This window comes from Kluyvera sp. EC_51 (assembly GCF_019584505.1).
GTDB lineage: Bacteria > Pseudomonadota > Gammaproteobacteria > Enterobacterales > Enterobacteriaceae > Kluyvera > Kluyvera sichuanensis.
In genome coordinates, this window is sequence record NZ_VDAG01000107.1 from 1 (window position 1) to 115,343 (window position 115,343).

Consider the following 115,343-nt stretch of genomic DNA (forward strand, 5'->3'; position numbering starts at 1 on the left):
CATGAACTAGATCTGGTTGCTGCTCAGCTAAACAACAGACCGAGAAAGACACTGAAGTTCAAAACACCGAAAGAGATAATTGAAAGGGGTGTTGCATTGACAGATTGAATCTACAACCGCGCATCACGTCCTGCTCGTCGCGCAGATAAACGCAGACATCGCACCAATCCGTGGTATCCACAAACTGGCGGTTATAGGCACGAAGCCCAGTCAGTAATTCGTCTTTATCTTCCTGCGTAATAATTTCTTTAATAACAAAAGGCATATTTTCTCCATTATTTTTATTGGCCGTCCTCAGTAATTTCACAAAAAATTCTTTCTTTCTCCATTATTTTCTGCACAAAGAAAAAAATAAAAAATCAGTATCAGAAAATGCTTTTCATCACGCTTTCGCTACGTATAATGAACACGAAATGAGAACGATCGTTCTCATCGTTTCAAAACGGTGGAGACTCGCAATGAGCAGCAAACTGGAGGCCCGGCAAAAAGCCCGGCAGGACGACATCATTACCGCCGCGCGGCGCTGTTTCCGCCAGAGCGGTTTTCATGCCGCCAGCATGTCCCAGATTGCCGCCGAGGCGAAGCTCAGCGTAGGGCAAATCTACCGTTATTTCAGCAACAAAGACGCCATTATCGAAGAGATGATCCGCCGGATTATCGACCATCGCATCGCCGAGATGGAGGGCAAAACCCAAACCCATCTGATGCCGCACATGCTGGCATGGCGCGAAACGCTGAGCGAAGACGACGATGCGCTGATGCTGGAGATGTCCGCCGAAGCCACCCGCAATCCACAGGTCGCCGCCTGGCTGAAAGCCGCCGATGAACGCATGTTTAACAACGCCTGCGAGCACCTGCGTCAAACGTATCCTGAGCTGAGTGAAACGCGCATTCGCTGCTGCGTAGAAGTGATGGCCGTGATGGTTGAAGGCACCATTTATCGTCGTCAGGTTCCCCAACAGGTGGCCTCTGACGAGATGGAAAAAATCTATCAGGAAATTATTAATATGCTCGTATCCGCAAAATAATTAATTCCATTTAGATACCAGGGGATATTTTTATCCCCCTTTTGTCGTTTCCAGCCCACCGGAGACGCAGGCTTTTTCGCACCCAAAATCCTCACCCCTATTCGGCGAGGAGGGTGTCGTTCACCCTGAGAAAAATATGAAATACATAACAACCACCATCGCTGCATTATTTCTCCTGAGCGGATGCGATAATGCCCCCACCGCCTCACCGGAGCGTCCCGCTCAGGAAGTCGGTATTGTCACATTAAAAAGCCAACCCGTTTCCGTGGTCAGCGACCTGACCGGGCGCACCACCGCCGCGCTGAGCGCCGAGGTGCGTCCACAGGTCTCCGGCATCATCCAGAAACGGCTTTTTAATGAAGGCGATAACGTCAAAGCGGGCCAACCGCTGTACCAGATTGACCCGGCCAGTTTCCGCGCCACCTATAACGAAGCCGCCGCCGCGCTGAAGCAGGCGCAGGCGCTGGTCGTCGCCGATTGCCAAAAGGCGCAGCGTTATGCACTTTTAGTGAAAGATAACGGCGTATCGCGGCAGGATGCCGACGATGCGCAGTCCACCTGTGCACAGGACAAAGCCAGCGTCGAGTCGAAAAAAGCCGCGTTAGACAGCGCGCGTATTAACCTCGACTGGACCACCGTCACCGCGCCCATCGCCGGGCGCATCAGCATCTCTTCCGTCACGCCGGGGGCGCTGGTCACCGCCGAGCAGACCACTACGCTTGCCACCATTCGCGGCCTCGACACCATCTACGTTGACCTCACCCGCTCCAGCGTCGACCTGCTGCGTCTGCGCAAGCAATCCCTGGCGACCAACAGCGACACCCTTAGCGTGACGCTAACCCTGGAAGACGGCAGCACCTACAGCGAAAAAGGCCGCCTGGCGCTCACCGAAGTAGCGGTGGACGAGTCCACCGGCTCGGTCACTCTGCGTGCCGTATTCCCCAACCCGCACCAGCAGTTGCTTCCCGGCATGTTCGTCCGCGCCCGCATTGATGAAGGGGTGATGAGCGAGGCGATTCTTGCCCCACAGCAGGGCATTACCCGCGACGTGAAGGGTAATGCCACCGCGTTAGTGGTTGATGCCAATAACAAGGTTGAGCAGCGCACGCTGGAAACCGACGGCACCTACGGCGATAAATGGTTGGTACAAAGCGGCCTGAAAAACGGCGACCAGCTGATTGTGGAAGGTACCGATAAAGTGACGGTCGGGCAGACGGTCAAACCCGTCGCCGTGCAGCATAACGGAGGCAAAGCCTGATGTTCTCTCGCTTCTTCGTGCGTCGCCCGGTCTTTGCCTGGGTTATCGCTATTCTGATCATGCTCGCCGGGATGCTGGCAATCCAGACGCTGCCGGTGGCGCAGTACCCGGACGTGGCGCCGCCGACCATTCAGATTTCTGCCTCCTACACCGGGGCCTCCGCCGACACGCTGGAAAACAGCGTCACCCAGGTGATTGAGCAGCAGCTTACCGGCCTCGATAACCTGCTCTACTTCTCCTCCACCAGCAGCTCCGACGGCACGGTGAGTATCAACGTTACCTTCGAGCAGGGTACCGACCCGGATACCGCGCAGGTTCAGGTGCAGAACAAAGTGCAGCAAGCGGAATCCCGTCTGCCGAGCGAGGTTCAGCAGGCGGGCGTCACGGTGGTGAAATCCCAGAGCAGCTTCCTGCTGATCATGGCGGTTTACGACACCACCGACAAAGCCACCAGCTCGGATATCGCCGACTGGCTGGTCAGCAATATGCAGGATCCGATGGCGCGTATTGAAGGCGTCGGCAGCCTGCAGGTATTTGGCGCGGAATACGCCATGCGCATCTGGATGGACCCGGCAAAACTGGCCTCCTATTCGCTGATGCCGTCCGACGTGGAAACGGCAATTGAAGCGCAGAACGTGCAGGTTTCTGCCGGTAAAATCGGCGCGCTGCCGTCACCAGCCACCCAGCAGCTTACCGCCACCGTGCGCGCGCAGTCGCGCCTGCAAACGGTCGAGCAGTTCAAAGATATTATTGTTAAAAGCCAATCCAACGGTTCGGTAGTGCGCATCGGCGATGTGGCGCGCGTCGAGATGGGCAGCGAAGACTACACCGCTACCGCCAAGCTGAACGGCCACCCGGCCGCCGGGGTGGCGGTGATGCTGGCGCCAGGCGCTAACGCGCTCGATACCGCTACCCGCGTGAAGGACAAAATCGCCGAGTTCCAGCGCAATATGCCGCAGGGTTACGACGTTGCCTTCCCGAAAGACAGCACCGAATTCATCAAGATCTCCGTCGAAGACGTGGTGAAAACGCTGTTTGAGGCCATCGCTCTGGTGGTCTGCGTGATGTACCTGTTCCTGCAAAACATCCGCGCGACGCTGATCCCCGCGCTCGCGGTGCCGGTGGTACTGCTCGGTACCTTCGGTGTGCTGGCGCTGTTTGGCTACTCCATCAACACCCTGACGCTGTTTGCGATGGTGCTGGCGATAGGCCTGTTGGTGGATGATGCCATCGTGGTAGTGGAAAACGTCGAGCGTATTATGCGCGACGAAGGGCTGCCCGCCCGTGAAGCCACCGAAAAATCGATGGGCGAGATCTCCGGCGCGCTGATTGCCATCGCGCTGGTACTGTCGGCGGTATTCCTGCCAATGGCCTTCTTCGGCGGCTCCACCGGGGTGATATACCGTCAGTTCTCGGTCACCATTATCTCCGCCATGATGCTGTCGGTGGTGGTCGCCCTGACCCTGACACCGGCGCTGTGCGGCTCTATTCTTCGCCACACGCCGCCGCATAAAAAGGGCTTCTTCGGCAAATTTAACCGCTTCTACAGCGCCACTGAACACAGCTACAAACACCGCGTCATGAACGTCCTGCGCCGCTCCGGCACGGTGATGGTGGTTTATCTCGCCATCTGCGGCGGCATGGCGCTGGCGATGTGGAAACTGCCGGGTAGCTTCCTGCCGGTAGAAGATCAGGGTGATGTGATGGTGCAGTACACCCTGCCCGCAGGCGCCACGGCTTCCCGTACCGCCGAAGTGCGCCAGCAGGTGATCGACTGGTTCCTGACCAAAGAGAAAGCCAACACCAACGTCATTTTCACCGTCGATGGTTTCAGCTTTAGCGGCAGCGGGCAGAACGCCGGGATGGCCTTCGTAGCGCTGAAAAACTGGTCGCTGCGTCCGGGCGAAGAGAACAGCGCACAGGCCATTGCGCTGCGTGCCACCAAAGAGCTCAGCAGCATTCGCGATGCCACGCTGTTCGCCATGACCCCACCTGCCGTTGACGGCCTGGGGCAGAGCAACGGCTTCACCTTTGAGCTGATGGCCAACGGCGCAACCGACCGCGATACGCTGCTAAAAATGCGCAATCAGCTGATTCAGGCCGCCAACCAGGACCCATCGCTGCATGCCGTACGCGCCAACGATTTGCCACAGATGCCGCAGCTTCAGGTGGATATCGACAACAACAAAGCCGTCTCGCTGGGCCTGTCGCTGAGCGACGTGACCTCGACGCTTTCCAGCGCCTGGGGTGGCACCTACGTAAACGACTTTATCGACCGTGGGCGCGTGAAAAAGGTCTATATCCAGGGCGATAGCGACGCCCGCGGCGTGCCGTCGGATCTCGGCAAATGGTTCGTGCGCGGCAGCGATGACAGCATGACCCCATTCTCCGCCTTCGCCACCACCCGCTGGGAGTACGGCCCGGAAAGTCTGGTGCGCTACAACGGCTCCGCAGCCTATGAAATTCAGGGCGAGAACGCCGACGGCTTTAGCTCCGGCCTTGCCATGGCGAAGATGGAAGCGCTGGCCAACAGCCTGCCCGCGGGTACTACCTGGGCATGGAGCGGCCTGTCGCTGCAGGAAAAACTGGCGAGCGGTCAGGCGATGAGCCTGTACGCCATCTCGATTCTGGTGGTGTTCCTCTGTCTGGCAGCACTCTATGAGAGCTGGTCGGTGCCGTTCTCGGTCATCATGGTTATCCCGTTGGGCCTGCTCGGCGCGGCGCTGGCGGCGTGGATGCGCGGGCTCAGCAACGACGTTTACTTCCAGGTGGCGCTGCTGACCACCATTGGGCTGTCGTCGAAAAACGCCATTCTGATCGTCGAATTCGCCGAGGCCTCCGTGGCGCAGGGCTACTCGCTGACCCGCGCGGCCATGCGGGCGGCACAAACCCGTCTGCGCCCAATCATCATGACCTCGCTGGCATTTATCGCCGGGGTGATGCCGCTGGCGGTCGCCACCGGGGCGGGCGCTAACAGCCGCGTCGCCATCGGTACCGGGATTATCGGCGGTACGCTAACGGCTACCCTGCTGGCGATTTTCTTTGTTCCTCTGTTCTTTGTGCTGGTGAAACGTCTGTTTGCCGGCAAACGCGGTCGTCAGGAGTAAGCTATGTTTCGTTTGTCTTTGTTATTTATTGCGTTCCTGAGCGTCGGCTGCGTGTCGATGGACCCTAACTACCAGCGCCCGGACGCCCCCATCCCGGCAAGTCTGCCGGGCAGCCACGGCGAAGCCACCGCGGTTGTCGGTAACTGGCAGCAGGTGGTGAACGATGTGCGTCTGCAAAAGCTGGTGAATCAGGCAATCAGCAGCAACCGCGATGTGCAAAAAGCCATTGCCGACATTGACGCCGCCCGCGCGCAGTACGGCGAAACCCGTGCGTCGCTGATGCCGACCGTCAACGCTGAACTCAGCAACACCCGCAGCCGCACGTTGGCGAGCGGGGTGAGCACCACCGCGCAGGCCGACGGTGCAGTCTCCAGCTTCGAGCTGGATCTGTTTGGCCGTAACCAGAGCCTGTCCCGCGCAGCGCGCGAAACCTGGCTTGCCAGCGAGTACACCGCGCAGAACACCCGACTGACGATGATTGCCGAACTGACCAGCGCGTGGGTAACGCTGGCAGCGGACAACAGCAATCTGGCGCTGGCGCAGCAGACCATGGCGAGCGCCGCGGATTCGCTGAAAATCGTCCAGCGCCAGCAGCAGGTTGGCACCGCAGCGGCCACCGACGTCAGCGAGGCGATGAGCGTCTATCAGCAGGCCCGCGCCAGCGTCGCCAGCTATCAGACGCTGGTGATGCAGGGTAAAAATGCCATTAATCTGCTGGCAGGCACCACCGTGCCGGACTCCCTGCTCCCCGGTACGCTGGAGAGCCTGGCCGCCAACACCATCTCGCTGGTCCCGGCGGGCGTCTCGTCGTCCGTGCTGCTAACGCGCCCGGATATTCAGGAAGCGGAGCACAATCTGAAGAGCGCCAATGCCAATATCGGCGCGGCGCGCGCCAACTTCTTCCCGACCATTTCGCTTACCGCCAGCGCCGGGGTGGGCAGCGATGCGCTATCTTCACTGTTTAGCCACGGCATGAGCGTCTGGTCATTTGCGCCTTCCATTTCACTGCCGCTGTTTACCGGCGGCAGCAATCTGGCGCAACTGCGCTACGCCGAGGCGGAGAAGAAGGGGCTGATTGCCACCTACGAAAAGACGATTCAGAGCGCGTTTAAAGACGTGGCGGATGCGCTGGCGCGCCGCCAGACGCTGAGCGAGCAGTTGGACGCCCAGCGCCAGTACGTGGCGGCGGAACAGCAGACGCTGGACGTGGCGATGAAGCGCTATCAGGCGGGCGTTGGGGATTACCTGACCGCGCTGACCGCGCAGCGTACGTTATGGTCGGCGCAACAGACGCTGATTGCGTTGCAGGAGACGGATCTGGCAAACCGGATCACGCTGTGGCAGTCGCTGGGGGGCGGAGCGAGTTGATGTGTTGGTGCGGGGGTTTCCCCCTCACCCTAACCCTCTCCCCGAAGGGGCGAGGGGATCTTTTTCTCCCTCTCCCTTCCAGGGAGAGGGCCGGGGTGAGGGTGCAACGAGCACCATCCCCTCCATTGATTATGAAGAATAAAAAGGAGCTTTCATGCCGCGTATTTCCCTTTCCTGGGTCGTGGTGCTGGGCCTGCTTTGTGCCATCGGCCCACTGTGTACCGATTTTTACCTGCCGGCATTGCCGGAAATCACCGACCAACTGAGTGCCACCGGCACCCAGACCCAACTGTCCCTCACCGCCGCACTCATCGGCCTCGGTCTCGGGCAGCTGTTTTTCGGCCCGCTCAGCGACCGCATCGGCCGCCGCAAGCCGCTGGCTATCTCCCTGCTGCTGTTTATCTTCTCATCAGCAATGTGCGCCATCACCCACGATATCCATATGCTGATCGTCTGGCGCTTCGTGCAGGGCTTCGCGGGCGCAGGCGGATCCGTGCTGTCACGATCTATCGCCCGTGACCGTTACCAGGGCACGCAACTGACGCAGTTTTTCGCCCTGCTGATGACCGTCAACGGCATCGCCCCAGTGCTTTCACCGGTGCTGGGCGGCTATATCATCACCGCCTTCGACTGGCGCATTCTGTTCTGGACGATGGCAGGGATCGGCGCGGTACTGCTGGCTTTAAGCCTCGTCGTGCTGCATGAAACGCTACCTGCCAAAAGCGCCAGCACCGCGCAGCAGACGGAAGGCACACCGGTGCTGAAGAACCGCCGCTTTATGCGCTACTGCCTGATTCAGGCCTTTATGATGGCCGGGCTGTTCTCCTACATCGGTTCGTCGTCGTTTGTCATTCAAAGCGAATACGGCATGAGCGCCATGCAGTTCAGCCTGCTGTTTGGCCTGAACGGTATCGGGCTGATTATCGCCGCGCTGATTTTCTCCCGCCTGGCCCGCCGCATCCCTGCGGAAACCCTGCTGCGCCGCGGCCTGCTGCTGGCGGTATTCTGCGCGCTGGTAACCCTGCTGCTCGCCTGGCAACAGCACGCCGTGCTGGCGTTGGTTGGCCTGTTCTTCACCGTATCGTTTATGAGCGGCATCAGCACCGTCTCTGGGGCCGAAGCGATGAACGCGGTGGATAGCGCGCAGTCGGGCACCGCCTCCGCGCTGATGGGCACGCTGATGTTCGTCTGCGGCGGCATCGCCGCACCGCTTGCGGGCCTTGGTGGTGAAACGATGCTTAAGATGAGCCTCGCCATGGCCATTTCCTACGGTCTGGCGCTGTTCTTCGGCCTGCTGAAGCCTCGCGTAGCGCAATAATCCCTTTCGCGGTAATAAAATATTCCAATATTATTACCGCGAATTTCCTGCCCCCGTCGGAATCACCGCGTATCCCCAACGTGCTAATCGTGATACCCTTCACATGATTGGAATAATTAATTCCTTATACTGCCTGCCACTGAGAATGATGAGGTTTCCTGATGAGTATCGACCTGAGCAAACTGCTGACCGAACGCCGCAACGCCAACAGCGCTAACATTGACACCCTCTCCACCGAAGCGATGTTGACGGTGATTAACAACGAAGATCAGCTGGTTGCCCATGCGATCACCCCCTACATTCCGCAAATTGCTCAACTTGTTGATAGCGTAGCCGACGCGTTCCGCCGCGGCGGCCGCCTGATTTATATCGGCGCAGGCACCTCCGGACGTTTAGGCATTCTCGACGCCAGCGAATGCCCGCCCACCTTCGGCACTCGTCCAGAGCAGGTCGTCGGCCTGATTGCCGGTGGCCATACCGCTATCCTGAAAGCCGTCGAAAACGTGGAAGATAACGCGGCACGCGGCGCAGAAGATTTACAGGCGCTGGGCTTTAACGAACGCGATGTGCTGGTCGGCATCGCCGCCAGCGGCCGCACCCCGTACGTGCTCGGCGCAATGGAATATGCCCACCAGCAGAACGCACTGGTCGCCATTGTTAGCTGCAACCCGCATGGCGAAATGGCGCAGCGCGCGGACATCGCCATCACCCCGGTCGTTGGCCCGGAAGTGGTCACCGGTTCAACCCGCCTCAAAGCTGGCACCGCACAGAAGCTGGTGCTGAACATGATTACCACCGGCGCGATGATCCGCAGCGGCAAGGTCTACAGCAACCTGATGGCGGATGTGGAAGCGACAAACGCCAAGCTTATCGAGCGTCAGATTTCCATCGTGATGAAGGCCACCGAATGCGACCGCACCACCGCGCAGGCAGCGCTGGACGCCTGCGGCCGCCACTGTAAAACCGCCATCGTCATGGTGCTGGCAAACCTGAGCGCCGACGAGGCAAAACAGCTGCTGGCGGACAACAACGGCTTTATCCGTAAAGCGTTAAAAAACTAATTCGACTGACTGGGATACCGTGGAATGGCCAAAATAAATAAAGCGATGATAGCCCGCCTCCTCGACCTGGTTGGCGGCGCACCGAACGTCGTGCAGGCCGGTAACTGCATGACCCGCCTGCGCTTAACCCTGCGCAGCGATGTGCACGCCGACGTAGCGGCCATCCGCCAGGTGGAAGGCGTGCTGGGCGTGGTGGTCAGCGAGGAGCAGTTCCAGATAATCCTCGGCCCGGGCAAAGCACAGACCGCGGCAGAGATGATGAACGAGCTGTTGGAAAATGAACCCGTTACTCGCGATGAGCCAGCCAGCGGTGGGTCACTGGCCGATATTGCCAGCGCCAAAAAGCAGGAGCTGAAGGGCAAACAGACCGGCGGCGTGCAAAAGTTTCTGGCGAAGTTTGCCACCATCTTTACTCCGCTCATTCCGGGCTTTATCGCCGTCGGGCTGCTACTGGGCTTTGCCACGCTCGCCGAGCAACTCTTTGTGCTGGAGAACGCGCACCCCAACGCCACGCTGGTTGGCATCATCAGCTACATGAAAATCTTCAGCAAAGGGATGTTTACCTTCCTGAGTATTTTGATTGGCTATAACGCGCAGAAAGCCTTTGGCGGCTCCGGCGTCAACGGTGCCATCATCGCCGCGCTGTTTATCCTCGGCTATGACCCGAAAGCCACCGTCGGCTTCTACTCCGGCATCACCGACTTCTTCGGCCACGGTATCGACCCGCGCGGTAATATTATCGGCGTGCTGATCGCCTCTATTATTGGCGCCTGGGTGGAAAAACAGGTCCGCCGCATCATGCCAGCGAACCTGGATATGATCCTCACCTCGGCGGTGACGCTGTTGATTATGGGCGCGGTCACCTTCGTGGTGATAATGCCTATTGGCGGCTACCTGTTTACCGGGATGTCCTGGCTGTTCCTGCACCTCAACGGTAACCCGTTCGGCTCCGCGGTGCTGGCCGGTCTGTTCCTGCTGGCGGTGATGTTCGGCGTGCATCAGGGCTTTGTGCCGGTCTATTTTGCGCTGATGGAAGCGCAGGGCTTTAACTCGCTGTTCACCATTCTGGCGATGGCCGGTGCAGGCCAGGTCGGCGCGGCGCTGGCGCTCTACGTCCGTGCAAAGCAGGATTCTCTGCTGCGTACGCAGATTAAAGGGGCGATCATTCCCGGCCTGCTCGGCGTAGGCGAGCCGCTGATTTACGGCGTTACGCTGCCGCGTATGAAGCCGTTTGTCACCGCCTGTCTCGGCGGTGCCTGCGGGGGCTTCTTTATCGGCCTGGTGGCTTGGTTGGGGCTGCCAGTCGGCCTCAACACCGTCTTTGGCCCCTCCGGCCTGGTGGCGCTGCCGCTGATGACTTCCCATAGCGGCATCTACGCCGGGATGGCGGTCTACGCCGCGGGCCTGCTCGTAGCCTACTTCTTCGGCTTCCTGCTCACCTGGCTGTTTGGCAGTAAAAACGTCGATCTCAGCTAACCCTTTTGCCCCCGGCGCACCGCTGGGGGCAAGCCTCTGCCCATGCTATGATGCCCGCCAGAATAAAATCATATGACAGGGTTGAGGAAAAATGGGTGCCACCAGAAAAGGGATGCTGAACGTCTTAGTTGCCGCGATATTGTGGGGAAGTTCAGGCGTTTGTGCGCAGTACATCATGGAACACAGCCAGATGCCGTCGCCGTTTCTGACGATGATTCGCCTGCTCTCCGGTGGCTTTATCCTGCTGACGTTCTCTTTCCTGCACGGCGATGGCATTTTCCGCATCCTGAAAGAGCGCAAAGACATTCTCAGCCTGCTGCTGTTCTCCCTTGTCGGCGCAATGACCGTTCAGCTCACCTTCCTGCTGGCGATTGAAAAATCCAACGCCGCCACGGCGACCATTTTGCAGTTCCTGTCGCCAACCATTATCGTCGCCTGGTTCGCCATTGTGCGCAAAGCGCGCCCAGGGCGCTTTGTCTTTGCCGCCATTGCGACCTCGCTTATCGGTACGTTTTTGCTGGTCACCCACGGCGACCCAACGTCGCTATCGATTTCCGGCGCGGCGCTGTTCTGGGGGATCGCCTCGGCCTTCGCCGCCGCGTTCTACACCACCTATCCTTCCACGCTAATCGCCCGCTACGGCACGCTGCCGATCGTCGGCTGGAGCATGCTGCTTGGCGGCGCGATGCTGCTGCCGTTCTACGCGGGAGATGGCGCAAACGTGGTGATTACCGGCAACCTGCTGCTGGCTTTCTTCTACCTGGTGGTGATTGGCACCTCCCTCACCTTCAGCCTGTACCTTAAAGGCGCGCAGATGATCGGCGGCCCGAAAGCCAGCATCCTCAGCTGCGCCGAGCCGCTCAGCAGCGCATTACTGTCGCTGCTGCTGTTAGGCATCAGTTTCACCCTGCCAGACTGGCTAGGCACGCTACTGATCCTCTCCTCGGTGGTGCTGATTTCCCTGGACTCACGCCGCAGAACGAAAACGGCGTAGCAGTGTGCTGCCCGATAGCGCGAGCTATCGGGTCAGATTTTAGTGGCACAGCGAGGCAATTTCGTCAGCCGAAAGCCCTGTTATCATTTCAACCAGAGCGCGATCTATTCCGTTTTCCAGCATGGTACGGGCAATGCGCTGCGCCTCTTGCTGGATACCCTGTTGCAACCCCTGCTGAACCCCCACCTGCAATCCCGCCAGATGCCCCTCTTCCCGCAGTCTCTCCGCAATCGTCATCATCTTCTCCTTCTGTTCGGGTAAACGCGCTACCGCCGCCTGGAGAAACTCATGAAAGCGCACCGCATCTCCCGACCGCAGTAAATAATTAAACAGCGCTTCCATCTGGCTGTCATTAGCACATCCCGTAACCAGCAACAGGGCGAGTCTATCCACCAGCCCCAGCAGATCGCGCTGACGAATATGCTTTTGCACCAGCTCCAGCAGCGCGATTCGCCGGTGATGCATAATCTCGTCGTCAGGCACCACCGTGATATCGACTAGCGGAAATGCGTCTGCATACAGCGCGCGAGCCGCCGCCGGATTCGCGAACTCATCCAGCCAGCACAGCGAGAAGGGATAGGGGCTTTGCATGCCGTGATAAAAAAGCATGGGGATCACCAACGGTAGCGTCGGGTGGCCTGCATCCAGATGACGCTGCATCGCCGACAGTGCGTAGCGCAACAGCCGGAAGGCCATATGCGGGTCAGGTGAACTTTGGTGTTCAATCACCACGTAGATATAGCCTTCACCTTCCGTGGTCTGTAACGACCACAATACATCGGAATAATAGGCACGGAGACTCGGCTCAATGAAGCTGCCGGATGCCAGCGTTAGCGTTTGCAGGTCGCACAGCGCTCGCAACGCCTCCGGCAGATGAATAGCCAAAAAATCCCGCGCCGTTTCCGGGTGGCATAAAAACTGTTTGAAGACCGCATCGTGCGGTGTGGAGGTGGTCATGGCGTTCCGTCACCCAGAGAGCTAATGGTAGGACTCTACGTACAAGATGCCGAGAAAGCAGGCGCGAATTACCGCTTCTACGAGCCGCTACGGAAGGTTTTAGCGTACCAGTGCAACACCTTCATTTGACCGGAAAGCGCCTCGCAAAATGACGTGCCGAGGAATGCGTCTATAGTTAACTAAGCGCATGAACATAAGGATATTCGCAATGAAAAAAGTCAGTATTGTTGTTTCGCTCGCCATCTCCCTGCTGCTGCCCGCCGTGGTACTGGCCTCACCGCTGGAAGGTCTTAAGTTTGAGCAGCAAAAACAGCAGGTGGTGAAGGACGTGAAGCAGAACTGCCCTGCCAGCAGTGGGCTGAGCGATACGCAGTTTGCCAACCGCGTGCTGGAGTCAAAAGACAACAAAACCGCGGTGCAGAGCGCCACGCGGGCGCTGGATAAGAACGATCGCTCTGCCTATGAGAAGGCGATTAACAGCATTCAGTGCCCGACCCAATAGCATCGAGTCAGCGTCGGCCGGATAAGGCGAAGCCGCTATCCGGCAACGTGCCGCACCACGCCTGATGGCGCTACGCTTATCAGGCTTACCTCCCGCCCCTCTGACATGACTTGTCCAATTGATGCGCATTTCTCTCACCCCCAAACGACAATTTTCTGTGAGCCAGGACGAAATAATTAGTCTCATAAGCATGAGAAATTGATGGATGTCACACTTCTTGATTTTATGAATAGAAACCGGTTTCAGTTTCATATCAAATCACAATCGCAATAACTTTTTACATTTAGAGGATGGGCATCAATGAACAAAATTATGCTCTGCCGCTGATTTATTCAGCGCGCGAAAAAGATGTTTAAATGAACTCTCGTTATCACTCGTGGTTTCGCGAACCATTATTTATGGACGCTAAACACGGTGGTCATGTGCGTTATTTATATGCTGACCTCTGCGGCCATGTATTGACTATTGCTGTACCCCGAAAGTCGTTCATTAATGAAAAAACAAAGTGCAGGCGTTAAAATCAACTGCGCCATAACCTGGAACCGTTAGTTAAGTCAGATAAATTTAACAGTAAGCATTGATATATTATTTCCGACCTCTTTTTATCATAACTTTAAATAGTTAGAGGATATTATTATGGTTAGGTTAGAGGACGCGGTAATGGAAATAATCATTAACGCGGGCCAGTCCAGATCGCTGTGCTTTGAGGCGCTACACGCCGCACGACAGGGTGAAATGGAGGAAGCCAGAAATCTCCTGCGGGAAGCCGATGGCTATGCCCGTCAGGCGCACCATATGCAAACCCGGCTTATTGAGCAGGATGCAGGTGACGCGCGTCAGCCCATGACCCTAATTATGGTACACGCGCAGGATCATTTGATGAATTCGTTACTTGCTCGTGAACTTTCGGAAGAAATCATTCATCTTTACCAACGTTAATATTAAATTTCATTTAACTTCGGAGACATTAATTACGCTAACGATTTAACGGTACCCTACGAGAAAATAAATAAAATCAGCTTGTTTTGGTGGCGATGATAGTTATCCACCCGAACGGGATGGTTATTGTCTGAAAATATAATTAATTAATTTGAGATAACCATGAAAACTGTAAAAAAACTTCCATTAGCTATGGCGGTTATTGCCGCCCTTTGCCCGCTTTCCTCTGCAATGGCACAAGAGTTTACTCAGGAACAAATTGACGCCATTGTGGCCAAGGCCGTCGATAAAGCGCTGGCAGACCGCCAGGCTAAGATGGATGCCGCCCAGGCCAAAAAAGTGGATCTGGAAACCAACCCGCAAAGCGCCGCACAAACGCCAGATATGGCCGTGCCGTTCGGCCTGAAGTTCAGCGGCTATGCGCGCTACGGTGCACACTTCCAGGCCGGCGACCAGAAATACGTTGGCGTGGACGGTTCCTATAACGGTGCCTCAGCAATTGGCCGTCTGGGTAACGAAGGGAACGGCGGTGAATTCCAGTTAACGAAAGCCTTTAAGAGCAGCAAAGGCGCGATCTGGGATATCAACGTCATGTTCGACCACTGGAGTGACGAAGTTAACCTGAAAAAAGCCTACGTTGGCGTCACCAACGTACTGGAATCTAACCCTAACGCCTATATCTGGGCGGGCCGCGACTTCCACCAGCGTCCACAACAGGGTATCAACGACTACTTCTGGATGAACCACGACGGCCAGGGCGCAGGGGTGAAAAACTTTGACGTGGGCGGCGTGCAGTTCGACGTCGCTACCGTGTCGCAGGTGAAATCCTGTAGCCCGGAAGTGATGGCCGATGCGTCTAACCCATCGCGCATCACCTGTACCGGTAACTCTGACACCGGTGACGACGGCCACTACGCGCTGACCACCAAAACCCACAACATCAAAGCGGGCCCGATTGACGTTGAGGTTTACGCTAACTACGGTTTCGACTCTAAAGCAGTGGATAACGACAAGCAGCTTGATGCCTGGCAGGGCGGCCTGCTGTTCAGCCACACCAACAGCGACGACAGCGGCGTGAACAAAGTTATCCTGCGCTACTCCGATAACTCGGATAACAGCGTATTCAACAAAACTGACGGGCTGACCGCTATCTACGCCAGCTTCGAAGGTAACTATAAGTTCACCCAGCAGGCGCAGGTGGAATACCTGTTGGCCTTCCACGACTACGACAACAGCAAAGACAACACCGACAACCGTAAAAACTACGGCGCGATCGTTCGTCCAATGTACTTCTGGAACGACGTGCACTCCACCTGGCTGGAAGCGGGTTACCAGCGTGTAGATTACGATCAGGGCGGTGATAACCACGGTTGGAAGCTGACCCTGTCGCAGAACATCGCGATTGGTATGGGCCCGGAATTCCGCCCAATGCTGCGCTTCTACGTGACCGGCGGTCAGGTGGATAACAAGCGTACGGCGAAGGTGAACGGAACGCAGGACGAGCAGCTGGATTCGCTGAACTTCGGCGGGATGTTTGAAGCCTGGTTCTAAGTTCGTGTGATAAACCCTCTCTCCCCTTTTACGGGGAGGGTTGGGGTGAGGGTTTGACTTTCGAGCCAACATACGCCCCTCACCCCCACCTTCTCACTAAAGGGGGAGAGGGGATCTTCCTGTGCAATGTGCCCTCTTTTTCCCCTCACCCTAACCCTCTCCCCAAAGGGGCGAGGGGACCGTTGAGTGTGGTGCTTTATTTCACAGTACTTCAGCGGCACCAATGTGCTCCCTCTCCCTTTTTAAGGGAGAGGTTTTTTATTTCTGCCCTAACCGTTTCGCTATACGCTCCAGCTTCATCATCAGCAGCAGCGTCATCGCCACCAGCACAATAGTCAGCGCTGCGCCGTCGGCAATATTGCCGCGATCGGTCAGGCTAAAGATGGCCACTGGCAGCGTCGTCCAGCCCGGCGGGTAGATCATCATCGTCGCCCCCAGTTCCCCCATCGATAGCGAAAGGCTCAACGCCAGCGCCGACACCATCCACGGCATCAGCAGCGGCAGCGTGACGTGACGCAGGCGATACCACGGCGAAGCACCAAGGCTTGAAGCGACATTTTCAATATCGGCAGACACCCGCGCTAGCCCGGTGGAAACGTTGCTGAAGGTGAACGCGGAGATCAAGACAAAGTGCGCCACCAGCACAATCCACAGCGTGCCGTTCATCTGCAGCGGCCCCTGGCTGAAGGCCACCAGAATGCCAAGCCCGACGGAAACCGAAGGAATCGCACTCGGCAAATAGAACAACATGCTCAGCCCCTTTTGCACCTTGCCGCTGTACTGACGCAGCGCCAGCGCCGCCCAAACACCGCACAGCAGCGCAAACAGGCTGGCGCAAAAACCAATCATCAGGCTGGCAAGCAGCGCATCCCACGCCGCACCGCGAAAAGCATTCACAAAGTGGTTCAATGTGAAGCCGCTGGGCAGGATGCCGTTCCACTGCTGGCTCAGGCTGGACATTAAAATCACCGCCAGCGGTAGGAAAAAGAAGACGCTGGCAAGCGCGGTAGCAACCACGCCCGCCGCAACGCGCCCTTTGCGCGACCAAATCAACATGGTTAGCCCCTTATGCCCGTTCGCGCGGCCGCCAGGCGGTAGAGCGAGAACAGCCCCAGCGACAGCACAATGTTAATCAACGCAATCATGCAGGCGACGCTATAGTCGGACTCCAGGATTGCTTTGCTGTAGACCATCATCGGCAGCGTATTGACCCCTTTCGCGCCGATAAACAGCACGATGCCGAATTCGTTGGTGGTCAGCAGCAGACACAGGCTGCCGCCCGCCATCAGCGCCGGTAGCGCCGCCGGGAAGATCACCTGCGCAATCACCCGCAGAGGATGCGCACCAAGAATACTGGCGGCCTCAAGCTGGCTTTTATCAATCTGGCGCAGCGCCGCCATCAACGGGCGCATCACCAGCGGGGTGAAGACGGTGATCTCCGCCAGAATCACCCCCTGCATCGAATAGAGGAAATCCACCGGCGGTAGCTCGAAGGCGAACAGATGCATCAACGTGCCGTTGAGCAGCCCTGCCGAGCCATAAATAAAAGTGAAAGCCAGGGTTATCAGGAAAGTAGGCAGCGCGATAAAGGTATCCACCACCCGGCCAATCAGTTCGCTGCCGGGAAACGGAATAAACACCAGAATCAACGACAGCGCGCTGCCCAGCAGCAGGCAGCCTGCGGTGGCGGTCAGCGCAATTTGCAGGGTGTTCATCAGCGCGCTGACAAAGCGCCGGGATTCAATCACCTGCCAGAAGATGTCCAGCCCGACGTTGCCGTTGGCGTCGCGTAGCGCCTGCTCGACGATTAGCGACAGAGGCCAGAAGAACAGCGTAGTCAGCACCAGCAGCGGCAACAGCAGCCACAGCAACGGGCGCAGGTTGGGCAGCGGTTTGGTCTGGGTCAGAGAGAGCGACATCGTTATACCTCAATCAAAACCGCATCATCGGGTTCGAACCATAGCGCCAGCGTGTCACCGGGTTTCGGCAGCGGGTCCACGTGCGTCAGGACAATACGCACCGCTTCACCAGTCACATCGCACAGCAGATGGGTGAGATCCCCCTGCCAGTGCACCGATTGCAGCGTGGCATTAAAGCGGTTGCTGACGGCCGAGCGCGGCGCCAGGCTCAGGTGCTGTGGGCGAATGCACAGCAGCTTGTTGTAACCGTGATGGCTGCCCTGGCTGAAGGCGCGAATCACCGTGCCGCCGCAGCTCACGTCCACCAGCCCCGGTGCATCCGTGATGCCCAGCGCGGTGGCGGAAAGAATATTGGCGCGCCCTAAAAACTCGGCGGCAAAGCGATTCGGCGGATGACGGTACAGCGCCCGGGTTTCGCCGTGGGCGATCATCGAGCCGTCCTTCATGATGCCGATTTTATCCGCCAGGGTAAGCGCTTCGGTCTGATCGTGGGTGACGTAGAGAATGGTGAGCTCCGGCAGTTCGCGGTGCAGGCGAGCAATTTCTTCCACCATGTTGTGGCGAATCTGCGCGTCCAGCGCCGAGAGCGGTTCATCCAGCAGCAGCACCCGCGGGCGCACGGCAATGGCGCGGGCAATCGCCACGCGCTGTTGCTGGCCGCCGGACAGCTGGTGCGGGTAACGGGTGGCATAGTCGCTCATGCCGACCGTTTTCAGCGCCTGGGTCACGCGTTCCTTAATCAGCGCCTTTGGCTGCTTTTGTGCCCGCAGGCCAAAGGCAACGTTATCTTCCACCTTCATATGCGGGAACAGCGCGTAGTTCTGCACCACCATCGCCAGCCCGCGCTGGTAAGGCGGCAGCTGAGTCACATCCGTGTCGCCGATAAGAATGCGACCGCCCGCAGGCTGGACAAAGCCCGCCACCGCGCGCAGCACCGTGGTTTTTCCTGAGCCGGAAGGGCCAATCAGCGCCAGCACTTCGCCGGGTTCAATCGTCAAAGAGAGCGGTTTAAGCACCACGTTGCCGTGGTACGCCACGCGCAGCGAGTCGAGGACAATCCCCGAGGTCCCCTGCATTGCAGGGGCAGGAACGGCGGTCGTTTTCATCAGCATCAGGCTTACTCGCTATCGGTCACTTTATGCCAGCGGGAGATGTCTGCTGACAACGAGACGGCAACGTCATCCCAGTTTGGCTGCCAGCTCTGCACGCCCGTCATCGCGGCGGTTGCCGCTTTATAGTGATCGTCACTCGGGGTCACGTCGCTACGCACCGGCATCCCCCAGGAGAGCGCGCTGACGCTGGTTTGCGCCTCTTTGCTCAGCAGGAAGTTAATCAGTTTCTTGCCGTTTTCACTCTCCGGCGCGCCCTGGACTAAGCCAATCACGTACGGGATAGCCAGCGCGCTGCGCTCGCCTTTGTCGTTAGCCGGCCAGAAGATTTTCACGTTCGGGTTACGTTCCATCTGCGCGAGGTTCATCTGCAGGTCGCCGTTCGCCACATACAGTTCGCCTTTATTGACCAGCGCGGTCAGTTTGCCGGTAGAAGCGGATGGCCCGACGTTGTTGGCCTGCAGTTTGCCGAGATAATCAAACCCAGCGTCTTTGCTGCCGAAGCTGTGGAAGGCCTGCAGCATTACTGCCGTGCCGTCAGCGGCCTGGCCTGGGGTGGAGTACTGGAGTTTGTTTTTGAACTGGCCGTCGAGGAGGCTCTGCCAGGTGGCCGGGGCGGTTTTCAGCACCTTGCCGTTGTAGATAAAGCTCAGGTAGTTCTTCACCAGCGGCGAGTAGAGGTCGTTGGCATCCGGAATCGCACTGGCGGCGTCGGTTTTAAAGCTTGCCAGCAGTTTTTCAGAAGCGGCACGCTGAATGAACGGCGGTGCGGTCACCAGCACGTCGGCCTGCGGGTTAGTGCGCTCTTTAGCCAGGCGCTCCACCACCACGCCGCCGCCGCCTTCAACGTAGCGCACGGTAATGCCGGTCGCTTTGGTGAACGCGTCGAACTGTGACTGATACCAGCTGTTGTCACCGTCGTGCAGTCCGTCGATGGAGTAAACCGTGACCACCGATTCCGCCCATGACGGGGCGCTGGCGAGGGCAAAAACAGACAGCAGAGCAAGTCGGGAAAGTTTCATCGTAATAGCCTCATAGCGTGCGTTTTGTGTTTCTGGCCTATACCAGATTTGCTTTTTACGCTAAACGGCTTTTGTGACAATACGATGAAGGATTTATTGATGCGCGAATCGGCAGGATCGTTTGTAGGCCGGATAAGGCGCGCAGCAACGCCATCCGGCAAACGGCGGTTAGTGGGTATCCACCTCAATACGCAGGCTATCGTGACGCCAGTATTCAATATCCAGATCGAGCACGCGCCCGTGCTGATCGTAGTTAAGACGGCGCAGCAGCAGCGCCGGGCGCCCTTCCATCACGCCCAACGCCTGCGCGGCCTGCGCTGGCATGGCGGTCGGGTAAAACGACAGATGCATACTGGTATAGACAAGGTTGTAGTGCGACTCATACACCTCGGTCAGGCTGCCGTTGAGATCGTACTGCAACAGCTCCGGCACGCGGGCGGGCAGACAGTGGTTTTCGCTGTAGCAGACAGCGCGGCCATCGGCGTAGCGCAGACGGGTCAGCAGGTAGATTTGGTCAAACGGCTGAAGCTGTAACGGCTCCATCGCCTCCACCGGCACGGTGGTCAGCACGCCGCTCAGCAGCGCGGTTTTCGGCTCACGGCCCTGCTCGCGGCACAGCTTGTGGAAGTTGGTGTTCTGGGTCGGGTCGAGCCACAGGCGTTCCGGCGTGACAAACCAGCCGCGACGGTCGGCGCGCCAGATAAGCCCGCTGGCCTCCAGCTGCGCCAGGCTTTCGCGAATGGTGATACGCGTGGTGTTGAAGATCGCGCACAGTTCACGTTCAGACGGCAGCTTATCGCCGCTTTTCAGCGCGCCGCTCTGGATGCGCGCCTGCAGCTGCGCCTTGATCAACAGGTACTGTGGGACATCGCCCGGAATCGCTTTCATAGTCGCTCGCTGTCACTTTTCTCTGCCGCCATTATACAGACGCAGATGAATTTTTTGTTGCAGAGCCATTTTCCCTTTGACCCTTTGCCGAAAAGATCGTCATGATAAATGCAAATCTGGTATAGACCAAAGGTAAATAACATGACTTCGCGTAACTATCTGCTGCTGACCCCCGGCCCACTGACCACCTCACGCACCGTGAAAGAAGCGATGCTGTTCGATAGCTGCACCTGGGACGATGATTACAATATCGGCGTGGTGGAATCTATCCGCCAGCAGTTGACTGAACTGGCAACCGCCGCTGACGGCTACACCTCCGTGCTTCTGCAGGGCAGCGGCAGCTACGCTGTGGAAGCGGTGCTGGGCAGCGCGCTCGGCAAGCAGGATAAGGTGCTGATTGTCAGCAACGGTGCCTACGGCGCTCGCATGGTGGAGATGGCGGGAATGATGGATATCGCCCATCACGCCTATGACTGCGGCGAAGTGTCCCACCCGGACGTGCAGGCGATCGCTGAGATCCTCAAAACCGACCCGGCGATCACCCATATCGCCATGGTACACAGCGAAACCACCACCGGGATGCTCAACCCGATTGATGAGGTCGGCGTGCTGGCCCGTCAGTACGGCAAAACCTATATCGTGGACGCGATGAGCAGCTTCGGCGGTATTCCGATGGATATTGCCGAGCTGAATATCGATTTCCTGATTAGCTCCGCCAACAAATGTATTCAGGGCGTGCCGGGCTTTGCCTTCGTGATTGCCCGCGCGGACAAACTCGCCGCGTGCAAAGGCCGCTCCCGCTCGCTGTCGCTGGATCTCTACGCCCAGTGGCGCTGCATGGAAGATAACCACGGCAAATGGCGATTCACCTCGCCAACCCATACCGTGCTGGCGTTTGCTCAGGCGCTGAAAGAGCTGGCGGAAGAAGGCGGCGTGGCGGCGCGTTATCAGCGCTATCAGCAAAACCAGCGCAACCTGGTTGCCGGTATGCGGGAACTGGGCTTTACCACCCTGCTGGACGACGCACTGCATTCACCGATCATCACCGCGTTCTATTCTCCAGAAGACCCGCAGTACCGCTTTAAAGCGTTTTATAGCCGCCTGAAAGATCAGGGGTTTGTTATCTATCCGGGCAAGGTATCACAGAGCGACTGTTTCCGGATCGGCAACATCGGTGAGGTGTATGACGCCGATATCGCTGCCCTGCTGACCGCCGTTCGCCATGCGATGTACTGGACAAAATAAGGAGCCATCATGAACCGTATTAACGCCGTTATTCTCGATTGGGCGGGCACCACCGTCGATTTTGGCTCCTTTGCGCCGACGCAGATTTTTGTCGAAGCTTTCCGCCGGGCGTTTGGCGTGGAGATAACGCTTGCCGAAGCGCGCGTGCCGATGGGGCTGGGCAAGTGGCAGCATATTGAAGCGCTGGGCAAACTGCCGTCCGTCGATGCCCGCTGGCAGGCGAAGTTTGGCCGTGCGATGAATGCGGCAGATATCGATGAGATTTATGCCACCTTTATGCCGCTGCAAATTGCCAAAGTTGTCGATTTTTCCGCGCCGATCGCCGGGGTTATCGACACGATTGCGGCACTGCGTAACGCCGGCATCAAGATTGGCTCCTGCTCCGGCTACCCGCGTGCGGTGATGGAGCGCCTGGTGCCCGCCACCGCCGAGCACGGCTACGCGCCGGATTGTTGGGTCGCCACCGACGATCTCGCGGCGGGCGGCCGTCCGGGGCCGTGGATGGCACTGCAAAACGTGATTACGCTGGGTATCGATACGGTGAGCCGCTGCGTGAAGGTGGACGATGCCGCACCGGGCATTACCGAGGGGCTAAATGCCGGGATGTGGACCGTAGGGCTTGCGGTGTCGGGCAATGAGTTCGGCGCGACGTGGGAGGAGTATCAGGCGATGCCCGTTGCAGAGATTGCTACCCGCCGCGAGCACGCCGCCAGCAAGCTGTATGCCGCCGGGGCGCATTACGTGGTGGATTCGCTGGCGGATTTACCGGGGGTGATTGCCGAGATTAATGCGCGGCTGGCAAAGGGCGAACGCCCGTAACAGGTAGCCCGGGCGAGGCATTTATGCCGACCCCGGGGCCATTCCCGGCGGCGCTTCGCTTGGCCGGGCTACACGATTATTCAACCGCGCGGTTATTTAATCCGTACCTTCGCCGTCACCAGTAGCGCGGTCAGCAGCATCAACGCCCCGGAGAGCATCAGCGGTGACGTCAGCCCCAGACGGTCCAGCGCTAAACCACCAATCGCCGCCCCGCAGGTATTCGCCAGCTGGATAACCGCCACCTGAATCGACCCCGCTTTCTCCGCCTGGTCGGCCAGCGAGCGGGTGATCCACGTTGACCAGCCCACCGGCACCAGCGCGAACGCCAGCCCCCAGATAATGGCGATACCTGCCGCCACGGCCTTTTCGCTTCCCCACAGCGTCAGCACCAGCGCGCTTATCGCCAGAATCAGCGGCGCACCGGCCAGCGCCAGTTTGACCGAGCGCTTCAGAATAACCGCCGAGAATGAGGTGCCGATAAAGCTGGCAATCCCGAAGCTCAACAGCACTAAGGTCAGGCCATCGACGTCAAAGCCCGCCAGGTTCATATAGATTGGGCGAATATAGGTGAAGAAGGCGAACTGCCCGGCAAAGGACATAAAGATGGCAATCATCCCCGCCATCACGCCGGGACGCTTCAGCAGGCTAAACATATTCTGCTTGTGGTGCGCCGGTTCCCCCGGCAGCGACGGCAGCGCTTTCACCACCCAAAAGATGCACACCACGCCCATCACCGCCGCCGCGTTAAACACATTGCGCCAGCCAATAATGCCGCCCAGGAAGCTGCCGAGCGGCGCGGCAATCACCAGCGCGATAGAGACCGCGCCAAAGATAACCGACAGCGCTTTCGGCACCGTACGCGCCGGTACCAGGCGCATCGTCAGCGAAGCCGACATCGCCCAGAAGCCGCCCAGTGCCAGCCCCAGACAGGCGCGTCCCATCAACAGCAGGGTAAACGAGTTGGCAAACGACACCAGCAGACAGGAGAGCGTCAACAGAACGGAAAATAGAATCACCACGTAGCGACGGTCGAGGCTACCAATAATCTGCGTGACAAACAGGCTGGAGAACATGGCGACAAACGCGGTTACGGTGACCGACTGACCGGCCACGCCTTCAGAAATCCCCAGATCTTCTGCCATCGGCGTCAGCAAGCTGACTGGTAAAAATTCCACGGTAATCAGGCAAGCCACACAAAACGCCACGGCAAAAACCGCCGACCAGTTCGGCCGCAGAACGCCCTCTGTGCGGGGCTTTGCTTCACTATGCTCACTCATTTTTTTGTTACCTGCGCGGTGTTTTTGCGGAAAGGATGCGCAGTGTAACATCTTAAGTGTGATGGATTTAACGTTTTGGCAACGATTAAAGATGGAACGCTATCTTCTTTCCCGTTGGCAGCGTGACATCAATGCTGATCTCTCCGCCGAGCGCTGCGACGTAACGCCTCAGCGTCGACAAACGTGGATCGTTCTCTGCCTGTTCCATCTTCGCAACGGTGGGTTGCTTTACGCCCATTGCGGTAGCCAACTCCGCCTGAGACAGGTTGAGTTCTTCGCGCAGCATGCTTAACGTGACGGTCTGGCGTAACGCTTCGACTTTCTCAGCGATTCGCGCCTGACTTTCCGGGCTCTGTTTATCCATTAGCTCTTTAAGGGTCGCCATCATCATTCCTTACTTGTTCAGGTGCTTACGGTACTCAGCATCAGCAAGATTGATCATCTCTTTATAAAACCGTCTTTCGTTTAATCCTGTTTTATCTCCTGCACATAGCACGATGGCGCAGCGGGAAGGATCAAACGCAAAAAAGGCCCGAATGGGATTTCCCTGATGTTGTACACGAAGCTCTTTCATATTCGTAAAAGCAGAGCCATTAACCGTATCCGCAAAGGGGCGCGACAGCTGCGGCCCGAACTCGGATAAAATCACCATCGCGGCGAGCATATCTTCCCTTAAGGCTTCGGTCTGTCCCTCAAACCAGCTGTCGAAAACATCCGTTGTTTCCACCGACCACATCTGCGATCCCTCATAGCCAATAAGCTATAAATAAATTATAGTTTATTGGCTATATAAGCAAGATTAGTTTCTTTTCCGGTAATGCTTGCCGGATAAGCGTAGCGCCTATCCGGCTTTGGCAAACTCACTCCCCTCGCGCCGATTTCACCAGCCCGGTAATCCACTCCTGATGGCCGTTAATCATCGGGTTCGGCACGGTGCGCGCCAGTTCCTGCGCCGGGACGCCAATCTGCGATTCCTGGGTCAGGATACGCACGCGGTTACCCGGCAGGTCTTCGAACAGCCAGGCATGGATCACGTCCAGACGGGTGGTGGCATCACCTTCCGCCCAGCCGTGCCAGGCCACACGCGCGGCTTCGCCGTCGACCGGTGGGACGTATTCGGTGATTTGCGCTTCAATCGGGAAGCCGAAGGTAGAGAAACGGAAGCGGGCGTTGGCGCTCAGCATCGGGCCGCTGCCGTCGTGGAAATGAATATCCGCTACGTTGCTGTAGTAGGTTGGCCACAGCGTGGTGTCGTCAAGCTGTGCCCAAATCTGTTTGGCGGTCAGGCCGCTGACGATGATTTCGTTAGAGGCAAAGTTGTCAGTGGTGCCAGGCAGGTAGCCTTCTGGCCAGACGATAGCGCTTTGTTGCATTGACTGTTTCATGATGAACCTCGTGAGTAATGATGTTGACGAGGTAAATCATGCGCTCAGGAGTGATATAAATATAATCATCAATATTAATAAACAACATCACACAACGTGATATCAATGCAGCCAGTGCACACCGTTTTCATCATGGAACAGCGCGTTGTAGCGGTACTGAAAGGCGTTCAGCTCGCTGATTTCCGGCTCCAGCTCGCGCAGGAAGCTCAGCGCCAGACGAATCTGGGCGTCGGTAATCGGCGCCGCCAGACGCGCTTTTTGCAGCCGTCGGTGCCAGCTCAGCATGTTCACTTCACTGCCGTCGACAATGCACACCTGCCAGATCAGCAGCATCTGCGCCGCATTCTGCAAATGCGCTTCGTTCGGCCGCTCCAGATAGCGTAAATACTCTTCGCCCTGCGCTTTCCCTAGCTGGTCTACCATCGACTCTACCGGTTCTGGGGTAATACCGAGCCGTTCACTAAGACGGCGAATCGCCCGTCGGGAACTTGAGGTCAGGATCCGAAATCCTACAACAAACACCACCACCAGAGTGGCCAGAATCAACCAGATCATGCACGCTCTCACCTTAGCTAAACCCCGACATGATAATGGGATTTTGCGCCCTGTCGATAATCGAACATGCCATAATGTGCGTTACCTCCCTGAAGGAAGCCGCCGATGAAACCGGATCTCAGAACCCTCGACCTCAACCTGCTGAAAACGCTGGATGCGCTGCTCGATGAACGCAGCGTGACGCGAGCGGCCGCGCGGCTGTCGCTGACCCAGCCCGCCGTCAGCGGAATGTTGACCCGGCTGCGGGATAATTTTGGCGATCCGCTGTTTATCCGCGCTCCGCACGGCATGGTGCCGACGCTACGCGCCCAGCAACTGGCGCCGGTAGTCAAACAGATCCTGAACGATATCAACACCCTGCTACAGCCCGCACAGTTCGACCCGCTCACCGCCGACGTCACCTTCACCCTCGCCGCCACCGACTATGCGCTCAAAGCCGTGGTGGTGCCGTTTATCGCCGCCCTGAAAGTGCGCGCGCCGATGATTCGCGTCCGGGTGATCCCCGTCGAACCAGAGCGGCTGACCGCGCAGTTTGAGCAGGGGAAAATCGACCTCGCGCTGCTGACCCCCAGCACTACGCCGGGCGATCTGCACAGCCGCACGCTGTATGAGGAGCGCTACGTCTGCATGCTGCGCGCCGACCATCCCGATGCCCAAGTGCCGCTGAGCCTCGACCGCTTCTGCGCGCTGGAGCATATTCTGGTCTCTTACGAGGGCGAGAGTTTCTGGGGAGTAACCGATGATGCACTGGCAAAAGTCGGCCGCAAACGCCGGGTCGGACTGTCGGTGAGCAGCTTCCTGGTGCTGCCGGAAGTGCTGGCCGTCAGCGACATGATTGCCGTGGTGCCGAGCCGCCTGGCCCGCGCACGCGCATCAATCTGCGTGCAGGAGCCGCCGGTGGCGATTCACGGTTTTACCAAAAGTATGGCCTGGCACGAACGTAATCATCGCGACCCGGCGCAGCAGTGGCTGCGCGAACTGCTGCATGAGACCAGCCAGCAGGCATAAAAAAGCCCGGTGCAGAACCGGGCAAAGAAGTTACCAAACACACTTACGCCATTTTTAACTGCTGAATCTTTTTCTCACGGCGAATTTTACGTTCTTCAAACACGGCCACGATGGCCATCAGGCAGATACAGCCGATAGCGGCGGTATCCAGCGCGGCGAAGGTGCCAGCCCAGCCGGTGAGGCCGAAGACTGGCGTGCCGTCGGCAATCATCCCCAGACCCAGCTTGGCGAAGCTGTCGCCAATCAGGTAGGCGAAGGTGCCTTTGATACCATCGGCGGCGCCGATCGCTTTTTTCGGTACGAAGCCCACCGCGGCCACGCCAATCAACAGTTGCGGGCCAAAGACCAGGAAGCCGAGGGCAAACAGCGAGGCCAGATAGACGTACTGGTTGCTGGCATGCTGATAAACGCCCAGCGTCGCGATGATTAAGGCCAGCGCCACGCACGCCACCAGCGCACGACGGCCGTTGGCGAGGTCGGAGAGCCAGCCCCACAGCAGGGTGCCCACCAGCGCGCCAACTTCAAACAAGGTAAAGCCCTGAATCGCCACCTCTTTAGAGAGCTTCAGCTCCTGGAAGGCGTAGACCGTAGACCACTGGTCGATACCGATACGCACCACGTACAGGAAGATGTTGGAGAAGCACAGCAGCCAGATCACTTTGTTTTTCAGCACGTACTCCACAAAGATCTGCCACTTGGTCATGTCGTTATCTTCGGTCTCTTTGTCCTCTTCGCTGATCTCTTCACCGAACAGCTCTTCCGCTTTACCGAGGCCATAAGATTCCGGGGAGTCGCTACCAAAACGCAGGCCGATAAAGCCCACAATCAGCGCGATGATCGACGGGAAGATAAACATGCCGATGACGTGACCGTCGAACAGGACGTTAGCCCCAAACAGCGCTACGCCTGCCGCACCCGCACCACCGAGGTTGTGGGAGATATTCCACATGCCGAGGTAGGAACCGCGCTTGCGGCGAGGCGTCCACTTGGTGATGGTCGAATAGCTGCACGAGCCGCCGGTACTCTGGAAGAAGCCGCTCAGGCCATAGAACGCGATCATCAGGAACAGGCTGGTTGAGCCCGGCCCCATGCTGGCGCTGAAGCCGAGCATACAGATGGCGGAGAGGATCAGCATCAGCGGCAGGAACTGCTTGGTGTTCTTGCCGTCGGCATAGTAGGAGACCAGCGTTTTACCCACGCCGTAGGTGATCGAGAAGCCGAGGCCAATCATCCCGAGCTGGGTCATGCTCAGCCCGTAGGTGGAGATCATGTCGTTCTGCGCGATGTTAAAGTTCTTACGAATCAGATACATCGTCAGGTAGCCGATAAAGACCACCAGATAGGACTGCATGAACGGTTTGAACCACATTTTGCGCCGCACGTCGAGCGGCAGATCCAGGGTCGGCTTGCGCACCTGGTTTAGAAAGGCCAGCATAGGACACTCCCGAGCTAATTTTTGGTACCTGCGAATGGCAGACATTGTAAAAATCAGCCGGGAAGCACGCCTGAGACAGCGTCCAGGTGAAACCGGGAAAATTTCCTAGTTTTAGGTCATTCGTCTTAGAAAGGTGAGGCGGGTCACGCTTCTCGCGGTGCCTGGGCGTTCAGGAACGGCAGCAGCAGCAGCGCGGAGATGCCCGCCGCGATGGCAATCACCACGAAGAACCCCGTCCAGTGCCACACTTCCATCACCTTCGCCAGCGGCCAGCCGGAGAGCGACGCGCCGAGATAGGCAAATAGCCCGACGAAGCCGGTGGCCGCGCCCGCCGCCTCTTTGTGCGAGCACTCCGCCGCCGCCATGCCGATGAGCATCTGCGGGCCGAAGACGAAGAAACCGGTGGTGAAGAAGCACGCTGCCTGCATCACGTAGCTGGCGAACGGCATCAGCCACAGCGAGCCCACCGAGAGTAAAATCCCGGCGGCGAAAATCAGGTTCATCGGCCCACGGTTGCCGTTAAACAGTTTGTCCGAACCCCAGCCCGCCACCAGCGCGCCGATAAACCCGCCCAGTTCAAACATGGTGACCGCCGTATTCGCCGTGACCAGATCGACGCCCAGCGTTTCGGACATATACAGATTGCCCCAATCGTTGATTGCCGCGCGCACCACATACACCAGCACATAGCACAGCGACAGCAGCCAGATGTAGGGGTTGAGCAGCACGTAGCGGGTGAAGATCTCTTTGCGCGTCAGCCCCGCCCCTTCCTGCTGCTGAGCAATCTCCAGCTCGTCGTGCCGCCAGTCGCCAATCGGCGGCAGGCCAATCGCCTGCGGTCTATCACGCAGCCGCCAGCAGAGGAACAGACCGACCACAATCGCCATGGTTCCCGCGATGGTCATCCCCGCACGCCAACCGTAGTGCAGCGCCGCCGCCCCCATAACGATAGGGATCAGCGCGCCACCGACGTTATGCGCGGTATTCCAGATAGCCCACCAGCCGCCGCGCTCGTTGCGCGAGTACCAGGCGGTGAGCAAGCGGGCGCAGACCGGCGCGCCCCAGCCCTGGAAGAAGGCGTTCAGCGCCCACAGCAGGGCAAAGGCCCACAGCGAGGTCGAGAAGCCAAACAGAATGTTGACCACTCCGGTGGCAATCAGCCCGATGCCCATAAAATAGCGGGCGTTGGAGCGGTCGCTGACGATACCGGAGATAAACTTCGATAGCCCGTAGGTGATGTAAAACAGCGTCGCCAGCAGGCCAATATCGCTACGGGTCAGCACGCCAGTGGTGAGAATCTCCGGCACCGCGGCGTTGAAGCTTTTGCGGGTGAAGTAAAACAGCGCGTAGCCAAGCCAGATGGTCAGCAGAATATGCCGCCGCCAGTAGCGGTACTGAGCATCCACTTCCTGCTTATCGGTGATGCGCGGTGCGCTGGCCGGAGCCTTGAGAAATTGAAACATCGCCGTTCCTTACACGTAGCGCAGAGGCAAAGAGACGCTGACCCGCGTGCCGTGCATGCAGGAGATAGTGAGCGAGCCGCCGAGCGCCGTCACGCGTTCGCGCATGCCGGTGAGGCCAAAACCCTGTTGATTCGAGCCCGGCGGCAGGCCGCTGCCATCGTCTTCTATCACCAGCATCAGCCGCTCATCTTGCTGCCAGCCCTGTAGTGTGACTGCGCTAGCGTTGGCGTGCTTCACAATGTTGTTGAGCCCTTCCTGGCAGACGCGGAACAGCGTCACCCGCTGGCTTTCACTCAGCGTTGATTCATCAATTCGCCAGTCGAGGTGGCTGACGATACCGCGGCTTTCCAGCTCCATTTCGCGCATCAGCGAGCGGATGGCCTGTTCCAGCGTGAGGTCGTCGAGCTGACGTGGGCGCAGCCGCCCCAGCAGGCGGCGTACGGCATCGTAAACGCCCAGTGAAAGCTGTTCGATATGCGCCCCGCTCTGCTTCACGCCCGCGTTCTCCGGAGCCAGACGCTGCACAATGCCCGCCTGAGTACGAATGGCGGTGATGGTCTGGCCAATATCGTCATGCAGCTCACGCGCCACGTCGCGGCGCACGCTCTCTTCGGTTTCCAGCAGACGCTCCGCCAGCCGGTGGTTGCGCGCCAGTTCGTTTTGCAGCGACTGATTCAGCTCACGCAGCCGCTGAATGCCCGCACCGAGCAGCAGCCCGGTCAGGCTTTGCGCCAGCAGCGAGAGCAGTAAATCAACGGGGTGATCGTGCCAGGTCTGGCTGGCAATCAGGGCGATGGCGTTCATCAGGGTCGCAATCAATGCGCCCTGCCAGCCGTAGTGCCAGGCCAGCGCGATGATCGGTAACGCGAGACAGAATGGGGTAAAGCGCGACAGCTCTGCGGGTAAACCGAGCTGCAGCCACAGGCTGACGGTAAACAGCAGCAGATACCAGACCAGATGCCGCCCGCGCCAGTTCACCGGCTGCGACACCAGCGCCGGGCCGAGCGGCAGCCAGGTGGTGCTGGTAAGGTAGTGCCAGAATACGAGGCAGATAGGGGCCAACGTTAGCCCGCCGGTTAAGGTCAGCAGTAAAGCGTTCAGCGCCGCTTCCCCTTGCCACAGCCAGGGCAAAGATTGCAGCAGCGCCGCCGCCGTCAGCGCCGCGCCCTGGAGCAGCAGCGTGCGCCAGTCGCGCTGATGGCGATAGCGGGAGATCAGCGCCACCGGCAGCAGCGTCAGTGCGCTTCCGGTCATCAATAATAACGCGTGATCCAGCGCCACTTCCTGCGCCAGCCAGTAAATCAGCAGCCACTCTGCGCCCACCAGCACCGACCAGTAGCCGCGCGGGCATTGCAGCATTAGCCCCAGGCGCAGACCGAACGGGAACAGCAGCACCGCCAGCGCCGGGCGCTCCACAAGGTGCAGGCTGATGCTCCACAGGCAAAACCACGCGGCGGAGAAGATAAAGAAACAGGCGACAACGGTAATGCACCGCGAAAAGAGGGTATTCATCACCAGCCGTCAAACATGCGGCGCGCCAGCTCGACGTCGTTGCTGACGCCCAGCTTTTCCATCAGATTAGCGCGATGAACGTGCACCGTTTTCGGCGACAGCCCCAGCTCGGCGGCAATCTCTTTTACCGCCATCCCCTGCGCCAATTTTTCCGCCACCTGACGTTCGCGTTTGGTCAGCGGGTCCTGACGGCCCGCCGCCAGTTTGACGGCGATATCCGGCGTTAAGTAGCAGCCGCCGGTCGCCACGGTGTGCACCGCAGCAATCAGTTCGTCCGGGCTACAGCGTTTGGAGAGAAACCCGCGCGCGCCCGCGTTCAGCGCCTGTTCGACCAGTGCCGGGCTGTCGTGAACGGAGAGCATGATAATGGCCATGCCTTTTGGCAGCTGGCTGAGCAGCTCAAGGCCGGAGATATCCGGCATCGAGATATCGCAGATGCAGACCTGCACGCCGCGCCCCGGTAGCCCCGCCAGCGCCTCGCGCCCGGAACCAAACTCGCCGACCACCTGCAAATCAGGCTCAAGACCGAGCAGTTGGGCAAAGCCGGAGCGGACGATAGTGTGGTCGTCGATAAGGGCAACGGTGATCATAGATTCCATCCTGGCGGGTAAAAAAAACGCGCCTACCTTAACGATAAGCGCGCGGCTGTTCAAGTCTTGAGCGGGTTACTCGAAGAAGACGGTTATCTTGTTGAACATCGATGGGTCAGACTGGTTGCGGGTCACTTTCACCACGTCTTCCAGCTTGTCTATCTGGCTAATCATCTGCTCGAGTCGCTGATCGTCGTTGACCAATAGCCAGATGCGGCTCTTATCGCTGTCATGGATAGGTAGACAGAGAATGCCTTCCACGTTGAAGGCGCGGCGGGCAAAGAGCCCGCAGACGTGAGTCATTACGCCCGGATGGTTGCGCACGGTGAGTTCCAGAATAACGTTGTCATGAGTCTGTTGTTGCATGGCTTATTCCCCCACCATTTCGGTATTTGCCGCACCCGGCGGCACCATCGGATACACTTTTTCTTCGGCGTCGATGCGCACGTGAATCAGCGCTGGGCCCGGACGATTGATAATCGCCTGCAGCGCCGCCTGCGGGTCAGCTTCATTGTTCAAGTCGCAGGTTTCCAGACCGAAACCGGCGGCAATCTGCATGAAGTTAATCATGCCTGGGTAGGTGGCAGCAAATACACCCTGTTTGTAGAACAGGCTTTGCTGCTGATGCACCAGCCCCAGCGCTTCGTTGTTCATCAGGATGATTTTCACATCCAGCTGATTTTCCGCCGCCGTCGCCATCTCCTGGATATTCATCATCAGGCTGCCGTCGCCGGAGAAGCACAGCACTTTTTTGTCCGGGTTCGCCAGCGCCGCACCGATAGCCGCAGGCAGACCAAAGCCCATGGTGCCAAGGCCGCCGGAGGTCAGCCACTGGCGAGGGCGGTTCAGCGGGTAAGCCTGCGCCGTCCACATCTGGTGCTGACCAACGTCGGTGGTGATAATCGCGCTGTCGTCCACGCAGGCGGCAACGGCGTTGATCAGGCCATAATGGCTGAGCGGGTCGCCCGCTTCAGGAATGGCGCCCGGGAACTCTTGTTGCAGTTCGGCCACTTTACCGCGCCACGCATCGCGCGGCTGCGCGTCAATTTGCGGCAGCAGTTGGGCCAGCACGTCGTCCACATCCGCCTGAATCGCCACGTGTGCCTGTTTGATTTTACCCAGCTCGGCGCGGTCGATATCGACGTGGATAATCTTCGCGTTCGGGCAGAATTCGGCCACTTTACCGGTCGCCCGGTCATCAAAACGCGCACCTAAAACCACCAATAAATCAGATTGTTGCAGAATGAAGTTGGTGCTGCGTGCGCCGTGCATACCCAGCATACCTAATGACAGCGGGTGCGCTTTCGGCAGCATGCCCAGGGCCATCAGGGTCATGGTGGTCGGCAAGTTGGCTTTTTCCGCCAGTTCGCGCACGCGGTCCGGGGCATTGATCACGCCGCCGCCCAGATAGAGCACCGGACGCTGCGCCGCGTTGATCATCGCCGCCGCTTCGCTCACGCTCTCAGCGCTGAATTCTGGCGTTGCCGCACGGTCGCCGGGTTCCGGCAGTTCACTGATGTCGATTTCCGCCGTCTGAACGTCCTTAGGAATGTCTATCCACACCGGGCCTGGGCGGCCAGACTGGGCAATCCGGAAAGCATCAGCAATAACCTGCGGTAATTCATTGATGTTACGGACTAAATAGTTGTGCTTAGTGATGGGGATAGAGATGCCGTAGGTGTCGACTTCCTGGAACGCGTCGGTGCCGATTAACGAGGAGGCTACCTGGCCGGTGATACACACCAGCGGAATAGAGTCGAGGCGCGCATCGGCGATGGCGGTCACCAGGTTGGTCGCGCCCGGCCCGCTACAGGCCATGCACACCGCCGGTTTGCCGTGGGTACGCGCCATGCCCTGGGCGATAAAGCCCGCGCCCTGCTCGTGTCGCGCCAGAATATGGCGGATCTGCGTGCTCTGGCTTAAGGCGTCGTACAGCGGAAGCACCGTGCCGCCGGGGATGCCGGTCACCATGGTGATACCCTGACGTTCCAGTAAATGAACGATTAATTGCGCGCCGGTAAAACGCGTGGTCTGTGATGTTGTGCCCGAAATTGCCATGCTCCAGTCCTTTCAACTAGGCCGACTATCCGGAGGGGGCTAGAAACTAAAAACCCCGCCCGGTTTGCGCCGGCGGGGTTTGGAATCGTGTGTGTTCCTGACCCTACGGCGCATTGCCGACGACCACCACCACACGCACGACGACCACCGCGGCTGGTAGCGCGGTTTTTAGTAGGGTCGAAGTCAGCATTGATGGGGTCATTAAGGGTCTTCTCTCAATTCGTTTAGTGAATTTATACAAACACAGCTTTTTTCTGCTGACAATAGAAATATTTTCATCTGCGCAAAAATACAGCAAAGATCACATTATTGCGGTCAGGGAAATTATCCAGGCTGTCCCATCTTTCCCCTATTTCTGGCCTTGGTCACCGCCCGTCGGCTGTGTTAAATTTTGGTGAAATCTTCCTGAGCAACGCATTATCATGACGCTTTCTGTTTTCTGTATTTTGCTGTTTGCCGCACTTTTACACGCCAGTTGGAACGCCATCGTTAAGGCGGGAAACGACAAACTCTATTCGGCTATCGGCGTCACCGGCTCCGCCGCGCTCATCGCACTACTACTTTTGCCCTTTGCCCCTGCCCCCTCGGCGGCCAGCGTGCCATTTATGGTCGCCTCCACCGTCTTGCAGGTGATTTACACCGTACTGGTGGCGAAGACCTATCAGATTTCCGATATGAGCCAGACTTACCCGCTGATGCGCGGTACCGCGCCGCTGCTGGTCGCCATCATCAGCGTGCTGTTTCTGGGCGATCATCTTTCAACGCTGGCCTGGGGTGGCATTGCGGTCATCTGTACGGCGATCCTGGCGATGGCATTTAACAGCCGTTCCAGCTCGCAGCGTGGCGTGGTGCTGGCGCTGATGAACGCCGTGGTGATTGCCGGTTACACCCTGATCGACGGTACCGGCGTGCGCCTGTCGGAAACGGCTCTTGGCTATACGCTGTGGTCGTTTTTCCTTAACGGCTCCAGCCTGCTGTGCTGGACGATGATCGCCCGCCGCCGCGAAGCATCGCGCTATCTGATTCAGCATTGGAAAAAAGGCGTGCTCGGCGGCATGGGGACGATGGGGTCCTACGGTCTGGCACTATGGGCGATGACTCAGGCACCGCTGGCGGTAGTGGCCGCGCTGCGTGAAAGCTCGATTCTGTTCGGCGCGCTGATTGCCTGGCTGCTGCTCAAAGAGCGGGTAGCCGGACTGCGGCTGGTGGCCGCTGGCGGCATCGCTGCGGGTGCCATACTGCTGCGCCTCTCCTGACTAAACTGGCAACTATTGTTGCCGTTTACGTGTATAAATCCTGCCTGCATCACACATTTCATTTACATGGCATGTGATTAAATCGTCACCTCATTGTGGTAGATTCCTCTCGCTTTTAGCGCAATTCCTGGACATTTATTCTTATAAACTCAATTTTTATAAAGTTATCAGCGAAATGAAAAGAGATAGAAACGTCAATATCCTGGTGATGCTGGTGTTGCTCGTCGCCGTCGGTCAGATGGCGCAAACCATTTATATTCCTGCAATTGCGCAGATGGCGAACGACCTCAACGTCCGCGAAGGGGCGGTGCAGAGCGTCATGGCGGCCTATCTGCTGACCTATGGCGTTTCGCAGCTGTTCTACGGCCCGCTCTCAGACCGCGTCGGGCGCCGTCCGGTGATCCTGGTCGGGATGTCGATTTTTATGCTGGCGACGCTGGTTGCCATCACCACTCACAGCCTGACGGTGCTGATTGTTGCTAGCGCCATGCAGGGGATGGGTACCGGCGTGGGCGGCGTGATGGCGCGTACGCTACCGCGTGACCTGTATGAGGGCAGCCAGCTTCGTCATGCCAACAGTCTGTTAAACATGGGAATTCTGGTCAGCCCGCTGCTGGCGCCGCTGATTGGCGGCGTGCTGGAGACGCTGATCAACTGGCGCGCCTGCTACGGTTTCCTGCTGGTGCTCTGTGCAGGTGTCACCTTCAGCATGGCACGCTGGATGCCGGAAACGCGCCCAACCGGCGCACCGAAAACCCGGCTTATCAGCAACTACAAAACGCTGTTCAGCAACAGCGGCTTTAACTGCTACCTGCTGATGCTGATTGGCGGCCTGGCGGGTATCGCGGTATTTGAAGCCAGCTCCGGCGTGCTGATGGGCGGCGTGCTGGGCTTAAGCAGCCTGATGGTCAGTATCCTGTTTATTCTGCCAATTCCGGCGGCGTTCTTTGGCGCCTGGTTTGCCGGGCGGCCGAAAAAACGCTTCCCGACGCTGATGTGGCAGTCGGTGGTGTGCTGTCTGGCAGCGGGCGTGATGATGTGGATCCCCGGCCTGTTCGGCGTCATGAATATCTGGACGCTGCTGGTGCCTGCGGCGCTGTTCTTCTTCGGCGCGGGGATGCTGTTCCCACTGGCGACCAGCGGTGCGATGGAGCCCTTCCCGTTTCTTGCCGGTACCGCCGGGGCGCTGGTTGGCGGCCTGCAGAACATTGGTTCAGGCGTACTTGCCTGGCTGTCGGCAATGATGCCGCAAACCGGACAGGGCAGCATCGGGCTACTGATGACGCTGATGGGGCTGCTGATTTTCCTCTGCTGGCTGCCGCTCGCGTCACGCTTTGCCCGCCATCAGCAAACGATGGTGTAACGTATCCGATTAACGCCCGTTAAGAACCCTAACGGGCGTTAATAATTCAGAGTAATAATATTTTGGCAAAACACCAAAACTAATAAATAAAAATAATACAATCACCCCACCCATTGAATTCACGCAGTTAATTAAAATACACGCGAAATAAATTTTACGTATATTTATTTTCTATACTAAAAAACAAATCATACACAAACCATCATATCAGCCGTATTTCAATAGCATTCACCTATCAATTTTGTCATTAAAAAAATTAAAAACAGCTATACAATAACCACTCAGGTATTTAATCTTATTTCCGAATCAAAAATAACTAGACCGTTTTACAAAATGGTATCTATAAGCACGACGTATATCTTGCTTAATCTTTTTCTTAATACCACTACGTACAATGAGTTAAATACCCAACAAACGAATGATAAAACGTTTGAATAATAGGGTTTCTTTACAGCTTTATTGAAATAAGCATTCGTTTCTATGATGCCTAACTAAATAATATTACTCTGGTGATTTTTATGGAAAAACCAGAGGAGTATATGCAGGGAAGTAACTTGGTTACTTCAACAAAATGAAGAAACAATTTTATCTAAAAGGATTAGATATGAAAAAACTCACTCTGGTTAGCTGCGTTGCTGCGGCATTATTCTGCTCAAGCGCCATGGCCGCTGATGATGTTACTGCGTCCTCAACAGCGACCTGGGATGCGTCAGCAACTAAAGACACCACCAGCGCGCTGGTTGTTACCCCGCTGAAATCTCTGAGCTTCCAGTATGCTGAAGGTATCAAAGCGTTCAACTCACAGAATGGCGCTTTCGACATCACGATTAAAGGGCAGTCAGGGGCAACGGATTTCAAACTGACTTCTCAGATTGTCACCAATACCCTCTCCCGCGCCACTGACACCTCCACTCTGGCGGTTGGCGTTCAGTGGAATGGCCAGGCGCTGAGCAACGCGACGCCGGTGACCCTGGTTGACACCGCAAACAATGTCTCTTCAGGCCTGGATGCATTGTCCGTCAGTTCAGCCTATGCGGGTTCAGACCGTACCTCCACCCAGGGGACCTTTACCTTCACGATTGACTCTGCAACCAGCGATGGTTCCACCGATGCTCAGTTTGAAGATCTGGCAGACGGTTACTGGAGCGGTGATGTAAAAGTCCAGTTCAACGCTACGTGGGTAACGGCATAACCCCCCTGCTTACGATGAACCGGTAACGAAAGGCAAGGAGGTCGCATGGATGACCTCCTTATTTAAGTAAGGATACTTTAATGAAAACAAAACGTTTGTTTGCCTTCTTATTTCCACTACTCACATCGTTCCCTGCGCTGGCGATTGGCGTCGGTGATGTCACATCAATTATGTCGCCAGACGAAACGCATCTGGCAAAAGAAATATTTAATAACACCGATAGCGCGCGCTTTGTGAACGTGCGTATTGAACGTCTATCGTCGCCAATGGAGGGCGGAGTTATTATTCCAATGGAAAGCAAATCAGAACTGCTTTCAACGCCTGCAAATTTAATCCTGCCGGGGCAATCAAAAGAGTACTTCCGTTTTATCTACGATGGCCCGTCTGACGATAAAGAGCGCTACTACCGTCTTTCATGGTCCGATGAACCGATTGCAGAATATGAATCAACTAAAAAAAGCAAACTCGGTCAGGCTACAACCTCGGCAATTATAGGTACTATTTTGGTCGTAGCTCCACGTAAAGAGCATTTTGATTTTAAACGTGAGGGCGACACGGTCACCAATACCGGCAATGCCTCGTTCCGCGTCATCTCCTATGGCCCATGCCGTGATAAATCACAGGATCAGGGAAAAGGTTGTCGTGAACGCTATTATTTGATGCCGAACGTCAGCGTAAAAATTAAGCATACCGATCTTAGTAGTAAAAGGACCCACGTAGGAATATGGCATGGTGAAAAGCTTATTACCGCAAACGCAGGGTAAATATAAGCCATGGGCCAATCAATATATCTAAGAGGGCTAATATTAATTGAGTTACTTTACTCTGTTAATACTTATGCCGAATCTCTTCAAGTGAACAACTACGTTGTCCCAGCCGCATTTGCTAATGCATTGCAGCAGGGGATGACTGTCCCGGTATTTATTCGTTATGACGGAGATAATAGCTTATCTCGTAGTCGACAGAAAATCGCCGACGCGGTGATTGTGGCGCAAAAAAGCAGCCTTCTCGTTAATCAAATTGAGCTTAATGAGATGCCGAATAAAACGGAACTCTCGCCACAGATAAAAGAATTACTCGGCAAGGTCCATTCAGCCCCGCTTAGCGAGAATAATAAAATCGTTCTCAATGAAAACGCATCGTTATCCCTGGATACACGATCGTTTTACCTTGAGTTGATGGTAAATAAGCAGGCGCTATCGGCGGCAATTATACCACGCACCAATACCTTAAGCGCTTCGACGGTAGAGCATCTGTCAAATATTCTGAATTATACGATGGGGACCTATTACAACAAATATGGGAACGGGGATAATACCAGTAACTATTTCACCCTTGATAACACCACGTCGATACGCGAGCACCACTTTAACCTGAATGGGACGGTTTACGGGCTTGGTACCGTCAACAGCGACAGTCAGCTGTACCGTGCCATGTATGAACGCGATTACCAGGGCCACCGCGTCGCCGTGGGGATGGTTGACACCTGGAATTTACAATCAATCGCCAGCATGAGTGCCCTTAACTCCAGCCGCATTTACGGTGCCAGCGTGGGTAACAAAAGCAGCACCCAGATTGAAAATACCTCGCTCACCCTGGTTCCGATTACCGTATTTCTGCCCGCTGCGGGGGAAGTTCACGTGCTTCGCAACGGGAAACTCCTGAGCATTCAAAACTTCTCGATGGGGAGTTATGAGATTGATACCTCCACGCTGCCGTTTGGCATCTATACCGTTGATTTGCAGATTGTCGTCAATGGTAAAGTGGTCAATAGCCGTACCGCCCAGATAAATAAGACCTTCTCCCGTAAATCCAGCGCAACCGGCAATCTCGCCTGGCAAATCTTTAGCGGTATGCTGGAGTACAATCGAATGGACTACCGTAATCATCAAAATATTGATTACGGGAAGAAGAATACCTGGATCGCGGGTGTAGCCGCAGAAACGTCACTGCCGCTGCTATCCGGCGTTACGTTCAAATCCACCCTGTATGGCTTTGATAACAACGGCGTGGCCGAAGTTGAAGCCGACGTTGTTCTGAATAACAACCTCACGCTGAATCAACAGACGCTGGTGGCGACCGACCGCAGCAGACAAAGCACCACATCATTGAATTTATCAATCCCCGGCGGGTTCGGGAATATCTGGCTTGCGCGTCAGGCGAGCCATATTGGCGACAGACTGCCAATGCAAAGCAGCCATTATATCTCGTTAGGGGCATCGGCTAACCTGAGTCATTTTTCACCCTGGTTAGGCAACATTTCCGTCAGCCGGACGCATGACAAATACGAAGGAAATAAATACACCAACGTTGATTATAGCCAGACGCTGTTTACCAATCGCTGGGTAACCGTTGCGTTACGTGCAGGGGTTCAGCGCTATTACTACGACGACCGAAATAGTGTCAATGATAAATACATCAACCTTGATTTCTCATTGCCATTATCCTCCTGGTTGAGCGCGGGCGTGTCCAGCGAAAGCGGTAATTTACTCGCCAATGCCACGGTACGTAAAAGCTTCGACGACAGCGCGATTACCCAGGTTGGTGCGTCGATATCTAAACGGCTTAAATCCAGCGAAGGCGGTTATGACAGTTACCAATCAGATGATCTATCGGGTAACGGTTATGTCTCCTATGACACGAAATACAATGCCGGAACCCTGTCCGTTTCAAGCGCATCAGGCGGCAGCACCAACTATAACCTGAGCTCCCACGGCAGCATCGCGTGGACGAAAGATAGCTTTAATCTGGGCAAAGAAATTCAAAGCTCAGGCGTGGTGATTAATACCAACTTTAGCGAAAGCGGGAAAATGCTCGCCCAGATCAACGGCCGTAATTATCCGCTGACCGGGAAGAGTAACTTTATCGGCCTGGCGCCGTATGCGGAATATCAGGTGGAGTTAATGAACGATAAAGCCGCTGAAGATAGCGTTGATATCGTCAGCGGTCGCCGTAACAAACTTGTGCTTTATCCCGGTAACGTCGGCGTGCTGAATCCAGAGGTGAAGCAACTCGTCACCGTATTTGGCCGCATGCGTAAGCCAGACGGCACGGCGTATGCCAACACCGATGTGCACAACCACATTGGTAAAACGCGCACCGACAAACAGGGCGAATTCGCCATGGATGTTGATAAACGCTACCCCATTATTACGCTGATTGACGCCCGTGGCGGCGTTTGTGAAGCGGATTTGGATCTGCAAAAAGCGCGCGGTGCCGTCTGGGTGGGCGATATTCAATGCGCAACGCAAGCACTCACGGCTTCACGTACAGGAGAACAAGACGATGTCTACTAATTACTGGAAATATGCCGTGGCGATGGCGTTCGGCCTGGTGTTCACCTCTCCTGCACAGGCTGCCACAAAAGGAAACAGCGGTTCCGGGTCAAACTCCTTTTTATTTATCGAAAACAACGTCGATAACGAATATTTCGTCACGCCGAACGCGCTGGACCCACGTTTTAGCGGCGCGAATATGTGGACTCGTTATTCCACCGCTCAGGTGAGTCTGGGGTATATGGGTAACATAGGCTGGGTCTCACCCAATACATATACCGATATGTGGATTGAAAATTCGTCGATTTCCCGTCCTTTTCAGGGCATTCGCTGTATGACCAGCGGGAATACCTGTCCATCTTCAGGGTATATCGCGGGTGAAATTATCGACGATCACGGTTTTTACCATACCAAGGCAGGCAACTCTATTTACAATGGCTCCTATGGCTTGGGTTCACTTAGCCCGGAAGCCTACGAATATTTCCGTAAACTTCCGGTTGGCTCCAGCGAAACCTTTGAAATCAACTGGTGCCACACCACCACGAACTACGATTATAGCGATGGCACCCGCTGTAAGGACATAACGACCGGTGGGGCCTACTGGCGTTATTATAATTTCACGCTGAATAAGATCGCCCACCTTACCCTCAACAGCACTAACTCTATAGCTGAAATATGGATTGCCAGCGACGGCACCCCAAGCATTGCGCCAGGGTCAAATCTCTGCCAAATCACCAAAGTGAATAACGTCGACGGCGTGACCTGTAAAATGGTCTCTTATACCTACCAGCAAAGCGCGGCAGTCACTAACTATCTGGATATGGCGATGGTGCTTGACACTAACATGTTAGGCTTCACGCCAACGGCTAACTCAGATATCCGTTTCAGCGGCGACGGTAGTACCTGGTATAATTACACTACGCAGAACACCGACTTTAATAAAATTATCACCACCGGCGGTGATTCCATCTATCTCTTTCTTACCACCAGCTTTTTTAAGCAAGCGCTGGCAAAAGGCAACGATCTGACAAATAGAGATTCACTATTTACGTTTAACTTCAACAACGACATAGTCGGCGAGTCAGGTTATTACCAGTTTACGCCGTCAAACCGCATTACCATTGTGCCTAAAGAATATGGGATCAGCATCGTCTCGGCAGATGGTAGCTCACACCCTACGCGTGAGGGAAAGATTGATAGCGATCAGCCAATTGAATTCGAATACACCATCACAACGTCGGCCTCACGCCAGGCGGACAGCATTAACGTGCAGGTAAAAGGTGATAGCGTACGTATCAGAGATGTCCCCTATTGCCTGTTTACCTCAGCGGATGAAAGCCTCAGCGTACCGATTCCCGCCTACTTGAGCTACACATCGTCGTCAGGCGCCACCGTAACCGCCCGTAATAGCTGTACAGAAAACCCCATTGATATCACCAACGCCAAATGGGTACAAACCGCCTGGAATGCGAATCTCGACGACAGCTACTTTTTTACCACTAACGTAAAACTGCTGTTTCCGATGAACGACTCACGGTCCCAGTTTACCGTTTCGGGGGAAGACTGGATGGGCACCGTCAGCGCGAGCGGGGAAATTGTGGCCACGGCAACCTGGATTGGCGTGAATTAACCGCGCTGACGATATGTTAAGGAGAGCAGCCATGGCTAAGCGTTTTCTCATTTTGGTACTGACGGCGATTATCTGTACCCATCCGGCCCATGCGGTATGGTTTGACTCACTGGTGAATGACATACCGTCTGATAAAGAATTCGTCTCACGGCCCATCTATAACGATACCGACAGAACGAATCTCTACACCGTTTCGGCCTTTAAAATCGATAAGCCTGGTAAAGACGGAGAGCACCGCGTAAACGCTAACGAGCTTGAGCTCCTCTGGGCACCGCTGAAATTTTCGATTAGCTCGCACGGCACGGAATACTTCAAACTTTACTATCGTGGGCCAAAAGACGATGTCGAGCGTTACTATCGGGTCATTTTCAAAGAATCGCCGGTTCGAATGTTTCCGAAAAACGATACCGGCCATCACCTGCAGGTCTTACCCGTAACGTCGATGAGTACCTTTTTGATCGTTCGCCCTCGCAACATGCGCCTGAAGTACAGCGTTGATGAAAATCAGGGGGTTATTGAAAACAGCGGCAATACTTTTTTCAGGGTCATCATCCAGAAAGGGTGCGACGGCGACGATGAACACTCCAGGCAATTCTATATGCTGCCCGGTGAAAAATTTAAGGACGGTTCGGTGAATGCGAAGAATCGAAAGTTTATTGTCGCTAACAAGAAATATTTCCCGTTGGGAAACGCCTGCTTCAAACCATAATCGCCGCATGGTTAGCGCTCAGGCAACATGATTATCACGCCACATAACCCGCCGTTGTGGCGTCTCAGGTCAAAGCGTATTGCCGCGCATCACACTCCGCTCTCCTGCCACCACGATGGTTAAACGCCCCCGATATACTCCGGCTTATCTCGTATCCCTACGATAAACCGGAGAACACAATGCAACAGGCTGAAAAATCGGTCGGCCGCGGTGGTTTTACCCTACTCATCTGGGTACTGCTTCTGCTCCTCGGCTGCGTGCTGTTTTTCTTTTCGCTCGACCGGCAAATTGTTTCCATCCTCAAAACCACGCTGATGCAGGAATTGGGGCTGGATAACAGCGACTATTCGGTGCTGATCAGCGCCTTTATGATCCCCTACACCTTCATGTATTTCTTCGTCGGCGGCATCGTCGACCGCTTCGGCAGCCGCTACGTGCTGTGCGCCCTGATGGTATTGATGTCGATTGCCACGCTGATTACCGGCCTGTCGCACTCGATGACCGGGCTTATCGTCGGGCGCGTCATGCTGGGGCTGGCGGAGTCCGGGATTGTGCCGGCGCTGACGCTGGCGGTCTTTACCTGGTTTCGCGCCGAGCAGCGTGCCTTTGCCTTCCAGCTCACCAATATTATCCAGTCTCTGGGGCTAATCCTTGCGCCGCCGTTTGTGGCCTGGGTGACCATTTCTACCGGCTGGCGCTGGGCATTCTTTATCCCGGCAGTAGCGGGCGTGGTGGTTGGGGTGATGTGGTATCTCTCCAGCCGTAAAACGCCGCCTGCCGTCGAGGACACGGTGCAGGTGAGCGCCGTCAGCGTGCCGCTGGTTGAACGCTACAAGATGGTACTGACCTCAAAACCTATCTGGGCGCTGCTGATTGCTCGCCTGCTCACCGACCCGTTCTGGTTCTTCTATCAGTACTGGCAGGTCGGCTTTATGCAGGAAAAAATCGGCCTGACGCTGGCTGAAGTCGGCAAGCTGATGTGGCTGCCGCCGCTGGTTGCCGTCTTTGGCGTATTGGCGGTGTGCTGGGCCTCTGACCGTCTGGTGGCACGCGGCATGGACGCCACACGCGCTCGCTTAACCATTATCTGGTCCGTCACCTGTCTGGCACCGCTGGTGTTCCTGCTGCCATCCATCAGCAACGCCTACGCGGCGGTGGCTATCATGACGGTGATTAACTTTATGTGCACCGCCTGGCTCAGCATGGCTACCATCATGATGGGCGGGCTGGCGCCGCGCGTGGCCATCGCTACCGCTATCGGCGTGATGAGCGCGCTGGGCGGCGTGACCTCCATTATCTTTAACGGCTTTGTCGGCACCATCATCGACCACTTCGGTTACTCGATGCCGATATACGCTGGCGCGACGCTGCATCCGATCGGCGCGCTGGTGCTGGCCGCCTTCTTCCTGCGTCGTAAAAAATCCTTTGTTGCTCGTCCGGAGACCGTCTGATGACCGATATCGTTGTTGCGCCCGTGGCCCACGCCTGCGCAGATTTCACCGTGCTTTACTGTCTGATTAATCACGACAATCACCAGTTCGCCGCCTGGTATGATGCAGAACACCGCATCACCGTGGGCCAGCGTGAGCTGCCCGATGGCCCGTGGCAGCCCTTTCAGCCGCAGGGGCTCTGGCTACCGGAGCGCGAACGCTACTCGCATATCACCGAGTTTGATTCGCACAACTATCTGACGATGGCGGTAGATAGTGCCGGATACCTGCATCTTTCCGGCAATATGCACGTTGATCCGCTCATTTACTTCCGCAGCCGCACGCCGCTCGACGTCACCACTCTGGAGTGCGTTGCCGCGATGACCGGCGAACGTGAAGCGCGAGCCACCTACCCGGTGTTCTTTAAGGACGTGCAGGGCCGCCTGCTGTTCCGTTACCGCGACGGCTGCAGCGGCAACGGCGATGACCTGTACAACATTTTCGATGCCGAGCGTCAGCAGTGGTCACGCCTGCTGGAGACGCCGCTGCTCAACGGCGAAGGGGCGCGCAACGGCTACGCCCGCCAGCCGCTGCTGGGGCCGGACGGCTACTGGCACATGGTGTGGATGTGGCGCGAAACGCCGCACTGCGAGACCAACAATAACCTCTCGTACGCGCGCAGCCGCGACCTTCAGCGCTGGGAAAAATCAGACGGCACGCCGCTCGCGCTGCCCATTGCCCGGCATCAGGGCGAGATTGTCGACGACGCGGGCATCGGCGGCGGGCTGATTAATATGGTGCAGGAGGTGGGCTTTGATAATCAGGCGCGCCCGGTGCTGATTTACCATCGTTATGATGACCGGGGGCTGTCGCAGGCCTGGCTGGCACGCCCGGATGGCGCCGGACATTGGCAGAAAACGCAGATTAGCCAATGGGATTTTCGCTGGGACTTTAACGGCGGCGGGTCGATCCCCCCGGACGTGACGCTCAGCGCACCGCGCGCGATTGGCAACGGTCAACTCGAGGTGGAATGGACCTCAGTCTGGGCCGGAAGCGGGGTGTGGATTATTGATGACCGGACGCTAACGGTGGTGGGTTCTCGACCGCTGGTTTCGCCGCTTCCGGAGGCGCTGCGTCAGCCACGGCAGGGCATTGCGCCACAGACACAAGTGCAGTTAATCCCCGCGCAAAACAGCGATTACCACCCGCAAAACCGCTATTGGCTACGCTGGGAGGCGCTGCCGATTTTCCGCGATGTGCCGCACGGTGAGAAAACGGCGGCAACGCTGCTGGAAGTGGTCGATATCGGAGCATAACGCCGACGGTGCTACGCCTGGCCGGGCTACTTGTAGATGAGTAGCCCGGCCAAGCAACGTAACGCCGGGAAATCGGGCCACATATCGCTTGTCATTCCTCACCAGTTTTCTGTTCAATAGAACCAACAGAACAACACGAGACCGGCTAATGCAACCTGCAACGTTAATCGCACAATTCCCGCTGCTGGCGGATCTTATCGCGCTGAAAGAGACCACCTGGTTTAACCCTGCCACCACTTCGCTTGCCGAGGGGCTTCCCTATGTTGGGCTAACAGCGCAAGACGTTGCCGATGCACACGATCGCCTTGCCCGCTTTGCGCCTTATCTGGCGCAGGCTTTCCCGGAAACCGCCGCGCAGGGTGGCATTATCGAATCCGAGGTGGTGGCTATTCCGGCGATGCAGCGGCGGCTGACGCAGGAGTCTCAACAGCCCATATTCGGCGAACTGCTGCTGAAAAAAGATAGCCATCTGCCTATTTCTGGCTCCATCAAAGCCCGTGGCGGTATTTATGAAGTGCTGGCCCATGCGGAAAAGCTGGCGCTTGCTGCTGGTCTTATCGCCATCACCGACGACTACAGTCGCCTGCTCACCCCGGAATGCCAGCAGTTCTTCAGCCAGTACAGCATTGCCGTCGGTTCAACCGGAAACCTCGGGCTTTCGATCGGCATCATCAGCGCCCGTCTCGGTTTCAGGGTCACGGTGCATATGTCCGCCGATGCCCGCGCCTGGAAAAAAGCGAAGCTACGCCGCCACGGCGTGACAGTGGTGGAGTACGCGGAGGATTACGGCGTCGCGGTGGAACAGGGGCGTAAAGCCGCCGAGGCTGACGCAAACTGCTTTTTCATCGATGACGAAAATTCCCGCACCCTGTTTCTTGGCTACGCGGTGGCCGGTCAACGTCTGAAGGAGCAGTTTGCCTCGCAGGGGCGCGTGGTGGACGCCAATCACCCGCTGTTTGTCTATCTTCCCTGCGGCGTGGGCGGCGGTCCCGGTGGCGTGGCGTTCGGGCTAAAGTTGGCCTTTGGCGATCACGTTCACTGCCTGTTTGCCGAACCGACCCACTCACCGTGCATGCTACTTGGCGTCTATACCGGGCTGCACGACGGCATTGCGGTGCAGGAACTGGGTATCGATAACGTCACCGCCGCCGACGGCCTGGCGGTCGGGCGCGCGTCTGGGTTTGTTGGCCGCGCAATGCAGCGCCTGCTCGACGGCGTGTACACCGTTGACGATCAGCGTTTGTACAATATGCTTGGCTGGCTGGCGCAGGAAGAAGCAATTAAGCTGGAACCCTCGGCGCTCGCCGGAATGGCGGGGCCGCAGCGGGTTTGTGCATCGGCGGACTACCGCAAGCTGCAAGGATTAAGCGAAGTACAGCTCAACCACGCCACCCACCTGGTATGGGCCACCGGCGGCGGCATGGTGCCGGATGAGGAGATGGCACAGTATCTGGCGAAAGGCTGCTAGCGGCATTGATTCGGTGACACGCCAAACTGGCGACGAAAAGCACGAGAAAAGTAGCTAACGTCGCCAAATCCGCAACGAACTGCGATATCATTCACCGAATCACTGGTGAAGCGTAGCTGATAGTGGGACTGCAATAGCCGCACGCGCGCCAGATACTGCTGAGGAGACACGCCGGTGTAGTTGCTAAACCCGCGCTGTAGCGTACGCCGGGAAAGGCCAAACTCGTGGCACAACGCGTCAAGGTCGAGCGGCTGCTGCCACTGGCCGTTGAGGCGAATCAGCACCTGGCTGATGCGGTCTTCGCTGGAGTGAAAATCCTGGGTTTTGTAGCGCCACAGATTCAGGGTGTGCAACACTTCGAGAAAAATCATCTCTTTATGGCTTTCCGCCAGCAGCTTATCGCTGAATTCCGCTTCATTGTGGCTGGCGAGGCGCTCAAACACCCGCTGCATAATGCCCACGTCCACCTGCCAGACGTTGCTCTCGCCCTCCTGCGGCAGGAGGTAATCGATCTGTTTGATAAAGTTAAAGTTATCGCGCCCCAGATACAGCAGGTTCACCTGCTGTAAATCTTTCATCTCTTCAAACAGATGGTAATCCTGGCGGTTCAGGTAGCAGAGCGTTCCGCTGCTCAGCAGCCAGGGCTTTTCATTAATGACGTGGATGCCGCTGCCGTGCCCGACCAGAAACAGCTCGCAGTATTCATGGGTATGTTCATGGCTGATATTTTTTTCCGGGTGCCAGAAATGAAACACCACGCTTTCCAGCGGATGGTGAAAGTGGGTTTCCCGGGGCAGCACGAGCGACATAGACACTCCAGATGCGTCATCACAGTGAAGAGATAGTGATACCAGAATACGCAGCGGAGACCTTGACCTGTTTGCCATCCGGCAGACCCGTCTGGCAAACAGAGAAAGCTTATTCAGCCTGACTTAACATCACCATCAATTCCATCGGCGAGCGTCGCTGTTTAAGGAGATCGCGCATCGCTTTCATGTGTGGTTCGCTGTAGGTAAAGAAGCGGTGATATCCCTCGCAGAGCGCGTTCTTACCCTCAGAAAATGGGGGCTCAGGGCAGGTACCGTGACAGAAGCGCAACACAGAACACTCACCGCATGGGTTATCCGCATTGCTGGCTATCTGAGGGGAATAACCGCGCCAGATGGCGAGCGTGGATTCAAAAAGCTGAATCCGGATTGTGCTGATATCTTCCCGCACCCAGAGATCAAAAACGGCGCAGAGGAACGCGCCCCACTCTTCCGGCTGCACCGATCCCTCGCTGAGTTTGCCTGACGCATCCCTTTCTATCTGCGGAATTAATTGCACTGAAGTCGTTCCCGTTTGCCGAAGCTCGCGATACCAGTGCTGCGGCTGCAGGCAGTTTTGGCGGCTCACCATGCTACACAGTGTCCCCTCTGACATCATCGTGCCATTGGGACTACAGCACGCGATGGCGGCTTCAATGTGACGTCCTGTCATGCAAAATCCTTTATGAAAATAACAAGCTGACGAATATGGGTAACAGCAAACAACAATGCGAGTGACAACACAGCGAGGGAGATCAAAAATTTATCACGTACCGCACGCGGTTGAGTAAAATCGCTCTGGGTGACGTCCATGACGTTCCGATTACGGGTGTACTGCCAGAGGATGATAGCGACGATAACCAGTACGCCAATTGACACCCAGAACAACCCACCGGCCTGATGCCAATTATGCTTTAGCGCCAGCGCCATCAGCGCGCCATAGCCAAGCAGTGTGCGAAACCAGGCAAGCGAAGTACGTTCCGGCTGCAAACCTGGGTCGGCCTCGCGGCGGGCCTTGCGGTTATCCACCATAGAACACCAGAATCATCACCACCGCCGCGACCAGCGCCAGAATCAGGCTAATAACCAGCAGACTACGGGTGTAGGGTAGATCCTCTTTCAGGCGCATCGCTTTTTCATTACGCAGCCAGCGCAGATAGCCATAAATCGCCAGCCCTCCCGCAAACAGGCACAGCATCAGCGCCAGCGCTTCACGAATCACCGGCGTGGCAAAATCCGGGGCCAGCTGATCGAGCCCAACGCCTGCCGCCAGGAAGCCCAGCGAGGTACGAATCCATGCCAGAAACGTACGTTCGTTAGCCAGAGAGAAGCGATAGTCTGGTGCTTCTCCCACGCGGGAAATTTTCATGACGGCTCCTTGTGCCAGCTAATGTGAGTAAGTTACCTCAATAGCTTACGTGCTCTCGCTGCTTTTTACATCAGTGTGCGCGGTCTCACATCCCAACACCTGAAAACAAAAATGCCCACAGAACAACGTTCTGTGGGCATGACGCGCTAAATCAGTACTTAGTTTAACGGTGGCCAGTAGTCTTTATTGGCCTCAATCAAATCATCCAGAATCGCTTTTGCCACGGAAGCGCTCGGTACCGTTTTCGACAACGTAATCGCCTGCCACAGTTTGTGGTATGAACGATGTTCCCAGGCATCGACGACCAGCTTTTCAACCGCAACCTGCTGGCTCATCATCCCTTTCTGGAAGTTTGGAATATCACCCACCGTCAGCGGTTCCGGGCCGTTATGGCCGACAAGGCATGGAATTTCAACCATCGCGTCGGCATCAAAATTATGGATGGCACCATTGTTCGGCACAATGAGCAGCATTCTCTCCTGAGTGTTAAAGGCAATGGCGGTAGCAAGGTCGACGATGTAAGAAGCATGTTCATCAATTTCCAGGTCGCCAGCCGAGGATTTACCCGCGGCAACAATCGCCCGGCATGCGCTGAACACATTCTTTTCACGATGATCCATCACTTCGTTGGCGCGTGTACGTTCCGGATTTGAGTGCGCTACAACATAGTCAGGGAACAGATAATATTTAAGATAAGTGTTCGGCATGGTGTCCGGATCCAGCGCCTGTACATCTTTCGCTTTGGCGAAAGTGTCGTTCCAACTGGCTTCCGTATGTGGGTCGTTTGATGGTGGCACATAACCATATTTCGCCACATATTCGCGTAATTTAGGCATCAAATCGTTCCCCTGAAGGTCTTCGATAGATGTCCACCAGCCAAAGTGGTTCAGCCCATAGTAGCGAACGCGCATCTGTTTACGATCTTTCAAACCGACAATCTGCGCCATCCGTCCTTCAATGCCGATAGGCATATCGCAGATATTGAGGATTTTGGCCTCCGGACGCAGGCGACGGGTCGCTTCCGCCACAATCGCTGCCGGATTGGAGTAGTTGAGCATCCAGGCATTTGGCGAGTATTTTTGCATGTAATCCACCAGCTCCAGCACACCGCCAATGGAGCGCATGCCGTACGCAATGCCGCCAGGCCCACAGGTTTCCTGACCCAGTACACCGTGGCGCAGCGGGATCTTCTCATCCTTTTCGCGCATCGGGTATTTCCCTACGCGAATATGCGCCATTACGAAATCGACGTCGGTAAAAGCGGCCTGCGGATCGGTGGTGTAGCTAAATTCAATCTCCGGCGCCTGCTCTTTAAGAATCACCTTACAGGCTTCTGCAATCGTCTCCTGACGCGCACCGTCGTTGTCGTAAAATTTCAGCGCTCGCAGTGGAAAACGATCCTGATTTGCCAGCAGCATCAAGACGATACCTGGGGTAAAAGTACTGCCGCCGCCTGCGATAACAACTGAGAATTTTTTCATGATACTGCCTCCGTCATGGTGGTTTGTTCGGTCTGTAGAGAATCTTTCATCAGGGTTTCAAGCTGGTCACGGACCTGTGGTACATGTAGGCCAACGATGACCTGAATGCCATTTCCGCGGCGCACCACACCGTGCGCACCCAGCGCTTTGAATACGTCATCACTTTGCGTTTTAGCCATATCGGTTAGCGCAATACGTAATCGGGTCGCACAATTGTTGATGCTTTCAATATTGGCGGCTCCGCCCAGTGCCTGGAGGATGCCTGCCGCTTGGCCTAATTTCGTGTCACTCGCGCCAGCCACTGAGGTTTTGCCACGTGCGGCCTGGTAGTCTGCTTTGCTATAGAGTTTTATTTCACTGTCTTCACGGCCCGGCGTTTTCAGATTGAAGCGCAGAATTAAAGCCCGGAAGACGACGAAGTAGAGGGCGGTAAAGCACACGCCGATGCCTATCTGGGTAAACATCACCGACGCATGGTTATGGAACATCGGGATCCAGTTCTGCGGGATAAACTGGTCAAGAAGACCGCCGCCAAAGTTCCCCACCACGCCGCACATGTACATTACGGTCGACATGGTGGCCGCCAGTACGGCGTGAATAGCGAACAGCAGTGGAGAGATAAACAGGAAGGTGAATTCGAGCGGTTCCGTGATCCCTACCAGCATGGCGGTCAGCGTGGCAGGAATCAGCAACCCCGCGACTTTTATGCGGTTTTCAGGCGCTGCGGTGAAGTAAAGCGCCAGCGCAATCCCGACGGAACCAAACACTTTTGAGTTACCATGCAGCGCGAAGCCGCCTTCCGGGAACAGCGCTTTGAGCGATTCAGTACTTTGGCTGAATTCCTGGAGATGCTGAGCCCAATAAACCTGAATTCCACCTTCAACCGCCGCCGGGCCAAAAATAAAGGGACCATAGACGAAATGATGAAGGCCTGTTGGAATAAGAATGCGCTCAAGGAAGGTATAAACCCAGACACCCAAGGCACCGGCGCTGCGTAAAAATGCCTGCAGCGATTCAATGCCCATCTGGACTTTTGGCCAGCCTAAAAGCGTTAACCACGCACAGGGGATCATAGCGAGGAAAGCCACAATCACGACGAACGATGAGCCCTGGAAAATACCGAGGAACACCGGCAGTGGTTTATCAAAATAGCGGTTGTGCAACGCGGTCACGACGCCCGAAATAACAATAGCGCCGATGATGCTGGTATCCAGCGTCTTAATCCCGGCAATCATCGTCAGGCCACTCCCCGCTACGGGGTCAGCGGAGAAGTCGACGCCAAAAAAGTGGCCCCAGGTCATGCCCATGGCATTGATGAAGTAGTTCCAGGTCAGGAAACTCACCAGTACGGCCAAACAAGCTCGCCCTTGCGCCTGTTTAGCAAGGCCAATAGGTAAACCAACGGCGAAAATGAGCGGCATGTTTCTGAATACCGTCCAACCGCCCTCTTCAATAATATGAACAATCTGAGCAAATAAACTATCGGGTGCGGTGAGCGCTTCACCCACAAACAGCGGATTACGCAACATAATGGCGATACCCACCACAATCCCCGCGAAAGGAAATAATAAAACTGGGGTAAACATGGCGCCGCCAAAGCGTTGTATTTGACTGAGCATTTAACAATCCTCACTTAACAACTCGTAGGGTAAGTGGCCTTATTAATGTTAATTTCCGGCCTGCTACGAGAATAGGAATTGCCCCGTCAGACAACATGCGGTGAGCGTGCGATTCGTGATCGCTTTCATGGTTTTAATTCACGCTATGTTGTCTAATTTTTAAGATAAAAATAGACATGTCATATAACTGAATTCTGTGCCGTGATGAGGATTCTCATTATTCACCTGTAATTGATTACTTTTTAATAAGAAACGGCGGTTCAATAATCCTGCTGGGATAGGGAATAGAGGTCTATAAGTGATCTATAAATCTATTGCTGAAAGGCTGCGGCTGCGGCTCAATTCATCCGATTTCAACATTGGCAGCCCGATTCCTGGCGAGAAAGCGTTAGCGCAGGAGTTTGGCGTTGCGCGGATGACCATTCGAAAAGCGGTCGACCTGCTGGTCGAATGGGGCCTGGTGGTTCGCCGACAGGGCAGCGGCACCTATGTTGCTCATAAAGACATCCACCACGAAACCTCTAACCTGACGGGGCTGGCAGAGATATTGCGCAAGCAGGGTAAAGAAGTGATAAGCCACGTCCTGATTTTCGAGGTGATGCCCGCTCCGCCCGCCATTGCCAGCCAGCTTCGCATTCAAATCAATGAGCGGCTCTACTTTTCCCGAAGGGTACGCTACGTTGATGGAAAGCCCCTGATGCTTGAAGACAGCTATATGCCGGTTAAGCTTTTTCGTAACCTGTCGCTGGTGCATCTGGAGGGGTCAAAGTTTGATTACATCGAGAAAGAGTGCGGCATAACGATAAGCGGCAACTATGAAAGCCTGGCACCGGTGCTGGCTGATAAGCAGTTGGCCCAGTCGATGAACGTACCCGAGCAAACACCGCTGCTGCGTATTACCTCCCTTTCCTACAGCGACAGCGGTGAGTTTCTTAATTATTCAGTGATGTTTCGTAACGCCAGCGAATACCAGGTGGATTACCACCTCAGGCGCATCCAAAACCCTAGCTCATCCCCCAGAACAGCACCGCCAGAAGCTGAGGTGTGATGATCCGCAGGAACATCACCAGCGGGTAGACGGTCGCGTAAGAGAGCGCCGCTGCGCCGCTGGTCGCATGCAGGTTATTGGCAAATGCCAGTGCCGGAGGGTCGGTCATTGAACCGGCCAGCATGCCGCACAGGGTCAGGTAGTTCATTTTTGCCAGCACGCGAGCCAGTATCCCCACCGTCAGCAGTGGAATGCCGGTAATCAGGATGCCGTAGCCAATCCAGCTGAGCCCTTCACCGCGCATTAGCGTGTCCACAAACCCGCCGCCGGACTTGAGCCCCACCACGGAGAGGAACAGCACAATCCCCAGTTCGCGCAGCGCCAGGTTCGCGCTCGGCGGCATAAACCAGTAGAGCTTACCGATGCTGCCGATACGGCCAAGGATCAGCGCCATAATCAGCGGCCCGCCCGCCAGGCCAAGCTTTAACGCCACCGGGAAGCCAGGGATAAACAGCGGGATAGAGCCGAGCAGCACGCCAAGACCAATGCCGATAAACACCGGCAGCATCTGCACCTGCTGCAATTTCTGCTGGGCGTTGCCAAGATCGGAGGCCACGGCATCAATGGCCGCCGGACGCCCCACGAGGTTGAGGATATCGCCAAACTGCAGGCTGGCATTGCTGCTGGCGACCAGTTCAACCCCCGCACGGTTTAAGCGCGAAATAACTACGTCATAGCGCTGTTTATAGTGCAGATCGCGGATTTTTTTGCCGAGTACCTTCTCGTTGGTGACCACCACCCTTTCTACTTTCAGGTCCGTACCACGGGTGGAAAGCGATGTTTCAACCTCTTTACCAATCACCAACTGCGCGCTGCGCAGATCCGCTGGTTCGCCTACCAGATGCAGCAGGTCGCCACTCTCAATAATGGTCGTTGGTGACGGCACCATCAATGTTTCACCCCGTTTAAGGCGCGAGCAGATAATTTTATCGCTGTTGATCACCGGCACATCCTGAATCGCCATATGGTTCAGGTTAGGGTTCTCAACGCGAATATTGATGGTCTGAAGATGAGAATGGCTGGAACCCGTCTGCTCATCGAAGCGCTGCGCCTCTTTGTCGACGTTAATGCGGAAGAACAGGCGTACCAGCCACATGGTAAGCAAAATGCCGCAGATACCAAACGGATAGGCCATCGCGTAGCTCATACCCATCTGGTCCACGACGCTAAACGGTTCACCAAGATCGCGCAATATTTGCTGCCCGGCACCCAGCGCGGGCGTATTGGTCACCGCGCCGGAAAAAATGCCCAGCACGACAGGGAGCGGAATGGCGAAGATTTTATGCAGTAGCGTGGTGACCAGGCCGCCAAGAACCACAATCAGAATGGCAAAAAGATTCAGCCGCAGGCCCGAGACGCGCAGCGAGGCAAAAAAACCTGGCCCCACCTGAATGCCAATGGTGTAGACGAACAGAATCAGGCCAAATTCCTGGATAAAATGCAGCATCGGGCTGCTTAGCGTGATACCCGCCTGATCGACAAAATGACCGACGATAATCCCACCGAACAGCACACCGCCGATGCCAAAGCCGATCCCCCGGATTTTGACGTTGCCAATCCACAGCCCGACCACCGCCACCAACGCCAGAACGCTTACCGTCAATGCTATATCACTCATCGTATTTTCCCTGTGAATAACATTATTAACATCAGGGATTATGGACGAAGGGTAAGGTGATTGTATGTAGTACGGCGCACAATAATGAGTTGATAAAATGGGGAGTTATGGCCTCTTATCGCCCCGCCATTTGAGAACAATTAAATGCCCACAAGACTTTCAAGCGGTATACCAAATTGTTTATGCAGGCGGCGAATCATCGGCAGTGTGAGAGTCCGTCTCCCTTTCAGAACTTCATAAACACGATTAGATTTGCCGATGGCAGGCTCCAAATCTTTGACCGTTAACCCTTGCTGCTCCATGCGAAACAGAATGGCTTCAATCGGTTCTGGTGGGTCAATAGGGTGATTTTTAGCTTCATACTCTTCAATAAGCAGGCACATCACTTCGAAATAGTCACCTTCCGGTGTATCAATGGCAGGTTCATTATCAAAGTAAGGCTCAACGGCCTTAAGCGCCGCTTTATAGTCTTGTTCTGTTTTAATAGGCTTAATAGTCATGTCGTTACTCCATACTCACTGTCTCAGCATCGATGGCGTCGTACTGCTTATGCGTGCCAAGAAACTTCACAAATATCACACCGCGTTGATAAGCGATGGCGACAATGAGACGATATTTATTCCCCGCTATGTTGAATACCACACGCCTGTTTTTCAGGATGCTGGCCGTGCGGTACTGTTCCTTAATCTCTGCAGGGGTAGTCCAGTTGGCCTTCTTTGCCTCGTCTACCCAAGCTTTTAACGGCTGTTCTGCGTCCGGATTTGCCGTCCAAAAATCCCTTAGTGTTGCTATAGCGATAATCTTCACGTCTTCATCATGGTCCCAAAATGGGACTAGATCAAGAGAGTGCGCAAAAAAAAGCCCCGATTTCTCGGGGCTAATTGGGCAATTCTGTTAACTATTCAGCGCTGGACGCTCGCTAATGGCGATGCGCTGTGGCGCGATAGCTTCCGGCTCGTTGCGGGTAAGGTCGATATGCAGCAGGCCGTTGGTAAAGGTCGCACCGGCGACTTCCATATTTTCTGCCAGGGTGAAGCTCAGGCTAAAGGCCTGGGTAACCAGCCCCTGGTGCAGCCATTTGGTCTCTTTTTCCTGTGGCTCTGGCGTGCCTTTTACGGTCAGGCGCGTGCCTTCGAGCTGAATATCCAGATCTTCCTGACGGAACCCGGCTAACGCTAGGGTAATGCGGTAGTGGTTATCGTCGCTTTTTTCGATGTTGTACGGTGGGAAGGTCTGGCCTTCACTGGTGCTTTGCAGCGCGTTCGCCAGTTTGTCAAAACCGATCCATTGACGCAGCAGTGGGGATAAATCGTAGTTACGCATTGTTTTCTCCTTCTAAGAAGCGAGTAAGTACCTTCCGGCTCCCTGACGGCAAGCCGATTGAGTGTTTAGCTAACGGGGCCGCACGGGCGGCCCGGCAGAATTAATTAATTTCGATGCGGCGCGGTTTGTCCGCGTCCGGAATAACGCGTTCCAGTTCGATATACAGCAGGCCGTTCACCAGGTTTGCGCCACGCACGTGGATGTGCTCCGCAAGCTGGAATTTGCGCTCAAAGTTACGCTCGGCGATGCCTTGATAGAGATAGGTGCGTTCTTTTTGCTCTGCGGCATGCGCGCCTTTTACCACCAGCATGTTGTCCTGCGCGGTGATTTCCAGCTCGCTTTCCGCAAAACCGGCCACGGCAATCGCGATGCGATAGTGGTTTTCATCAACCAGTTCAACGTTGTACGGAGGGTAGCCGCCGTTGCTTTGCGTTTGATTGTTTTCTAACAGGTTGAACAGACGATCAAAACCGATGGCTGAACGGTATAACGGGGATAAGTCGAAGTTACGCATAGTTAAATAGCTCCTGAAAATCAGCGAGAAATTAATCACCTTCCATCATGGACAGGTTGTTGAAGCCCAAACACCCCGAAGGCGTGTTCCTCTTGGCTACACCTATAAAATGTGGCGGAAAGAACCATTTTCAAGTCCTCATGTCTTACTTTTTTTGCACTTTCCCCCAGAGCGCTTAGACTGGGGTATGGCACAAAAGGCCAAAGTGCGACAGCCGCCACAGAGCGGCAAGCTGGTACTTCCTATTTTGGCAATGGGTGGATATAACCCGGAGAAGGGCTGTTTTATGCCCGTGACAAGAAGAACTCACTATGAAAAATGTTCTGATTAAAGCCGCGCTGGTTGGGGGGATCTTCTTATCAGGAGGGTGTTCCAGCGTGATGTCGCATACCGGCGGCAAAGAGGGGACCTATCCTGGCACCCGAGCGAGCGCCGCGATGCTGGGCGATGATGACAGCGGCTGGGTCGCCAAATCGCTGGTCGCCATCGATATGCCGTTTACGGCGGTCATGGATACGGTGCTGCTGCCGTGGGACTTCTTCCGTAAGGACAACTCCGTACGCTCCCGCGTGGAAAAGAGCGAACAGGAGACGCTGGCGACCAATTCGGTTATTCCGCCAGCCCCGATGCCCGCGCCTTGATTTAGCGGTGGGTTTCAGTCATCCATAGCTGGCGGAAGCCAGCCACCTCTTCCATCCAGGCAATATGCTGGCCGTCAGGCGAGAAGACCACCGCATCCGCCGACGGTAGATTCGCGTGATCTGCCGTTAAAAAGGTCACCGCACCAGACGCGGCATCGCACATTGCAATACGCCCCTCCAGCACAAACCCCAGCCCGTTTCCTGACGGATGCCAGTTGAACGCCGATTGGATATCCGACGTATTGCGCGTCAGTTGCCATGGTTCGCCGCCTTCGGGTGAGATAAGCCACAGCTGCACCACGCCGCTATCATCGCGCATCAGAAACGCAATCTGCGTCCCCTGCGGGTTACTCCGCACCCAGTGGCGCGGCACGTTCACCAGCCCAGGAAAAGCGCGTTGATGGGTAAAGGTCAGCCGTTGCTGACGAACGCCTGCAGGCGGCGCAGGCAGCGTAGTTGCCGTTCCGGATAGCGGCGCACTCCCCGCCCGTTTCCAACCTGCCTCGTCGCGCGGCAGCGCGACCAGAAACAGCTCCGGCACTTTCTCACCGGTAAGTGAAACGGTATCGCCGATAAAGGCCAGCGCGGAAGAGCCAACCCACCCTTCTTCGTAGGCCCGGTTGATCTCATCGCTGCCGGGCTGCGGTTGCGCCGTCGTCTGGCTCACCAGCACGCACCAGTGGCTGCCTGCATATTCACGCGGATGCTGGCCGCTCGGCGTGACCGGGCCATAGGGTGCCGCCACGCCCACGTTGCGCTGATCCAGTGCCGGGTCATACTCATGCATCACGTGATCGTTATAGGTAAAGCTGACGAACTGCCCGCATGGGCTGTAGACGTGAACGTGGCTGCCGCCGCGCAGCGCGCCGGGGGTATAGGGAGAGGTGATATCCATCGCATCCAGGTTTTGAGTTTTCCCCAGCGAGGTGACCACGCCGCGACGATGGTGAAAATCGTACTGCCACTGGGCGTCCGGGTTTTCCGGGCCGTGGATAAACACGTATCGTTCTTCAGACGGATGCACCGTGACCACGCCGACATGCGCGCCTTCACTCGCATGATAAACCACCTCAACATCACCGCTATGTACGTTCACGCGTTCAATGGTTTCACCGGTAAACGAGGCGCCAGACGGGCGGATGTCGAAGACCAGCCACTGACTGTCCGGCGTCCAGGTTCGGGTATTAGTAAGCTGATGATGGCGCGGCGCAAAGGTGATTTGTTTCATGACGGAGTCCCGGTAGAAAGATACCGCCTCTTTTTACCACGCGGGGGCGCGAACCCATAAGCCTTTAGCGACGGGGCTGAGCATCCACCTGCTGCGCGCTGGCCGCCAGCGTCGGAAAATCCTCCGCAGTGTAATAACGCGCCGGTGGCGGAAGCTGCTTCATAGACGCGCCCGGCCATAGCTGCAATTGCCCAAGGTCGGCCAGGTTGACGCCCTGCCAACGATGCGGCAGCGTGAGACGCTGCGGCGCGCTCTGCTCACCCGGTACACGCGTTGGCAGGCGATTGTCGCCCATCTGGAAGTTACGATGCAGCACCAGATATTTCTCCGGGACACGACGCTGGCTGTTCCACCAGCGGCCGTCCAGCATATCGAAATGGAAGCGAGTCATCGCTGGGGGCTGAGCGCCCAAATGCATTAACGCCTGAGTGAGGGCCGTGCCCATCGCCGCATTGTAGACGCCCTGGGAAACGGTCTGTCCGTCGAGGATCAGCGAGACGGCTAAGCGCGCACCAAGCAGGTTTGAGTAGAGATCTTCCGGTGAAAAGGCGGAAACTCCCTCCGAAAAACCGGGAACGGATTCAAAACCGTACCACTGCGCAATTTCGTGCCACTCCGCGACCTGATAGGCCAGATGCGCCGCAAGCCAGGCGGCCAGCGTGTAACGTTCAGCAGGATCGGTGGGAGGAGTAAAAGCAGTAAAGACTAGCCGGCGCTGCGCCAGCTCGCTCTCCAGATCGAGCGTAAACGCCTGCCCCAGCCGCGGCAGAAGCTGGCTAAAAATATAGACCGTCATGTCCGCCGTATCGCGGACATGGGCGGTATCAATAAAGCCGCCACGGGTCGTGTAGAGAATGCCGTTATTCTCGCCACTCAGGCCCGTCAGATTCTCCAGACCCGCCAACATCTTATCGTTGTACTGATGCTGCCCAAGATGGCTGGCATAGGCCACGTTATCCAACTGGTAAAACGGTACCGGCATGCCCAGCAGCTCTGCGTGCAGGTTGTAGCCAAAGGCGCAGCACGGACGGAGTCCTTTTGGCAGCGGCTGCGGCGGCATGGCGGGCCAGGCGCTGCTGGCCTGCGAGGTCGCCTGAGGAGCTAAATCCAGCGCTACCGGCAGCGCGGCGTAGACCTGCGTCACGGCGCACAGCGCCAGCAGCGATATTGTTTTCACCCACGCCTTCAAAATGCTTCTCCTACCTGAAAGTAAAAACCGCTGCTGCCTTTGCCAATGCCGTAATCCAGCCGGACGTTCACGCGCGGCTTGAACTCAAAACGATAGCCAACGCCCGCCGAGGGCAGCCAGCGTCCATCGTCCAGCGCGTGGAACGATGGCCCCATGGTGCCCGCCCCCAGCCAGCCAACGACGCCGTGCCGCCAGTCCAGCTTACGGCGGTACTCCAGTTGACCGCTGACGACGTTTTTATCCCGGTAGCGGCCTTCGTAGTAGCCGCGCATCCGCTGATTGCTGCCGAGCAGCGGCATCATCGTCCAGGGAACATCGCCCTGGGTAAACGCGCCATCCATCTCCCACGCCAGCACGTTGTTGTCGTCCAGCGAGTGATAGCGGCTGTAGTGAAGCTGGTATTCATCAAAGCGGGTATCGCTGCCGACATCTGGGGTAAAGCGGGTGTAGCGGAGATCGGCGTACTGCCCTTTGCGCGGATTAGGGACGAAATCGCGGTCATCCCAGCTGAGATCAACGCTGCTACCGGAGCTCAACACCGACGCGCCCTGGGCGGTATCGTTGATTTTTGGCGGATCGTTATCGTCTATTTGCGTCGCATGCTGGGCATTCAGCGACCAGCCAATACCCAGATAAACGTTCGGTGCCAGCTGTCGGTACAGCGTCGGGCGCAGGTCGAGATCCTGGGCGGTATACTGCGCTTTCTTACTGTCTTTATCTCCCGCGCTGAAGCCCTGTCCCCAGTAGTAGGTCGGGGTGTCAGTCAGGGAGCCATCAAGGAAGAAACGCCAGCGATCGTCGGCGAAAAAAGCGTAATTCTGCATCGTAACGCCAAATGCACCGGTCGAACTGAAGTAGCCGCTTAGCGTCAGCGTTGAGTTCTGGCTGACCGTATCATGAGGGTCGGGGCGGTACATACCCACCACCGCCGTGCCCACGCCGAGCCCTAGCTCCGGGGTGTAAAATGGCCCCGGCATCACGCCCCAATCAATGCCTTTGCTGGCATCAAAGTTATCGCTAGCCCCCAGCGTTTTCAGCCAGCCATCAACCTGATCGCGAGTGGGCAGCGCCGACTGAACTTGACCGGCAAACAGACAAAAAGGCAGGAGCAGCGCGAGGCGTGTCAAAAGCGATACTCTCCCGCCACAAAGAAGCTATTGCGGTCGGCGAAACCGATCTCAGTGGTGACGTTGAAGTTGCGGGTAAGCTCATATTGCGCCCCGACCAGCACGTTCCACGGTGACGACAGATGCTGTTTTACGTCGAAGCGCCCTTTGCCATCACGGTTCGCCGCATTCACCATTTCCTGAAGCGTCGCAGACGGCATAGTGAGATCGCTCAGGCTGCCTTTAAATTCCTGCTGCACGTCCTGATACATAGTGCCCACCCACAGGTTTAACTTACCGGAAGGCAGATGCAGGGTATCGATACCCGGCGTGTTAAAACGGTAGCCAATGCGCGGAGAAATAGTGAACGCGTCGATGCTGCCATCCAGAATATCGAACTGCGTCTGGGTGTAGTTGGCGTCGAAGGCGGTAAACCAGTTGCCGACGCCGCCGACCAGCGTGGTGCCGATGCCGTAGGTGGTGCCTTTAAAGTCGAGCTGGAAGGCCAGGTTTTGCAGCTGGTTTTTATACTTTGGCAGCAGTGGAATGGAGTGCCCATTTGGCCCAAGCACATCAACACCAATCTGCGAAACGGAATGCCCATCGGTATACCCCAACAGGCCATATACGTTCATAAACGGCAGCAGCCAGGCATCCAGCTTTACCGTTTCGGTTTTGCTTCTTTCGCGGGTATTGCCCACGTTGATTTTAAAGGCGTTATCCAGCGACTTCGTGCCCAAATAGAGGCCGTTAAAATTGATACTATCTACATCAATATTCTGCCGGATATTCATGTAGTTAATATTCACGCCGAACGGTAATGGCAGCGCATAACCACGCTTACGCGCTTCGTCGCCTAAGAAGGGCAAAACGGAGTGGCTTTCTTCTGGCGCAGCGGCCACAGGTTTCGCAGGCAAAGGGGTGACCTGACTATCATCCTGATAGCCATAAAGCGGTGTCAGCGTCGAGTCAGAATCCGTCGCAGCCCAGGTCTGAAAAACCGTACAGGATGACATCATCAGCACCAGACGGATGCGTTTGTTGATCATAAAAGAAACGTATTTACAGGCAGATCTGCCCGGAGATAAAAGAGGGGGGAGAGTAAAGAAATTACGGACTAATTTGGGGGACTTCCGTGCGGTTTCACACCTGATAATACAATAACAAGTTTGCAAACAATCTTAAGGTTAGTGCCCGGACGATGCCGGGCAACGGGAAAATCAGGACAGGACGTACTTTTCAATCGCCCAGGCAACGCCGTCTTCCAGGTTTGATTTAGTGACGAAGTTTGCCGCCTCTTTCACCGCCGGAATCGCGTTATCCATCGCCACACCAACGCCCGCGAATTCAATCATCGCGATGTCGTTTTCCTGGTCACCGATCGCCATCACCTCTTCCGCCTTGATGCCCAGCACATCGGCCAGCGACTTCACGCCGGTACCTTTGTTCACGCGCTTATCGAGGATCTCGAGGAAGTACGGCGAGCTTTTCAGCACGGTGTATTTCTCTTTGACTTCCGGCGGGATACGGGCAATCGCTTTATCCAGAATGGCCGGTTCATCAATCATCATCACCTTGAGGAATTCGGTTGCCGGGTCCATTTTTTCGGCTTCGCAGAAGACCAGCGGGATGGTGGCGATAAAGGATTCGTGCACGGTGTAGTAGCTGATATCACGGTTCGCGGTGTACAGCGTGTTGCGATCCAGCGCGTGGAAGTGGGAACCCACTTTGCGCGACAGTTCTTCCAGGAAGCGGTAGTCATCGTAGTTCAGCGCGGTCTGCGCCACGGTGCTGCCGTCGCCGGCTTTCTGCACCAGCGCGCCGTTATAGGTAATGCAGTAATCTCCCGGCTCGTTCATCCCCAGCTCTTTCAGGTAGCTGTGCACACCGGCGTACGGACGCCCGGTGGTCAGGACCACGTTAACCCCTTTTGCACGTGCTGCAGCCAGCGCGTTTTTTACCGCAGGAGAAATAGTGTGGTCCGGTAACAGCAATGTTCCGTCCATGTCGATTGCAATAAGTTTAATAGCCATGAGATCCCCAGGTTAGATGAGTCTGTTCTCATGCTAACTCGGTTTAGCTCAAAAAACAGTAGCCAACCGCGCTTAAAACGGGGATACAACGCAAGAAGCGTGCTCCCCTTTTGCCGCATCGTTAACCGAAGAGTTTGCCGCCTTTCAGCAGATCCATGCCCGCTGACAGCAAATCGTTATGCGCCTGCGGGTCCACTTCACCTTTTGGCGACAGCGCATCGACGATTTTCGGCAGATATTCCGCCAGCATCGTTGAGGCAGAACTGGCATCGGTGCCCAGCTTTTCCCCCAGATCCGACACGGCGGGCGCGCCAAGCGCCGAGACGACCTGGTCACTGCTAATCGATTGATTACTTTGCTGATTGCTTATCCAGGATGAAACAATGTCACCAAGCCCGCCGCTTTGCAGCTTCTCCAGCAGCGCCTGAATACCGCCCTGCTTGTTTACCCAGCTCAGGATAGCCTGATATTTACCCGCATCGCCGCTGAGCAGCGAGCCTACGACATCATCAAAAAGCCCCATATTTCCACCTCAGAATGACGGTTAAGAGAAGACGTAGAGAAGTATAGTTCGTGGGCGACGGGCATAAAAAAACGCCTGAAAAAATTCAGGCGTTTTTGGCGTTGGTTTTCCGGCGTTGGCCGGACGACGACACGTATTAGATATCGATGTTCGCCGCTTTCAGGGCGTTTTCTTCGATAAAGGCACGACGCGGCTCAACGGCATCACCCATCAGGGTGGTGAACAGTTGGTCAGCGGCGATCGCATCTTTCACGGTTACGCGCAGCATGCGGCGGCTGTCTGGGTCCATGGTAGTTTCCCACAGCTGATCCGGGTTCATTTCGCCCAGACCTTTATAACGCTGGATAGCCAGACCACGACGGGACTCTTTCACCAGCCAATCCAGCGCCTGCTCGAAGCTGGAAACCGGCTGACGGCGTTCGCCACGTTCGATGAACGCATCTTCTTCCACCAGGCCACGCAGTTTCTCGCCCAGCGTGAAGATACGACGGTATTCGCCACCGTTAACGAACTCGCTATCCAGCACGTAGTCGGTATCCACGCCGTGGGTACGGACGCGAATAATCGGCTCGAAGTGCTGCTGTTCAACGTTGTGCTGAATATCAAACTTCCACTGGCTGCCGTGCTGTTCTTTTTCGTTCAGCTCGGTCACCAGCGCGTTCACCCAACGCGTCACTTTCTGTTCGTCGGACAGGTCAGCTTCTACCAGCGTTGGCTGATAGATAAGCTCTTTCAGCAGCGCTTTAGGGAAGCGACGTTCCATACGGTTGATCATTTTCTGGGTCGCGTTGAACTCGGCAACCAGTTTTTCCAGCGGCTCACCCGCTAACGCTGGTGCGCTGGCGTTGGTGTGCAGGGTTGCGCCATCAAGCGCGATGGAGATCTGGTACTGGTCCATCGCTTCATCATCTTTGATGTACTGTTCCTGCTTGCCTTTCTTCACTTTGTACAGCGGCGGCTGTGCAATGTAGACGTGGCCACGTTCAACGATTTCCGGCATCTGACGATAGAAGAAGGTCAACAACAGCGTACGAATGTGCGAGCCGTCGACGTCCGCATCGGTCATGATGATGATGCTGTGATAACGCAGTTTGTCCGGGTTGTACTCGTCGCGACCGATGCCGCAGCCCAGCGCGGTAATCAGCGTGGCGACTTCCTGAGAGGAGAGCATCTTGTCGAAGCGCGCTTTCTCCACGTTGAGGATTTTACCCTTCAGCGGCAGAATCGCCTGGTTCTTACGGTTACGCCCCTGCTTCGCAGAGCCGCCCGCTGAGTCCCCTTCCACGAGGTACAGTTCAGACAGCGCCGGGTCGCGTTCCTGACAGTCTGCCAGTTTGCCCGGCAGGCCTGCGAGGTCCAGCGCGCCTTTACGGCGGGTCATTTCACGGGCTTTACGCGCCGCTTCACGCGCACGTGCCGCGTCGATAATTTTGCCGACCACGATTTTCGCGTCCGACGGATTTTCCAGCAGGTATTCGCTCAGCAGTTCGTTCATCTGCTGTTCTACCGCCGTTTTCACCTCGGAGGAGACCAGTTTATCTTTGGTCTGAGAGGAGAATTTCGGATCCGGTACCTTCACGGAAACCACCGCAATCAGACCTTCACGGGCATCATCACCGGTGGCGCTGACTTTCGCTTTTTTGCTGTAGCCTTCTTTGTCCATGTAGGCGTTCAGGGTACGAGTCATCGCCGCACGGAAGCCTGCAAGGTGAGTACCGCCATCACGCTGTGGAATGTTGTTGGTGAAGCAGTAGATGTTTTCCTGGAAGCCATCGTTCCACTGCAGCGCAACTTCGACGCCGATACCGTCTTTTTCGGTGGAGAAATAGAAGATATTCGGGTGGATTGGCGTTTTGTTCTTGTTGAGGTACTCAACGAATGCCTTGATGCCGCCTTCGTAGTGGAAATGGTCTTCTTTACCGTCACGCTTATCGCGCAGACGAATAGAGACGCCGGAGTTCAGGAACGACAGCTCGCGCAGGCGTTTTGCCAGGATCTCGTATTCGAACTCGGTGACGTTGGTGAAGGTTTCGTAGCTCGGCCAGAAACGCACCATAGTACCGGTTTTTTCGGTATCGCCGGTCACGGCCAGCGGTGCCTGCGGCACGCCGTGCGCGTAAATCTGACGGTGAATTTTGTTATCGCGCTGGATAACCAGTTCCAGCTTCTGGGACAGGGCGTTAACTACGGAAACACCCACGCCGTGCAGACCGCCGGAGACTTTATAGGAGTTATCGTCGAACTTACCGCCTGCGTGCAGAACCGTCATGATGACTTCCGCAGCAGAAACGCCCTCTTCCGGGTGAATACCGGTTGGGATACCACGGCCGTCATCCTGTACGGAAACGGAGTTATCGCTGTGAATAGTCACAACGATATCTTTGCAGTAACCAGCGAGCGCTTCGTCGATAGCGTTATCCACAACCTCAAATACCATGTGGTGCAGACCGGTGCCGTCATCCGTGTCGCCGATATACATACCCGGGCGCTTACGCACCGCATCCAGCCCTTTCAGGACTTTGATACTGGAGGAGTCATAAGAATTCGACATCAACGTTTCTCGCTCATTTAAACTTGGGTTAATCCGTTATTTTACCCTTTTCCACGTTAAACATCTTCGAATTTTCGTCCGACATGTCCAGAACGTGTTCAGCGCTGATCGCACTGACGAAAACCTGAGACTGTGTAGCTTTTAAACGGCTGGCCAGCAGGCCACGCCGCGCATCATCAAGTTCCGAGGCAAAATCATCTATCAGGTACAGGCAGCGTCTCCCGCTTTCGCGAGTTAAAAACTCGCCCTGTGCCAGGCGTAGCGCGCACATCAGCAGCTTAAGCTGCCCGCGCGATAAGGTGTCTTCCACCGGCGCGCCGTCGGCGCGAATGCGGAAGTCCGCCTTGTGTGGGCCGTGTGCCGTGTAGGTCAGCATACGGTCGCGTTCGAAGTTTCTCTCCAGCACTTCGGCATAGTCAGTTTCTTTTTCCCAGCCGCGCTGGAAGGAGAAGGTCAGAGAGAACTCCGGGAGAAATTGTTTGCAGGTATCCGCCATATCTTCGGCGATACCGGCGCTGTATTCCGCGCGCCAGCGGCTGATTTGCTCGGCCAGTGGGATAAGTTCCATATCCCACGGACGAAGCTGCGCGTAGCGGCTCACCTGGCGCAGCGCGGCGTTGCGCTGCTTGAGCAACCGCTTCAGGTTGCTCCAGGCGTTGAAGAATCCGGCTTCGTTGTGGAAGCATCCCCAATCAAGGAACGCTCGTCTATATTTGGGGCCGCCGTTGAGTAAAGTAAACCCCTCAGGCGTAATCAGCTGCATCGGCATCAGCAGCGCCAGTTCGGCCACTTTATGGCCGTCGGTACCGTCGATGCGCACCTTGCTGTCGCCCTGCTTGTCTTTGGTCAGACCGATAGAGGTTTCACGCTCCGCGCCCTGTAGGCGACCGTGCAGGACAAATGATTCCTGCTCGTGGCGGATAACGCGGCCAATCTGCAAACTGCGAAACGCCCGGCCATGGCCGAGCGTATAGATGGCTTCCAGCACGCTGGTTTTGCCGCTGCCGTTAGCGCCAACCAGGAAGTTAAAGCCAGGAGATAACGCGAGATCCGCGTTTTCAATATTGCGAAAATCGCGGATCAACAGGCGGGAGAGCGACATTACAGTCTCATTGGCATAACAACATAGGCAGCCGACTGTGATGCGGCATCTTCAATCTGTACGCTCGATACGGAATCGGTCAGCAGAATGCGCACGTTCTCGCACTTCAGCGCGTTCAGAACGTCCAGCACGTAGCTGACGTTAAAGCCGATTTCCAGCTCGGTGCCCGGGTAGGAGACATCCAGAATTTCTTCTGCTTCTTCCTGCTCTGGGTTGTTAGCGGTAATTTTCAGCTGGTTTTCGCTGACAAACAGGCGCACGCCGCGGAATTTCTCGTTAGAGAGAATCGCCGCGCGGGCAAAGGCCTGCTTGAGAATATCGCAGCCGGCTTCCAGATGTTTGTCCGGGTTTTTCGGCAATACACGGCGATAATCCGGGAAACGGCCATCAACCAGCTTGGAAGTGAAGATAAAGTCACCGACGTGCGCGCGGATGTTGTTGCTGCCGATCTGCACGCGCAGCGGCGTATCGCCACCATCGAGCATACGCATCAGCTCAATCACCCCTTTACGCGGCACGATCACCGAATGGCTCGGCAGCGATTGCCCGATAGGCATGGAGCAGACCGCCAGACGGTGGCCGTCGGTGGCTACGGTACGCAGTTCTTCACCTTCGGTTTCGAACAACATGCCGTTTAAGTAATAACGAACGTCCTGATGCGCCATCGAGAACTGAGTGGCTTCAATCAGGCGCTTCATGGTCGCCTGCGGCAAGGTGAATTCAACCTCGCTCTGCCAGTCGTCCAGGTTCGGGAAGTCGGCAGCAGGCAGCGTAGAGAGCGAGAAGCGGCTACGGCCAGAACGCACCAGCATACGGTCGCCTTCCAGCTGTACAGCAATCTCAGCACCTTCCGGCAGGCCACGGCAAATATCAAAGAATTTACGTGCCGGAACGGTAGTCGCGCCCGGTTCATGTGCCTGCAGCAGCGCCACGCGCGCTACCATTTCCATTTCCAAATCGGTACCGGTCAGCGACAGCGTGCCGTCCGCGACCTGCAGCAACAGGTTACCCAGAATCGGCAATGTCGGACGCCCGCCTAACGGGCCACTCACCTGTTGTAACGGTTTTAATAAATGTTCACGTTCTACGGTAAATTTCATAGGATCACGACGACAATGTTCTGATTAAATTGGAAAAGTCTTCTTTGATATCGTGGCTTTCTTCACGCAGCTGTTCAATCTTACGGCAGGCGTGCAGCACGGTGGTATGGTCACGGCCACCAAACGCATCGCCAATCTCCGGCAGACTGTGGTTGGTGAGTTCTTTCGCCAACGCCATCGCCATCTGGCGCGGACGCGCTACCGAACGAGAACGTCGTTTGGAGAGCAGATCCGCGACTTTAATTTTGTAGTACTCCGCCACCGTCTTCTGGATGTTGTCGATGGTGACCAGCTTTTCCTGCAGCGCTAACAGGTCGCGCAGCGCTTCGCGCACGAAATCGATGGTGATCGCCCGGCCGGTAAAGTTGGCGTTGGCGATAACGCGGTTCAGTGCCCCTTCAAGCTCACGCACGTTAGAGCGTAGACGCTTGGCAATGAAGAACGCCACCTCGCCAGGCAGACGAATATCGTTTTCGTCGGCTTTTTTCATCAGGATAGCGACACGGGTCTCAAGCTCAGGTGGCTCAATGGCCACCGTCAGGCCCCAGCCAAAGCGGGACTTCAGACGATCTTCTACACCGTTGATCTCTTTCGGATAGCGATCCGACGTGAGGATGATCTGCTGATTACCTTCCAGCAGGGCGTTAAAGGTGTGGAAGAACTCTTCCTGAGAGCGCTCTTTGTTGGCGAAGAATTGAATATCATCGATCAGCAGGGCATCCACTGAACGATAGTAGCGTTTAAACTCTTCGATCGCGTTGTTTTGCAGGGCTTTTACCATGTCCTGGACAAAGCGCTCGGAGTGCATATACACCACTTTCGCGTTCGGTTTGCGGGCGATAATGCCGTTGCCCACCGCGTGCAGCAGGTGCGTTTTACCGAGACCGGTGCCGCCGTAGAGGAACAGAGGGTTATAGGCGCCGCCAGGGTTGTCTGCCACCTGACGCGCCGCCGCGCGGGCCAGCTGGTTCGACTTACCTTCAACGAAGTTATCAAAGGTGTGCTTAACATTGACGTTAGAGCGATAGGAAGGCTCGGCAGGCGCCGGGACGTTATCCCATCCTGCACGCGGTGCCGGGGCAACGCGCGGGGTATGAACCTGGGCCATCTGGGCCGGGGCGCTGACGTTCGCCGTCTCTCTTAAGGTCTGGGTGACGGGCTTAGTGCCAACCTCAAAGCGCAGCTGCGGGGCATCAGAGCCGCAGAAATCATTCAGCAGACCGTTGATGTTATTGAGGTATTTATCTCTAACCCAATCAAGTACGAAACGATTTGGCGCATACAGTGCCAGCGTGTTATCGCTTAGTTCCGCCTGCAATGGGCGGATCCACATGCTGAATTCTGTGGCTGGTAACTCATCCTGCAATCGGGCAAGACATTGCTGCCAAAGCGAAAGTGACACGGCGGACTCCACTCGAAAAAAGTCGATACACATCATCCTCCAGGCAAACCTGCAGGCTACCTCTGACGATCCTGCCGCCAGTGAAACTGAATACTGTCGGGGGACTCATTCAGTTGCTGCAAAGATGCAGCCCGAACAATGCTGTGTATAAGATTAAAAATTCGTGATTTTTGGCACACGTCGAAAAGACCCGATGCAAGCGGGTGACGTGCGAACCGCTATCTGCGGTTTTCAACGGCGCCCTTCAGACGCGGTGCTGAAATGACGCGGTTACTTTCCCCTTTTACGATCCACCGATCGCGATCGGGCCGAGGATCATAGCGTAAACTGCGCCAGAGATCTTCTGTTTCTCACAGATTCTTCCCGATTTATCCACAGGGTGGATCCAGAAGCGCTAAGTGTAAACGATCCCGATAAAGAGAAGGCACGATTTCCTTCGCATATTGGAAAAATTAATGACTAGCGACAAATTTCTGCTTAAATGATCTAACAAAGATCCAGGATGATCCTTGCGCTTTAATGGGCAGGCCGTATAATCCCCCACCCGGCATGTTCTGCGCGAATTTTGGTGAAGGACGCTGCTCATTTACCGGGCGAAAAACTGCGGTGATACGTGGTTTTTTACGCGGTAAATAAGGAAAGAGAATTGACTCCGGAGTGTACAATTATTACAATCCGGCCTCTTTAATCACCCATGGCTTCGGTGTCCATCGTTCGATTTTCGTTCGGATATCCAATAAAGCCATTGAATTTATTCAAGTTTAGGTAGAAATCGCCATGAAACGCACTTTTCAACCGTCTGTACTGAAGCGCAACCGTTCTCACGGCTTCCGTGCTCGTATGGCTACTAAAAATGGTCGTCAGGTTCTGGCACGTCGTCGTGCTAAAGGCCGTTCTCGTCTGACCGTTTCTAAGTAATAAAGCTAACCCCTCGAGTGGTTAAGCTAGCATTTCCCAGGGAGTTACGTTTGTTAACTCCCACTCATTTCACATTCGTCTTCCAGCAGCCACAACGGGCTGGCACGCCGCAAATCACCATTCTCGGCCGCCTGAATTCGCTGGGGCATCCCCGTATCGGTCTCACCGTCGCCAAGAAAAACGTCAAACGCGCACATGAACGCAATCGGATTAAACGTCTGACGCGTGAAAGTTTCCGTTTACGTCAGCATGAACTCCCGCCAATGGATTTCGTGGTGGTGGCAAAGAGAGGGGTTGCCGACCTCGATAACCGTGCTCTCTCGGAAGCGTTGGAAAAATTATGGCGCCGCCATTGTCGCCTGGCTCGCGGGTCCTGATAGGCCTTATCAGGGTCTATCAGCGCCTGATTAGTCCGCTACTCGGGCCACATTGTCGTTTCACGCCAACCTGTTCTCAATACGGAATTGAGGCATTGCGCAGGTTTGGAGTGATAAAAGGCAGTTGGTTGACAGTGAAACGCGTATTAAAATGCCACCCTTTACACCCTGGTGGTGACGACCCCGTCCCGCCTGGACCATTTGATACCAGAGAACACTAACGATGGATTCGCAACGCAATCTCCTTATCATCGCTTTGTTGTTCGTGTCTTTCATGATCTGGCAAGCCTGGGAGCAGGATAACAATCCTCAAGCCCAGCAGCAGACCACGCAGACTACGACCACAGCAGCGGGTAGCGCCGCAGACCAGGGCGTACCGGCCAGTGGCCAAGGGAAACTGATTACGGTTAAAACTGATGTGCTTGAGCTGACTATCAACACTCGCGGTGGTGATATTGAGCAAGCGCTGCTTCCGGCTTACCCGAAAGCGCTGAAATCTGACGAACCGTTCCAGTTACTGGAAACCACCCCACAGTTTGTCTATCAGGCACAGAGCGGCTTAACCGGTCGTGATGGCCCGGATAACCCGGCTAACGGTCCGCGTCCGCTGTATAACGTCGATAAAGATGCGTTTGTGATGGCCGATGGCCAGAACGAAATCGTCATTCCACTGACCTATACCGATAAAGCAGGCAACGTCTTCACCAAAACCTTCACCCTGAAACGCGGTGATTATGCGGTGAACGTCAGCTATGACGTGAAGAACGCCAGCGAGAAACCGCTGGAAGTCTCTACCTTCGGTCAGCTGAAGCAGACGGCAGCACTGCCAACCAGTCGCGATACACAGTCTGGTGGCCTGTCTACAATGCACACCTTCCGTGGCGCAGCGTACTCAACGTCTGATTCGAAATACGAAAAATATAAATTCGATACCATCGTTGATAACGAGAACCTGAACACCAACACCAAAAACGGTTGGGTTGCCATGCTGCAGCAGTACTTCACTACTGCATGGGTTCCACAGAACAACGGTACCAATAACTTCTACACCGCTAACCTCGGTAACGGCGTAGTGGCTATCGGCTACAAATCTCAGCCGGTTCTGGTACAGCCAGGTCAGGCAGATAAACTGCAGAGCACCCTGTGGGTCGGCCCAGCAATTCAGGATAAAATGGCTGCCGTTGCACCGCACCTGGATCTGACCGTTGACTACGGCTGGCTGTGGTTCATCTCTCAGCCGCTGTTCAAATTGCTGAAGTGGATCCATAGCTTCCTGGGTAACTGGGGCTTCTCCATCATCGTTATCACCTTTATCGTTCGTGGCATCATGTACCCGCTGACCAAAGCGCAGTACACCTCCATGGCGAAGATGCGTATGCTGCAGCCTAAGATTCAGGCAATGCGTGAGCGTCTGGGCGACGACAAACAGCGTCAAAGCCAGGAAATGATGGCCCTGTATAAAGCGGAAAAAGTTAACCCACTGGGTGGCTGCTTCCCGCTGATTATCCAGATGCCAATCTTCCTTGCGCTGTACTACATGCTGAGCGCCTCGGTTGAACTGCGTCATGCGCCGTTTATCCTGTGGATCCACGACCTGTCTGCACAAGACCCGTACTACATCCTGCCGATCATCATGGGCGCGACGATGTTCTTCATTCAGAAGATGTCTCCGACGACCGTGACCGACCCGATGCAGCAGAAGATCATGACCTTCATGCCGGTCATCTTCACGGTGTTCTTCCTGTGGTTCCCATCTGGTCTGGTGGTGTACTACATCGTCAGCAACCTGGTCACCATCATTCAGCAACAGCTGATTTACCGTGGTCTGGAAAAACGTGGCCTGCATAGCCGCGAGAAGAAAAAATCCTGATTCGGTTGAGCACGAGCTAAAATGGAAGGCGGTCGAATGACCGCCTTTTTTTATTGCGACACAGTAGAGACAAACCATGAGCCAAAACGACACTATCGTCGCCCAGGCCACCCCACCGGGACGCGGTGGTGTGGGCATTCTGCGCATCTCCGGCCTGAAGGCGAGAGATGTCGCGCAGGCGATGCTGGGCAAACTGCCTAAACCGCGCTACGCCGATTACCTGCCGTTCAAAGACAGCGACGGCAGCGCGCTGGATCAGGGCATTGCGCTATGGTTCCCAGGCCCAAACTCGTTCACCGGTGAAGACGTGCTGGAGCTTCAGGGCCACGGCGGCCCGGTGATCCTCGATCTGCTGCTAAAACGTATTCTGACGCTGCCGGGCGTACGCATTGCCAACCCGGGGGAGTTTTCCGAGCGCGCGTTTTTAAACGATAAGCTCGACCTGGCGCAGGCAGAAGCTATTGCCGACCTGATTGACGCCAGCTCTGAACAGGCAGCACGCTCCGCGCTGAACTCGCTTCAGGGGGCCTTCTCGGCACGTGTTAACCACCTTGTGGAAGCCCTCACTCACCTGCGCATCTACGTTGAAGCGGCGATCGACTTCCCGGACGAGGAGATCGATTTCCTCTCCGACGGTAAAATCGAAGCGCAGTTGAATGCGGTGATGGGCGATCTCGACGCCGTGCGCGCCGAAGCGCGTCAGGGCAGCCTGCTGCGCGAAGGAATGAAGGTGGTGATTGCTGGCCGCCCGAACGCCGGAAAATCGAGCCTGTTGAACGCCCTGGCGGGCCGTGAAGCGGCTATCGTCACCGACATCGCGGGCACCACCCGCGACGTACTGCGCGAACATATCCATATTGACGGCATGCCGCTGCATATCATCGATACCGCCGGTCTGCGCGACGCCAACGATGAAGTGGAGCGTATCGGCATCGAGCGTGCCTGGCAGGAAATTGAGCAGGCCGACCGCGTGCTGTTTATGGTCGACGGCACGACGACCGACGCCACCGACCCTGCTGACATCTGGCCGGACTTTATCGCCCGTCTGCCGGCAAACCTGCCGATCACCGTGGTACGTAACAAGGCCGATATCACCGGCGAAACGCTGGGGCTAAGTGAAGTAAATGGCCACTTACTTGTGCGCCTCTCCGCGCGTACCGGTGAAGGCGTCGACGTGCTGCGTAACCATCTCAAACAGAGCATGGGCTTCGAAAACAACATGGAAGGCGGCTTCCTGGCGCGTCGTCGCCACCTGCAGGCGCTTTCCGATGCCGCCGAACACCTCCAGCAGGGTAAAGCCCAGCTGCTTGGTGCCTGGGCCGGAGAGCTGCTGGCAGAAGAGCTGCGCCTGGCGCAGCAGAGCCTGAGTGAGATTACCGGGGAATTTACGTCTGACGATCTACTGGGGCGGATTTTCTCCAGCTTCTGTATTGGTAAGTAGTTTTGCCAGATAGCAGCTATGGCTTATCGGGCCTACGCGACATGTAGGCCCGATAAGCCAGGCACTACCAGGCAACCGATTTTCCTAACAGGAAATCACTGTTGTCCAAATGGCAACTCGTGTCATCGCACGCGCCCCAGTATGCTGAGCGCCACATTTCTCGTGAGGTCGCCATGACACGCTTTCTCGTCTGCTGTTTTGCCCTGGTTTTACTCTATCCCGCCGGTATTGATATGTACCTGGTGGGATTACCGCGTATCGCCGCTGATTTACAGGCCAGCGAAGCGCAGCTACACATCGCGTTTTCGGTCTATCTGGCCGGGATGGCAACCGCGATGCTGTTCGCCGGGAAGGTGGCGGACCAATCGGGCCGCAAGCCGGTAGCGATTGTCGGGGCGCTGATCTACATCGCCGCTTCCGCTATCTGTTCGCTGGCGGAAAGCGGCCCCCCCTTCCTGGTGGGGCGTTTTATTCAGGGGATCGGGGCTGGCTGTTGCTACGTCGTGGCGTTCGCTATCCTGCGCGATACGCTCGACGATCGCTTGCGGGCCAAGGTGCTGTCGCTGCTTAATGGCATCACCTGCATCGTGCCGGTACTCGCACCGGTGCTGGGGCACCTGATTATGCTCAAATATCCGTGGCAGAGTCTGTTCTACACGATGATTGGCATGGGAGTGGTGGTCTTCCTGCTGTCGGTGTTTGTGCTGCGAGAATCGCGCCCGGCGACGCTACCTGCCTCGGCAGGCCATACGCCGGGAGCCGAGTCGTTGATAAATCGCTTTTTCCTCAGCCGTCTGGCGATCACCACGCTGAGCGTGTCGGTGATCCTCACCTTCGTAAACACCTCACCGGTGCTGCTGATGGAGGTCATGGGCTTTGACCGTGGCGAATATGCCACGACCATGGCGATGACCGCAGGCGTCAGCATGGCGGTGTCATTCTCAACGCCGTTCGCTCTGAGCCTATTTAAACCCCGCACTCTCATGCTGGCATCGCAGGTGCTTTTTCTGGCGGCGGGGATTGTGCTCACGCTTGCCGGTACACACGCCGTTACGCTCTTCGGGCTGACCTTAATTTGCGCAGGGTTCTCGGTAGGCTTTGGCGTTGCCATGAGTCAGGCGCTGGGGCCATTCTCGCTGCGGGCAGGGGTTGCCAGTTCGGCGCTGGGTATTGCTCAGGTCTGCGGTTCGTCGCTGTGGATATGGCTGTCGGCCATCCTGGGTCTTGATGCGCTGAATATGCTGATCGGGATTCTGATTGGCTGTAGCATAGTGTGCATACTGCTGATTATCTCAGTGGCTCCTAACCGGTCTGCGCCAACACATGAAGAAGCCCCTCTCCAGTCTCGATCTTAATTTACTGCTATGCCTCCAGCTTCTGATGCAGGAGCGCAGCGTTACCAAAACCGCCAAACGGATGAACGTCACGCCGTCGGCGGTCAGTAAGTCGCTGTCGAAGCTGCGAGCCTGGTTTGACGATCCGCTGTTTGTGAACACCCCGCTTGGGCTGACGCCGACGCCGCTGATGGTCAGCATGGAGCAAAGCCTGGCCGAGTGGATGCAGATGGGCAATCAGTTGCTGGATAAACCGCATCACGAAACGCCACGCGGGCTGAAGTTCGACCTGGTCGCCGAAACGCCGCTGGTAATGATCATGTTCAACCAACTCTCCAGCCAGATTTATCAGCGCTACCCGCAGGCGACCATCAAAGTGCGTAACTGGGACTATGATTCGCTGGATGCGATTATTCGCGGTGAAGTCGATATCGGCTTCACCGGGCGTGAAAGTCATCCCCGCTCACGCGAGCTGCTGAGCCTGCTGCCGCTGTCGATAGACTACGAGGTACTGTTTACCGACCTGCCCTGGGTCTGGCTGCGTGAGGACCATCCAGCGCTTCAGGAAGAGTGGAATCTGGAAACATTCCTGCGCTACCCGCACATCAGTATCTGCTGGGAACAAAGCGATACCTGGGCGCTGGACGACGTATTGCAGGAGATGGGGCGCGAGCGCCATATCGCGCTCAGCCTGCCGGGCTTTGAACAGTCACTGTTTATGGCCGCCCAACCGGATCACCAGATGATCGCCACCGCGCCACGCTACTGCCAGCATTATAACCAACTGCACAACCTGCCTTTAGTGCCTCGCCCGCTACCGTTTGATGCCGTGCAGCGGGAAAAACTGCAGGTGCCGTTTACCCTACTCTGGCATAAACGAAATAGTCACAACCCGAAAATTATTTGGCTCCGTGATACCCTCAAAGCCTTATATCTCGCTGTTTCCTGACTCATTATTCGTAAAAATAATACGTTTCAGTTAGGGCGAAGTGTAAAAGTCGCGTAATACCCCTTTTCAATCGCACTTTTAGGCAGTAAAACCTGATCATAACTGGCGTAAATGTTACTCTCGTCATATCCACAGTCCATTAATCACGGAGCGAAAAATGGCGACGCACTTTGCAAGAGGGATCCTTAAGGACGGACATCTACTATCGGTCAGGCTCTCATCCACCAGCCATAATATTGCGCGCCAGCTGCCGGCCCATCGCCGGACCCGCTACCTGGCTTCCCGCGCTTTGCTGGCGGAATTGCTGTTTATGCTGTATGGCATTAGCGAACTGCCTGAAATCGAGACTCAGGAAGAAGGTAAACCGTACTTTAAGGACAGCCATCTGCCTGATTTTTCTATCGCTTATGCTGGTAACATCGTCGGCGTAGCCCTCACCACTGAAGGCCAGTGCGGCCTCGATATGGAACTGCTGCGCACGCTGCGCAATACCCCGCAGGCCACGATGATGGAAAGCTACCGCTTTACCAGCAATGAGAATCTGTGGATCAACAACCAGAACGATCCACATGAAGCGCGCGCACAGCTCATCACGCTGCGTCAGAGCGTCCTCAAGCTGTCAGGTGACGTTCACCACGACTCCCCTCAGACGCTCCAGCTACTGCCCGGCTCAGGCCGCCTGCGTTCGGCATTAACCGATCAGCTTGAAGTCATCTGCGATGCCGAAGACGTGCTGGTCTGGTCGCTGGCCGCTTCACCGTCTATCGACAAACTCAAGGTTTGGGAGTTTGATGGTAAGCACGGCTGGCGTAGCCTGCCTGATGCCCAGACCCGGGCCAACGAACCTTCGGCACGCCTGATGAGATTCACCAGCCTACCGGCGGAGAAAGCGCTTATACTCAATTGATTCGGCTGGATTTCAGCCGCCATGATGGAAAAGGAGTAGTCATGTCTGAAACATTGAACGTTGTGACGTTACTGGGAAGCCTGCGCAAAGGCTCATTCAACGGTATGGTGGCGCGCACCCTGCCTAAAATCGCCCCGGCGGGCATGTCCGTTTCCGCACTGCCGTCGATTGGCGATATCCCGCTGTATGACGCGGACCTCCAGCAGGAAGACGGTTTCCCGCAAAGCGTGGAAGCGCTGGCAGAACAGATTCGCCAGGCCGACGGCGTGGTTATCGTTACGCCAGAGTACAACTATTCTGTGCCGGGTGGCCTGAAGAACGCTATCGACTGGCTCTCTCGTCTGCCGGATCAGCCGCTTTCAGGTAAACCGGTCCTGATTCAGACCAGCTCAATGGGCGCTATCGGCGGCGCGCGCTGCCAGTATCATCTGCGCCAGATTCTGGTGTTCCTGGATGCAATGGTCATGAACAAGCCGGAGTTTATGGGCGGCGTGATTCAGAATAAGGTCGACCCGCAGCTGGGTGAAGTGATTGAACAAGGGACGTTGGATCATTTGACCGGTCAGTTGACCGCATTTGGCGAGTACATTCAGCGCGTTAAAGCGTAAGTGCGGGCTGATGCCCTCACCCTGGCCCTCTCCCACAGGGAGAGGGTACAAACACTAAAGCCCTTTTCGATGAAAAGGGCTTACTGTTTATTTTGCGTCAATAAACACAATCTTCAGAATAAACAGCAGTGCGACAACAATCACGCACGGGCTGAGGTCGCGGAAACGACCGGTACCGATTTTCATCACGCAGTAAGAGATGAAGCCCAGCGCAATACCTTCTGTGATTGAGAAGCTGAACGGCATCATCACCGCGGTAATAAACGCAGGAACCGCTTCGGTCAGGTCATCCCACTTCACGCGAGACAGGCTGGATGTCATCAGGACACCCACGTAAATCAGCGCGCCCGCAGCCGCATAGCCCGGCACCATACCCGCCAGCGGCGACAGGAAGATAACCAGCAGGAACAGCAGACCAACCACTACCGCCGTCAGACCGGTACGACCGCCCACGGACACGCCGGAAGAAGATTCGATATACGCGGTGACGGAAGAGGTGCCGATAAAAGAGCCAGCAACCGAGGAGACGCTATCGACAAACAGCGCCTGCTTCATACGTGGGAACTTACCTTTGGCATCGGCCAGACCGGCTTTGTCAGTCACGCCAATCAGCGTACCGGAGGAGTCAAACAGGTTTACCAGCATGAAGGAGAAGATAACGCCCGCCAGACCCAGGTTGAAGGAGCCCGCCAGGTCAACATGACCGACCACAGTGGTAATGCTCGGCGGCGCAGAAACGATGCCGCTGTAGTGCACATCACCCAGCATCCAGCCCAGCAGCGTAGTTACCACGATAGAAACCAGCACCGCTGCGTGAATGTTGCGGGAAGCCAGAATCGCAATGATAAAGAAGCCCAGCACGCCCAGCAGTACGCTGTGAGAGGTCAGGTTACCGATAGAGACCAGCGTGTCCTGGTTTGCCACGATAACGCCGGCGTTTTTCAAGCCCATCATACCGATGAACAGACCGATACCGCTGGTGATACCTACGCGCAGGCTCACCGGGATATTGGCAATCATCCAGTAACGCACGCGGAAAATCGTCAACAGCAGCAGACCGATTGCGCCCCAGAAGATAGCGCCCATACCGACCTGCCACGGCAGGCCCATCGCCTGCACGACGACGAACGCGAAGAACGCGTTCAAGCCCATTGCCGGTGCCAGTGCGACCGGCAGGTTGGCAAAGATGCCCATCAGAATACTGCCCAGCGCCGCGATCAGGCAGGTAGTAACAAACACTGCGCTGGTGTCCATGCCAGCTACGCCAAGAATTTGCGGGTTAACGAAAACGATGTAGACCATCGTCAGGAAGGTCGTGAAACCGGCGATCACTTCGGTACGTGCCGTCGTGCCGTGCTCGCGCAGTTTAAACACGCGCTCCAGAATCCCCTGACCGGAAGCCGGGGTGGTGTGTTGTTGACTCATTATTAATTTCCGCAGACATGGAAGGAAAATTCGTCGCTATCCTATACCAAAATGCGACAATAGGCGCGGTTGCGAGATACTTTTTTTCATTGATTTTGCTTATACGGCAACGATTGCGTCTCTCAATTCGGCATTACGTAAACGTTAAACTTGTTAAAAAGGAAATGACATGTCCGGAGTTGAAGCGGTTTTTTTCGACTGTGACGGTACGCTGGTAGACAGCGAAGTGATCTGTTCACGGGCCTACGTCCATATGTTTAAAACATTTGGCATCACGCTCGATCTGGAAGAGATTTTTAAACGTTTCAAGGGCGTAAAGCTCTACGAGATTATCGACATCATCAACGATGAGCACGGCACTCAGTTGGAAAAAGCGGAGTTAGAACCGGTTTACCGCGCCGAGGTCGCACGCCTGTTCGACACCGAGCTGGAGGTGATTGCCGGGGCGAATGCGTTGCTCGACGCGGTTAGCGTACCGATGTGCGTCGTGTCGAACGGCCCGGTCAGCAAAATGCAGCATTCGCTCGGCAAGCTGCACATGCTGCACCATTTCCCGGATAAGCTGTTCAGCGGCTACGATATCCAACGCTGGAAGCCAGACCCGGCGCTGATGCACCATGCGGCGAAGGCAATGAATGTGGACGTGGAGAAGTGCATTCTGGTGGATGACTCTTCCGCTGGCGCGCAGTCGGGGATTGATGCGGGCATGGAGGTGTTCTACTTCTGTGCAGATCCGCACAACAAACCGATCGTTCACCCGAAGGTGACGACGTTTACCGATCTGGCGGAACTGCCTGCACTGTGGAAAGCACGCGGCTGGGACATTACGCGATAGAAAACAAAAAACCTGCCGCGGCAGGTTTTTTTACGCTATTGAAGCAATCACTCTTTCGGGTCTTTCCCCGCCAGCAGCTTATCCAGCTCATCGCCGCCCACGTGACGGAAATCTTGCCCCTTCACGAAGTAGAAGATGTATTCGCAGATATTCTGGCAGCGGTCACCGATACGCTCGATAGAGCGCGCACAGAACAGCGCGGTCAGCACGCTTGGAATGGTGCGCGAGTCTTCCATCATATAGGTCATCAGCTGGCGCACGATGCCTTCATATTCCTGGTCAACTTTCTTATCTTCACGATAGATACGTACCGCTTCGTCGAGGTCCATACGCGCGAACGCGTCCAGCACGTCATGCAGCATCTGCACGGTGTGGCGGCCCAGCGATTCCAGGCTGACCAGCAGCGGCTGGTGCTGCTGGGAGAATTTCTCCAGCGCGGTGCGACAGATTTTATCCGCAACGTCACCAATACGTTCCAGCTCGGCGATGGTTTTAATAATCGCCATCACCAGACGCAGATCGCTCGCGGTTGGCTGGCGCTTGGCGATGATGCGCACGCAGGCTTCATCAATCGCCACTTCCATCATATTGACGTGCTTATCGCCGTCGATGACGCGCTTTGCCAGTTCACTATCCTGGTTGTGCATGGCGGTAATCGCATCAGACAACTGCTGCTCTACCATGCCGCCCATGGTCATCACCTGGGTGCGGATGCTTTCCAGTTCTGCGTTGAACTGGCCGGAAATATGTTTATTAAGGTTTAAATTATCCATCATTTCTCCAAATGCCCAAAAGATTTCGAGCGAGAACAAGGTGGCAACTGCGCGAATCCCCGGGAGCGTAGTCTACTACGTGACCGGGGTGAGCAAAGGCAGCCAACGCGGTTATCGCTTGAAAGCTGAAGGGCATCAACCGTAGCGGCCAGTAATGTAATCTTCAGTTTGTTTCTTCGCAGGCTTGGTGAACAGATCGTCCGTGTTACTGAACTCAATCAACTCGCCCAGGTACATAAATGCCGTGTGGTCGGAGCAACGTGCAGCCTGCTGCATGTTGTGAGTCACGATCACCACGGTGTAGTCCTCTTTCAGCTCGGTAATCAGCTCTTCGATACGCCCGGTGGAGATCGGGTCAAGAGCGGAACACGGCTCATCCAGCAGCAGAACTTCTGGGCGAATCGCGATACCACGCGCGATGCACAGACGCTGCTGCTGACCACCGGAGAGAGAGTACCCGCTCTGGTGCAGTTTATCCTTGGTTTCGTTCCATAATGCGGCCTTGGTCAAAGCCCACTGCACGCGTTCGTCCATATCGGTGCGGGAGAGCTTTTCAAACAGGCGCACGCCGAAGGCGATGTTGTCGTAAATCGACATCGGGAACGGTGTTGGCTTCTGGAACACCATACCCACTTTGGCACGCAGCAGGGCGATATCCTGGGTATTGGTGAGAATATTATCGCCATCCAGCAGAATTTCGCCTTCTGCGCGCTGCTCCGGGTACAGTTCAAACATCTTGTTGAAGGTACGCAGCAGCGTCGATTTACCGCAGCCTGACGGGCCGATAAACGCCGTTACCTGGTTTTTGGCGATATCCAGGTTGATGTTCTTCAGGGCATGGAATTTGCCGTAGTAGAAGTTCAGGTCACGTACTGAAATTTTACCCGGAGTTGTGTTCACCATACTCATCTCAATCTCTTCCTCATCCAGCGCCGCCGTCGTTGGCCGCGCCGTAAAAAATTAACCGTGTTTCTTCTTCGCGAAAATAACGCGCGCCAGAATGTTCAGCAGCAGTACGCACAGAGTGATAATCAGCACCCCGGCCCAGGCCAGTTGCTGCCACTCAGCAAACGGGCTCATCGCAAATTTAAAGATGGTCACCGGCAGGTTGGCGATGGGCTGCATCATGTCGGTGCTCCAGAACTGGTTGGAGAGCGCGGTAAACAGCAGCGGGGCCGTTTCACCGGCGATACGCGCAATAGCCAGCAGGATACCGGTCATAATCCCGGAGATAGACGCTTTCAGCGTAATCGCAGAGATCATCTTCCACTTCGGCGTGCCCAGCGCGTAGGCTGCTTCACGCAGGCTATCCGGCACCAGTTTCAGCATGTTCTCGGTGGTACGAATAACGATAGGCACCTGCAGCAGCGCCAGCGCAATCACGCCCGCCCAGCCGGAGAAGTGCTGCATCTGCGCCACCACGATGGTGTAGACGAACAGGCCGACCACGATGGAGGGTGCGGAGAGCAGAATATCGTTAATAAAGCGAATCACTTCAGCAAGCCAGGATTTACGCCCGTACTCCGCCAGATAGATGCCTGCCATAATGCCCAGTGGGGTACCGATAACGGTCGACCACAGGATCAGCAGGCCGCTGCCCGCCAGGGCGTTAGCCAGGCCACCGCCAGCCGTGTTTGGCGGCGGCGTCATTTCGGTAAACAGCGCCAGCGACATACCGTCGATGCCGCGGGTAATGGTCGCCATCAGGATCCACACCAGCCAGAACAGGCCGAAGATCATGGTAGCCATCGACAGCGTCAGCGCAATGCGGTTCTTCATGCGGCGACGCGCCTGCATCTTGCGGCGAGACTCCGCCAGCGCAGCGGTGCTTTGCATTTCCAGCGTCGTCATTAGCGTGCCCCCTCGTTTTTCGCCAGGCGCATAATCATGAACTTCGATGCCGCCAGCACGATAAAGGTAATCGCAAACAGGATAAGACCCAGTTCCATCAGCGCGGAGACATGCAGGCCAGATTCCGCTTCGGCGAATTCGTTCGCCAGTGCGGAGGTAATGCTGTTGCCCGGCATATACAGCGATGCGCTGTCGAGCTGGTAGGTGTTACCGATGATAAAGGTTACTGCCATCGTTTCACCCAACGCGCGGCCCAGGCCGAGCATCACGCCGCCTATGACCCCGTTTTTGGTGAACGGCAGAACGATACGCCAGATAACTTCCCAGGTGGTGCAGCCGATACCGTAGGCCGACTCTTTCATCATCACCGGGGTTTGTTCGAACACATCGCGCATAACGGCGGAGATATACGGGATGATCATGATGGCGAGGATAACCCCAGCCGCCAGGATACCGATACCAAACGCCGGGCCGGAGAACAGTGCACCGACAAACGGGATGTTAGAAAGGATATTGCCGACTGGCTCCTGGAAGTAGGTCGCGAACAGCGGAGCAAAGATAAATAGCCCCCACATGCCGTAAACGATGCTGGGAATGGCCGCCAGCAGTTCAATCGCGATACCTAACGGGCGTTTCAGCCAGTTGGGTGCCAGTTCAGTCAGGAAGAGTGCGATACCGAAGCTCACCGGAACGGCGATCAGCAGCGCGATAAAGGAGGTCACGAGCGTACCGTAAATCGGTACCAGCGCACCGTAGATGTCGTTAGGCGCATCCCACTCTTTGGTCCACAGGAAGGCGAAGCCGAACTTCTCCATACTTGGCCAAGAAGAGATGATCAGAGAGACGATAATCCCACCCAACATCAATAGCACAATCAGCGCAGCCAGTCTTACCAGCGCGCTGAATATCATGTCACCCTTTTTACCCGGTGGGTTAAAAGCAGGCTTAGTTGCAGCCATAAATCACTCTTTCCAGTTTAAAATCCGCCACGACGCTTACACGTTGCCCGGCGTTTCCGCCGGGCTACCGTAATCAGTACAGCGCTTTACCGCTGCTGTCTTTCACGTTGGTCTTCCATGCAGCACGAACCTGCTCAACCACGCTCTGAGGCAGAGTGGCGTAATCAAGCTCGTTCGCCTGTTTGCCGCCGTTTTTATACGCCCAGTCAAAGAACTTCAGCACTTCAGCACCTTGCTCAGGTTTCTGCTGCTGTTTATGAACCAGGATGAAGGTGGTGGAGGTAATCGGCCACGCGTTGTCACCTTTCTGGTTAGTCAGGTCCTGCGCGAAGGATTTGCTCCAGTCAACGCCTTTAGCAGCGTTAGCAAAGTTGTCTTCAGTCGGGCTAACCGGCTTGCCATCGGCAGAAACCAGTTTGGTGTAAGCCAGGTTGTTCTGCTTAGCGTAAGCATATTCAACGTAGCCGATGGAGCCTGGCAGACGCTGTACGAATGCCGCGATACCGTCGTTACCTTTACCGCCCAGACCGGTTGGCCAGTTTACGGTAGAGCCCGCGCCAATTTTGGATTTCCACTCTTCGTTCACTTTAGACAGGTAGCTGGTGAACACGAAAGAGGTACCGGAACCATCAGCACGACGCACAACGGCGATGTTCTGAGAAGGCAGCTTAACGCCCGGGTTCAGTTTGGTGATGGCAGCGTCATCCCACTTCTTGATTTTACCCAGGTAGATGTCGCCCAGGGTTTTACCGTCAAGCACCAGCTCGCCGGATTTCAGGCCAGGGATGTTAACAGCCAGAACCACACCGCCGATAACGGTCGGGAACTGGAACAGGCCTTCCTGAGCCAGTTTGTCGTCAGACAGCGGAGCATCAGATGCGCCGAAATCAACGGTGTTAGCGGTAATTTGTTTTACGCCACCGGAGGAGCCGATACCCTGGTAGTTTACTTTGCTACCGGTCTCTTTCTGATAGGTATCTGCCCATTTGGCATACACTGGCGCCGGGAAGGTTGCACCAGCACCCGTCAGGCTTGCTGCTGCAAAAGCAGAGAAAGCGCTCATCGATAAGGTCGCGGCGACAACAGTTGCGACAGTGGTACGCATAACTTTCATAATGTCTCCTGCAAGAATCCGTAAATGATTGTTTAGTGGCTACGAGGAGCAAAATAGGACAATCAGGTGACAGTTATATGTAAGGTTTATTACAGTTTAATGACAACGAAAACCACGCGAAAAACAATATTATTAAATCATTATAAATCATCATGTTATAAAAATAATTTACAATTAAATTACGGCAAGATTTTCTTTTTATGACAGCAAAAAAATCATGCTTTATGACAGTTTCTGATGACAAAAAAAATCCGGCTGTGCCTGAGGCAGAGCCGGATCGTTTTGACTAACCGAACTTATTCGACGGTAACCGACTTCGCCAGGTTACGCGGCTGGTCCACATCGGTGCCTTTGATCAGCGCCACGTGGTAAGCCAGCAGTTGCAGCGGCACGGTGTAGAAAATAGGTGCAATCACCTCTTCCACGTGCGGCATCTCGATGATGTGCATATTGTCGCTGTTGCTGAACGCCGCATCACGGTCGGCAAACACGTACAGCTCACCGCCGCGCGCGCGCACCTCTTCAATGTTGGACTTCAGTTTTTCCAGCAGTTCGTTATTCGGTGCGACGACGATAACCGGCATGTCCGCGTCGATAAGCGCCAGCGGGCCGTGTTTCAGCTCGCCTGCGGCATACGCTTCCGCGTGAATGTAGGAGATCTCTTTGAGCTTCAGCGCACCTTCAAGGGCAATCGGGTACTGATCGCCACGGCCCAGGAACAGCGCGTGATGCTTGTCGGAGAAATCTTCTGCAAGCGCTTCAATACGTTTGTCCTGAGACAGCATCTGCTCGATGCGGCTTGGCAGCGCCTGCAGCGCATGAACAATCTCATGCTCCACGGACGCATCCGCCCCTTTCAGGCGCGCCATCTTCGCCACCAGCATCAGCAGAACCGTCAGCTGGGTGGTGAATGCTTTAGTGGACGCCACGCCAATTTCAGCCCCGGCGTTGGTCATAATCGCCAGATCGGACTCACGCACCAGCGATGAACCCGCGACGTTACAAACCGCCAGCGAGCCCAGGTAACCCAGCTCTTTGGTCAAACGCAGGCCAGCCAGCGTATCGGCGGTTTCGCCAGACTGCGACAGGGTAATCACCAGGCTGTTCGGGCGAACGGCAGATTTGCGATAGCGGAATTCCGAGGCAATTTCGACGTCACACGGCATGCCCGCCAGTGATTCAAACCAGTAGCGCGCGACCATCCCTGAGTTATAGGAGGTGCCGCAGGCGATAATCTGGATATGCTCAACGCGAGAAAGCAGCGCATCGGCCTGTGGGCCCAGCTCGCTGAGATCCACTTCGCCGTGGCTGATACGCCCGGTTAAGGTGTTTTTGATGGCGTTCGGCTGTTCGTAGATCTCTTTCTGCATGTAGTGGCGATAGATACCTTTATCGCCCGCGTCATATTGCAGGTTAGATTCGATCTCCTGACGCTTCACGCTGGCACCGGACTTATCGAATACCGCAACCGAACGGCGCGTTACTTCGGCAATATCGCCCTCTTCGAGGAAGATAAAGCGACGGGTCACCGGCAACAGCGCCAGTTGGTCAGAAGCGATAAAGTTCTCACCCATGCCGAGGCCGATAACCAGCGGGCTACCGGAACGCGCGGCCAGCAGCGTGCTTGGGTCGCGAGAGTCCATGATAACCGTGCCGTAAGCACCACGCAGCTGCGGAATAGCGCGCAGCACGGCTTCACGCAGAGTACCGCCCTGTTCCATCTCCCAGTGCACCAGGTGAGCGATCACCTCGGTGTCGGTCGCTGAAACAAAAACATAGCCACGCGCCTGCAGCATTTCGCGCAGCGGTTCATGGTTTTCGATGATGCCGTTATGCACCACCGCAATGTGGTCAGAAACATGCGGATGCGCGTTGCCTTCCGACGGTTCGCCGTGGGTTGCCCAGCGGGTGTGAGCAATACCGGTACCGCCCACCAGCGGATGTTCTTCCGCGGCTTGCGACAGCATCTGGACTTTCCCCAGACGACGCAGGCGGGTCATATGACCTTCAGCGTCTACTACGGCCAGACCAGCAGAGTCATAGCCACGGTATTCCAGGCGACGGAGACCTTCGAGAAGGATTTCAGCTACATCACGTTGCGCGACTGCGCCAACAATTCCACACATAGTTTTATATTCCGATTTTGGCATTATGCCATGCGTTGTCGGTCAACCTGTTGCCCGTATTCCGGGCGCCCCGAGCCTTGTAGAGAGTGGGGTTATTTTTATAGGTACTGCTTTTTGGGCGGGAGATTATGTTATCTCCTCACCCATGTAGGCCTGTATCAGGTCTACAGAAATTACTTTTTCTTCACCGGACGCTGCCAGCCTTGCTTGTGTACCTGCGGTACGCGGCTCAGCACCAGTTCGTTATCAGCAACGTCGCGGGTCACGGTGGTACCGGCCGCGATGGTCACGCCTTTGCCAATCGTTACCGGCGCCACCAGCTGGCTGTCGGAACCGACAAAGACGTCGTCGCCAATAATCGTTTTAAACTTGTTGGCGCCATCGTAGTTGCAGGTAATGGTACCCGCGCCGATGTTAACGTTGTCGCCAATTTCCGCATCGCCGAGGTAGGTCAGATGACCGGCTTTTGAGCCTTTACCCAGACGCGCTTTTTTCATTTCGACGAAGTTACCCACGTGTGCGCCTTCCAGCAGCTCAGCGCCAGGACGCAGACGGGCGAACGGGCCGATGGTGCAGGCCGCTTCCAGATGGGCATCTTCCACCACGCTGTACGGGCTGATTTCGCAGTCGTCGCCGATGGTCGCGTTTTTAATCACGCAGCCTGCGCCGATTTTGACGCGATGGCCCAGCACGACGTTGCCTTCAAGGATAACGTTAGTATCAATTTCAACATCGCGCCCATGAGACAAGGTGCCGCGCAGGTCAAAACGCGCCGGGTCACGCAGCATTACGCCTGCCAGCAGCAGTTTTTCTGCCTGCTCGGACTGATAAATACGCTCAAGGCGAGAAAGCTGCAGGCGGTTATTCACGCCGTCAGTTTCACTGATACGCGCCGGGTGAACGGCGGCAATCTCACGGCCTTCGCGGTATGCCATGGCGATGATATCGGTGATATAGAACTCGCCCTGCGCATTGTTATTGTCGAGCTTCGCCAGCCAGCGCTTCAGGTCCGCGCCGTTAGCAATCAGGATACCGGTATTGATTTCCTGAATCTTACGCTGTGCTTCGGTGGCATCTTTGTGCTCAACGATGCCGGTCACTTTGCCGTTCTCACGGGTAATACGGCCATAACCGCTTGGATCGTCCAGCACCACCGTCAGCAGGCCAATTCCGCCCTGCGGCTTGGCTTCACGCAGGCGCTGCAGCGTTTCAACGGAGATCAGCGGCACGTCGCCGTAGAGCATCAGAATATCTTCGTCATCCGCGAAGAACGGCGCAGCCTGCTGCATCGCATGACCGGTGCCCAGCTGTTCAGCCTGCAGCACCCAGTTCAGGTTGTCATCGGATAAAGCTTGCTTCAGTAAATCACCGCCGTGACCGTACACCAGGTGGACCTGGTTCGCGCCAACATGATTCGCGGCATCAATGACATGCTGCACCATCGGCTTGCCGGCCAGGGTATGCAACACTTTTGGAAGATCGGAATACATACGCGTGCCTTTGCCAGCGGCAAGGATCACAACGCTCATGGTACGGTTAGACATAGGTATCCTGTCTGTAGATTAAGTATGAAGTAAAGCGGGTTAACGTTGAAAATTCTACATATTTTTCGCCATGAAATGGCCTGCTGATAAAACGCTCAACATTACCTTTCGCCCTGTTTTTCTTCCCTTATTTTCGTCCATATCAAACGCATTTGTCTCGTAAGAAATCAGCCCAATCGCGGGTTAGCGCGCTATCTCTCTGCTTATATTGTTTTTTTGACACCTGAATAAAGGCCACATCATATTTAAAACACTGTTTTATTTACTCGATATTGTGACGAGCGAAAAAGAAACAGCGTTTTGATTTGTTGATAATTACGGCGCTCAACCATTCAGGAAGATGATATGAAAAAGAAAATACCTCTGGCTCTGACTCTTTGTAGCGCAGCACTCTCCCTCTCGGCACAGGCCCAGGCGCCCCAGCAATGGAAGGCGATCGCTTTTGGGCAATCCACTGACGTTAACTTCTCCTCTAACGTGTTGCCGGAGAAGGTTGGCGTTAACAACGTGACGATTGATGGTAAGACGCTGACCCCGCAGCAAATTGCCTCACTCAGTAAACCTATCACCATTGAAAGCCGCGGCGGTAAGATTGCCAACTCGCACGACGGCCTGACTTTTTTCTACACCACGCTGCCGAGCGATGAGAATTTTGTTCTCTCTGCTACGGTTACCGTCGATCAGTTTGGCCCGGAAAATGGCGCCAAACCGGCCGCTCAGGAAGGGGCTGGACTGCTGGTACGCGATATTATCGGCACGCCTCGTCAGGAGCCGTTGAAAGAGGGCTATGAAGAGTTTCCTGCGGCTTCAAATATGGTGATGAACGCCATCATGACCCAGGATAAAAAAGACGATTATCGCGTTAAGCTACAGGCTATCTCACGCAACGGCATCACCCAACCTTGGGGTAATGCGGGCTCTGAGATTAAAAAGGTGAGCTATAAGGAAGGCGTTGACCTGCGAGAGTCGCCGACCTTCCGCCTTAAGCTCGAGCGAACGAATGAAGGCTTTATTACCGCCTGGGCGCCGGTCGGCAGCGAAGAGTGGGTCATCCAGCAGGTGCCGAATGCCGATCTGATTTCGGTGCAGGATAAAAAGCAGTATTACGTGGGGTTCTTTGCTTCCCGTAATGCGAAAATCACCGTCAGCGACGCCTCTCTGACGACGTCGGCTGCGCAGACCGTGGCCTCGAAGCCGTTTGTGGCAAAATCCTGGCCGGTGGTGATGCAGGTGGCATCAGGCAGCCAGAGTGCAGGCCAGAACTATACCTTACAGGCGCGGGCCAACTACGATGGTCAGTTCTCGGTGCGCCAGAACGAAGTGGTGATCGGGGAGAATAAACCGGTGAAAGCCGGTGAGATGTTTACCCTGCCAACGAAGCTCGCCGAGAGCAACAACTTCCAGATTACCTTTACCCCCACCAGCGGTCGCGATCGTTCGCCGGTTGAACAGCAGCTTTCCGTTAGCCAGCACAAAGCCACGGTAAGCAGTACGCTGTACGCCGCCGCCGACGGTAAAGCCGATGCCAAAGGCACGGCAGAAGCGCCAATGGATCTGGCCACCGCCATCGCGCTTGTACCACCTGGCGGTAAAGTGGTACTGGCGGCAGGTGACTACGCGAAGACCGATATCCCACTCTCCGCAAGCGGCCTTGAAAAGGGTCGTAAAACGCTGGAAGCGGCGGGTAAAGCGGTTATCCGCGGGATGCTGCTGGACGGCCACTACTGGACGATTCGCGGCGTGGATATTACCGACAAAAGCCTGCGTATTCAGGGAAGCCACAACCTTATCGAGAACGTCACCGCCTATCACAATGACGACACCGGCATTCAGATCTCTTCCGTCGATAAGATCGGTCGCCCATTGTGGGCAAGCCATAACCGTGTGGTGAACTCTGAATCTTACAGCAATGAAGATCCGGGTAAGATCAACGCTGACGGTTTTGCGGTGAAGATGCGCGTGGGTGAAGGTAACCGCCTGGAAGGGTGCTACTCGCATGACAATATTGACGACGGTTTCGATCTGTTCAACAAGATTGAGGATGGTGCGAACGGCGTGGTGGTGATTGAGAACTCCATTGCCCGCAACAATACCAGCAACGGCTTTAAACTCGGCGGTGAAGGCCAGCCTGTGGCCCACGAAATTCGCAACAGTATCGCCATGGGCAACCATCTCGATGGTTTCACCGACAACTTCAACCCGGGCAAACTGGTGGTGGTGAACAACGTTGCCGTTGATAACCAGCGCTTTAACTTTATCTTCCGCCCAAGCCCATACGGTGACGCCGCTACTCAGGGTGTGTTCAGCGACAATATTTCGCTGCGCAGTCAGCCGGGGAAATATGACGATGCAGTGGTCGGGAACGTTGATGCCACCAACTACTTCATCGAGAAGGGAAAAAGCGTTAATACCGAAGGAAAGGAACTGCGCGCAGAAGATTTCCAGTCGCTGTCGTTACCGCAGCCGCTGACCCGTAATGCGGACGGGAGCTTTAATACCGGGAATTTCCTGACTAAGGATTAAGAAACCGCTTCCCCGGCGGCGCTTCGCCTGGCCGGGCTACATGCTTGGGTAGCCCGAACGAGGTGCAACAGCACCGACTCCGGGAAATTCTCCGGCCTACAAAATACAAAGGTCGCCATAAGGCGACCTTTTTCGTTTTTGGTTCTGTTTACACCGCGTGTGTTGTGGTTTTCGTTAGCGGTACAGCGCTTAACAGAACGGCACCTGACCTACAGGTGAGGCGGCCAGTGCGGTCATCAACCTTACAGGTTGAAAGTACCGAAAGAGATGTTCATAGCGCTGAAAAGGGCGATGATTTTATTGATCAGTTTCATGATTTTTATCCTGCGATAGTAGTGATATTTTCTGTGACTCATGTCACAAAAAGAAGTCTACTCCTCGGACATTTATCGATCAACAGTTTTGTGACTCAAATCACAAAATATTTAAAATGCCTTTTCAGTTTCATTTAAATTAAAACAAACCATAAAAAAAGCCAGCCTGGAAACCAGACTGGCTTTTTGACTTTCAAGCCGGTGTTACATCGCTTTTTTGGTCAACTCGATAACGCGCAGTTTAGCGATCGCTTTGGCCAGTTCCGCAGACGCCTGAGCGTAATCCACGTCACCATGAGAGCTCTTAATGTGCTCTTCAGCCTTACGTTTCGCTTCCAGAGCTCGCGCTTCGTCGAGGTCCTGGCCGCGAATAGCGGTATCAGCCAGAACGGTCACGCTACCAGGCTGCACTTCAAGAATGCCGCCGGACAGATAGATAAACTCTTCATGACCGAACTGTTTAACGATGCGAATCATACCAGGCTTAATGGCGGTGAGCAGCGGTGCGTGACCCGGGAAAATACCCAGTTCACCTTCGCTACCCGTTACCTGGATTTTCTCGACCAGACCAGAGAACATTTGTTGCTCTGCGCTGACGACGTCCAGGTGGTAAGTCATTGCCATATCACCCTCCGATTAAGGCGTTAAAGTTTTTTGGCTTTTTCCACTGCTTCGTCAATGGAACCGACCATGTAGAACGCCTGCTCCGGCAGGTGATCGTATTCGCCGTCCATGATGCCTTTAAAGCCACGGATGGTGTCTTTCAGCGAAACGTATTTACCTGGAGAACCGGTGAATACTTCTGCTACGAAGAATGGCTGGGACAGGAAGCGCTGAATTTTACGTGCGCGTGCTACCACCAGTTTGTCTTCTTCAGACAGCTCATCCATACCCAGGATGGCGATGATGTCTTTCAGTTCCTGATAACGCTGCAGGATGGACTGAACTCCACGAGCGGTGTCGTAGTGTTCCTGACCAACAACCAGCGGATCCAGCTGACGGCTGGTGGAGTCCAGCGGGTCAACCGCAGGGTAGATACCCAGGGAAGCGATCTGACGGCTCAGTACTACGGTTGCATCTAAGTGAGCAAAGGTAGTTGCTGGGGATGGGTCAGTTAAGTCATCCGCAGGTACGTATACCGCCTGTACGGAGGTGATAGAACCGGTCTTGGTGGAGGTGATACGTTCCTGCAGAACGCCCATCTCTTCCGCCAGAGTCGGCTGGTAACCTACCGCTGAAGGCATACGACCCAGCAGTGCAGATACTTCTGTACCGGCCAGGGTGTAACGATAGATGTTATCGACGAACAGCAGTACGTCACGACCTTCGTCACGGAATTTCTCAGCCATGGTCAGACCGGTCAGAGCAACGCGCAGACGGTTTCCCGGTGGCTCGTTCATCTGGCCATATACCAGGGATACTTTATCGATAACGTTGGAGTCGGTCATTTCGTGGTAGAAGTCGTTACCCTCACGAGTACGTTCACCTACGCCCGCAAACACGGAGTAACCGGAGTGCTCGATCGCGATGTTACGGATCAGCTCCATCATGTTTACGGTTTTACCAACACCCGCACCACCGAACAGACCGACTTTACCGCCCTTCGCGAACGGACACATCAGGTCGATAACTTTGATACCGGTTTCCAGCAGTTCCTGAGAGCTAGACAGCTCTTCGTAGGAAGGTGCAGCGCGGTGGATAGCCCAACGCTCTTCTTCACCGATGTCGCCTTTCATGTCTACTGGCTGACCCAGTACGTTCATGATACGACCCAGCGTAGCTTTACCTACCGGAACTTCGATTGGGTGCTCAAGGTCTTTAACATCCAGACCGCGACGCAGACCGTCGGAAGAACCCATAGCGATGGTACGTACGATACCGCCGCCGAGCTGCTGCTGAACTTCCAGCACCAGAACTTCATTACCATTCTGCACCTCAAGAGCTTCGTACACGCGCGGTACGGCATCCTGAGGGAATTCGACGTCAACTACGGCGCCGATTACCTGGACAATTTTTCCAGTAGCCATCTTGAATCCTCTACGAATTAACCTGGTTATACCGCGGATGCACCACCGACGATCTCGGTGAGTTCCTGAGTAATGCTGGCCTGTCGAGCTTTGTTGTATACCAACTGCAGCTCTTTAATCAGGCTGCCGCCATTGTCGGTCGCGGCTTTCATCGCCACCATACGTGCGGCCTGCTCGCTGGCCAGGTTTTCTACCACGCCCTGATAGACCTGAGATTCGACATAGCGACGCAGGAGGGTATCCAGCAGCGCTTTCGGATCGGGTTCGTACAGGTAATCCCAGGTTTTACGTTTCAGATCATCATCTTCTGAAGCCGGTAACGGCAGCAGTTGGACGATCGTCGGGACCTGAGACATGGTGTTAATAAATTTGTTGCTGACAATATAAAGCTTGTCCAGACGACCTTCGTCGTAGGCTTGCAACATCACTTTTACCGGACCGATAAGTTCGGACAGGGCAGGTTTATCGCCCATACCGGTTACCTGAGCGACAATGTTGCCACCTACGGAATTAAAGAAGGACACACCTTTAGAGCCGATCATTGCGAGGTCGCACTGAACGCCTTTTTCGGTCCATGCCTTCATATCCGCCAGCAGTTTCTTGAACAGGTTAATGTTCAAGCCACCGCACAGACCACGGTCGGTAGACACCACCAGGTAGCCCACGCGCTTAACGTCGCGTTCTTCCAGGTACGGGTGCTTATATTCCAGATTACCGTTCGCAAGGTGACCAATCACTTTGCGCATGGTATCTGCATAAGGACGGCTGGCCGCCATGCGATCCTGCGATTTACGCATTTTGGAAGCGGCGACCATCTCCATCGCTTTAGTGATCTTTTGCGTGTTCTGGACGCTTGCGATCTTACTACGTATCTCTTTTGCGCCGGCCATGAGCTTCTCCTCAATGCCTACGGCCTGCCCTAAGACAGGCCGTCAGACTTTACCAGGATTGGGTTGCTTTGAAGGAATCGAGGATGCCTTTCAGCTTGCCTTCGATTTCGTCGTTATAGCCACCGGACTGGTTGATCTCTTGCATCAACGGAGCGTGATCACGGTCAACGTAAGCCAGCAGAGCGGCTTCGAAGCTACCGATTTTCGCCAGCTCTACATCCGCCAGATAACCACGTTCTGCCGCGAACAGAACCAGAGACTGCTGCGCGACTGACATCGGCGCATACTGTTTCTGTTTCAGCAGTTCAGTCACTTTCTGACCATGGTCCAGCTGCTTACGGGTTGCATCGTCAAGGTCAGATGCGAACTGGGAGAACGCTGCCAGTTCACGATACTGTGCCAGAGCGGTACGGATACCACCGGACAGTTTCTTCATGATCTTGGTCTGAGCTGCACCACCAACACGGGATACGGAGATACCCGGGTTAACCGCAGGACGAATACCGGCGTTGAACAGGTTGGTTTCCAGGAAGATCTGACCATCGGTAATGGAAATTACGTTGGTCGGAACGAATGCGGAAACGTCACCAGCCTGCGTTTCGATAATCGGCAGAGCGGTCAGAGAACCCGTTTTCCCTTTCACTTCACCTTTGGTGAAGGTCTCAACGTATTCAGCGTTAACACGCGCAGCACGCTCCAGCAGACGGGAGTGCAGATAGAATACGTCGCCTGGGAATGCTTCACGTCCTGGTGGACGACGGAGCAGCAGGGAGATCTGACGGTAAGCGACAGCCTGTTTAGACAGGTCATCATAAATGATCAGCGCATCTTCGCCGCGGTCGCGGAAGTATTCGCCCATTGCGCAACCGGCATATGGTGCCAGGTACTGCAGTGCAGCGGATTCAGACGCGGTTGCTACAACAACGATGGTGTTAGCCAGCGCGCCGTGTTCTTCCAGTTTACGTACCACGTTAGAAATGGTGGACGCTTTCTGGCCGATAGCAACGTATACGCACTTGATGCCGGAATCACGTTGGTTGATGATGGCGTCGATTGCCAGCGCGGTTTTACCGGTCTGACGGTCGCCGATGATCAGTTCACGCTGACCACGACCGATTGGGATCATGGCATCAACGGATTTATAACCAGTCTGAACTGGCTGATCAACGGACTGACGTTCGATTACGCCTGGTGCGATAGCTTCAACGGCGGAGAAGCCGTCGTTGTCCAGCGCGCCTTTACCATCGATTGGTGCACCCAGGGTGTTAACCACACGGCCCAGCAGGCCACGGCCAACCGGAACTTCCAGGATACGACCAGTACACTTGACGGTCATGCCTTCGGCAAGGTCAGCGTACGGACCCATTACTACAGCACCTACGGAGTCGCGCTCCAGGTTCAGTGCGATAGCGTAACGGTTACCCGGCAGGGAGATCATTTCACCCTGCATACAATCGGCCAGGCCGTGGATGCGGATAACACCGTCACTTACAGAAACAATAGTACCTTCGTTGTGAGCTTCACTCACAACACTGAACTGAGCAATGCGCTGCTTGATCAGTTCGCTGATTTCGGTGGAATTCAGTTGCATGCTCCAGTCCCCTTAAGACTGCAAGACGTCTGCAAGGCGCTCAAGACGGCCGCGTACGCTGCCATCAATGACCATATCACCCGCACGGATGATAACGCCCGCCATTACAGACTTATCGATTTTGCAATTCAGCTTAACTTTGCGTGACAGACGCTTTTCCATCGCGGCGCTGATTTTCGCAAGCTGTTCTTCATTGAGCGCATTAGCGGAGATGACTTCTACCTCAGAGGTAGCTTCACTCGCGGCGCGCAGATGAATGAACTGCTCGAGAACATCCGGGAGCACTTTAAGACGACCATTTTCAGCCATCACCTTAATCAGGTTCTGGCCATTTTCGTCCAGTTGCTCACCGCATACTGCGATAAACGACTTAGAGAGCGTTTCCGGTGCCAGCGCACCAGACAGAAGCTCTGCCATTTGTTCGTTCTTCGTCACTTCGGCGGCAAACGCCAGCATGTCCTGCCAGCGATCTACGCTTTTGTGTTCGACGGCAAAGTCAAAAGCTGCTTTGGCGTAGGGGCGAGCTACCGTAACAAATTCAGACATCAGCCCCTCCCTCCTTACAGTTCAGCGACAAGTTTGTCCACGATGTCGCTGTTAGCAGCTTCATCCACGGAACGTTCGATGATCTTCTCGGCGCCAGCAACAGCCAGGATAGCGACTTGCTTACGCAGCTCTTCGCGGGCACGTTTACGCTCAGCATCAATTTCTGCCTGAGCCTGTGCCACGATTTTGTTACGTTCCTGCTCTGCTTCAGTTTTGGCTTCGTCCAGGATCTGAGAGCGACGTTTGTTCGCCTGCTCGATGATTACCTGGGCTTCCGCTTTCGCTTTTTTCAGCTGGTCGGTCGCATTGGCCTGTGCAAGGTCCAGATCCTTTTTAGCTCGTTCTGCAGAAGAAAGGCCGTCAGCAATTTCTTTTTGACGCTTTTCGATGGCTGCCATTAAAGGCGGCCATACGTACTTCATGCAGAACAGAACGAAGAGGACAAACGCGATGGCCTGGCCGAGGATTGTTGCGTTAAGATTCACAGCACAATGCCTCTTTATCTAGTTAACGTTCTGATATTGCTCTTACTTAATTCAAAGCAACGCTTACTACGCGACAGCGAACATCACGTACAGACCCAGACCTACAGCGATCATTGGGATAGCATCCACCAGACCCATAACGATAAAGAACTGAGTACGCAGCAGAGGAATCAGATCCGGTTGACGCGCTGCGCCTTCCAGGAATTTGCCCCCGAGGATGCCGATACCGATCGCAGCACCGATTGCCGCCAGACCCATCATCACAGCGGCAGCCATGTACAGCAGATCCATATTCAGGTTTTCCATGACAGTCTCCAGTTTGTTTCAGTTAAAACGTAGTAGTGTTGGTAAATTAATGCTCTTCAGACGCCATCGACAGATAGACAATCGTCAGAACCATGAAGATGAAGGCTTGCAGCGTAATGATCAGGATGTGGAAAATGGCCCACGGCACATTCAGAATCCACTGTGACCACCACGGCAACAGACCAGCAATCAGAATGAAAATCAGCTCACCGGCATACATGTTGCCGAACAGTCGCAGACCCAGAGATACCGGTTTGGACAGCAGGCTTACCCCTTCAAGGATTAAGTTGACAGGAATAAATGCCCAGTGATTGAACGGCTGCAGTGTCAGCTCTTTCGTGAAGCCACCGATGCCTTTCATTTTGATGCTGTAGAACAGAATCAGGATAAACACGCCCAGTGCCATAGACAGGGTAATGTTTACGTCCGCAGACGGAACCACGCGCAGCGCCGGCAGGCCCAGTATGTGCTCAGCAACATACGGCAGCAGGTCGATAGGCAGTAAGTCCATCAGGTTCATCAGGAAGACCCAGACGAAGATCGTCAGGGCTAGCGGTGCGATAACCTTGCTTTTGCCATGGTACATGTCTTTGACACTGCCATGAACAAAGCCGATTACCAGCTCAATCGCGGTCTGAAATTTACCTGGTACGCCGCTGGTTGCTTTTTTGGCAACGCTACGAAACGTAAGCAGGAACAACAGACCCAGCACCACCGAGAAGAACATGGAGTCAATATTGAGCGTCCAGAAGGTGGCTGGGGGGTTATGCGGATCTACCAGCGAGAAAGTACGCAGGTCCAGCTGAAGGTTATTCAGATGGTGTCCTATGTATTCCTGCGGCGTCATATTTTCAGAAGCCATGATGCCTTTTACCCTTTGTTGTTAATTACAGCGGGCGCCAGTATCTGAACCACTAGCACCAAAATCCATGTCACGATCAGCGGCAAGAACACCGCCTTTAAAACCGCCAGCGCCACGACCAGTAACACCAGCATCGCAAGCACTTTGAACGCTTCCCCGAAGGCGAACGTCCAGGCCACTCGGCCTTTAGCGGGTGTATGTACCTGGTGACGCCAGGCAAAAATCATAAACAACATATTAGGCAGTAACACTGCCAGGCCTCCGCACGCGGCGGAGATGCCCCAGAAGGGGTCTTTTAGGCTGAACAGCAATCCACTTGCTATCACTGCCAGAAGCTGAATGAACAGAAGCTTTCGTGCAACGTTTCGACTCACGAGCGACATAGACATCACGTTTGTACTCCTGCTCCCTTTGAGGTATGCCGCGTGTCGTATAAAACGTTCTTTAATGCTCTGAGTCAAGCATCAAAAAGCGGTCAAATTATACGGTGACACCCCGTGATTTCAAACAATAAGTAGCCAAAACGTGAATAAATATTTAATTATTTTTCATTCGCGCTGTTTTTCTACTTTTCGCCAAAGTGTGAACGATCGTACAAAACTGCAAATACACCGAAAATAGTGATTACAAAGCGTGCACGAGATCACATATTAAACATTTTCGAGCGAACCGCATAAATCATTGTAGCAAAACGGAAGTTCTCATCATTCTGATATATAAGACTTAATCCGCCCACTCTTTTAAAAACACCGCGATACAGAACAAAAACCATTCATTGACATTTATAATAATTTATTAACATGACAAAATGACGAATGGGCTGACTTTTAGCAGACTGATATTTTCCATGTTGACTATTTTAAGTCTTAACAAAAAAAGCCGCGTTACAATGAAGATAAACTTAAGTTAATCGCTGGTTAAATATAGCAGGTCACTGGCGCTAATTGTCGTGCATTTTTTAACACCAGAGCCCCCACTTTTTCTCTACTTTTTTTGATAAAAATTAAATTTTATTTGCTTTAATAATAACCAGATGACGCTCCCCTTCCAGCTGAGGAACGTTCAACGGCACCACGCTCTCGACGCTAAACGGCGCAGGAAGCTGAGCGATTTCCTCTTCCGGAAGCTGTCCCTTCAATGCGTAAAAGCGCCCAGCGTCACCTGGAAGGTGATGGCACCAGGTCACCATGTCAGTCAGCGAAGCAAATGCACGGCTAATCACGCCGTCAAACGGCGGTTCAGCCGGAAAGTCTTCAACGCGGCTCTGCACCGGCGTGATGTTAGTCAGCGCTAACTCGTGCTGTACCTGGCGCAGGAAGCGGACACGTTTACCCAGGCTATCCAGCAGCGTGAAGTGAGCATCTGGACGCACGATGGACAGCGGAATACCCGGCAGGCCAGGACCGGTACCGACGTCGATAAAGCGTTCACCTTTGAGCGACGGCGCTACCACGATGCTGTCGAGAATATGGCGGACCAGCATCTCGTTAGGATCGCGAACCGAAGTCAGGTTGTAGGCTTTGTTCCACTTGTGCAGCATATCCACGTATGCCACAAGCTGGTTTTTCTGGTGATCGGAGAGGGAAATTCCTGCTTCATTCAGCAGTCGGGAGAGTTTGTTGAGCACGGAGAATACCTGTTAGCGATAATCTGCCGGAAGACGGCTTCGCCCTATCCGGCCTAGGTTATTGGCCCGGCAAGCGTAGCGCTACCGGGCATGTTCGGTGCATTAAGCGCTGCGGCGCAGCAGCCCCTGTTTTTTCAGCCATACCAGCAGAATAGAGATTGCTGCAGGCGTGATCCCGGAGATACGAGACGCCTGGCCTATCGAAACCGGTTTGTGATCGTTGAGTTTAGCGATCACTTCGTTGGACAGGCCGTTAACCTGGCGGTAGTCCAGCGTTGCAGGCAGCAGGGTGTTTTCGTTGCGCTGCTGTTTCTCGATTTCATCCTGCTGACGGGCGATATAGCCTTCGTATTTAACCTGAATTTCTACCTGCTCTGCCGCCTGTTCATCTTCCAGCATAGGAACAAATGGCGTCAACGCGGTCAGCTGTTCGTAGGTCATTTCCGGGCGACGCAGCAGATCTTCACCGCTGGCTTCGCGCGTGAGTGGCGCACTCAGGTGAGCATTCACTTCGGCCGCAGACTCCGATGATGGTGTAATCCAGGTAGACTTCAGACGCTGGCGTTCACGTTCGATGTTCTCCAGTTTCTCGTTGAAACGAGCCCAACGAACGTCATCCACCATGCCCAGCTCACGACCGATTTCGGTCAGACGCAGGTCGGCGTTGTCTTCACGCAGCATCAGGCGGTATTCAGCGCGGGAAGTGAACATGCGGTACGGTTCTTTGGTACCGAGCGTGCAAAGATCGTCCACCAGCACCCCGAGGTAAGCCTGATCGCGACGTGGCGCCCAGCCCTCTTTGTCGGCAGACAAACGGGCTGCGTTAAGCCCAGCCAGCATGCCCTGGGCGGCAGCTTCTTCATAGCCGGTAGTGCCGTTGATTTGTCCCGCAAAGAACAGACCGTGGATAAATTTGCTTTCCAGCGTGAGTTTCAGGTCGCGTGGATCGAAGAAATCGTACTCAATGGCGTAGCCAGGACGAACGATTCGCGCGTTTTCCATCCCCTGCATGGAACGGACAATTTGCATCTGCACATCAAACGGCAGGCTGGTGGAGATACCGTTTGGATAAATTTCGTTGGAGGTGAGTCCTTCCGGCTCCAGGAATACCTGATGCTGGTTACGATCGGCAAAGCGCATCACTTTATCTTCGATCGATGGGCAATAGCGCGGGCCGATCCCTTCGATCACGCCAGCGTACATTGGGCTGCGATCGAGGTTATTGCGGATCACCTCATGCGTTTTTTCGTTGGTATGCGTGACGTAGCACGGCATCTGGCGAGGATGCTGAGCGGCGTTCCCCAGGAAGGAGAAGACCGGCAGCGGATTATCGCTGTTTTGCTGGCCAAGGACGCTAAAGTCGATGGTACGCGCATCGATACGCGGTGGCGTACCGGTCTTGAGGCGACTGACGCGCAGCGGCAGTTCGCGCAGACGGCGAGACAGCGGGATAGACGGCGGATCGCCTGCGCGGCCACCGCTGTAGTTATCCAGGCCAATGTGAATCTTGCCGTCGAGGAAGGTACCCACGGTCAGTACCACGGCTTTGGCGCGGAATTTAAGACCCATCTGGGTGACGGCACCAACGACGCGATCGTTTTCAACAATCAGATCTTCAACCGCCTGCTGGAAGATCATCAGGTTCGGTTGGTTCTCCAGCGCAGTGCGTACCGCCTGACGATAGAGCACGCGATCCGCCTGTGCACGGGTGGCGCGAACGGCCGGGCCTTTGCTGGCGTTTAGTATCCTAAACTGAATGCCTGCCTGGTCGATCGCCGTCGCCATCAGGCCGCCAAGGGCATCCACTTCTTTTACCAGGTGTCCTTTCCCAATGCCGCCAATCGCCGGGTTGCAGCTCATCTGCCCCAACGTGTCGATATTGTGTGTCAAAAGCAGAGTCTGTTGACCCATACGCGCTGCGGCCATCGCGGCCTCAGTGCCTGCATGACCCCCGCCAATGATGATGACGTCAAAAGGATCCTGATAAAACATGGTGGTTTGCCTCGCGTAAAGCGGTGTGAAAATGGATTGAAGCCCGGGCCGTGGATTCTACTCAACTTTAGTCGATGGAGAAAGGGTTCGGATCTTGGGTATTAAAAAGAAGATCTTTTTATTTAGAGATCTGTTCTATTGTGATCTCTTATTAGGATCGCCAACCTTTGTGGATAAGTCCGAACCGTATTTTAAGATCAACCGTTTAAGAAGGATCGTTAGCTGTGAATGATCGGTGATCCTGTTCAGTATAAGCTGGGATCAAAACGAAGGGTTATGCACAGGTCAAAAACCAGACACGAGTTATTCTTTGGATAACTACCGGTTGATCCAAGCTTTTAACCAGAGTTATCCACACAATAAATTCCGATCTTTACAAATCTCTGAGCAAAAGATGCCACGATCCCAACCAGATTTCGGCCGGATCTTCAGGAATCTCATGTTCGAGCACGTTGATCTTCAGCGTTTCACCAATCTGTTTGGCCCCGCAGGCCTTCAGTTCGGCATCCAGCTTGTCGATCGCGCCGCAAAACGTGTCATATTCGCGGCTACCAATCCCGATTGCGCCGAAGCGAACCTGAGAGAGATCCGGTTTTTGCTCACGTAATGCTTCATATAAAGGCAGCAGGTTGTCAGGAATGTCTCCTGCACCGTGCGTGGAGCTGATAACCAGCCAGATCCCTTCCATCGGCACATCATCCAGCATCGGCCCGTGCAGCATTTCGCTGGTAAAACCGGCATCTTCCAGTTTTTCAGCCAAATGCTCTGCTACATATTCCGCACTGCCGAGAGTACTGCCGCTGATAAGAGTGATATCTGCCATGATCGCCCACCTATATATAGAGGAGGGCATTGTACGCTGTGTGTGAGCTGGGATCTACCTGTGGAAAAATGTGGGATTAAAAAAGCCGATCATGGCTTGATGGTACGCATGATCGGGTTCTGCAGGACGATCAGGGTTTCGGTGGACTGAATTTCATCAATTGTTTGGATCTTGTTGATAAGTACCTGCTGCAGGGCATCGATGGATTTGCACATCACCTTAATAAAGATGCTGTAGTGCCCGGTGGTGTAGTATGCCTCGGTGACCTCGTCCAGGCTTTCCAGCCTTGCCAGCGCCGAAGGATAATCCTTGGCGCTCTTCAGAATGATGCCGATAAAGCAGCCTACGTCATAACCCAGCTGCTTAGGACTGACGTCGACGTGCGCACCGGTAATGATGCCCGCCTGCTTCATCTTCTCTACACGAACGTGAATCGTGCCCGGGCTCACGGCGAACTGTTTGGCCAGTTCGGCATAGGCGGTACGGGCATTGGCCATTAACGCCTCAAGGATGCCGCGATCCAGATTGTCGATTTGATAATTTTCCATAGCTTTTTCTTATGAAGATTAATGATTCACTCTATTTTAGCCTGTTATTTTATTGAATCAAAAGTGAGTAAGGCTTTTTATTGTTTGATTATTGAATTGGTGTCCTGTTTTGTTGCTTAATCAATACCAACAGGACGCAGGAGTAAAAATAATGAAAACCGCATACATCGCAAAACAACGCCAGATTAGTTTCGTTAAATCCTATTTTTCCCGTCAGCTGGAAGAGAAGCTAGGGCTCGTAGAAGTCCAGGCGCCGATCTTAAGTCGTGTGGGAGATGGGACACAGGACAACCTGTCTGGTTGCGAGAAGGCGGTTCAGGTGAAAGTGAAAACACTGCCAGATGCCCAGTTCGAAGTGGTTCACTCCCTTGCGAAGTGGAAACGTCAAACCCTGGGACAACACGACTTCAGCGCGGGCGAAGGGCTGTACACGCACATGAAGGCCCTTCGCCCCGATGAAGACCGACTCACCGCGATTCACTCCGTTTACGTTGACCAGTGGGACTGGGAGCGCGTAATGGGTGATGAAGAGCGCCATATCGGTACGCTGGAAAGCACCGTGAAGGCAATCTGGGCGGGCATTAAAGAAACCGAAGCAGCCGTGAGCAAAGAATTTGGTCTGACACCGTTCCTGCCAGAACAGATCCACTTCGTTCATAGCGAAACGCTGCTGAGCCGCTACCCCGGCCTTGATGCGAAAGGGCGTGAGCGTGCGATTGCCAAAGAGCTGGGCGCGGTCTTCCTGATCGGGATCGGCGGTAAACTGTCTGACGGCCAGCGTCACGATGTCCGTGCGCCGGACTATGACGACTGGAGTACCCAGAGTGCTTCCGGCCTCTCTGGCCTGAACGGTGATATTCTGGTGTGGAACCCGGTGCTGGAAGACGCTTTCGAGCTTTCCTCTATGGGGATCCGCGTTGACGCTAAAGCACTGAAGCACCAGTTGGCGTTAACCGGCGATGAAGATCGTCTGCAGCTTGAATGGCACCAGGCGCTGCTGCGCGGTGAAATGCCGCAGACGATTGGCGGTGGGATTGGTCAGTCTCGTTTGACGATGCTGCTGCTGCAACTCTCCCATATCGGGCAGGTACAGTGCGGCGTATGGCCAGCGCAGGTTCGTGAGAGCGTCTCCGCCCTGCTGTAATGCTTACATCAACGCTGCCAGCGTCTTAGCAGGCGGCTTCTCAACCCGGTATCAAAGCGCCAGATATGATCGAAGATGCGCATGATCCCGGGTTTTCCATGTGCACACATCGCCACCGCATGAAATCGGTGCTGATATTTATGCTGCAAATCCCCTACCTTCTTCACCACTTCATCCGGCAGTCGCTGGGCGATAAAATCGGAAATGACCACCGCGTCTGCATCCTGCCATTGCGGGTTTTGCAGCTGCTCAATCACCGCACGCAGACAGCTTGCCATATCGGTACCGCCGCGAAAGCGCGGGCTTAAAAAGCGGATTGCCTGCTCCAGCCCCTGACGATCGGTAAGCTCATAGCGCACCACTTCCGTGGAGAACAGCATAATGTAGCAGCGACGGTTATCCGCCAGCGCTACGCGCATCAGTGCAAGGCAGAAGGCTTTGGCGCACTGCTCGTTGAAGCCGCCCATCGAGCCGGAAGTATCCACGCAGACCACAAACGGGCCGCGCGGCTGTTCATCTTCATCCTGACGAACCACCGGGCGCTCGGTGACCTTCTCACGCCAGGCATCGCCGTGCAGGCGGTAGGTCAGCAGCTGCTTCTCCACCAGCCGGCGGTAAAATTCATACTCCAGCTCGGTCATCCCTAGCGTTGCCAGCTCCGGTGGCAGAAGACGCAGAATATCGTCGCTTTGCTGAATGCCATCGACCTGCTCTGGCACGGTGGAGGGTTCGCGCACCATGGTGCGGAAGGTCTCCATCGGCGCATCTTTCTTCGGTACGGATTTCGCTTCTCGGGAGCGCCCGAGTTGTTCAGCCAGACGCATCAGCTCCGGCTGCTGGCTGAGAAACTCGCCGTATTTGACGATCAGCTGATAGTCGCCGCGCTTGAGCTGCCCGGCGCTCATATCCCACAGCCGCCCACCGGCACTGTCGTTCTCCACCAGCACCGGCTCCAGCTGGCCGCTTAAGGTCATACGCTCCTGCACTTCGCTCAACAGTTGTTCGCGCTCTTCTTCTAGCATCTGCTGGTTAAGCGACGTTACCTGAACGACCAGGCTCAGCCGCCAGCGTTGCAGGAACAGGGTATGTAGCGCGGGGGTGAAGGTCGCATTGTTGGCGACAAGCTGCTGCGCCTGTGTTGCAAACGGCGAATGTAGCCGCGTTAGTAGCGCCAGAATCTGCGGCAGTTGAACGATAAACTGCGCGGTGGAAAGCAGCTGACTCTGCTGGTAGCAAATGACCTCTTCTTCCAGCTCCGGCGGAACCGGCGCCCCTTTCAGGCGGCCCTTAAAGGTGTCTCGCCAGCGGGGGAGATCGTCGGTAATCGCAGTTTTTAAACGAGGAAACTTTTCAAAAAAGATAGCCAACTGCGGCGAGGCCAGCAGGGCGATGATCATCTCTTCGATCATCCCCTCTTCGCTGACCGCCAGCATGACGTTGAGCGTATCGATAGTCAGCATTAAAGCTGCGCCTGCTTAATTTGCGCAGCCACATCCTGCAGGCTGGCTTCAATTCGGCCGAGCCACTCTTCATTAATAAAGAGGCATTTTTGCTGTTCGCTAAAGCGGTTGTGCTGCTGGTGCCACTCTTCATCCAGCGCGAGCAGTTGCTGGCGGATTTCCGCCGGCATATTCTCCGTCGTCCCCGTTCCGGGTAATGACAGGCGCGTTCCCTGAAGACTGACATCCCGCACTACCAGGTGCTGGCTGGCGTCGACTTCCATATTCAGCGCCAGCGCAAAGCCGATGCCGTTGAGCTTGCCGCGGATTTCGCCGCTCTTCTCCAGCCAGTTTGCCAGTGCCTGACGGTCAAAAGCGATGTGAATAACGTCGATATCGTGCAGTTTGAGCGGTTTTTGCAGCAGCAGCGTCACCGTTGGCGACTGCACCTCTGACGGCAGCTCATAGTGGGGCTTGCGGCTGAACATGCCGCCGAGTCGGGTGACCTTCAGCGCCGTTTTGTCGCTTTGCTGCTGCTGAATTTGCAGACGCTGCTGGGTAATAGCGCCCAGCTTATTGAGCATCGCCTGCTGCTGCCACGCATGCCCGGTCATCAAAATATCTATTTGTTGTTGAAGCAGATTTCGACTTTCAGCGTCATGCCAGAGACACTCTTTTAAGAGGATCAGATCGATAGGCGCGATCGTGTCGCGGCCGCTGAAAAAGGCGCAGGCCTGAAGCAGACGGATCGCTTTTTTCCAGCGACGGTCAGAGACGTAAGGCGCATTTGGCAGATTATCGAGCTGCTGGCGTAGGGTGAAGATCAATTCAAACACCGCATCCGGCAACTTCACGTTGCCGATATCCTTCTGCCACTGGAAGTACTCTTCATCGGTGACCTGAAGGTTGGCCGGAATCGGGTTGTCGTTCTCGTCCTGCTGGCTAATCAGCATCGATCGGAAATTGCCTTTGTCCTGTACTTTGTCGAGCCACAGGCGAATCAGCATACGGTCATACAGCGCTTCGAGGCTGCTTTCCGCTTCCGGCAGTTCGTTGGAGGCCGTCACCAGCAGGCGCATCGGGATTTTTTCGACGCTGGCGCCGTTACGGAAGTGGCGTTCGTTAATGGCGGTCAGCAAGGTGTTCAGAATCGCCGGGCCGGCTTTCCAGATCTCATCAAGGAAGACGATTTCTGCCTCTGGTAAGTAGCCGGCGGTCAGACGCTCATAGCGCCCCTCATCTTTTAAGGCCTGAATAGAGAGCGGGCCGAATACCTCTTCGGGCGTAGAGAAACGGGTCATCAGGTATTCAAAGGCACGGGCGTGCTGGAAGGCAAACTTCAGGCGGCGGGCTATCAGGCTTTTGGCGATACCTGGAGGGCCGAGTAAAAACACGCTCTCACCGCTGAGGGCCGCCAACAGACAGAGCCGCATGGCGTGGCTACGCTCAAAAAGGCCCTTCTCCAGCGCGCTGCTCAGGCGCGAAATTCTTTCTGCTAATAAATGTGGTTGCGCCATAATTAAGTTGCGTCCTTTCACCGTTTATTCTGCTAACTGGCTGAGTATAGACGTATAACTCTTTAGGTGAATAGCCTGAATAGTACCTCGCTATTTATTGAGGCAGGTTAAGATGACGCAATTAAGGGGTACGATTTTGATGTTAATCGTGCATACTGTGCGCTTTTGGTGGGCCAAGGGACTAGGCACACATTTGTTTCGTAAACGAAAGACTAGTCTATGAGCACTGATAAGAAACAATCTTTATCAGCGATTACACTCGCTGCAATTGGCGTGGTATACGGCGATATCGGTACCAGCCCTCTTTATACGCTTCGTGAATGTTTGTCTGGGCAGTTTGGTTTTGGCGTTGAACGTGACGCGGTTTTTGGCTTCCTGTCATTAATTTTCTGGCTGCTGATTTTTACAGTATCACTTAAATACATTACCTTCGTGATGCGGGCGGATAACGCCGGTGAAGGCGGGATCCTTACGCTGATGTCACTTGCTGGGCGTAATACCTCCGCAAAGACGACATCAATACTGGTGATCCTTGGGCTTATTGGGGGAAGCTTCTTCTATGGTGAAGTGGTCATTACCCCGGCTATCTCGGTGATGTCGGCGATCGAAGGTCTGGAGATCATCGCGCCTACGCTTGATACCTGGATTGTCCCCATTTCAATCATCGTCCTGACGCTGCTTTTTGCTATCCAGAAGCACGGTACCAGCATGGTCGGCAAACTGTTCGCGCCGATTATGCTTATCTGGTTCCTGCTGCTGGCGGTACTGGGCGCGCGGAGTATTATTGCTAACCCGGAAGTCCTGCATGCCCTGAACCCTTACTGGGCGGTGAACTTCTTCCTGCAATATAAAACCGTCTCTTTCGTTGCATTGGGCGCGGTGGTGCTGTCGATTACCGGCGTGGAAGCGCTGTATGCCGATATGGGACACTTCGGGAAATTACCGATTCGTCTGGCCTGGTTCTCGGTGGTTCTGCCATCACTGGTGCTGAACTACTTTGGTCAGGGCGCACTGTTGTTAAAGCACCCGGAAGCGATTAAGAACCCGTTCTTCCTGTTGGCCCCTGATTGGGCGCTGATCCCAATGCTGGTGATTGCGGCATTGGCGACGGTTATCGCCTCTCAGGCGGTTATCTCCGGGGTCTTCTCGTTGACTCGCCAGGCGGTGCGCCTGGGGTATCTGTCACCGATGCGCATTATTCATACCTCGGAAATGGAGTCCGGCCAGATCTATATCCCGTTTATCAACTGGCTGCTTTATATCTCGGTGGTGGTGGTTATCGTCAGCTTTGAGCACTCCTCAAACCTGGCGGCGGCGTACGGTATTGCCGTGACCGGGACCATGGTGCTGACGACGATTCTGTTCACTACGGTGGCACGCAAGAACTGGCGCTGGAACAAGTTCTTTGTGGCGCTGCTGTTCGTGGCGTTTATGTGCATCGACATTCCGCTGTTCTCGGCGAACCTCGATAAAATCGTCTCCGGCGGTTGGCTGCCGCTGACCCTTGCGCTGATCATGTTCACCATCATGACTACCTGGAAAAGCGAGCGTTTCCGCCTGCTGCGTCGTATGCATGAACACGGTAATTCCCTGGAAGCGATGATTGCTTCACTGGAGAAATCGCCGCCGGTACGTGTACCGGGCACCGCGGTGTATATGTCTCGTGCGCTGAACGTGATTCCGTTTGCCATGCTGCATAACCTCAAGCACAACAAGGTGCTGCACGAGCGGGTTATCCTGCTGACGCTGCGTACCGAAGATGCGCCGTACGTACATAACGTTCGCCGCGTGCAGATTGAGCAGCTCTCGCCTACCTTCTGGCGCGTCGTGGCCAGCTACGGCTGGCGTGAAACGCCAAACGTGGAAGAGGTGTTCCACCGCTGCGGTCTGGAAGGCTTAAGCTGCCGAATGATGGAAACCTCGTTCTTTATGTCGCATGAGTCGCTGATTGTCGGCAAGCGTCCGTGGTACCTGCGCCTGCGCGGCAAGCTTTACCTGCTGCTGCAGCGCAACGCGCTTCGCGCGCCGGATCAGTTCGAGATCCCGCCAAACCGCGTTATCGAACTGGGTACCCAGGTCGAAATCTAATGCTATCAACGGCCTCCCTCATTTTGACGGAGGGCGTTTTTTTATCCCCTCCCCTTTGTTCGCGAAACGTTTCGATGGCGATCACATTTCTATAACCTGATGGTGGTTTTCTGTTCGCTCTTCAGACTAAACTGATGCTAGCGAAACGTTTCGCTAGTGGAGCAAGAAAACAAAATGAAGAAAGGCACGGTACTCAACTCTGAAATCTCGTCGGTTATCTCCCGTTTGGGGCATACCGATACGCTGGTGGTGTGCGATGCGGGTTTACCTATTCCCCGCAGCACGGCGCGCATTGATATGGCGCTGACCCAGGGCGTTCCCACCTTTATGCAGGTGCTGGGCGTGGTGACGCAGGAGATGCAGGTCGAGGCCGCCATTCTCGCCGCGGAAATTCAGCAACATAATCCGCAGCTCCACGAAGCGTTGCTCAAACATATTGAGCAGCTGCAGCAACACCAGGGAAACACCATTGATGTTCGTTACGTCTCACATGAACAGTTCAAACAACAAACCGCAGACAGTCAGGCGGTGATTCGCAGCGGGGAGTGTTCCCCGTATGCGAATATCATTCTCTGTGCTGGCGTCACCTTCTGAGGCCATCATGGACGCACTCTTACAACTGAAAGGGATCGATAAATCGTTCCCGGGCGTAAAGGCACTCTCCGGCGCCGCGCTTAACGTCTACTCTGGTCGCGTGATGGCGCTGGTGGGTGAAAACGGCGCGGGCAAATCCACCATGATGAAAGTGCTGACCGGGATCTACACCCGCGATGCCGGTTCATTATTATGGCTGGGTAAAGAGACCACCTTTAATGGTCCTAAATCTTCCCAGGAAGCCGGTATCGGCATCATCCACCAGGAGCTGAACCTGATCCCGCAACTGACGATTGCCGAGAACATTTTCCTCGGCCGTGAGTTCGTGAATCGCTTTGGCAAAATTGACTGGAAAAAGATGTACGCCGAGGCCGATATCCTGCTGGCAAAACTCAATCTGCGCTTTAAGAGCGACCGCCTGGTGGGCGACCTCTCTATCGGCGATCAGCAGATGGTGGAAATTGCCAAGGTGCTGAGCTTTGAGTCGAAGGTCATCGTAATGGATGAACCGACTGATGCACTGACCGATACCGAAACCGAGTCCCTGTTCCGCGTTATCCGCGAGCTGAAATCGCAGGGGCGCGGCATTGTTTATATCTCCCACCGTATGAAAGAGATTTTCGAGATCTGCGACGACGTCACCGTCTTCCGCGACGGGCAGTTTATTGCCGAGCGTGAAGTGGCGAGCCTCGATGAAGACCGCCTGATTGAAATGATGGTCGGACGTAAGCTCGAAGATCAGTACCCGCATCTCGATAAAGCGCCGGGTGAAATCCGCCTGAAGGTGGACGCACTGTGTGGGCCAGGCGTGGAAAACGTCTCCTTCACGTTGCGTAAAGGCGAAATCCTGGGCGTTGCCGGGTTGATGGGCGCAGGCCGTACCGAACTGATGAAGGTGCTATACGGCGCGCTGCCGCGTACCAGCGGCTATGTAACCCTCGACGGGCATGAAGTGGTGACCCGTTCGCCGCAGGATGGCCTGGCAAACGGCATCGTGTATATCTCCGAAGACCGTAAGCGCGATGGCCTGGTGCTGGGCATGTCGGTGAAAGAGAACATGTCGCTGACCGCGCTGCGCTACTTCAGCCGTGCCGGCGGTGGCCTGAAGCATAAAGACGAACAGCAGGCGGTTGGCGACTTTATCCGTCTGTTTAACGTCAAAACCCCTTCCATGGAACAGGCTATCGGCCTGCTCTCCGGCGGTAACCAGCAGAAAGTGGCGATTGCCCGCGGCCTGATGACCCGTCCGAAGGTGCTGATCCTCGATGAACCGACGCGTGGCGTCGACGTCGGGGCGAAGAAAGAGATTTACCAGCTTATCAACCAGTTCAAGGCTGACGGCCTGAGCATCATTCTGGTCTCTTCCGAGATGCCAGAAGTCCTGGGGATGAGCGATCGCATTATTGTGATGCATGAAGGGCATCTCGGCGGTGAGTTTTCACGCGAGCAGGCCACCCAGGAAGTATTAATGGCTGCCGCAGTGGGCAAGCTTAACCGCGTGAACCAGGAGTAAAAAAGATGACAACCCAGTCTGTGGCGGGTCGCCGCTATTTCACTAAAGCATGGCTGCTGGAGCAAAAATCGCTGATAGCCCTGCTGGTGCTGATAGCGATTGTATCGACCATGAGCCCGAACTTTTTTACCGTCAATAACCTGTTCAACATCCTGCAGCAAACCTCCGTGAATGCGATCATGGCGGTTGGGATGACGCTGGTCATTTTAACGTCGGGGATCGACCTGTCCGTCGGTTCTCTGCTGGCGTTGACCGGCGCGGTCGCCGCGTCGATTGTGGGCATCGAAGTTAATGCGCTGGTGGCGGTTGCTGCCGCACTCGCATTAGGTGCCGCAATCGGGGCCGTTACCGGCGTTATTGTCGCCAAAGGGCGCGTTCAGGCGTTTATCGCCACGCTGGTGATGATGCTGTTGCTGCGCGGTGTGACCATGGTGTACACCAACGGCAGTCCGGTGAATACTGGGTTTACCGATAACGCCGATGTCTTCGGCTGGTTCGGGATTGGTCGTCCGCTGGGCATCCCTACTCCGGTATGGATCATGGGGATTGTCTTCCTGGCCGCGTGGTACATGCTGCATCACACCCGTCTGGGTCGTTATATCTATGCGCTGGGTGGTAATGAAGCGGCAACGCGTCTTTCCGGTATCAGCGTTAATAAAGTCAAAATTATCGTCTACTCTCTGTGCGGGCTGCTGTCGGCGCTGGCGGGGATTATCGAAGTGGCGCGTCTCTCCTCTGCGCAACCGACGGCGGGTACCGGCTATGAGCTGGATGCTATCGCGGCGGTGGTGCTGGGCGGAACCAGCCTGGCAGGCGGTAAAGGTCGTATCGTCGGCACGCTTATCGGTGCGCTGATTCTTGGGTTCTTGAACAACGGTTTGAACTTGTTAGGCGTTTCTTCTTATTACCAGATGATCGTTAAAGCAGTCGTCATTTTGCTGGCGGTGCTGGTGGACAACAAAAAGCAGTAATTCACGACACTACAGGACATCTTAGATATGAACATGAAAAAACTGGCTACCCTGGTTTCTGCGGTTGCGCTGAGCGCCACCGTGAGTGCGAACGCGATGGCGAAAGACACCATTGCGCTGGTTATCTCTACCCTGAATAACCCGTTCTTCGTCTCCCTGAAGGATGGCGCGCAGAAAGAAGCCGATAAACTGGGTTACAACCTGGTGGTTCTGGACTCACAGAATAACCCGGCGAAAGAGCTGGCTAACGTTCAGGATTTAACGGTTCGTGGCACCAAAATTCTGCTGATCAACCCAACTGACTCCGATGCCGTAGGTAACGCCATCAAGATGGCTAACCAGGCAAAAATCCCGGTTATCACCCTGGACCGCGTCGCCTCTAAAGGTGAGGTCGTGAGCCACATTGCTTCCGATAACGTACTGGGCGGTAAAATCGCGGGTGATTACATCGCGAAGAAAGCCGGTGAAGGTGCGAAGGTTATCGAACTGCAGGGGATTGCCGGGACTTCCGCAGCGCGCGAGCGTGGCGAAGGCTTCCAGCAGGCCGTTGCCGCTCACAAATTTAACGTCCTGGCGAGCCAGCCTGCCGATTTTGACCGTACTAAAGGCCTGAACGTGATGCAGAACCTGCTGACTGCGCACCCAGACGTGAAAGCGGTCTTCGCACAGAACGACGAAATGGCGCTGGGTGCACTGCGTGCGCTGCAGACCGCCGGTAAATCCGATGTGATGGTGGTTGGGTTTGACGGTACGCCTGATGGCGAGAAAGCGGTAAAAGATGGCAAACTGGCGGCGACTATCGCGCAGTTACCTGACCAGATCGGTGCTACCGGCGTGGAAACCGCTGACAAAGTGCTGAAAGGCGAAAAGGTCCAGGCGAAATATCCTGTTGACCTGAAGCTGGTAATTAAGCAGTAATAACGCGAATGCGATTCAGGCTCTCGCAGCCTGAGGGACAACATCAAAAATAAAAGCAGGGCACGCGCCACCGGTAAGTCAGCCGGTGGCGCATCTTACCGGACACTCTGAAAATGAAAACCGCAGGCAAACTCGTCGTCCTTGGCAGCATCAATGCCGATCACATTCTCAATCTTGAATCTTTCCCGACGCCTGGCGAAACCGTCACCGGTAGCCATTATCAGGTCGCTTTTGGCGGTAAAGGCGCAAACCAGGCGGTTGCCGCCGGGCGCAGCGGTGCGGATATCGCGTTTATTGCCTGCACGGGCGACGACGATATTGGTGAGCGCATCCGCAAACAGTTACAGGTTGACCGCATTGACGTTGCGCCGGTAAGCGCCGTGGCGGGCGAGTCGACCGGTGTGGCGCTGATCTTCGTGAACGGCGAAGGCGAAAACGTTATTGGTATCCATGCCGGAGCCAACGCCGCATTATCAACTTCATTAGTCGATGCGCAGCGTGAACGTATCGCTAAGGCCGATGTGCTGTTGATGCAGCTTGAATCACCGCTGGACAGCGTACTGTTGGCCGCGCAGATTGCCCACCAGAACCAGACCACCGTGGTATTAAACCCGGCCCCGGCGCGCGAGCTGTCGGATGAACTCCTGTCGCTGGTGGATATCATTACCCCGAATGAAACCGAAGCCGAGAAGCTGACCGGCGTGCGGGTAGAAAACGATGAAGACGCCGCGCAAGCTGCGAAGGTCCTGCATGCCAAAGGTATCGATACGGTGATCATCACTCTCGGTAGCCGTGGTGTATGGGCCAGCGTGAAGGGCGAAGGGCGTCGCGTTCCTGGTTTTAAAGTCCAGGCCATCGATACCATCGCGGCGGGCGACACCTTTAACGGTGCACTGATGACCGCGCTGCTGGAAAACACGCCGCTGGCGGAGGCGCTGCGCTTTGCTCATGCAGCTGCAGCGATCGCCGTGACGCGTAAAGGCGCTCAGCCATCGGTTCCATGGCGTGAAGAGATCGACGAATTCTTACGTCAACAGGGGTAATGCTTGGCCACGATGAAGGATGTTGCTCGCCTGGCGGGCGTTTCCACCTCAACCGTATCGCACGTCATCAATAAAGACCGTTTCGTCAGCGAAGCGATTACCGAGAAAGTTGATGCGGCCATCAAAACGCTGAACTACGCGCCGTCGGCGCTGGCGCGTAGCCTCAAGCTGAATCAGACCCATACTATTGGCATGCTGATCACCGCCAGTACCAACCCGTTCTACTCTGAACTGGTGCGCGGCGTCGAGCGTAGCTGCTTTGAGCGCGGCTATAGCCTGGTGCTGTGTAACACTGAAGGCGATGAGCAGCGAATGAACCGCAATCTTGAGACGCTGATGCAAAAGCGTGTCGATGGGCTGCTGCTGCTGTGCACCGAAACGCACCAGCCGTCGCTGGAGATCATGCAGCGCTACC

Annotated in this window: 109 protein-coding genes and 1 other annotated feature (1 of these 110 running past the window's edge); of the genes, 46 read left to right on the forward strand and 63 right to left on the reverse strand. The window is 55.4% G+C overall.

Annotated elements, in window-relative coordinates:
* The coding region (locus tag FHC49_RS24485; RefSeq protein WP_004999739.1) for a hypothetical protein at positions 1-108 on the forward strand (108 nt) is incomplete at its 5' end.
* Here the strand turns inward: FHC49_RS24485 and FHC49_RS20665 are convergent.
* Positions 59-307 (reverse strand): hypothetical protein, encoded by a 249-nt coding sequence (locus tag FHC49_RS20665; protein ID WP_220440803.1) that lies wholly within the window; start codon positions 305-307, stop codon positions 59-61. The genes FHC49_RS24485 and FHC49_RS20665 overlap by 50 nt on opposite strands.
* Positions 308-458: 151 nt before the next feature.
* On the opposite strand from FHC49_RS20665, the gene FHC49_RS20670 reads away from it, so the two are divergent.
* From FHC49_RS20670 to FHC49_RS20705, 8 genes are all read left to right on the forward strand, one after another.
* Entirely contained in the window at positions 459-1,028 is a 570-nt protein-coding gene (locus FHC49_RS20670; RefSeq protein WP_185668098.1) for a TetR/AcrR family transcriptional regulator, read from the forward strand.
* Between the two features lie 136 nt (positions 1,029-1,164).
* Positions 1,165-2,286 (forward strand): efflux RND transporter periplasmic adaptor subunit, encoded by a 1,122-nt coding sequence (locus tag FHC49_RS20675; RefSeq protein ID WP_220440753.1) that lies wholly within the window; start codon positions 1,165-1,167, stop codon positions 2,284-2,286.
* Positions 2,286-5,393: an efflux RND transporter permease subunit gene (locus FHC49_RS20680; RefSeq protein WP_220440754.1), complete on the forward strand. Its 3,108-nt coding sequence runs from the start codon at positions 2,286-2,288 to the stop codon at positions 5,391-5,393. Before FHC49_RS20675 ends, FHC49_RS20680 begins: the two co-directional genes overlap by 1 nt.
* A 3-nt stretch (positions 5,394-5,396) precedes the next feature.
* On the forward strand, positions 5,397-6,761 hold the full coding sequence (locus FHC49_RS20685; RefSeq protein ID WP_220440755.1) for an efflux transporter outer membrane subunit: 1,365 nt from the start codon (positions 5,397-5,399) through the stop codon (positions 6,759-6,761).
* 154 nt (positions 6,762-6,915) lie between these two features.
* The gene (locus tag FHC49_RS20690; RefSeq protein WP_220440756.1) at positions 6,916-8,079 is read left to right on the forward strand and encodes a multidrug effflux MFS transporter; all 1,164 of its coding nucleotides are present in this window, start codon (positions 6,916-6,918) and stop codon (positions 8,077-8,079) included.
* A 161-nt stretch (positions 8,080-8,240) separates the two neighbouring features.
* Positions 8,241-9,140: an N-acetylmuramic acid 6-phosphate etherase gene (gene murQ / locus FHC49_RS20695; RefSeq protein WP_220440757.1), complete on the forward strand. Its 900-nt coding sequence runs from the start codon at positions 8,241-8,243 to the stop codon at positions 9,138-9,140.
* A 24-nt stretch (positions 9,141-9,164) separates the two neighbouring features.
* Positions 9,165-10,616 (forward strand): PTS N-acetylmuramic acid transporter subunit IIBC, encoded by a 1,452-nt coding sequence (murP, locus tag FHC49_RS20700; RefSeq protein ID WP_220440758.1) that lies wholly within the window; start codon positions 9,165-9,167, stop codon positions 10,614-10,616.
* 91 nt (positions 10,617-10,707) lie between these two features.
* Positions 10,708-11,610 (forward strand): EamA family transporter, encoded by a 903-nt coding sequence (locus FHC49_RS20705; protein ID WP_185668105.1) that lies wholly within the window; start codon positions 10,708-10,710, stop codon positions 11,608-11,610.
* Positions 11,611-11,649: 39 nt separating this feature from the next.
* On the opposite strand, the gene FHC49_RS20710 is transcribed toward FHC49_RS20705, so the two are convergent.
* Positions 11,650-12,567 (reverse strand): Rpn family recombination-promoting nuclease/putative transposase, encoded by a 918-nt coding sequence (locus tag FHC49_RS20710; protein ID WP_220440759.1) that lies wholly within the window; start codon positions 12,565-12,567, stop codon positions 11,650-11,652.
* Positions 12,568-12,775: 208 nt separating this feature from the next.
* Here FHC49_RS20710 and FHC49_RS20715 point away from each other — a divergent pair, with 208 nt between their 5' ends.
* The 3 genes from FHC49_RS20715 (at position 12,776) to FHC49_RS20725 (ending at position 15,559) form a co-directional block, all read left to right on the forward strand.
* Positions 12,776-13,069 carry a YicS family protein gene (locus FHC49_RS20715; RefSeq protein ID WP_220440760.1) on the forward strand — a complete coding sequence of 98 codons (294 nt, stop codon included), beginning with the start codon at positions 12,776-12,778 and terminating at the stop codon, positions 13,067-13,069.
* Between the two features lie 636 nt (positions 13,070-13,705).
* Positions 13,706-14,008, forward strand: coding sequence for a PTS lactose/cellobiose transporter subunit IIA (locus FHC49_RS20720; RefSeq protein WP_185668108.1), 303 nt, complete (start codon positions 13,706-13,708; stop codon positions 14,006-14,008).
* A 162-nt stretch (positions 14,009-14,170) separates the two neighbouring features.
* Complete coding sequence (locus tag FHC49_RS20725) at positions 14,171-15,559, forward strand: carbohydrate porin (protein ID WP_185668109.1); 1,389 nt, start codon at positions 14,171-14,173, stop codon at positions 15,557-15,559.
* A gap of 258 nt (positions 15,560-15,817) precedes the next feature.
* Here the strand turns inward: FHC49_RS20725 and phnV are convergent, their stop codons facing one another.
* The 5 genes from phnV to phnR all read right to left on the reverse strand — a co-directional run bounded on the left by phnV (position 15,818) and on the right by phnR (position 20,497).
* Positions 15,818-16,615, reverse strand: a complete 798-nt coding sequence (phnV, locus tag FHC49_RS20730) for a 2-aminoethylphosphonate ABC transport system, membrane component PhnV (RefSeq protein WP_185668110.1) — start codon at positions 16,613-16,615, stop codon at positions 15,818-15,820.
* 2 nt (positions 16,616-16,617) lie between these two features.
* Positions 16,618-17,478: a 2-aminoethylphosphonate ABC transporter permease subunit gene (phnU, locus tag FHC49_RS20735; RefSeq protein WP_220440761.1), complete on the reverse strand. Its 861-nt coding sequence runs from the start codon at positions 17,476-17,478 to the stop codon at positions 16,618-16,620.
* A 2-nt stretch (positions 17,479-17,480) separates the two neighbouring features.
* Positions 17,481-18,590, reverse strand: coding sequence for a 2-aminoethylphosphonate ABC transport system ATP-binding subunit PhnT (phnT, locus tag FHC49_RS20740; protein WP_220440762.1), 1,110 nt, complete (start codon positions 18,588-18,590; stop codon positions 17,481-17,483).
* A 5-nt stretch (positions 18,591-18,595) separates the two neighbouring features.
* Positions 18,596-19,609 carry a 2-aminoethylphosphonate ABC transporter substrate-binding protein gene (phnS, locus tag FHC49_RS20745; protein WP_220440763.1) on the reverse strand — a complete coding sequence of 338 codons (1,014 nt, stop codon included), beginning with the start codon at positions 19,607-19,609 and terminating at the stop codon, positions 18,596-18,598.
* Positions 19,610-19,777: 168 nt separating this feature from the next.
* Complete coding sequence (phnR, locus tag FHC49_RS20750; RefSeq protein ID WP_035895042.1) at positions 19,778-20,497, reverse strand: phosphonate utilization transcriptional regulator PhnR; 720 nt, start codon at positions 20,495-20,497, stop codon at positions 19,778-19,780.
* Between the two features lie 141 nt (positions 20,498-20,638).
* Here phnR and phnW point away from each other — a divergent pair, with 141 nt between their 5' ends.
* Both phnW and phnX read left to right on the forward strand, forming a co-directional pair.
* The gene (gene phnW / locus FHC49_RS20755; protein ID WP_220440764.1) at positions 20,639-21,742 is read left to right on the forward strand and encodes a 2-aminoethylphosphonate--pyruvate transaminase; all 1,104 of its coding nucleotides are present in this window, start codon (positions 20,639-20,641) and stop codon (positions 21,740-21,742) included.
* A 9-nt stretch (positions 21,743-21,751) separates the two neighbouring features.
* Positions 21,752-22,561 carry a phosphonoacetaldehyde hydrolase gene (phnX, locus tag FHC49_RS20760; protein ID WP_220440765.1) on the forward strand — a complete coding sequence of 270 codons (810 nt, stop codon included), beginning with the start codon at positions 21,752-21,754 and terminating at the stop codon, positions 22,559-22,561.
* Positions 22,562-22,653: 92 nt separating this feature from the next.
* On the opposite strand, the gene nepI is transcribed toward phnX, so the two are convergent.
* The 5 genes from nepI to FHC49_RS20785 form a co-directional block, all read right to left on the reverse strand.
* Positions 22,654-23,838 (reverse strand): purine ribonucleoside efflux pump NepI, encoded by a 1,185-nt coding sequence (gene nepI / locus FHC49_RS20765; RefSeq protein ID WP_220440766.1) that lies wholly within the window; start codon positions 23,836-23,838, stop codon positions 22,654-22,656.
* Positions 23,839-23,923: 85 nt separating this feature from the next.
* Complete coding sequence (locus FHC49_RS20770) at positions 23,924-24,223, reverse strand: helix-turn-helix domain-containing protein (protein ID WP_185668117.1); 300 nt, start codon at positions 24,221-24,223, stop codon at positions 23,924-23,926.
* A gap of 9 nt (positions 24,224-24,232) precedes the next feature.
* Positions 24,233-24,574, reverse strand: a complete 342-nt coding sequence (locus FHC49_RS20775) for a type II toxin-antitoxin system RelE/ParE family toxin (protein ID WP_220440767.1) — start codon at positions 24,572-24,574, stop codon at positions 24,233-24,235.
* Between the two features lie 124 nt (positions 24,575-24,698).
* Complete coding sequence (locus tag FHC49_RS20780) at positions 24,699-25,211, reverse strand: SRPBCC domain-containing protein (protein ID WP_220440798.1); 513 nt, start codon at positions 25,209-25,211, stop codon at positions 24,699-24,701.
* A gap of 114 nt (positions 25,212-25,325) precedes the next feature.
* Positions 25,326-25,778, reverse strand: a complete 453-nt coding sequence (locus FHC49_RS20785) for a DUF1198 family protein (RefSeq protein WP_185668119.1) — start codon at positions 25,776-25,778, stop codon at positions 25,326-25,328.
* 105 nt (positions 25,779-25,883) lie between these two features.
* Between FHC49_RS20785 and FHC49_RS20790 the strand changes: the two genes are divergently transcribed.
* Complete coding sequence (locus FHC49_RS20790) at positions 25,884-26,786, forward strand: LysR family transcriptional regulator (protein WP_220440768.1); 903 nt, start codon at positions 25,884-25,886, stop codon at positions 26,784-26,786.
* 43 nt (positions 26,787-26,829) lie between these two features.
* On the opposite strand, the gene uhpT is transcribed toward FHC49_RS20790, so the two are convergent.
* From uhpT to ivbL, 7 genes are all read right to left on the reverse strand, one after another.
* The gene (uhpT, locus tag FHC49_RS20795; protein ID WP_185668121.1) at positions 26,830-28,221 is read right to left on the reverse strand and encodes a hexose-6-phosphate:phosphate antiporter; all 1,392 of its coding nucleotides are present in this window, start codon (positions 28,219-28,221) and stop codon (positions 26,830-26,832) included.
* A gap of 143 nt (positions 28,222-28,364) precedes the next feature.
* On the reverse strand, positions 28,365-29,684 hold the full coding sequence (locus FHC49_RS20800) for an MFS transporter (protein ID WP_220440769.1): 1,320 nt from the start codon (positions 29,682-29,684) through the stop codon (positions 28,365-28,367).
* Between the two features lie 9 nt (positions 29,685-29,693).
* Entirely contained in the window at positions 29,694-31,196 is a 1,503-nt protein-coding gene (uhpB, locus tag FHC49_RS20805; protein ID WP_220440770.1) for a signal transduction histidine-protein kinase/phosphatase UhpB, read from the reverse strand.
* Positions 31,196-31,786 (reverse strand): transcriptional regulator UhpA, encoded by a 591-nt coding sequence (gene uhpA, locus FHC49_RS20810; protein ID WP_185668124.1) that lies wholly within the window; start codon positions 31,784-31,786, stop codon positions 31,196-31,198. The genes uhpB and uhpA overlap by 1 nt, the downstream gene beginning before the upstream one ends.
* Positions 31,787-31,861: 75 nt before the next feature.
* Entirely contained in the window at positions 31,862-32,152 is a 291-nt protein-coding gene (gene ilvN, locus FHC49_RS20815) for an acetolactate synthase small subunit (RefSeq protein ID WP_035895026.1), read from the reverse strand.
* Positions 32,153-32,155: 3 nt separating this feature from the next.
* Positions 32,156-33,844 carry an acetolactate synthase large subunit gene (ilvB, locus tag FHC49_RS20820; RefSeq protein WP_220440771.1) on the reverse strand — a complete coding sequence of 563 codons (1,689 nt, stop codon included), beginning with the start codon at positions 33,842-33,844 and terminating at the stop codon, positions 32,156-32,158.
* A 103-nt stretch (positions 33,845-33,947) separates the two neighbouring features.
* Positions 33,948-34,046 (reverse strand): ilvB operon leader peptide IvbL, encoded by a 99-nt coding sequence (gene ivbL / locus FHC49_RS20825; protein ID WP_072011409.1) that lies wholly within the window; start codon positions 34,044-34,046, stop codon positions 33,948-33,950.
* A gap of 220 nt (positions 34,047-34,266) precedes the next feature.
* Here ivbL and FHC49_RS20830 point away from each other — a divergent pair, with 220 nt between their 5' ends.
* The 10 genes from FHC49_RS20830 to dsdA all read left to right on the forward strand — a co-directional run bounded on the left by FHC49_RS20830 (position 34,267) and on the right by dsdA (position 47,483).
* Positions 34,267-35,100, forward strand: a complete 834-nt coding sequence (locus tag FHC49_RS20830) for a DMT family transporter (RefSeq protein WP_220440772.1) — start codon at positions 34,267-34,269, stop codon at positions 35,098-35,100.
* Positions 35,101-35,275: 175 nt separating this feature from the next.
* A complete protein-coding gene (gene emrD, locus FHC49_RS20835; protein WP_220440773.1) occupies positions 35,276-36,463 on the forward strand; it encodes a multidrug efflux MFS transporter EmrD in 1,188 nt (395 codons plus the stop codon).
* A gap of 604 nt (positions 36,464-37,067) precedes the next feature.
* Positions 37,068-37,655 carry a common pilus major fimbrillin subunit EcpA gene (locus FHC49_RS20840; RefSeq protein ID WP_185668129.1) on the forward strand — a complete coding sequence of 196 codons (588 nt, stop codon included), beginning with the start codon at positions 37,068-37,070 and terminating at the stop codon, positions 37,653-37,655.
* An 80-nt stretch (positions 37,656-37,735) separates the two neighbouring features.
* A complete protein-coding gene (locus tag FHC49_RS20845) occupies positions 37,736-38,419 on the forward strand; it encodes a hypothetical protein (protein ID WP_185668130.1) in 684 nt (227 codons plus the stop codon).
* 9 nt (positions 38,420-38,428) lie between these two features.
* Positions 38,429-40,951, forward strand: coding sequence for a CS1-pili formation C-terminal domain-containing protein (locus FHC49_RS20850; RefSeq protein WP_220440774.1), 2,523 nt, complete (start codon positions 38,429-38,431; stop codon positions 40,949-40,951).
* Positions 40,941-42,560, forward strand: coding sequence for a fimbrial protein (locus FHC49_RS20855; protein WP_255581430.1), 1,620 nt, complete (start codon positions 40,941-40,943; stop codon positions 42,558-42,560). The genes FHC49_RS20850 and FHC49_RS20855 overlap by 11 nt, the downstream gene beginning before the upstream one ends.
* Before the next feature lie 31 nt (positions 42,561-42,591).
* Positions 42,592-43,269 (forward strand): molecular chaperone, encoded by a 678-nt coding sequence (locus tag FHC49_RS20860; protein ID WP_220440775.1) that lies wholly within the window; start codon positions 42,592-42,594, stop codon positions 43,267-43,269.
* A 179-nt stretch (positions 43,270-43,448) separates the two neighbouring features.
* A complete protein-coding gene (locus tag FHC49_RS20865; RefSeq protein WP_220440776.1) occupies positions 43,449-44,720 on the forward strand; it encodes an MFS transporter in 1,272 nt (423 codons plus the stop codon).
* Positions 44,720-46,015, forward strand: a complete 1,296-nt coding sequence (locus FHC49_RS20870; protein WP_220440777.1) for a BNR repeat-containing protein — start codon at positions 44,720-44,722, stop codon at positions 46,013-46,015. Before FHC49_RS20865 ends, FHC49_RS20870 begins: the two co-directional genes overlap by 1 nt.
* 148 nt (positions 46,016-46,163) lie before the next feature.
* Entirely contained in the window at positions 46,164-47,483 is a 1,320-nt protein-coding gene (gene dsdA, locus FHC49_RS20875) for a D-serine ammonia-lyase (protein WP_220440778.1), read from the forward strand.
* Here dsdA and FHC49_RS20880 read toward each other — a convergent pair.
* From FHC49_RS20880 to FHC49_RS20905, 6 genes are all read right to left on the reverse strand, one after another.
* Complete coding sequence (locus tag FHC49_RS20880) at positions 47,480-48,292, reverse strand: helix-turn-helix domain-containing protein (RefSeq protein ID WP_220440779.1); 813 nt, start codon at positions 48,290-48,292, stop codon at positions 47,480-47,482. The genes dsdA and FHC49_RS20880 overlap by 4 nt on opposite strands.
* 109 nt (positions 48,293-48,401) lie before the next feature.
* Positions 48,402-48,962 carry a radical SAM protein gene (locus FHC49_RS20885; RefSeq protein WP_255581431.1) on the reverse strand — a complete coding sequence of 187 codons (561 nt, stop codon included), beginning with the start codon at positions 48,960-48,962 and terminating at the stop codon, positions 48,402-48,404.
* Positions 48,959-49,321 carry a DUF202 domain-containing protein gene (locus FHC49_RS20890; RefSeq protein ID WP_185668137.1) on the reverse strand — a complete coding sequence of 121 codons (363 nt, stop codon included), beginning with the start codon at positions 49,319-49,321 and terminating at the stop codon, positions 48,959-48,961. Before FHC49_RS20890 ends, FHC49_RS20885 begins: the two co-directional genes overlap by 4 nt.
* Complete coding sequence (locus FHC49_RS20895; RefSeq protein ID WP_220440780.1) at positions 49,311-49,658, reverse strand: YidH family protein; 348 nt, start codon at positions 49,656-49,658, stop codon at positions 49,311-49,313. Before FHC49_RS20895 ends, FHC49_RS20890 begins: the two co-directional genes overlap by 11 nt.
* Positions 49,659-49,816: 158 nt before the next feature.
* A complete protein-coding gene (locus FHC49_RS20900; protein WP_220440781.1) occupies positions 49,817-51,139 on the reverse strand; it encodes a 6-phospho-alpha-glucosidase in 1,323 nt (440 codons plus the stop codon).
* Positions 51,136-52,758 (reverse strand): alpha-glucoside-specific PTS transporter subunit IIBC, encoded by a 1,623-nt coding sequence (locus tag FHC49_RS20905; RefSeq protein ID WP_185668140.1) that lies wholly within the window; start codon positions 52,756-52,758, stop codon positions 51,136-51,138. Before FHC49_RS20905 ends, FHC49_RS20900 begins: the two co-directional genes overlap by 4 nt.
* A gap of 298 nt (positions 52,759-53,056) precedes the next feature.
* On the opposite strand from FHC49_RS20905, the gene FHC49_RS20910 reads away from it, so the two are divergent.
* Entirely contained in the window at positions 53,057-53,806 is a 750-nt protein-coding gene (locus tag FHC49_RS20910; protein ID WP_220440782.1) for a GntR family transcriptional regulator, read from the forward strand.
* Here FHC49_RS20910 and FHC49_RS20915 read toward each other — a convergent pair.
* The 5 genes from FHC49_RS20915 to ibpA form a co-directional block, all read right to left on the reverse strand.
* Positions 53,763-55,424 carry a putative transporter gene (locus FHC49_RS20915; RefSeq protein ID WP_220440783.1) on the reverse strand — a complete coding sequence of 554 codons (1,662 nt, stop codon included), beginning with the start codon at positions 55,422-55,424 and terminating at the stop codon, positions 53,763-53,765. The genes FHC49_RS20910 and FHC49_RS20915 overlap by 44 nt on opposite strands.
* Positions 55,425-55,564: 140 nt before the next feature.
* Complete coding sequence (locus FHC49_RS20920) at positions 55,565-55,924, reverse strand: type II toxin-antitoxin system HigA family antitoxin (RefSeq protein WP_220440784.1); 360 nt, start codon at positions 55,922-55,924, stop codon at positions 55,565-55,567.
* Between the two features lie 4 nt (positions 55,925-55,928).
* The gene (locus FHC49_RS20925) at positions 55,929-56,231 is read right to left on the reverse strand and encodes a type II toxin-antitoxin system HigB family toxin (protein ID WP_185668144.1); all 303 of its coding nucleotides are present in this window, start codon (positions 56,229-56,231) and stop codon (positions 55,929-55,931) included.
* A gap of 87 nt (positions 56,232-56,318) precedes the next feature.
* Positions 56,319-56,747 (reverse strand): small heat shock chaperone IbpB, encoded by a 429-nt coding sequence (gene ibpB / locus FHC49_RS20930; protein ID WP_185668145.1) that lies wholly within the window; start codon positions 56,745-56,747, stop codon positions 56,319-56,321.
* A 100-nt stretch (positions 56,748-56,847) separates the two neighbouring features.
* A complete protein-coding gene (gene ibpA, locus FHC49_RS20935; protein WP_035896433.1) occupies positions 56,848-57,261 on the reverse strand; it encodes a small heat shock chaperone IbpA in 414 nt (137 codons plus the stop codon).
* Positions 57,255-57,331, reverse strand: a sequence feature (ROSE (Repression Of Heat Shock gene Expression) occurs in the 5'-region of heat shock genes and acts as an RNA thermometer to modulate expression.). (Overlaps the previous gene by 7 nt.)
* A gap of 241 nt (positions 57,332-57,572) precedes the next feature.
* Between ibpA and FHC49_RS20940 the strand changes: the two genes are divergently transcribed.
* The gene (locus tag FHC49_RS20940; RefSeq protein WP_185668146.1) at positions 57,573-57,902 is read left to right on the forward strand and encodes a YceK/YidQ family lipoprotein; all 330 of its coding nucleotides are present in this window, start codon (positions 57,573-57,575) and stop codon (positions 57,900-57,902) included.
* A 1-nt stretch (position 57,903) separates the two neighbouring features.
* On the opposite strand, the gene FHC49_RS20945 is transcribed toward FHC49_RS20940, so the two are convergent.
* The 10 genes from FHC49_RS20945 to dnaA all read right to left on the reverse strand — a co-directional run bounded on the left by FHC49_RS20945 (position 57,904) and on the right by dnaA (position 70,136).
* Complete coding sequence (locus FHC49_RS20945; RefSeq protein WP_220440785.1) at positions 57,904-59,130, reverse strand: DUF3748 domain-containing protein; 1,227 nt, start codon at positions 59,128-59,130, stop codon at positions 57,904-57,906.
* A 64-nt stretch (positions 59,131-59,194) separates the two neighbouring features.
* Positions 59,195-60,319: a DUF4056 domain-containing protein gene (locus tag FHC49_RS20950; RefSeq protein ID WP_370631782.1), complete on the reverse strand. Its 1,125-nt coding sequence runs from the start codon at positions 60,317-60,319 to the stop codon at positions 59,195-59,197.
* Entirely contained in the window at positions 60,316-61,446 is a 1,131-nt protein-coding gene (locus tag FHC49_RS20955; protein WP_185668148.1) for a BamA/TamA family outer membrane protein, read from the reverse strand. The genes FHC49_RS20950 and FHC49_RS20955 overlap by 4 nt, the downstream gene beginning before the upstream one ends.
* Entirely contained in the window at positions 61,443-62,474 is a 1,032-nt protein-coding gene (locus FHC49_RS20960; RefSeq protein ID WP_370631783.1) for a hypothetical protein, read from the reverse strand. The genes FHC49_RS20955 and FHC49_RS20960 overlap by 4 nt, the downstream gene beginning before the upstream one ends.
* 171 nt (positions 62,475-62,645) lie before the next feature.
* A complete protein-coding gene (gene yidA, locus FHC49_RS20965; protein ID WP_220440786.1) occupies positions 62,646-63,458 on the reverse strand; it encodes a sugar-phosphatase in 813 nt (270 codons plus the stop codon).
* 121 nt (positions 63,459-63,579) lie between these two features.
* A complete protein-coding gene (locus tag FHC49_RS20970; protein WP_220440787.1) occupies positions 63,580-63,981 on the reverse strand; it encodes a YidB family protein in 402 nt (133 codons plus the stop codon).
* 136 nt (positions 63,982-64,117) lie between these two features.
* The gene (gene gyrB, locus FHC49_RS20975; protein ID WP_185668150.1) at positions 64,118-66,532 is read right to left on the reverse strand and encodes a DNA topoisomerase (ATP-hydrolyzing) subunit B; all 2,415 of its coding nucleotides are present in this window, start codon (positions 66,530-66,532) and stop codon (positions 64,118-64,120) included.
* A 28-nt stretch (positions 66,533-66,560) separates the two neighbouring features.
* Positions 66,561-67,634 carry a DNA replication/repair protein RecF gene (recF, locus tag FHC49_RS20980; RefSeq protein ID WP_220440788.1) on the reverse strand — a complete coding sequence of 358 codons (1,074 nt, stop codon included), beginning with the start codon at positions 67,632-67,634 and terminating at the stop codon, positions 66,561-66,563.
* Positions 67,634-68,734, reverse strand: coding sequence for a DNA polymerase III subunit beta (gene dnaN, locus FHC49_RS20985; RefSeq protein ID WP_035896448.1), 1,101 nt, complete (start codon positions 68,732-68,734; stop codon positions 67,634-67,636). The genes recF and dnaN overlap by 1 nt, the downstream gene beginning before the upstream one ends.
* A 4-nt stretch (positions 68,735-68,738) precedes the next feature.
* A complete protein-coding gene (gene dnaA, locus FHC49_RS20990) occupies positions 68,739-70,136 on the reverse strand; it encodes a chromosomal replication initiator protein DnaA (RefSeq protein ID WP_185668152.1) in 1,398 nt (465 codons plus the stop codon).
* 777 nt (positions 70,137-70,913) lie between these two features.
* Between dnaA and rpmH the strand changes: the two genes are divergently transcribed.
* The 9 genes from rpmH to FHC49_RS21035 all read left to right on the forward strand — a co-directional run bounded on the left by rpmH (position 70,914) and on the right by FHC49_RS21035 (position 78,540).
* Positions 70,914-71,054 carry a 50S ribosomal protein L34 gene (gene rpmH, locus FHC49_RS20995; RefSeq protein ID WP_003849659.1) on the forward strand — a complete coding sequence of 47 codons (141 nt, stop codon included), beginning with the start codon at positions 70,914-70,916 and terminating at the stop codon, positions 71,052-71,054.
* Between the two features lie 17 nt (positions 71,055-71,071).
* A complete protein-coding gene (rnpA, locus tag FHC49_RS21000) occupies positions 71,072-71,431 on the forward strand; it encodes a ribonuclease P protein component (protein ID WP_034881900.1) in 360 nt (119 codons plus the stop codon).
* A complete protein-coding gene (gene yidD / locus FHC49_RS21005) occupies positions 71,395-71,652 on the forward strand; it encodes a membrane protein insertion efficiency factor YidD (protein ID WP_015703903.1) in 258 nt (85 codons plus the stop codon). Before rnpA ends, yidD begins: the two co-directional genes overlap by 37 nt.
* A gap of 2 nt (positions 71,653-71,654) precedes the next feature.
* A complete protein-coding gene (yidC, locus tag FHC49_RS21010; RefSeq protein ID WP_185668153.1) occupies positions 71,655-73,301 on the forward strand; it encodes a membrane protein insertase YidC in 1,647 nt (548 codons plus the stop codon).
* A gap of 76 nt (positions 73,302-73,377) precedes the next feature.
* The gene (gene mnmE / locus FHC49_RS21015) at positions 73,378-74,742 is read left to right on the forward strand and encodes a tRNA uridine-5-carboxymethylaminomethyl(34) synthesis GTPase MnmE (RefSeq protein ID WP_220440789.1); all 1,365 of its coding nucleotides are present in this window, start codon (positions 73,378-73,380) and stop codon (positions 74,740-74,742) included.
* A 173-nt stretch (positions 74,743-74,915) separates the two neighbouring features.
* Positions 74,916-76,097 carry an MFS transporter gene (locus FHC49_RS21020; RefSeq protein ID WP_220440790.1) on the forward strand — a complete coding sequence of 394 codons (1,182 nt, stop codon included), beginning with the start codon at positions 74,916-74,918 and terminating at the stop codon, positions 76,095-76,097.
* Positions 76,066-77,025: an HTH-type transcriptional regulator YidZ gene (yidZ, locus tag FHC49_RS21025; protein ID WP_185668156.1), complete on the forward strand. Its 960-nt coding sequence runs from the start codon at positions 76,066-76,068 to the stop codon at positions 77,023-77,025. The genes FHC49_RS21020 and yidZ overlap by 32 nt, the downstream gene beginning before the upstream one ends.
* Positions 77,026-77,182: 157 nt before the next feature.
* The gene (locus FHC49_RS21030; RefSeq protein WP_185668157.1) at positions 77,183-77,932 is read left to right on the forward strand and encodes a 4'-phosphopantetheinyl transferase superfamily protein; all 750 of its coding nucleotides are present in this window, start codon (positions 77,183-77,185) and stop codon (positions 77,930-77,932) included.
* A 41-nt stretch (positions 77,933-77,973) separates the two neighbouring features.
* A complete protein-coding gene (locus FHC49_RS21035; RefSeq protein ID WP_123650965.1) occupies positions 77,974-78,540 on the forward strand; it encodes an NADPH-dependent FMN reductase in 567 nt (188 codons plus the stop codon).
* An 87-nt stretch (positions 78,541-78,627) separates the two neighbouring features.
* Here the strand turns inward: FHC49_RS21035 and adeP are convergent, their stop codons facing one another.
* Positions 78,628-79,965, reverse strand: a complete 1,338-nt coding sequence (gene adeP, locus FHC49_RS21040; RefSeq protein ID WP_185668158.1) for an adenine permease AdeP — start codon at positions 79,963-79,965, stop codon at positions 78,628-78,630.
* Between the two features lie 169 nt (positions 79,966-80,134).
* Between adeP and yieH the strand changes: the two genes are divergently transcribed.
* Positions 80,135-80,800: a 6-phosphogluconate phosphatase gene (gene yieH, locus FHC49_RS21045; protein WP_220440791.1), complete on the forward strand. Its 666-nt coding sequence runs from the start codon at positions 80,135-80,137 to the stop codon at positions 80,798-80,800.
* A 47-nt stretch (positions 80,801-80,847) separates the two neighbouring features.
* Here yieH and phoU read toward each other — a convergent pair whose 3' ends face one another.
* From phoU to glmU, 7 genes are all read right to left on the reverse strand, one after another.
* On the reverse strand, positions 80,848-81,573 hold the full coding sequence (gene phoU, locus FHC49_RS21050; RefSeq protein ID WP_012907987.1) for a phosphate signaling complex protein PhoU: 726 nt from the start codon (positions 81,571-81,573) through the stop codon (positions 80,848-80,850).
* Positions 81,574-81,708: 135 nt separating this feature from the next.
* Positions 81,709-82,482 carry a phosphate ABC transporter ATP-binding protein PstB gene (pstB, locus tag FHC49_RS21055; RefSeq protein WP_035893601.1) on the reverse strand — a complete coding sequence of 258 codons (774 nt, stop codon included), beginning with the start codon at positions 82,480-82,482 and terminating at the stop codon, positions 81,709-81,711.
* A gap of 51 nt (positions 82,483-82,533) precedes the next feature.
* On the reverse strand, positions 82,534-83,424 hold the full coding sequence (pstA, locus tag FHC49_RS21060; protein ID WP_185668160.1) for a phosphate ABC transporter permease PstA: 891 nt from the start codon (positions 83,422-83,424) through the stop codon (positions 82,534-82,536).
* Positions 83,424-84,383, reverse strand: a complete 960-nt coding sequence (pstC, locus tag FHC49_RS21065) for a phosphate ABC transporter permease PstC (protein ID WP_106930132.1) — start codon at positions 84,381-84,383, stop codon at positions 83,424-83,426. Before pstC ends, pstA begins: the two co-directional genes overlap by 1 nt.
* Before the next feature lie 73 nt (positions 84,384-84,456).
* Positions 84,457-85,497, reverse strand: coding sequence for a phosphate ABC transporter substrate-binding protein PstS (pstS, locus tag FHC49_RS21070; protein WP_220440792.1), 1,041 nt, complete (start codon positions 85,495-85,497; stop codon positions 84,457-84,459).
* Between the two features lie 296 nt (positions 85,498-85,793).
* Positions 85,794-87,623: a glutamine--fructose-6-phosphate transaminase (isomerizing) gene (gene glmS / locus FHC49_RS21075; RefSeq protein ID WP_185668163.1), complete on the reverse strand. Its 1,830-nt coding sequence runs from the start codon at positions 87,621-87,623 to the stop codon at positions 85,794-85,796.
* 173 nt (positions 87,624-87,796) lie between these two features.
* Complete coding sequence (glmU, locus tag FHC49_RS21080) at positions 87,797-89,167, reverse strand: bifunctional UDP-N-acetylglucosamine diphosphorylase/glucosamine-1-phosphate N-acetyltransferase GlmU (RefSeq protein WP_220440793.1); 1,371 nt, start codon at positions 89,165-89,167, stop codon at positions 87,797-87,799.
* A 345-nt stretch (positions 89,168-89,512) separates the two neighbouring features.
* On the opposite strand from glmU, the gene FHC49_RS21085 reads away from it, so the two are divergent.
* Positions 89,513-91,690, forward strand: coding sequence for a right-handed parallel beta-helix repeat-containing protein (locus FHC49_RS21085; protein ID WP_220440794.1), 2,178 nt, complete (start codon positions 89,513-89,515; stop codon positions 91,688-91,690).
* Between the two features lie 518 nt (positions 91,691-92,208).
* Here the strand turns inward: FHC49_RS21085 and FHC49_RS21090 are convergent.
* The 13 genes from FHC49_RS21090 to asnC all read right to left on the reverse strand — a co-directional run bounded on the left by FHC49_RS21090 (position 92,209) and on the right by asnC (position 103,701).
* A complete protein-coding gene (locus tag FHC49_RS21090; protein ID WP_003023809.1) occupies positions 92,209-92,628 on the reverse strand; it encodes a F0F1 ATP synthase subunit epsilon in 420 nt (139 codons plus the stop codon).
* A 20-nt stretch (positions 92,629-92,648) separates the two neighbouring features.
* A complete protein-coding gene (gene atpD, locus FHC49_RS21095; RefSeq protein WP_035893613.1) occupies positions 92,649-94,031 on the reverse strand; it encodes a F0F1 ATP synthase subunit beta in 1,383 nt (460 codons plus the stop codon).
* Positions 94,032-94,057: 26 nt separating this feature from the next.
* Entirely contained in the window at positions 94,058-94,921 is an 864-nt protein-coding gene (gene atpG, locus FHC49_RS21100) for a F0F1 ATP synthase subunit gamma (protein ID WP_185668166.1), read from the reverse strand.
* 49 nt (positions 94,922-94,970) lie between these two features.
* Positions 94,971-96,512: a F0F1 ATP synthase subunit alpha gene (gene atpA, locus FHC49_RS21105; RefSeq protein WP_166515109.1), complete on the reverse strand. Its 1,542-nt coding sequence runs from the start codon at positions 96,510-96,512 to the stop codon at positions 94,971-94,973.
* 12 nt (positions 96,513-96,524) lie between these two features.
* On the reverse strand, positions 96,525-97,058 hold the full coding sequence (atpH, locus tag FHC49_RS21110) for a F0F1 ATP synthase subunit delta (protein ID WP_035893618.1): 534 nt from the start codon (positions 97,056-97,058) through the stop codon (positions 96,525-96,527).
* A 14-nt stretch (positions 97,059-97,072) separates the two neighbouring features.
* On the reverse strand, positions 97,073-97,543 hold the full coding sequence (gene atpF, locus FHC49_RS21115) for a F0F1 ATP synthase subunit B (protein WP_035893620.1): 471 nt from the start codon (positions 97,541-97,543) through the stop codon (positions 97,073-97,075).
* Positions 97,544-97,609: 66 nt separating this feature from the next.
* Positions 97,610-97,849: a F0F1 ATP synthase subunit C gene (gene atpE / locus FHC49_RS21120; RefSeq protein ID WP_000429386.1), complete on the reverse strand. Its 240-nt coding sequence runs from the start codon at positions 97,847-97,849 to the stop codon at positions 97,610-97,612.
* A 46-nt stretch (positions 97,850-97,895) separates the two neighbouring features.
* Entirely contained in the window at positions 97,896-98,711 is an 816-nt protein-coding gene (atpB, locus tag FHC49_RS21125; RefSeq protein ID WP_166515107.1) for a F0F1 ATP synthase subunit A, read from the reverse strand.
* 8 nt (positions 98,712-98,719) lie between these two features.
* A complete protein-coding gene (gene atpI, locus FHC49_RS21130; RefSeq protein ID WP_185668168.1) occupies positions 98,720-99,100 on the reverse strand; it encodes a F0F1 ATP synthase subunit I in 381 nt (126 codons plus the stop codon).
* 614 nt (positions 99,101-99,714) lie between these two features.
* Positions 99,715-100,338, reverse strand: a complete 624-nt coding sequence (gene rsmG, locus FHC49_RS21135) for a 16S rRNA (guanine(527)-N(7))-methyltransferase RsmG (protein ID WP_185668169.1) — start codon at positions 100,336-100,338, stop codon at positions 99,715-99,717.
* Between the two features lie 102 nt (positions 100,339-100,440).
* Positions 100,441-102,330 carry a tRNA uridine-5-carboxymethylaminomethyl(34) synthesis enzyme MnmG gene (mnmG, locus tag FHC49_RS21140; RefSeq protein WP_185668170.1) on the reverse strand — a complete coding sequence of 630 codons (1,890 nt, stop codon included), beginning with the start codon at positions 102,328-102,330 and terminating at the stop codon, positions 100,441-100,443.
* Positions 102,331-102,703: 373 nt separating this feature from the next.
* Entirely contained in the window at positions 102,704-103,153 is a 450-nt protein-coding gene (gene mioC, locus FHC49_RS21145) for an FMN-binding protein MioC (RefSeq protein ID WP_185668171.1), read from the reverse strand.
* Positions 103,154-103,242: 89 nt separating this feature from the next.
* Positions 103,243-103,701, reverse strand: a complete 459-nt coding sequence (gene asnC / locus FHC49_RS21150; protein ID WP_035893632.1) for a transcriptional regulator AsnC — start codon at positions 103,699-103,701, stop codon at positions 103,243-103,245.
* Positions 103,702-103,852: 151 nt separating this feature from the next.
* On the opposite strand from asnC, the gene asnA reads away from it, so the two are divergent.
* On the forward strand, positions 103,853-104,845 hold the full coding sequence (gene asnA, locus FHC49_RS21155; RefSeq protein WP_185668172.1) for an aspartate--ammonia ligase: 993 nt from the start codon (positions 103,853-103,855) through the stop codon (positions 104,843-104,845).
* A gap of 8 nt (positions 104,846-104,853) precedes the next feature.
* Here asnA and viaA read toward each other — a convergent pair whose 3' ends face one another.
* Both viaA and ravA read right to left on the reverse strand, forming a co-directional pair.
* Positions 104,854-106,305 carry an ATPase RavA stimulator ViaA gene (gene viaA, locus FHC49_RS21160; RefSeq protein ID WP_220440795.1) on the reverse strand — a complete coding sequence of 484 codons (1,452 nt, stop codon included), beginning with the start codon at positions 106,303-106,305 and terminating at the stop codon, positions 104,854-104,856.
* Positions 106,305-107,801, reverse strand: a complete 1,497-nt coding sequence (ravA, locus tag FHC49_RS21165) for an ATPase RavA (protein WP_185668174.1) — start codon at positions 107,799-107,801, stop codon at positions 106,305-106,307. The genes viaA and ravA overlap by 1 nt, the downstream gene beginning before the upstream one ends.
* Positions 107,802-108,020: 219 nt before the next feature.
* On the opposite strand from ravA, the gene kup reads away from it, so the two are divergent.
* The 7 genes from kup to rbsR form a co-directional block, all read left to right on the forward strand.
* On the forward strand, positions 108,021-109,889 hold the full coding sequence (kup, locus tag FHC49_RS21170) for a low affinity potassium transporter Kup (protein ID WP_185668175.1): 1,869 nt from the start codon (positions 108,021-108,023) through the stop codon (positions 109,887-109,889).
* Positions 109,890-110,063: 174 nt separating this feature from the next.
* A complete protein-coding gene (rbsD, locus tag FHC49_RS21175; RefSeq protein WP_123650958.1) occupies positions 110,064-110,483 on the forward strand; it encodes a D-ribose pyranase in 420 nt (139 codons plus the stop codon).
* Positions 110,484-110,490: 7 nt separating this feature from the next.
* Complete coding sequence (rbsA, locus tag FHC49_RS21180; RefSeq protein ID WP_220440796.1) at positions 110,491-111,996, forward strand: ribose ABC transporter ATP-binding protein RbsA; 1,506 nt, start codon at positions 110,491-110,493, stop codon at positions 111,994-111,996.
* Between the two features lie 5 nt (positions 111,997-112,001).
* Positions 112,002-112,967: a ribose ABC transporter permease gene (gene rbsC, locus FHC49_RS21185; RefSeq protein WP_035893646.1), complete on the forward strand. Its 966-nt coding sequence runs from the start codon at positions 112,002-112,004 to the stop codon at positions 112,965-112,967.
* Between the two features lie 27 nt (positions 112,968-112,994).
* On the forward strand, positions 112,995-113,885 hold the full coding sequence (gene rbsB, locus FHC49_RS21190) for a ribose ABC transporter substrate-binding protein RbsB (protein WP_035893648.1): 891 nt from the start codon (positions 112,995-112,997) through the stop codon (positions 113,883-113,885).
* A 113-nt stretch (positions 113,886-113,998) separates the two neighbouring features.
* Positions 113,999-114,928: a ribokinase gene (gene rbsK / locus FHC49_RS21195; RefSeq protein WP_220440797.1), complete on the forward strand. Its 930-nt coding sequence runs from the start codon at positions 113,999-114,001 to the stop codon at positions 114,926-114,928.
* 3 nt (positions 114,929-114,931) lie between these two features.
* On the forward strand, positions 114,932-115,343 hold the 5' end (the start) of the coding sequence (gene rbsR, locus FHC49_RS21200; protein WP_185668179.1) for a ribose operon transcriptional repressor RbsR. Its footprint extends 581 nt past the window's final position; 412 of the gene's 993 nt are visible here — the first part of the coding sequence; its start codon is at positions 114,932-114,934; its stop codon lies beyond the right edge, outside the window.

Excerpts from the sequence above, each read along its gene's own strand:
- FHC49_RS20670 (WP_185668098.1), top strand. The coding sequence starts at position 459 with ATGAGCAGCAAACTGGAGGCCCGGCAAAAAGCCCGGCAGGACGACATC.
- FHC49_RS20675 (WP_220440753.1), top strand. The coding sequence starts at position 1,165 with ATGAAATACATAACAACCACCATCGCTGCATTATTTCTCCTGAGCGGA.
- FHC49_RS20680 (WP_220440754.1), top strand. The coding sequence starts at position 2,286 with ATGTTCTCTCGCTTCTTCGTGCGTCGCCCGGTCTTTGCCTGGGTTATC.
- FHC49_RS20685 (WP_220440755.1), top strand. The coding sequence starts at position 5,397 with ATGTTTCGTTTGTCTTTGTTATTTATTGCGTTCCTGAGCGTCGGCTGC.
- FHC49_RS20690 (WP_220440756.1), top strand. The coding sequence starts at position 6,916 with ATGCCGCGTATTTCCCTTTCCTGGGTCGTGGTGCTGGGCCTGCTTTGT.
- murQ (WP_220440757.1), top strand. The coding sequence starts at position 8,241 with ATGAGTATCGACCTGAGCAAACTGCTGACCGAACGCCGCAACGCCAAC.
- murP (WP_220440758.1), top strand. The coding sequence starts at position 9,165 with ATGGCCAAAATAAATAAAGCGATGATAGCCCGCCTCCTCGACCTGGTT.
- FHC49_RS20705 (WP_185668105.1), top strand. The coding sequence starts at position 10,708 with ATGGGTGCCACCAGAAAAGGGATGCTGAACGTCTTAGTTGCCGCGATA.
- FHC49_RS20710 (WP_220440759.1), bottom strand. The coding sequence starts at position 12,567 with ATGACCACCTCCACACCGCACGATGCGGTCTTCAAACAGTTTTTATGC.
- FHC49_RS20715 (WP_220440760.1), top strand. The coding sequence starts at position 12,776 with ATGAAAAAAGTCAGTATTGTTGTTTCGCTCGCCATCTCCCTGCTGCTG.
- FHC49_RS20720 (WP_185668108.1), top strand. The coding sequence starts at position 13,706 with ATGGTTAGGTTAGAGGACGCGGTAATGGAAATAATCATTAACGCGGGC.
- FHC49_RS20725 (WP_185668109.1), top strand. The coding sequence starts at position 14,171 with ATGAAAACTGTAAAAAAACTTCCATTAGCTATGGCGGTTATTGCCGCC.
- phnV (WP_185668110.1), bottom strand. The coding sequence starts at position 16,615 with ATGTTGATTTGGTCGCGCAAAGGGCGCGTTGCGGCGGGCGTGGTTGCT.
- phnU (WP_220440761.1), bottom strand. The coding sequence starts at position 17,478 with ATGTCGCTCTCTCTGACCCAGACCAAACCGCTGCCCAACCTGCGCCCG.
- phnT (WP_220440762.1), bottom strand. The coding sequence starts at position 18,590 with ATGCTGATGAAAACGACCGCCGTTCCTGCCCCTGCAATGCAGGGGACC.
- phnS (WP_220440763.1), bottom strand. The coding sequence starts at position 19,609 with ATGAAACTTTCCCGACTTGCTCTGCTGTCTGTTTTTGCCCTCGCCAGC.
- phnR (WP_035895042.1), bottom strand. The coding sequence starts at position 20,497 with ATGAAAGCGATTCCGGGCGATGTCCCACAGTACCTGTTGATCAAGGCG.
- phnW (WP_220440764.1), top strand. The coding sequence starts at position 20,639 with ATGACTTCGCGTAACTATCTGCTGCTGACCCCCGGCCCACTGACCACC.
- phnX (WP_220440765.1), top strand. The coding sequence starts at position 21,752 with ATGAACCGTATTAACGCCGTTATTCTCGATTGGGCGGGCACCACCGTC.
- nepI (WP_220440766.1), bottom strand. The coding sequence starts at position 23,838 with ATGAGTGAGCATAGTGAAGCAAAGCCCCGCACAGAGGGCGTTCTGCGG.
- FHC49_RS20770 (WP_185668117.1), bottom strand. The coding sequence starts at position 24,223 with ATGGCGACCCTTAAAGAGCTAATGGATAAACAGAGCCCGGAAAGTCAG.
- FHC49_RS20775 (WP_220440767.1), bottom strand. The coding sequence starts at position 24,574 with ATGTGGTCGGTGGAAACAACGGATGTTTTCGACAGCTGGTTTGAGGGA.
- FHC49_RS20780 (WP_220440798.1), bottom strand. The coding sequence starts at position 25,211 with ATGCAACAAAGCGCTATCGTCTGGCCAGAAGGCTACCTGCCTGGCACC.
- FHC49_RS20785 (WP_185668119.1), bottom strand. The coding sequence starts at position 25,778 with ATGATCTGGTTGATTCTGGCCACTCTGGTGGTGGTGTTTGTTGTAGGA.
- FHC49_RS20790 (WP_220440768.1), top strand. The coding sequence starts at position 25,884 with ATGAAACCGGATCTCAGAACCCTCGACCTCAACCTGCTGAAAACGCTG.
- uhpT (WP_185668121.1), bottom strand. The coding sequence starts at position 28,221 with ATGCTGGCCTTTCTAAACCAGGTGCGCAAGCCGACCCTGGATCTGCCG.
- FHC49_RS20800 (WP_220440769.1), bottom strand. The coding sequence starts at position 29,684 with ATGTTTCAATTTCTCAAGGCTCCGGCCAGCGCACCGCGCATCACCGAT.
- uhpB (WP_220440770.1), bottom strand. The coding sequence starts at position 31,196 with ATGAATACCCTCTTTTCGCGGTGCATTACCGTTGTCGCCTGTTTCTTT.
- uhpA (WP_185668124.1), bottom strand. The coding sequence starts at position 31,786 with ATGATCACCGTTGCCCTTATCGACGACCACACTATCGTCCGCTCCGGC.
- ilvN (WP_035895026.1), bottom strand. The coding sequence starts at position 32,152 with ATGCAACAACAGACTCATGACAACGTTATTCTGGAACTCACCGTGCGC.
- ilvB (WP_220440771.1), bottom strand. The coding sequence starts at position 33,844 with ATGGCAATTTCGGGCACAACATCACAGACCACGCGTTTTACCGGCGCG.
- ivbL (WP_072011409.1), bottom strand. The coding sequence starts at position 34,046 with ATGACCCCATCAATGCTGACTTCGACCCTACTAAAAACCGCGCTACCA.
- FHC49_RS20830 (WP_220440772.1), top strand. The coding sequence starts at position 34,267 with ATGACGCTTTCTGTTTTCTGTATTTTGCTGTTTGCCGCACTTTTACAC.
- emrD (WP_220440773.1), top strand. The coding sequence starts at position 35,276 with ATGAAAAGAGATAGAAACGTCAATATCCTGGTGATGCTGGTGTTGCTC.
- FHC49_RS20840 (WP_185668129.1), top strand. The coding sequence starts at position 37,068 with ATGAAAAAACTCACTCTGGTTAGCTGCGTTGCTGCGGCATTATTCTGC.
- FHC49_RS20845 (WP_185668130.1), top strand. The coding sequence starts at position 37,736 with ATGAAAACAAAACGTTTGTTTGCCTTCTTATTTCCACTACTCACATCG.
- FHC49_RS20850 (WP_220440774.1), top strand. The coding sequence starts at position 38,429 with ATGGGCCAATCAATATATCTAAGAGGGCTAATATTAATTGAGTTACTT.
- FHC49_RS20855 (WP_255581430.1), top strand. The coding sequence starts at position 40,941 with ATGTCTACTAATTACTGGAAATATGCCGTGGCGATGGCGTTCGGCCTG.
- FHC49_RS20860 (WP_220440775.1), top strand. The coding sequence starts at position 42,592 with ATGGCTAAGCGTTTTCTCATTTTGGTACTGACGGCGATTATCTGTACC.
- FHC49_RS20865 (WP_220440776.1), top strand. The coding sequence starts at position 43,449 with ATGCAACAGGCTGAAAAATCGGTCGGCCGCGGTGGTTTTACCCTACTC.
- FHC49_RS20870 (WP_220440777.1), top strand. The coding sequence starts at position 44,720 with ATGACCGATATCGTTGTTGCGCCCGTGGCCCACGCCTGCGCAGATTTC.
- dsdA (WP_220440778.1), top strand. The coding sequence starts at position 46,164 with ATGCAACCTGCAACGTTAATCGCACAATTCCCGCTGCTGGCGGATCTT.
- FHC49_RS20880 (WP_220440779.1), bottom strand. The coding sequence starts at position 48,292 with ATGTCGCTCGTGCTGCCCCGGGAAACCCACTTTCACCATCCGCTGGAA.
- FHC49_RS20885 (WP_255581431.1), bottom strand. The coding sequence starts at position 48,962 with ATGACAGGACGTCACATTGAAGCCGCCATCGCGTGCTGTAGTCCCAAT.
- FHC49_RS20890 (WP_185668137.1), bottom strand. The coding sequence starts at position 49,321 with ATGGTGGATAACCGCAAGGCCCGCCGCGAGGCCGACCCAGGTTTGCAG.
- FHC49_RS20895 (WP_220440780.1), bottom strand. The coding sequence starts at position 49,658 with ATGAAAATTTCCCGCGTGGGAGAAGCACCAGACTATCGCTTCTCTCTG.
- FHC49_RS20900 (WP_220440781.1), bottom strand. The coding sequence starts at position 51,139 with ATGAAAAAATTCTCAGTTGTTATCGCAGGCGGCGGCAGTACTTTTACC.
- FHC49_RS20905 (WP_185668140.1), bottom strand. The coding sequence starts at position 52,758 with ATGCTCAGTCAAATACAACGCTTTGGCGGCGCCATGTTTACCCCAGTT.
- FHC49_RS20915 (WP_220440783.1), bottom strand. The coding sequence starts at position 55,424 with ATGAGTGATATAGCATTGACGGTAAGCGTTCTGGCGTTGGTGGCGGTG.
- FHC49_RS20920 (WP_220440784.1), bottom strand. The coding sequence starts at position 55,924 with ATGACTATTAAGCCTATTAAAACAGAACAAGACTATAAAGCGGCGCTT.
- ibpB (WP_185668145.1), bottom strand. The coding sequence starts at position 56,747 with ATGCGTAACTACGATTTATCCCCACTGCTGCGTCAATGGATCGGTTTT.
- ibpA (WP_035896433.1), bottom strand. The coding sequence starts at position 57,261 with ATGCGTAACTTCGACTTATCCCCGTTATACCGTTCAGCCATCGGTTTT.
- FHC49_RS20940 (WP_185668146.1), top strand. The coding sequence starts at position 57,573 with ATGAAAAATGTTCTGATTAAAGCCGCGCTGGTTGGGGGGATCTTCTTA.
- FHC49_RS20945 (WP_220440785.1), bottom strand. The coding sequence starts at position 59,130 with ATGAAACAAATCACCTTTGCGCCGCGCCATCATCAGCTTACTAATACC.
- FHC49_RS20960 (WP_370631783.1), bottom strand. The coding sequence starts at position 62,474 with ATGATCAACAAACGCATCCGTCTGGTGCTGATGATGTCATCCTGTACG.
- yidA (WP_220440786.1), bottom strand. The coding sequence starts at position 63,458 with ATGGCTATTAAACTTATTGCAATCGACATGGACGGAACATTGCTGTTA.
- FHC49_RS20970 (WP_220440787.1), bottom strand. The coding sequence starts at position 63,981 with ATGGGGCTTTTTGATGATGTCGTAGGCTCGCTGCTCAGCGGCGATGCG.
- gyrB (WP_185668150.1), bottom strand. The coding sequence starts at position 66,532 with ATGTCGAATTCTTATGACTCCTCCAGTATCAAAGTCCTGAAAGGGCTG.
- recF (WP_220440788.1), bottom strand. The coding sequence starts at position 67,634 with ATGTCGCTCTCCCGCCTGTTGATCCGCGATTTTCGCAATATTGAAAAC.
- dnaN (WP_035896448.1), bottom strand. The coding sequence starts at position 68,734 with ATGAAATTTACCGTAGAACGTGAACATTTATTAAAACCGTTACAACAG.
- rpmH (WP_003849659.1), top strand. The coding sequence starts at position 70,914 with ATGAAACGCACTTTTCAACCGTCTGTACTGAAGCGCAACCGTTCTCAC.
- yidD (WP_015703903.1), top strand. The coding sequence starts at position 71,395 with ATGGCGCCGCCATTGTCGCCTGGCTCGCGGGTCCTGATAGGCCTTATC.
- yidC (WP_185668153.1), top strand. The coding sequence starts at position 71,655 with ATGGATTCGCAACGCAATCTCCTTATCATCGCTTTGTTGTTCGTGTCT.
- mnmE (WP_220440789.1), top strand. The coding sequence starts at position 73,378 with ATGAGCCAAAACGACACTATCGTCGCCCAGGCCACCCCACCGGGACGC.
- FHC49_RS21020 (WP_220440790.1), top strand. The coding sequence starts at position 74,916 with ATGACACGCTTTCTCGTCTGCTGTTTTGCCCTGGTTTTACTCTATCCC.
- yidZ (WP_185668156.1), top strand. The coding sequence starts at position 76,066 with ATGAAGAAGCCCCTCTCCAGTCTCGATCTTAATTTACTGCTATGCCTC.
- FHC49_RS21030 (WP_185668157.1), top strand. The coding sequence starts at position 77,183 with ATGGCGACGCACTTTGCAAGAGGGATCCTTAAGGACGGACATCTACTA.
- FHC49_RS21035 (WP_123650965.1), top strand. The coding sequence starts at position 77,974 with ATGTCTGAAACATTGAACGTTGTGACGTTACTGGGAAGCCTGCGCAAA.
- adeP (WP_185668158.1), bottom strand. The coding sequence starts at position 79,965 with ATGAGTCAACAACACACCACCCCGGCTTCCGGTCAGGGGATTCTGGAG.
- yieH (WP_220440791.1), top strand. The coding sequence starts at position 80,135 with ATGTCCGGAGTTGAAGCGGTTTTTTTCGACTGTGACGGTACGCTGGTA.
- phoU (WP_012907987.1), bottom strand. The coding sequence starts at position 81,573 with ATGGATAATTTAAACCTTAATAAACATATTTCCGGCCAGTTCAACGCA.
- pstB (WP_035893601.1), bottom strand. The coding sequence starts at position 82,482 with ATGAGTATGGTGAACACAACTCCGGGTAAAATTTCAGTACGTGACCTG.
- pstA (WP_185668160.1), bottom strand. The coding sequence starts at position 83,424 with ATGACGACGCTGGAAATGCAAAGCACCGCTGCGCTGGCGGAGTCTCGC.
- pstC (WP_106930132.1), bottom strand. The coding sequence starts at position 84,383 with ATGGCTGCAACTAAGCCTGCTTTTAACCCACCGGGTAAAAAGGGTGAC.
- pstS (WP_220440792.1), bottom strand. The coding sequence starts at position 85,497 with ATGAAAGTTATGCGTACCACTGTCGCAACTGTTGTCGCCGCGACCTTA.
- glmS (WP_185668163.1), bottom strand. The coding sequence starts at position 87,623 with ATGTGTGGAATTGTTGGCGCAGTCGCGCAACGTGATGTAGCTGAAATC.
- glmU (WP_220440793.1), bottom strand. The coding sequence starts at position 89,167 with ATGTCTAACCGTACCATGAGCGTTGTGATCCTTGCCGCTGGCAAAGGC.
- FHC49_RS21085 (WP_220440794.1), top strand. The coding sequence starts at position 89,513 with ATGAAAAAGAAAATACCTCTGGCTCTGACTCTTTGTAGCGCAGCACTC.
- FHC49_RS21090 (WP_003023809.1), bottom strand. The coding sequence starts at position 92,628 with ATGGCAATGACTTACCACCTGGACGTCGTCAGCGCAGAGCAACAAATG.
- atpD (WP_035893613.1), bottom strand. The coding sequence starts at position 94,031 with ATGGCTACTGGAAAAATTGTCCAGGTAATCGGCGCCGTAGTTGACGTC.
- atpG (WP_185668166.1), bottom strand. The coding sequence starts at position 94,921 with ATGGCCGGCGCAAAAGAGATACGTAGTAAGATCGCAAGCGTCCAGAAC.
- atpA (WP_166515109.1), bottom strand. The coding sequence starts at position 96,512 with ATGCAACTGAATTCCACCGAAATCAGCGAACTGATCAAGCAGCGCATT.
- atpH (WP_035893618.1), bottom strand. The coding sequence starts at position 97,058 with ATGTCTGAATTTGTTACGGTAGCTCGCCCCTACGCCAAAGCAGCTTTT.
- atpE (WP_000429386.1), bottom strand. The coding sequence starts at position 97,849 with ATGGAAAACCTGAATATGGATCTGCTGTACATGGCTGCCGCTGTGATG.
- atpB (WP_166515107.1), bottom strand. The coding sequence starts at position 98,711 with ATGGCTTCTGAAAATATGACGCCGCAGGAATACATAGGACACCATCTG.
- atpI (WP_185668168.1), bottom strand. The coding sequence starts at position 99,100 with ATGTCTATGTCGCTCGTGAGTCGAAACGTTGCACGAAAGCTTCTGTTC.
- mnmG (WP_185668170.1), bottom strand. The coding sequence starts at position 102,330 with ATGTTTTATCAGGATCCTTTTGACGTCATCATCATTGGCGGGGGTCAT.
- mioC (WP_185668171.1), bottom strand. The coding sequence starts at position 103,153 with ATGGCAGATATCACTCTTATCAGCGGCAGTACTCTCGGCAGTGCGGAA.
- asnC (WP_035893632.1), bottom strand. The coding sequence starts at position 103,701 with ATGGAAAATTATCAAATCGACAATCTGGATCGCGGCATCCTTGAGGCG.
- asnA (WP_185668172.1), top strand. The coding sequence starts at position 103,853 with ATGAAAACCGCATACATCGCAAAACAACGCCAGATTAGTTTCGTTAAA.
- viaA (WP_220440795.1), bottom strand. The coding sequence starts at position 106,305 with ATGCTGACTATCGATACGCTCAACGTCATGCTGGCGGTCAGCGAAGAG.
- ravA (WP_185668174.1), bottom strand. The coding sequence starts at position 107,801 with ATGGCGCAACCACATTTATTAGCAGAAAGAATTTCGCGCCTGAGCAGC.
- kup (WP_185668175.1), top strand. The coding sequence starts at position 108,021 with ATGAGCACTGATAAGAAACAATCTTTATCAGCGATTACACTCGCTGCA.
- rbsD (WP_123650958.1), top strand. The coding sequence starts at position 110,064 with ATGAAGAAAGGCACGGTACTCAACTCTGAAATCTCGTCGGTTATCTCC.
- rbsA (WP_220440796.1), top strand. The coding sequence starts at position 110,491 with ATGGACGCACTCTTACAACTGAAAGGGATCGATAAATCGTTCCCGGGC.
- rbsC (WP_035893646.1), top strand. The coding sequence starts at position 112,002 with ATGACAACCCAGTCTGTGGCGGGTCGCCGCTATTTCACTAAAGCATGG.
- rbsB (WP_035893648.1), top strand. The coding sequence starts at position 112,995 with ATGAACATGAAAAAACTGGCTACCCTGGTTTCTGCGGTTGCGCTGAGC.
- rbsK (WP_220440797.1), top strand. The coding sequence starts at position 113,999 with ATGAAAACCGCAGGCAAACTCGTCGTCCTTGGCAGCATCAATGCCGAT.